This is a genomic window from Pseudoalteromonas sp. K222D, assembly GCF_017653575.1.
GTDB lineage: Bacteria > Pseudomonadota > Gammaproteobacteria > Enterobacterales > Alteromonadaceae > Pseudoalteromonas > Pseudoalteromonas nigrifaciens.
Map to the genome: position 1 here is coordinate 1 of NZ_JAGGDL010000001.1, position 115,343 is coordinate 115,343.

The following is a 115,343-nucleotide window of genomic DNA, read 5'->3' on the forward strand; positions in this document are numbered from 1 at the left end:
CCTTTGGCGAGAAAATGGCCGAATTATAACAGCTGGCCATCTAATCTGAGAAATTGCACTTATTATCCGAATTTAGGTATTAATTATTTTATGCCTGTCCTTTTATTTGCTCGTTTTATGCCTGTCCCTTTATTTGTCTTAAAGAACATTGAACAATAAACTTTTCAATTGTTAGAATGCCCACCTATTTCCCCATCAAGAGACACAATGGCAAATTTCAATACTCATCTTAATACTGCGCTAATCATCACAGGCTTAGCCTCAGCCACCTTATTATCTGCAGAGCATATTGATTTAAAGGGCGCGCTCTGGTTATGGTTTTTAGGCTCAATCGGCGGTTTATTACCAGATATAGATTCAGATAACTCCACATCACTCGACACTATTTTTAACTTATTTGCACTGAGCGCTGTATTACTGGTACTGCATTACATAACCACTGAGCTAATTATTAAAATTAGTTTTATCGAGTTAATTGTAGTGCCCTTATTAGTTTACGGATTTATGAAATATATTATTAGACCACTTTTTGAATGGATCACAGTACATAGAGGCAGTTGCCACTCTTTACTATTTATACTGCTATGCGCGCTATTAACAACACAAGTAACATGGGAACTGAATGATCAATCAACCCCACAAGCAGCCACCTTTGCCTGGTTAACGGGTGGGTTTATTTTACTAGGAGGATTAATTCATTTATTGCTGGATGAAATTTACAGTGTAGATTTAAGTAATGTCACAATTAAACGCTCTTTCGGGACCGCTCTAAAAATAGCTGACTTCGATAATAAATTAATTACATTGTCGTCAATTATTGCCATTGCAGGTTTAATCTATGTTGCCCCTCCTACAAAACAAACTATCACAGCGTTAAGTGATTGGTCTCACTTTAGATTTCAATCTTTAAAAATTAGATTTTAAGCCCTCTATACGCATAATAATACGTATAGCGAAATCAAGTGAATAACATTGACACCCACCCTAGTTTTTCAAAGTGATTAGCGTGGGTGTCATTATAATTTTATTCTTTGTGTTTGTTTCAATTAAACTCATTCCACCTCGGAAAATAGTTTATAAAATACCAGGATTTATTTTACGGCACTGTTGATTGTTTTTAGCCTGTCCCTCTACAATTCATAAGCACGTTAATTCGAGTGTTCTTTGTATAAAGCTAACTTTGACTCTTCAAGTTGACTCAACAATATCTCTTTCATTTTACTTTGGGTGATTCCCGTTTTATTTTCTTTGAATCTAACCCCATTGACACGTATCAAAAGTTCAGCATCTGCTGAATCCTTAGTAATAAAATCAGGAAACTCAAAAGAAATAACACATGTACCGCTGTACTCACTAAAGTCAAAAGAATAAGATGCTTCTATTTTATGCATCTTAATATGTTTATGTAATGCTTTATTTTTTATAAAAAAAGTTGAGTGTAACTGCTTCCCTTGAATCACTAGGTTCCTCACTTTTTCCTGCATCCAAGATATTTCATCAGGAAAGTCCATTGAAGCATCAGGGCAAAAACCAATATCTTCAGTGTCTTTAAAATACAATTCTTGATTTAATTGCTTTCGACTTAACTCTTGAAGAAATTTAACTCTATTTGTATTAGTAAAATCCTTGAAACGAATTTTTTTTGTTTTTTCAGAGCTTTTTACACAACCAACTTTTTTTAATTTTTTAATGACGTCTGCGGCAATTTTATTAGCAACCTCTTTAGTTTCCTCTGATGTATGCGAAAGACTTATATTAATATCTAAAGTTTCATCTTTTTTTCTAAATTTCACTTTCCCACTAAACTGAGAAGTGTTTTTATTCCAACTTTGAGTGTAATCATAGCGTTCAACACTAAAATCTAATTCGATATGATTTAGATCATTTTCAACACTTTTAAAACTTGGATTCCCTAATAACTTATAATTTGAAAATTCTTTTTTAACTACATCATTTATTTTGTAGCCAGCAGGAATTGCAGTCATTAAATTTGCACTATTAGTTTCACATTTTATTGACTGAGTTTGTCGTTTAGGATTTGCTTCTCTAACTTTTAAATTTGCATTTAGCTCGATCAACTCTAATGGAGTAATTCCAGTACGGACTAAGATCGGAACGTACGATGCTTTTTCTTCAACAGCAACAAAAACACCACGCCTGCGGATGATTGCTCTTAGATCAGATTTTACAATACCAGAGTCATTTAAGAATTCTCTTAAAGCATCGCCATACGGTAATAAATACTTTTTATTCATTTATTAAATTCCTAAAGTCATTACTATAAGACTTCACTATGATATTGAGTGATTTACGTTTGTCACTTTTCAACCGTTTAGCTCTTTTTAATATCGGTTCATGCTCTAGTACATCGTACTCTGGGAAGAGAAAAATAAATTCTCCAGTAAAATCTTGAGAGACATCGCTTGCAAGATATAATAATCGATTGATCGTTTCTTCTGAGAATTCTTCTCTACTAGTTAGGCAAAAAGAAACCTTTTGGTTGGACTTATTTATAAGCCTAAAGGGCATGATATTGGAGGTAAGGTACTCTACAGGAAGAATACTTCCATATTTCTCGATATCAGGATCTTTGTAATTCGATGAACTGAACGCATAGTGAAAGTAATAATCATATTCGCTAAAATTATTGCGTATATAATTAATAGAATTATATATAAACGCAGCTCTACTATTATCAACTACATGAATAGTAGAAAAGCTTAAACTTTTATCGAGGTTAATGTTACAAACTTTACTGACAATATCTTGATCTGATTCTTTATGGTTCGATAACCAAAATAGGACACCAGTATCATTAGCTCCATTAATACCTGACATTTCATAATCGTCATTATTTTGTGCTCGAAGGTCAGATTTCATAAAACATTCAACGGTTTCAGCTAAATCCTTTAAATGTTCTTTAAATTTTGTAGATGGGTTAGCTGGATAGGCGCTATTTGTATATTTTACTGACATTATAATATTTTCAAGAGTGAAGTCTTGTAGCTGAGATCTTGATGAAAAAAACGCATCTATACCATGCGTAGTTCTATCTTTTTTGGCACTTGGGCGCTTGTGATTTACGGGAGAATGGCAACTGATAGATTCATCATCTTGAAAATCTTCCCACCCAATAATAGACAGAAACTCACAGACTAATTTCTCACCTTTTTCGCCGATTTTTCTTGATAACTCTCCCATACATATCCTCTTTTAATTAAAACAAAATAGAGCTAAGTGATAACTACGCCAGTGCTTATAACAGCTTATTGAACAACACTTTGTTGGGTTATAACACCCCAAAACGGCGCATATTACGTTGTTCGACAAAAAAACAAACAACTCATTTATAAACAGATAGTTACAACTGCTATTTTGTAACCTTTATAATTTAAACCCAAAACAACTTTAATAATGTTATGGGACAAAATCTACACCACTGTATTTATACACAGTAATTTATTGAATCTATTTTTTATAAAAACACATCTGCAATTATCACCTATTTAAAACCTTGAATCATTTTCACAAGGTATCCCGTCGTTATCGCCATCCATTTTTGTATTCGGGCAGTTATTAATAAAAAATACAGCTTCGGCTCGTGAGGTCATTTGGCTACAGTGTTGCCTGCCATCACAGCTAAAATTTTGTGTGTTTTTAGGAGTAACTGCCTTCGGGTGTTTTTCATCAAAGGTGGTTAAGTCGGCATTGGTAATAACGGGGGTGTTGTTTTTATTGCCTGCATGAGTGTTTGCGAAGTACCTATTGTATGCGCTAAAACCTATGCTTAATATAATTGCCAGCGCAACAAGGTTAGCTAAAGTGCTCGACTTCTTTTTTGCTTTACTCATTTTAAAGGGTTTATTAAAAGCAGCTGTTTTTTCTAGTTTGGTTTCTACTTTGCTTTCGATTACGCCTTCAATGCGGCAGTTTACGGCTTTGCTTTTACCATTGGGATTAGTAGCTACCTCAAAATAGATAGTGTCGCCTACTTTGGGTTTGCGGCTCATGTGTTTAAGCGAAGATATGTGTATAAAGGTGTCGTGTGCAACACTGCTAGATTTAATAAAACCATAGCCTCGGTTGTCGTTCCACGACGTTAACAATCCTTTGTTCATTGGTGTTCCTGATTTTTATACTTTTTATTAGTTATTTGTTTTTATTTGTTACTTATGCAAACTATACGTTTCTAAAAGTGTTCGGTAAACTTATTTTAAGTAATTTTAAAATTAAACTACTTATAGCCATTAGCTTGGCGGTATTTTAATTAACTAATTATTGAATAGTGATTGAATAACGAATGAATTACATGGGGTGGTTTTAATTTGCGGTCCTGTTGATTATGATGGCGCTAGAAATACTTAATAAGTCAGTTGTGCTTTAAATTTTTTAGTAAGGATCATCTTATGTCTAGCTATAACGAATCTCCAGAGCAAGTTACTAAAGCAACCGAAGGTTATGTAATGCAGCAAACTATGCTGCGAATTAAAGACCCAAAACCGTCATTAGCATTTTATGAAAACGTATTAGGTATGAAGTTGTTGGGCAAGTACGACTTTCCTGGTATGAAGTTTACCCTGTACTTTTTAGGTTACGAACAACAACTGCCTGAGGGCGATGATAAAACCAAAGCTGAATGGGTGTTTCGCCGCCCTGCACTAATTGAGCTTACCCATAATTGGGGCACAGAAAACGACGATAGCTTTGCAGGCTATGTAAGTGGTAACGAAGAGCCAAAAGGCTTTGGCCATATTGGTATTAGCGTACCCGATGTATACGCCGCGTGCGAACGTTTTGCAAAATACGATGTAGAGTTTGTAAAAAAACCAGACGATGGCTCGATGAAAGGTTTGGCGTTTATTAAAGACCCCGATGGTTATTGGATAGAAATACTCTCGGCCGAGGGCATTACCGAAATTATTATGTCTCAGTAATAACTAGGGCGTATGTTTAAAATTATAAAGCCAGCAGCTAAGCTGGCTTTACTGTTTGCAGGCGCTGTTAATTAAACTTAGTTTATTTAGGAGCGTTTCGCTGTGAGGGATCTTTAGTAAAGCTGCTTAATACTTCAGTTGGATTTTGAGTTAGTTTTTGCTGTTGAGCAGCCTCTGCCCACCAGGCTAATTGGGTAAATGTACGTGAGAAGTAATTAAACCAAGTGTCTTGTTCACTTTGCTCATTGAACGAGCCATTTTCAGCCATTACCTCTTGCGCTTTTGGTACATGGATCATTGCTGATACGGGTAAACAGCCTAATTCACTTAAAAAGTTACGCATACCCATTGCGGCGCGCATACCACCCCATTGCCCAGCAGAATAAGTAACAATTGCGCTGGGTTTGTACGAAAACAGTGAGCTGCCAAAATGGTTTAATAAGTTGGCTAATGCTGGGCTCATAGAATGGTTGTACTCTGGGCTGACCATAATGTAGCCATCGGCTGCGGCAATTTTATCGGCTAGGGTATTTAGCTGCTCGGGAGCTTTACTTTTGGGGTAAGCAAAGTGTGGTTTAAATACCGGTTCGAGCGGGTAATCTAGCGCGTCGATTAGCTCTATTTCGTGTGTACTAAATTGGCTTTGCAAACACGCTATACATGCTTGGGCTACGCGCTCGCCAAGCCTTGCTGGTTTAGGGGGTGTGCTATTGCGTACTGTGCCTAAAAATACTAAAAACTTCATGTATATTCCCTCGTTGTTTAAATTACTTTTTTAGGATTGCTAATTAAGCTCAGGGCTGCAGTGCCTGTGCAGCAAGCTCTGCAAGTACATTGGCAAGCTTTGTAGCAACAGCGCATTGCCCTGCACCATGGCGCTTAGTTAAATAGCTAGGATCGTTGTAGCTTAACCATACTTTTGCATTGGCGTCTTGCCAAACAAGTGCTTTAAGCGGTAAATCAATCCCCATTGTTTGCGCGCACTGCATTAAAGGAGTACCGCCTTGTGGATTACCAAATATAATAACTTCGGTATAGCCAAGCTGCTGCCCTACTTTTTTAGCCCCTGCGGCGTGATCAATACGTGCAAAAATTGTTAGTCCTTTATTTTTAGCCAGGAGCTCAAACTTATTCATAGTGGCTTTGGCGCTTTGCTGGCTTTGTAGTGTTATTAGGCCGTTTGTTGCTTTAGCCGGAAAAAACACAAAAAGTAACGCAAATACAAAAGTGGTGCTTAATAGTTTCATGTATAAACTCTGGTTTGGTTAAACATATGAGCAACTAACTTAGCATGTAATTTAGCCACAAAAAAGCCAGCGGTTAAGCTGGCTTGGTATATATGCAATAACTTTGCGCTAAAACATTATTTACGCAGTGCGTCTATACGGGCGTCAAGCGGTGGGTGCGACGAAAACAACTCAGCCATACCTTTACCACTGGCAATACCAAACGCCATCATTGAGCCTTCTAGTTGCGAAGGATGATTTTGCTTTAATCGCTCAAGGGCTGAACGCATTTTGTCTGCGCCTACAAGCTTGGCAGCGCCGCTGTCGGCAGCAAACTCACGTTGGCGGCTGTAATAAGCCACTATAACGCTGGCTAAAATGCCAAAAATCACTTGAAACAACATATCGAACAGGAAGTAGGTCCAGCTGTTGCCGCCCTCTTGTTCATCGTTGTTACTGTTTATAAAGTTATCTACTATGCCTGCTAGCACTTTAGCGGCAAATATAACAAAGGTGTTTACCACGCCTTGTATAAGTGTAAGCGTTACCATGTCGCCATTAGCAATATGCGATACTTCGTGGGCAAGTACGGCTTCGGCTTGATCTTGGCTCATGCTGTGTAATAAACCTGTGCTTACTGCCACTAGTGAGTTGTTTTTACTTGGGCCGGTGGCAAATGCGTTCATTTCTGGGCTGTCGTAAATGGCCACTTCTGGCATTTTAATGCCGGCTTTTTGCGCTTGTGCTGCAACCGTAGTTACTAGCCAATGTTCGGTTTCGTTACGTGGTTGGGTAATAACATGTGCGCCGGTTGATTTTTTAGCCATCCATTTCGACATAAATAACGAAATAAACGAGCCACCAAAACCAAACACAGTGGCAATCATTAGCATACCGCCTAAGCTGCGGTTGCTTAGTCCAAATACACTCATCACTATTGAAAGCACTACACCTAATACCAACATAACCGCGAGGTTTGTTAGTAAAAATAAAAAAACACGTTTCATACTTATCCTCAAAAAATAATATCGATTGCGGTACTATTAATATGTTTAGTACGTTTGGCACTAAATTGATTAAAAGCAATCACTGCGTTATGACACAGTATGTCACAACGTCAGCGCTATTCTGTGACAAACTATGTCGTAAAACAAGTGTTTTTTATGTGTTTAGTGCGAAATTTTCTAGCAGTGTTTTATATATTTGTAATTTAGGGGTTTGCTCACTGTATGGGCTTATTGCCAGTATAGGAAAGGGTAAACGTAATTTAAGTGAATCAAGATTAGCTTGGTACTCGTCCATGTTTGGATCAACCTGATTTGCAATCCAGCCAATGCAATTTATACCCATACTTTGCATATGTGCAGCCGTAAGGAGTGCATGATTTAAGCAGCCTAACTTCATACCTACTACTAATATTACCGGCAGTTGCTCTGCTTTAACCCAATTGTATAAATAATCTGTGTTGCTTATAGGCAGCGCCCAGCCACCAGCCCCTTCGGTAAGTATATAATCGGCACCTTGCTGTTTTACGTTTTTATACGCGCTGCTTAGCTTATCTGCAGTAATAGTAACCCCTGCTTGCTCGGCGGCTATGTGCGGGGCTATAGCTGGTGCAAAGGCAAATGGGTTAATTACATCGTACTTGGCACTTACCGTTGCGCTTTCCATTAATATTAGTGCATCGGCATTTACTAGCTGATCAAACGCCATTTCGCAGCCAGACGCGAGCGGTTTAAAACCAATAGCTTGCTTTTTATGTTGCGCAAGTAGCTTTAGTAATAAACTGGTAACGTGGGTTTTTCCGGCGTCGGTGTCGGTGCCGGTAATAAAAAATTCTTTCATGGCGTTATTTACCTTTGCTGTTTTATTTAGCGATTTTTATTTAACTGGTTTTTATTTACCAAGTGCTAATAGCATAACGTGATACGACACGTGCGCTTTATTATTTTTAAGCGGATATGCGCTGCATACCTGCTGCAAAGCGTGCTTAGTTAACAAGCCTCTGCGCGTATTACTGTGATTTTGCGCTGTAGCACCTATGGCCTTAATAGAGCGAATGGCATTTAATGGCGATGTAAACTCATCGCTATACAGGGCTTTTTGTATTGTATTAATAGTAAACCCAGATTTTTGGACTGATTGGTTTATATACTGTTCGCTATTAAAGGTATTTATATGGCTGTTGTTATCAAGTGCGCTAAATGCAGTTTTTATCTCGTTAAGCGAGCCTTCAATAACGCAGCTAATATAGGCTTGCCCGCCTGGTTTGAGCGCAGTATAAAGCGATTTTAATAATTGGGCAAAATTGGCCGACCATTGCACTGCAAAGTTACTGTAAATAATATCAATACTATTGGCTTGCAGTGGTAGATTATCCATATCGGCGCATAGCCGTGGCGTATTTAGTGCGCTGCTTTGTAGCATGTTTAAACTAAGATCCATGGCAATAACGCTGCCAAATAATGTTTGCAAAGTATGTGTATTAACTAATGGCCCTGCGCCTAAGTCGATACACAGTTTGGCTTTATTACTGCTATTTGCATTCGCTTTTATAAGTTTAAATAAATCATCTGCGGCTTGTTTTTGCACATTAGCATGGTGGTTATAACTGCTGGCTGCTTTTGAAAATTTACTCTGCGCCCCTTTTTTAAGGCTACAGCTTGGTAATAATATAGGCCCTGCTGATAATGATTGTATATTTAACGGCTGCCTATTTGGCTCTGTATTAAAGGGCTGTGTAGTTATAGAAGCAGCATTCAAAAGTGTTTGAGCAGTCATACTAATGCACCTACTAAGCTATTAACTAAATGGTTAATGTCGTGCTTTGTATGCGCTGCGCTGAGAGTAATTCGCAAACGTGCGGTGTTATGAGCAACGGTTGGCGGGCGAATAGCAGTAAGCCAAACACCGTATTTTTTAAGTTTATTAGCCACGTTTAAGGTGTGCTCGGCGCAGCCTAAAACAATGGGCTGAATAGCGGTACTTGACTCCATTACGGCAATATTATGTTGTTTAGCAAGTTGCTTAAAGTAGCTAATATTTGCCTTTAATTTAGCGCGTTTATCATCTGCGGTTTTAATCGCTTTAATACGTGCAAGAGTAAGCCCTGCAATAAGCGGCGACATAGCCGTGGAATAAGTGTAATCGCGATTAAATTGCAGCATGTAATCAATAAAATGTTTACTGCCTAATACACACGCGCCGCTACTGGCTACCGCTTTGCCAAAAGTAATAACCAGTAACTCAGGTAGTTGCTCAGTATTAAGCGCCTCGCAGCTGCCTAATCCGGTTTTACCTAATACGCCAAAACCATGAGCGTCGTCTATCATTAGCCAAGCATTGTGCTGTTTGGCTAACGCCAGTAGCTCGCTAAGTGGCGCTTTGTCGCCATCCATCGAAAATACACCTTCGCTTATAATTAGCTTATGTTTGGCTGTTGATTTTTCTAAGCGGGCGCGTAAATGGTTCATGTCGTTATGATTAAAACGGATTAAAGCGGCGTTAGCATGCAGTGCGCCGTCTATTAGGCTGGCATGATTAAGCTTATCTTGAAAAACAGCACTGTGCTGCGCTACCGTTTTATCTTGAAACAGCGCTTTTATTACACTGCTATTAGCACTAAAGCCCGAGCTAAACAGCATGGCGGCTTCGTAACCTAACTGCGCGCACAAATACTGCTCTAATGCATGTTGCTGAACTTGATAACCGGTAACTAACGCTGAGCTGTGACTCCCTAATGCCGGTAATTCATTTAAAGCAATTGCGTTATCGCCAAAGCCTAAGTAGTCGTTACTGGCAAAATTAAGATAGGTTTTGTTATTAATAGTAATTTTGCGCGCCGTAGCATGCTGTACTTGGTGGCGTTTACGCAGTAGCGCATCGTGCAAGCGAGCTTGCAGATGCGTATTTATAAATTCAAATGACATTTGGCTGTGTTTACCTAGGCTTAGTTATAGCTTAGTTATTATTATGGCTATGGTTATGCTTCGTAAAATAACTTAGACGTTGCTTTGTCGGCCACTTGCGATGAAAGCGACGCGGCTACGGCTTCATCTGAATAGTCGTGACGAGTTTCTGGATTCATCCCTAATTTTTTAATTAAGGCCATATCGGCATCAGCATCTGGGTTTTCGGTGGTAAGCAGTTTGTCCCCATAAAATATAGAGTTAGCACCTGCAAAAAAGCACATTGACTGCATTTGCTCGTTCATGGCGTTGCGCCCTGCCGACAAACGCACATAGCTGTGCGGCATCATAATGCGCGCGGTTGCAATTGTGCGTATAAACTCAAAATGATCTAAGTCATCTACGTTTTCAAGCGGTGTGCCTTTAACTTTAACCAGCATATTAATGGGTACGCTTTCTGGTTGTTGATCTAAGTTGGCCAGTTGCATTAATAAGCCATAGCGATCGGCTGCTTGCTCGCCCATACCTACAATACCGCCCGAACATACTTTCATACCCGCGTCGCGCACATTGCCTATGGTATCTAGGCGGTCTTGAAAAGTTCGGGTAGATATAATTTGCTCGTAATACTCAGGCGAGGTGTCAAGGTTATGGTTGTAGTAGTCAAGCCCAGCATTGCGTAGTTCGTGGGCTTTTTCGTTATTAAGCATGCCTAGGGTCATACAGGTTTCTAGGCCAAGTTCTTTTACTTCTTTAACCATTTGCGAAATATACGGCATGTCTCTGTCTTTTGGATCTGACCACGCGGCACCCATACAAAAACGAGTTGCGCCTTTTTGTTTGGCTAAACGCGCTTGTTCTACTACTTTTTCTACTTCTATTAGGCGTTCGCGTTCTAAATCGGTTCGGTAATGCCCAGACTGCGGGCAATATTTACAATCTTCTGGGCAGGCACCGGTTTTAATCGATAATAAAGTAGATATTTGCACTTCATTTGGGTTGAAATTAGCACGATGAACCGATGCGGCTTTAAATAGTAAATCGTTAAATGGCATTTCAAATATTGCTTTAACTTCACTGTGGGTCCAGTTGTGACGAACAGGTGCAAGTTCCATAGTTTTCTACTCTCTTTATTTTTTTCATAACGGTGATATTGGCTTAGTCTACTTCTTGAAGTACCATTGTCAACGAACCCAAGCCCACTTAAGTTTACATATGATTAAAAAGAATACGATTGACCTGGATTTTGATCGCCAGCATATTTGGCACCCTTATACCTCTATGACCAAGCCTATAATGGTTTACCCTGTTACCCATGCAAATCATAATATTATTGAGCTTGAAACAGGCGAGCAACTCATTGATGGCATGGCCTCATGGTGGAGCGCTATACATGGCTATAACCACCCAGTTTTAAATAACGCCATGATTGAGCAAATTAACTCCATGAGCCACATTATGTTTGGCGGATTTACCCACAAACCTGCTGTAGAGCTGTGTAAAAAGCTAGTAAGCATTACCCCTGCCAGCTTAACTAAGATATTTTTAGCCGATAGCGGCTCGGTAAGTGTTGAAGTAGCTATAAAAATGGCGCTGCAGTATTGGCTTAGCCAAGGCATTACTAACAAACAAAAATTAATGACTCCCTACAAGGGCTATCATGGCGATACCTTTGCGGCTATGAGTGTATGCGATCCAGTTAATTCAATGCACAGTTTGTACAGCGGCTTTTTACCCGAGCATATTTTTGTACCAGCCCCGGTAAGCCAATTTAATAGTGAATTTAACCAAGCTGAGGCAACCGAGCTTGAAGCGTACTTTAAAGCGCACCACCAGAGCGTTGCGGCATTTATTATTGAGCCAATTGTACAAAATGCTGGTGGCATGAACTTTTATCACCCTGAGTACTTAGCCTGCGTACGCAAGTTATGCACGCAATATAAGGTGTTACTTATATGCGACGAAATAGCCACAGGCTTTGGCCGTACCGGTAAATTATTTGCCGTAGAGCATGCTAATATTCAGCCCGATATAATGTGTATAGGCAAAGCACTCACTGGCGGCGCTATGACCCTATCGGCCACTCTTACCAGTGACAAAATAGCGACAGGTATAAGCGAAGGCGAAGCCGGTGTATTAATGCACGGCCCTACTTTTATGGGCAACCCGCTTGCCTGCGCTGTGGCCTGTGCCAGTATAGATTTACTGCTTGAGCAAAACTGGCAGCAGCGCATTGCCAATCTAAACAGCCAACTGCAACAACTCAATAAATGCAAAGAGCTTGATGACGTAGCCGATGTACGCACTTTAGGCGCTATTGGGGTGGTAGAGCTAACCGCAGGAGCAGGCAATGTTGATGTGGCTAAAATTCAGGCTTATTTTGTAGCACAAGGTGTATGGATACGCCCCTTTGGTAAGCTCATTTATTTAATGCCGCCATATATTTCAGACCAGAGCAGCATAAAAACCCTTTGTGATGCCATTTATAACGCCATTAAAGGCAAGCATTACGCTTAAACTTACCGCTAAATTAAAGTTTTAGGGTTAAAAGTTGTACACACTTTGCCCTAATAAACAAACAGCCTTCTAACTCACCTTTAAGAGTATTGATCTCAGTGATCTTTACCTATATGATAATACCTATCATTTACAGTTACCTTTTCGGACTCTTTTATGAACTTATTATTTAAACCAGCTAAAGCGTTAGGCGTAAGCCTGTTATTAGCCTCTGCTTTTATAACGCAACCGGTACTTGCTAATGGCCCTATTGGCGAGCATGTTAATCACCTTCAGGCTAATCTTAAAAGTTACGCCGAAGAAGTAGAGTGGATGGTTGGCAAAGTCGATACCATGGTAAGCGACTACGATACTAAAGGTGCTAAAGCGGTAAAAACAGATGACCTTATTGAATATTGGGAATCGGTTAAATTTCACAGCGCCATAGAAACCAATTTTGTACCTGTTTACGCTTCTATTTGGCAAGGTATTTACGGCGTAAAAATGGCTATCGAAAACAAACAGCCTGCAGCTGAAGTTCGTAAACAACAACAAGCTATGAACAATGCCCTATGGCAAGGCCTTGGCGCTGTTAAATTAGCGGCAAAATTTCAGCAACAGGGTTTATTAGCAAATGTAACAACAACTGCAACCAAAGAAATGACCCAAAGTGCCACTATCGACGAAATTAAGCACCGACTCGATCGTGTTGTTGCAAAATTTGCTGAGCGTTTAAACGACGAAGCCACCGAAATTGTACACGACACTTACCTACACTTATTTGAAGGCGTAGAAGGCACACTAATAGCGCAAGACGCTAACTTAGTTGAAGTGTTAGAGAAAGACTTTAACGTAACACTGCCACTTGCTATTTCTAGCAACAAAAGCGTAGACGAAGTACGTAATGTAATAAGCGACATGCAAACAAAATTAGATCGCGCTAAAACGCTGATCGAAAAAGCCGAAAAAACACGTAAGGATGTATTTTAAGTGAAGCGTAGGACCTTTATACAAGGCCTGGTTGCGCTTGGGGCTGTGGGTGCATTACCACTGCCTCTTGCTCGCGCACTAGCGGCCAATATTGCAAACCCTGTGTCTGTAGATAGCTTACCTAAACTAGAGGGTGAGCTTACGCTTTATTTAGGGCGTGGTGAAGGTGGCTTATACGAAAACGTATTACAAGCTATCGAGAAAAAAAATCCAAACCTTAAACTCGGTATACGCCGAGGCCCAACTGCTGCATTAGCAAATACCATAGTAGCTGAAGCAAAAGCAGGCGTTCGCCGTGCTGACTTATTTTGGGCGGTTGACTCAGGCGCGATTGGTTTAGTTACCGATGCTGGCCTTGCACAGCCAATACCAAGTGATTTATCGGCTCAGTTACAACCGCAATTTAGATATAAAGAATGGACGCCGGTAACCGGCCGTATTCGTACCTTGCCATACAACACGTCGCGTTTAACTAAAGAGCAAATTCCCACCAGCATTATGGAAATTGCCGACAGCGATTTAAGTATTGGTTGGGCCCCTGCTTATGCGTCGTTCCAGTCGTTTGTAACTGCAATGCGAATTTTAGAAGGTGATGATAAAACCGCTAAGTGGCTTAAAAAAATTAAAAAGCGCTCTAAAACCTATGCCGGTGAATTAGGTGTAGTTATGGGCGTTGAGCGCGGTGAAGTTGATATTGGCTTTGCCAATCACTATTACACACTTAGGTTAAAGTCGGGCAAGCCCGATGCTAAGTTAGACTTAGCCTTTACCCAAAACGATGCAGGCTGTTTGGTCAATGCTTCAGGTGTATTAGCTTTAAGTGACGATCCGTTAGCAACTAATTTTATGCGTTATTTACTAAGCACCGAAGTGCAAAGCTATTTAGCCAGTGAAGCTTACGAAATCCCACTTGTTAATGGCATTAGTGTGCCACAGGGCATACCGTCTTTATCGAGTATTTCGCCGCCTAAAATTGATTTAACTCAGCTCGCCGATTTACGCCCCACTATCGATTTAATGCGCAGTAGCGGCGTACTGTAATGCGAATACCTGCATCCTACCCAATGGCGCTGCTTGCAGCGCTCATTACGCTTACCCCTATTTATGTGTTAATTACCCTTGCCAGCGACACAAGCTCAGTATTTGACAGCCATAACCTCGACATTTTAGCTAATACCTTATCGTTAATGGCGTTAACTGTATTGGGTTCTATTTTAATTGGCGTGCCATTGGCGTTTATTAGTGCTTATGTACATTTGCCTTTTAAAAAATTATGGCTGGTTATATTTGCAGCTCCTTTAGCTATACCTAGTTATATAGGGGCGTTTACACTTTATGCAGCTTTTGGCCCCGGGGGGGAAATAAATAACCTACTTGGTATTCCTACCCCCTCAATGGATGGCCTTAGCGGCGCAGCCATTGTAATGACCTTGTACACATTTCCGTTTGTAATGATGACCACCCGCTCGTCCTTACTCAGCCTTGATGCCAGTATGGTAAACGCTGCACGTACACTGGGTATGTCGATGACACAAAGTGTATTTAAAGTAATATTACCCCGCGTAGTTAATGGTATTGCCGCGGGCTCTTTGCTTGTTGCACTTTATACTTTATCTGACTTTGGTACACCGGCAATGATGCGCTTAGATACCTTTACCCGAGTTATTTATGTGGAATACAACGCCTTTGCTTTAGGCCGTGCGGCTATGCTCTCGTTGCAATTAATGGTTATTGTTGGCTTTTTATTAATGATTGAATCACAAATAAAAACGGCCACTGAACGCCAAGGCAGACCACTTATTTTATTCCCTAAAAAGTGGCAGTTAAGTGCTATGTTTATAACTTTTGCGCCTATTTTGCTATTAGCCATTGGCTTACCTTTGGCTATATTTTCATTGTGGCTGGCACGAGATGGTTTTAGCGGCTTTGATTTTAGTATTGCTTGGAACTCAACGTATGCCTCAGCAATTGCTGCTGTCGTTGCTGTAATTGTGGCTATTCCGGTTGCTCATGCGGCTCTTAGCGGTAAAGCAGGTAAAGTAATGGAGCGCGTAACTTACTTTGGCTTTGGTATTCCGGGCATAGTAATGGGCACAGCGCTTGTTTATGGCGGCTTGCAACTGCCCTTTTTGTATCAAACATTAGGGCTGCTTATTATTGCTTATACACTGCGCTTTTTACCTCTTGCTGTAGGCTCAGTTCGTACCAGCACCGAGCACTTAGATCCAAGCTTGGTAAAATCGGCCCGAGTACTTGGCGCCAGCCCACGCGAAGCATTTATGCGTATAACTCTGCCCTTAACTATGCGCGGTATTATTGCCGGTGCGGCATTAGTGTTTTTAGAGTCGATGCGCGAGCTAGAGGCCACATTATTGCTTGGCCCTACTGGATTTGAAACCCTTTCTACTTATTTGTGGCGTGTATACGAAGCCGGCTATTTTGGCCGTGCTGCTATTCCAGGGTTATTATTAGTGGTGATTTCTGCGTGCGCGTTAGCTATTATGCTCACTGGCGAAAAACGCAACCAGCTCGAACATTAAGGATTTAATAACAAATGCTATCTGTAAGTCAGTTGTCTATAGATTATGGCAGTAACCGTGTAGTAAGCGATTTAAACCTATCATTAGGTAATAACGAAATTCTTATGCTTGTAGGCCCTACTGGCTGTGGTAAAAGTACTATTTTGCAGGCACTAGCCGGCCTTATACCTATAAGCGAAGGCGAAATAAACAGTGGTAAATGGCGGGCAACCCCTAAAATTACTATGCCTCCAGAAAAACGCAGTGTAGGTATGGTGTTTCAAGACTTTGCTTTATTTCCGCACTTAACCGTGCAGCAAAATATTTATTTTAGGTTAAAAGACACCAGCCCAGGCGAACATTGGATAAAGTTACTTGGCCTTGATGAGTTTAGAAATAAAAAACCGGCAACGCTTTCAGGCGGGCAAAAACAACGCGTTGCACTTGCGCGCACCCTTGCCCACCAGCCCGACTTTGTATTATTAGATGAGCCGCTTTCTAACTTAGATGCCGCACTTAAAGACATGCTGCGCTGGGATATTCGAAACGCCCTTAAAGCGGCGGGCGTACCTGCAATTTGGGTAACGCACGACCAAGAAGAAGCACTGTCGGTTGGCGATCGTGTGGGTGTACTGCAAGGCGGTAAAATTCAGCAAATTGATACACCAGAGCGCTGTTTTAGTACGCCTAACAATCGATTTGTGGCACGTTTTTTAGGGGAAGCCAGCTTTATAAGCGGCCAGTTTAGCCAAGGCCAAGCAACCACAAGTATTGGTAATGCCCCTGCCCACGGTGTTGATTGCGATAGTGGCGATGTAGATGTGCTGCTGCGCCCCGATGATGTATTATTAGTGCAAAGTAGTGTGGGTAATAATGGCGAAGTTATTTGGGTGCGCTTTGAAGGTGGCAGCCGCTTATGTGCTATAAAGCTTGCCTGCGGAACTGTAGTAACCAGCCGCGTTAGCCATGAAATAGTGGTAAACCCCGGCGATGCTGTACATGTATCTTTAAGTACCTCACACCCGTTAGCGGTTTATAAACAACTCGCGCAATAATAAAGTATGCAACACTAAAAAGCCCATTAACATGGGCTTTTTTAATCTGCATAAATTACCATTCAAACATATAGGCCATTTTACTTATAGTTTTAAGTGGAATGTTATGGCTGTTACGCTTGGCATATAAATGCTGCATAGATTTGTCTTTTACTTCGCCCACAATCACTTCTTTTACTTGATAACCCAAAGCAACTGCCGCTTGTGCATAGGCAATAAATTCCCATTTTTTAATATTGGTGTTATCTACAATCACCAACGGGATATTTTGTGCTAAAGCGTTAATAAAGCGCGCTAAATTTAAATTATGGTATTGCGGCAATTTAAACTTATCAAATTGGTATTCACCTTGATCATTAATAAAATAATCATCGGTTGAGCAAATAACATATTGGCTTTCGTCTGCACCGGCGAGTTCATCGGCAAGATTTTGCGCATAATAAGACTTACCGCTTCCTGGTAGTCCTCGTAAAATAAAAACTTGTTTCATAGCATCCATTTTTTAGTATGTAATGGTAAAACGATTAATATAAAAATATCTGAATGTTCATAATGCCACAAAATGGGTAAACATAAGAGCAACAAATAACAATACTCACATTTAGGCCTTAAAACTGTATAAAAATAAAGCGCATTTATAAAAATTTTTAAAGAGTTGCCCACAATAGTTTTTTTATCTTACTTTACTAGGTAAGATACAGGGTTCAAGTGCAGCGCCGTTTAAGAGCAATTTTGCCAGCGTGTGGTGCGTAGTTAAATTATATAGTTAGGCAACTTATATCATTGGAGTGAAGATGAGCCATTTAGCGATTTCAGAGCTATTAAAAGGCAAGGTATCGGTAGACAGCCAAGTTACAGTAAAAGGCTGGATCCGTACTCGCCGCGATTCAAAAGCAGGAATTTCATTTTTAGCCGTTCATGACGGTTCGTGTTTTGATCCTATTCAAGCGGTAGTTCCTAATTCACTTAATAATTATGATGAAGTCACTAGCCTAACAGCCGGTTGTTCTGTGTCGGTTACCGGTGTTTTAGTGCAATCTGCTGGCCAAGGTCAGTCTTATGAGATTCAAGCTAACTCGGTTACTGTATTAGGTTGGGTAGAAAACCCAGATTCGTACCCTATGGCTGCAAAGCGTCATAGTATTGAGTACTTACGTGAGCACGCTCACCTTCGCCCTCGTACTAACATGATTGGTGCCGTAACCCGTGTACGTAACTGTTTAGCTCAAGCTATTCATCGCTTTTACCATGAGCAAGGTTTTTTATGGATAAGCACCCCTATTATCACAGCAAGTGACTGTGAAGGCGCAGGTGAAATGTTCCGCGTATCAACGCTTGATATGCAAAACTTACCGCTTACCGATAAAGGCGAAGTAGATTACAGCAAAGATTTTTTTGGTAAAGAAGCATTTCTTACTGTATCTGGCCAGTTAAATGGTGAAACTTACGCGTCGGCAATGTCAAAAATTTATACGTTTGGCCCAACCTTCCGCGCAGAAAACTCAAATACTTCGCGCCACCTTGCCGAGTTTTGGATGGTAGAACCTGAATTAGCATTTGCTGATTTAGAAGATATTGCAAAACTAGCAGAGCAGATGTTGAAGTATGTGTTTAAAGCCGTACTAGAAGAGCGCCGCGATGACATGGAATTTTTTGCACAACGTGTAGAAAAAACAGCCATTACTCGCCTTGAAGAATTTGTAGAAAAAGACTTTGCACAAGTTGATTACACCGAAGCGGTAGAAATATTAAAAGCCTGTGGTAAAAAGTTTGAGTACGCTGTTGAATGGGGCGTAGATTTACAGTCTGAACACGAGCGTTACTTAGCAGAAGAACACTTTAAAGCACCGGTTGTTATTAAAAACTACCCACGCGATATTAAAGCGTTTTACATGCGCCAAAACGAAGACGGTAAAACCGTTGCCGCAATGGACATAGTAGCGCCAGGTATTGGTGAGATCATTGGTGGCTCACAACGTGAAGAGCGCCTAGACATTCTCGATGCTCGTTTAGACGAAATGGGCTTAAACAAAGACGACTACAGCTGGTACCGCGATTTACGTAAATACGGTACTGTGCCGCACTCAGGCTTTGGTTTAGGTTTTGAGCGTTTAGTTGCTTATGTCACCGGTATGGGCAACGTACGTGACGTTATTGCCTTCCCTCGTACTAAAGGCAGCGCAACGTACTAATACGTTAACGCTTACTGTGTACCATAGTAAAAACCAGCCGATTGGCTGGTTTTTTATGCCCAAATAACCATCACATCAGGTTAAGCAATATTTATATCGTTATTGTAAAAATTAGATTTTTATAAATATTTTGCGTTTATATAAAGCATACGAAATTAACCAAAGTACATAAACATGTGCAGCTGCGTATATAAATGAAGCTAACTTGGCACTAAAAACTAAACTAAGGCCATGATATAGCCAGCCTCCTAAATTATGTTCACCAATTACAATAAGCGTATAAGTGCCTACCCATAACCCCGAAAGTACATAAATAAACAGAGGGTTTGAGCCATAAATAACCAGCGGTTCAATTAAACTATCCTGCTTTGCTATATCACATAACCACACAAAAAAGGCTAACACTAAACACGCTATACCAGATGTATAAAGTACAAAGCTACTACTCCATAACGATTTATTAATCGGCATTACAAACGTCCATACTTGCGCAACTATAATAGTTAAAATGCCGATAGTAATTAAGCGTTTAACACTTAATAGTTTATTGTTAGTACTGCTTAATAACCGAGTTACTTCAAAACCAAAGAGTATGCTCACTACACTGGGCAAAGTACTTAATAGTCCTTCGGGATCAAATGCTATACCTTTACCTTGCCACAAATGATTTGCTGATAGCAGAGCAAGATCAACCTGCCTAACTATATTACCCTCTAAACTGTATGCGTTATCACCCCCTACTGACAACAATAAAGCCCAGTAACCAAGTAAAATTAATGCTGAAATAATAACTATGCCACGCTGCTTAAATATAAGCACTATTAAGGCAGCCAAAATATAAGCAATGCCGATACGCTGTAATACACCTAATATTCTTAAGTTTTCTAAATCATTAGTAAATGGATACATATTTAAGACTAAACCGATAGCAAACATAATAGCGCCGCGTTTAATTATGCGAAAAAATTGCGTGGGCGTTAAGGTAAAATCCGATTTTTTAAACGAAAAATACATGGCAGAGCCGATAATAAACATAAACAGCGGAAAAACTAAATCTGTTGGGCTGCAACCATGCCAATCAGCATGGAGTAACGGTGAGTACACATGTGACCATGAACCGGGTGTATTTACTAAGATCATTAACGCAATAGTTAACCCCCTGAGTGCATCTAGCGCTTTATACCTTACCATTTTATTTCCTTTTTATTTAAACCAGCTAATGACAACGCTGTCACTTTGGGTTAATTGAATGCTGTTGGCAAGTATTTTTTGTTAATTACCCTCTTGTTAAAAGGTTGGATCAAAGTCGTAAGTGTATAAATTATAATCTGATTAAATTATTTAGTATCTTAGGTTTATTAGGCACAATTAAAAGCCGCAGCATCATAAAATGATACTGCGGCTTTTAATTTATCACTATAACTATAAATACAAATATAATTTTTAGTTATTAACTTATAGAGCTTGCTCTAGCTGTGGTAAAACATCAAACAGATCGGCAACTAAACCGTAGTCTGCAACCTGAAAAATAGGTGCGTCTGGGTCTTTATTAATTGCGACAATTACTTTTGAGTCTTTCATACCGGCTAAATGCTGAATTGCACCACTAATACCCACTGCAATGTACAAGTTTGGCGCTACAATTTTACCTGTTTGCCCTACTTGCATGTCATTTGGTACAAAGCCTGCATCAACTGCTGCGCGCGAAGCACCAATAGCAGCGCCTAACTTGTCGGCTATTCCGTGTAATAAACTAAAGTTTTCGCCATTTTGCATACCACGACCACCTGAGATAACCACAGTAGCTGCGGTTAATTCTGGGCGTTCTGATTTAGTTTGCTCATCGCTTACAAAGCTGCTTAGCGCAGAATCAGATACTGTATTAACTGCTGTTATTGGCGCGCTTGCTTGCTCTGTTTGTAAGTCGAAGCTACTAGCACGTACCGTGATAACTTTTTTGCTATCGAGTGACTTAACCGTAGCAATTGCATTACCCGCATAAATAGGACGCTTAAATGTTTCAGCGTCAACAACGTCAATAATTTCTGAAATTTGTGCAACATCAAGCAAGGCTGCAACGCGCGGCATAAAGTTTTTACCTGTAGTGGTAGCACTTACCACTATGTGGCTATAAGAATCAGCAAGCGATAGCACTAAATCTGCCATACTTTCAGCTAATTGATGTGCATAAACTGCGTTATCTGCTACCAGTACACTGGCTACGCCATTAATAAGCGCAACTTCTTCGCTCAGTACACCTAGGTTTTCGCCCGCAATAAGCACATCAATAGGAAAACCAAGTTTTGCTGCTGCGTTAATTGTTTTTGAGGTTTCTGGTTTTAATACACCGTTATCGTGCTCTGCTATTACAAGTGTTTTCATTTAGATTACCTTCGCCTCTGTTTTTAATTTTTCTACAAGTTGCGCCACGTCCTCAACTATAATACCGGCAGTACGTTTAGCTGGCTCTTCAACGCTAATTAATTGCACACGGGCCGTTAAATCAACACCCAAAGTATCGGCTGCAATAACCTCAAGCGGTTTACGTTTCGCTTTCATTATATTTGGCAGCGACGCATAACGTGGCTCATTTAAACGTAAATCGGTAGTTACAATAGCCGGTAAATTAAGCGCTACTGTTTGTAAGCCGCCGTCAACTTCACGGGTAACATTAACTTTTCCATCAACCACTTCAACTTTTGAAGCAAACGTACCTTGGCCACGTTTGGTCAATGCAGCTAGCATTTGGCCGGTTTGGTTATTGTCTGAATCAATTGATTGCTTACCTAAAATAACTAATTCTGGTGCTTCTTGTTCTACAATTTTTGCAAGTAATTTAGCAATGTGCAGCGACTCTAACTTTTCATCGGTTTCGATGTGAATGGCTTTGTCGGCGCCTAGGGCTAATGCCGTACGTAACTGTTCTTGCGAGGCTTTTGGGCCAATTGTTACGGCAATAACTTCGCTTGCTGTACCCGCTTCTTTTAAGCGAATCGCTTCTTCAATTGCAATTTCGCAAAATGGGTTTATCGCCATTTTTACGTTGGTTAAATCAACGTCTGTTTTGTCTGACTTAACTCGCGCTTTTACGTTGTAATCTATAACTCTTTTTATTGGTACGAGAACTTTCATATGGACTCCATCGTTATTTAAACCTACAAGCTGACGTGCACGTCAACCTATTTATTTTATGAAATCAGACTACTGTCTATTGACGTAAACATCAACCTAAAATAACCTTTAAACATTCACAACCCATAACTTTTTATTAGCATCTATCAAATGGGTTATGTATTTCATTAACGTGTAGTTAAATATAGGGTACGTTAACCATTCGAATAAGAGGTATTTATGATCACCCGGGAAACCATGGAATTTGATGTAGTTGTTGTAGGTGCAGGCCCAGCGGGTCTTGCATGTGCAATAAAACTGGCACAACAAGCGCAAAATAAACAACAAGAATGCATGATCTGTGTCGTTGAAAAAGGTTCAGAAGTGGGTGCTCATATACTCTCTGGTGCCGTGTTTGAAACCAAAGCGCTGGATGAATTACTGCCAAATTGGCAAGAGCTCAACGCCCCTGTAACCACCAAAGTAGCAAAGGATGAAATTTACTGGTTTAACAACGAACAAAAAGCCACCGCTATTCCGCACTTTGCCACACCAAAAACCTTTCATAATGATGGCAATTATATTGTCTCTATGGGGAATGTTTGTCGCTGGTTAGCTGAGCAAGCAGAAGCACTGGGAGTCGAGATTTTTCCTGGGTTTAGTGCGCATTCGCTTATTATTGAAGACGACACAGTAAAAGGCATTATTACTGGCGATATGGGCCTTGATAAAGACGGTAACGAAAAAGATGGTTATATGCCAGGCATGGAGCTACGCGCTAAATACACCGTATTTGCCGAAGGTTGTCGTGGTCATTTGGGCAAACAACTTATTAATGAGTTTGCCCTCGATGATGAGTCATCACCGCAGCACTATGGCTTAGGCTTAAAAGAAATTTGGCAAATTGATGAAAGTAAGCATCAGTTAGGCACAGTAGTACACGGTACAGGCTGGCCATTACAAGGCGATACTAACGGCGGCGCATTTATGTACCACTGTGAAAACAACCAAGTTGTGGTAGGACTGATTGTTGATCTCAACTACTCAAACCCGCATTTAAGCCCGTTTGATGAGTTTCAGCGCATGAAACACCATCCGGTGTTTAAAAATGTATTAGCAGGCGGCGAACGTGTTGCTTATGGTGCTCGTGCTATTGCTAAAGGCGGCTTGCACTCATTACCAAAAATGCATTTTCCTGGTGGGTTATTGGTAGGCTGCGATGCAGGTACGCTTAACTTTGCAAAAATTAAAGGTAATCATACTGCAATGAAGTCGGGTATGGTGGCAGCTGAAGTTATTTTTAAAGCATTAGAAAATGAGCAAGCAAATACCGACTTAAGCGAGTTTAAAGACGCGTTTGAGCAATCTTGGGCTTATAAAGAATTGCAGCAATCACGTAACTTTGGCCCTGTTATGCACAAGTTAGGTAAGTTTGTTGGTGGCGCATATAACACCCTAGATCAAAATATTTTTAATGGTTGCTTGCCATTTACTTTTAAAGACAACACCCCAGATCACGATACTTTAATTGATGCAGCGGATGCCGATAAAATAGTGTATCCAAAACCCGATGGTAAACTCAGTTTTGATAAGTTGTCGTCGGTATTTTTATCAAATACTAACCACGAAGAGTCACAGCCGTGTCATTTGCAATTAAAAGATCCGAGTATTCCAATTGCTGTAAACTTAGTTAAATTTGATGAACCTGCGCAGCGCTATTGCCCTGCTGGGGTTTATGAAATTCAAGAAATTGCTGGCACTAAAGAGTTTGTGATTAACTCGCAAAACTGCGTGCATTGTAAAACCTGCGATATTAAAGATCCGAGCCAAAATATTACTTGGGTAACTCCGGAGGGAACTGGCGGGCCAAATTATCCTAATATGTAGTTATTATTGTTAATAAAAAGTAGGTTTTTACATATAAATTATAAACCTACACTAATTTGCAGGGGCTTGTGCCCCTGTTTTGCGCTATGCTTACCCTAGTTTTTATAAAAGAGAATTAGTTATGCCGTCGTCAAAAGTTGTTTTTCGTTTTTTAGCAGAGCCTACTGATGTAAATTTTGGTGGTAAAGTGCATGGTGGAGCCGTCATGAAGTGGATTGACCAAGCTGGCTATGCATGTGCTGCAGGCTGGAGTGGCCATTACTGCGTTACTGTATCTGTGGCTGGGGTTAAGTTTAGACGCCCTATTTTAGTAGGCCAAATTGTTGAAGTGGAAGCTAAAATAGCGCATACCGGTAAAACCAGTATGCAAATATTTATTCAAGTGCGTTGTGGCGACCCCAAAACACAAAATATGGTTGAAACCAACCACTGTGTTATTAGCTTTATTGCTATGGATGAAACCGGTTACCCAGTAGCAGTGCCTTCTTTTAAAGCGATTACCGAAGAAGATTTAAAATTAGAAAACTACGCTATAAAAATGAAAGAAATTGCAATAGAGACGGAAAACTTACTGCATAAGGTATAAGTAACTAAAGTGTGCCTGTAAAAACCTCACACTTTTTGTAAAACATGCAATTGAGCTTAGAAAGTAACAACAAATAAAAGTTCACTGCTGTACACGTATCATACAAACGGCCATAAAAACCAATACTAAAGTAGGTTTTTATGGCCGTTTTTTTATGTTTTTAATAAGTGGCATGCTCACTGCACCTACCTTGATGACGTTTGATTTAATTACATCTTATTTTTTCAAGCATTTGATTTTTATTATTAAAGGAGCTAATTCATGATTAAAACACTTTCTCTTTCTACACTTGCTTTAGTAACACTGGGTTTTAATACTGCAGCTAAGGCTGATATTGCTGATTTCGATTCTCCACGTATCTACACGGGTGTTGGTTACGGTCAATATTCTTTTGAATTTGAAGACAGTGACAAAGACACTGACTTTGACGACGATGCACAAATGCTAAAAGGTTACGTTGGCGCACAATTTAACGAGTATTTAAGCTTAGAGCTTGCTTATCAAAACTTTGATGAAGTAAGTGATGTGGACAGCAAAGCTGAAATTGATGGCGTATCGCTTGCCGCACGCTTGGGCTATCCTATAACAGAGAGTTTTTCTGTGTATGCAAAAGGCGGTTGGCTTGAGTGGGATGCAGAATACACACAAGATTTACCAGTAGGTTCTGTTTCAGCTTCTACAGATGGTGGTGATGCGTTTTACGGTGCAGGTATTGAATATGCACTTACAACAAACGTTCAATTTCGTTTAGAGTATGAACGCTATAAACTTGATGACGATATTGACCCAGATATGGATGTAGCGTCTGTATCAGTGCAGTACATGTTTTAATTAAACCCTAAAACGTGTGTAAAAGGTAAGCTTAGGCTTACCTTTTTTGTTTTGAGTGGTTTAAACGCACATGCATATAAACCACTTAGTCTAATCAATACCTTTTAGACTAGGCTTCTATAAGTAATAAACTCACTTACAAGTAATGCCATAAACGCTAAATATGGGTAGAATAGCGCTCTATTTCATTTGCACCCGAGTACTATGAGCGATTATACCATTTCGGCTATTGGCCACATTCAATCACCTTATAAACAAAAGTTTGCTATACCTAGGCAACCTCGTTTAGTGCCAGAAGCTAAAGCAAAGCTTATTTTTGCGCCTGACTTTAATCGTGAAGAATTTGTACGCGGGCTCGATGAGTTTAGCCATATTTGGCTGCTATTTCGTTTTCATGAAACAGCCGACAAAGGCTATTCGGCTATGGTGCGCCCGCCTCGTTTAGGTGGTAATGCCCGCAAAGGCGTGTTTGCCACGCGTGCCACTTTTAGGCCTAACGCCATTGGTATGAGCGCAGTAAAACTAGAAGGTATAGAGTATAAAAATGGCCAACTGAGCTTATTACTCGCCGGAATAGATTTACTCGATGGCACACCAATAATCGATATAAAACCTTACTTACCCTATTCTGACTCTATGCCAGAGGCCAGTGCGGGGTTTGCTGACACCCGCCCAGAAACCCACATGAGCGTTGAATTTACCCCTGAAGTACTAGATTTTATTGCGCAGCAAACGCAATATCCAGATTTACAGGCGTTTATAAGTAATGTGCTAAAGCAAGATCCTCGCCCTGCTTATAAAAAGCAAAAAGACGGACAGCAAAGCTACGGTATGACTTTGTATAACTATAATATTTGCTGGCAAGTTAATGAGTCGCATAATTTAGTTACTAGTATAGAAAATACCTAAATAATTTATCACTTAGCGCTTTAGTGTAAATGCAACCGCTGGTAGACTGAAGCCCTTACAATATGTACATAATTACTCTAATTTCGGAAACAACATGCGTACCAGTCAATATATACTCGCCACACTTAAAGAAACGCCTTCGGATGCTGAAATTGTATCGCATCAATTAATGCTTAGAGCCGGTATGATCCGTCGTGTCGCTTCGGGTTTATACACTTGGTTACCCACTGGGTTACGGGTACTTAGAAAAGTAGAAAATATCGTACGTGAAGAAATGAATAAAGCCAATGCGATTGAAATGCTGATGCCAGTAATTCAACCAGCAGATTTATGGGAAGAATCAGGTCGTTGGGATGAGTTTGGTCCTGAACTTATGCGTTTTACCGATCGTCATAATCGTACCTTTGCGCTTGGCCCAACTCACGAAGAAGTGATCACTGATTTTGTTCGTAAAGAAATTAGCAGCTATAAACAGCTACCAATTTCTTTATACCAAATACAAACTAAAGTGCGCGACGAACGTCGTCCGCGTTTTGGTGTAATGCGCGCCCGCGAATTTACAATGAAAGATGCCTATTCATTTCACTTAAGTGATGAGTGTTTAGATGCAACGTATCAAGTAATGCACAAAGCGTATTGTAATATTTTTGAGCGTTTAAACTTAGACTACCGCCCTGTTATTGCCGACACGGGTTCTATTGGTGGTAGCGTATCGCATGAGTTTCATGTACTTGCAGAATCTGGTGAAGACGCTATTGCATTTAGTGATGGCAGCGACTACGCAGCAAATATTGAAAAAGCAGAAGCACTTGCACCAAGCGAGCCACGCCCAGCTGCAACAAAAGAGCTTAAAGCGTTTCCAACGCCTGACGCTAAAACAATTAACGAGCTTAAAAAGCACTACGGTGTTAAACCACATCGCGGTGTTAAAACATTAATCGTTTACGCTGCGCCTGATGAAAACGGGGTACGTGGTTTAGTTGCGCTAGTTTTACGCGGCGATCACGACCTTAACGAACTAAAAGCTGAAAAACACCCGTTAGTAGATTCTCCGCTTGAAATGGCAACAGAGGCAGACATTGTTGCTGCTATTGGTGCAAAACCTGGCTCATTAGGCCCGGTTGGCCTGTCTATGCCAATTATTGTTGATAGAAGCGCTAACATACTAGCTGACTTTGTTGCCGGCGCTAATAAAGACGACGAGCATTACAGCGGCATTAACTGGGATCGTGATGTAACTGATTATGAAGTTGCTGATATACGTAATATTGTAGAAGGCGATGCAAGCCCATGTGGCCAAGGCACTTTACAAATTAAACGTGGTATTGAAGTTGGCCATATTTTCCAACTTGGCACTAAATACTCACAAGCAATGAAGGCTGGCGTATTAAACGAATCAGGTAAAAACCAAATAATGACTATGGGTTGTTATGGTATTGGTGTGTCGCGTATTGTTGCTGCAGCAATCGAGCAAAACAACGACCAATACGGTATTATTTGGCCACAACCAATTGCACCGTTTGATTTAGCTATTGTGCCTATGAATATGCATAAGTCGCATCGCATTCCAGATATTGCTAACAACCTTTACCAAGGCTTAAAAGATGCTGGCCTTGATGTGTTATTTGATGACCGTAAAGAGCGCCCTGGCGTTATGTTTAACGACATGGAATTAATTGGCGTACCATTTACATTAGTTATTGGCGAGCGCAACCTTGATGAAAACAAAGTTGAACTTAAAAACCGCCGCACTGGTGAAAAGCTAATGATTGATATTGATACAGCAATCGATGCAATTAAAGCAGCTGTTAAAGGTTAAGCATAAAATACACTTAACTATAAATAAAAAAACCGCTTTAAAGCGGTTTTTTTATATCTAAAATATAATCACTTCAGCTAAAAAGGTGACTTATTAAAAGCCGCCTATTTCGCTTTAGTGTTAACTCAACCACGTAATAAGCTTGTCTTTTAACGTTTGCGGCTTAATTGGTTTAGTAATGTAGTCGTTCATACCGGCCGTTAAACAACGCTCTCTGTCGCCTTCCATTGCACTTGCTGTCATCGCAATGATAGGCACATGAATATATTCTATTCCGGCTTTGGCGTTTCTAATTTCGCTGGTGGTATCGTAGCCGTTTAAATTAGGCATTTGGCAATCCATTAAAATAACGTTAAAAGGTTGCTGTTTATTGCTCTTTAACGCCTCTAAAGCTTCAAGACCGTCAGATGCACAGGTGATTTTGACTTTAGTGTGCTTTAAAATCGCTTTAGCCACTTCTATGTTGATCATATTATCGTCAACTAAAAGCACATGATAAGCTGATAAGTCTGCATCTAAAGGCTCTTCAATTAAGCTCTTTGGTGGGGTAATAACAAACTCGCTACTGGCACCAAATAAACTCGCTAATTTGTAACTAAACTCATCTTGGGTAAGCGGTTTATTTAAAATATGTAGATGATCAGGAAATACTTTTTTCGATTGTTTGTTCATCACCATATCACGCAAAATTAGTACATATTTTTTATCGTACTGTTTGCAAAAGCTAATCAGGGCATTAACTTGTGGATGGTCGTCGTCAATAATTAATAAGTCCGCTTCAAACTCATCATGCTCACTAAAGTAATCTAACCTAACAATATTACTTTTATCTACTTTGCATGTTTGCAGTAATAAATCACACACATTGTTATACACATTATCGCGAGCAATTAATGCAGCAACATCAATACTGGTAGCAAGCTCAATGCCGGTATTTAGCTTTTTCTGGGGTGCTACATGCAGCTCAACGGTTGCAGTAAAAGTGCTCCCTACCCCTTTTTCGCTTGTTAGCGATATATTACCACCCATTAATTGCGCTAGCTTTTTACAAATTGATAAACCCAAGCCGGTACCGCCAAAATGGCGTGTGGTGCTTGAATCTTCTTGGGTAAACACTTCAAATAGTTTATCTATATTTTCAGCTGCTATGCCAATTCCAGTGTCTTTAACCGCAAAACTCATCTGTAATTTAGTATCGGTAATGTATTTAGAGCCTATGGTTAAGCTAACTTCACCTTTGTGAGTAAACTTAAAAGCATTATTAACCAAATTAATTAAAATTTGCTTAAGGCGATGGCTGTCACCTACTACCATACGATCAACAATATTGTGGGTGTGTAAAAATACTTCAAGTCCTTTGCGTTGCCCTTGTAGCGCTAATGAGTTAATCATATCGCTGCACACGGTAACAACATCAAAGCTGTGATTATCAATATCGAGCTTACCCGCTTCTATTTTTGAAAAATCTAAAATATCATTAATTAAATTCATTAAAGAATTAGCACTGCTATTTGCAAGTTTTAAATAATGATGCTGTTGCTCTGATAAGCCATCTTCTTTAAGCATTTCTAGCATGCCTAATACCCCGTTCATAGGGGTGCGTATTTCGTGAGAAATATTAGCTACAAAGTCACTTTTAGCTTGGCTTGCTGCTAATGCTTCATCTATTGCGCGTTCAAGCTCTCGGGTTCTTTGCGAAACTTTAAGCTCTAAAGTGGTATTAACTCCCTCTAGTTCAGCTTGAATGTTTTTAAGCGAGCTTATGTCTCTTAAAATAGCCGCAACTTGATAACGCTCATTAAACACATCATAAATACTGCTGAGGGTTATTGAGTAGTAGTATTTATTGCCCAAGCTGTCGGTATGCATGGCTTCAAAGGGCATTTTAGAGCCATTTTTAATGGTTTCTCTTATGCATTGCTCATCTTCTTTATTTAAAGTAAATAAAGAAATAAAATTTACGTTATCACTCTCTAGTATATCGCCAAACACTTGCTTAGCTGTGTTATTAAATTGCACCACTTTACCCGACTCTGAAATGCTAAAAATAGCATCTAAGGAGTTTTCTATTACTCTGTTATTTTGCTCTTTTAACGAGTTAATAAGTAACTTTCGGTTTATAAAGCGCTGATACAGCATGGTCATAACTAAAAACACACCAAAAAATACAGCTAATGTAGTAATAAAGCTTTGGCGTCTCTCGCTCACTTTTGCTAATAATGTTTGCGTATCTACACTCACAGCAAGCTCGAGTGGCAGCATGGCAATATCATTACCAAAATAAATACGCTTTTGCAGTGTGTATTGTTGTGGGTAGTTATTTAACGGCAGCGTTTTGTCTGCAGCCATATTTTGCGCGCCAACAGACTCTTGCTCCCAGGTTCTGCTTTTATTAAACTCAAACCCAAAGCGCAGCTCTGGGTTTGGATGATATAAAAACTCACCTTGGTTATTCATTAAATAAATTGCAGTGCCTTGCGGAGACTCAAAAGTGAGGCTTTTAAATAGTTGCTCTGCATAATAATTCGTAACTAAAACCGCAGAAACCTGTTTGTTTTTGTCAAATACAGGTTTTGCTACCCGAAAGGTACTGATATAAGGCTGCTGAATTTTACCATTTTCACGGTTGTAATTTATTGGCGAAATATAAACAGTGTGCTCATCAAGCATACTGGTTTTAATAACGTAATCTCGTTGGCCTTTTTGTTGTAATTGCTCGCCTTCGAGTATGGTAATTTTGCCTTGCTCGGTCCGATCAACCCTTACGACTTCTTGCCCGCCTTCTGCTAGCATTATATAACGCGCTTGTAATATGCTTTCGTCGGTGCGCATAAAGCCAGAAAATATACTCGCTAAGCGATTTTTCCAAATGGCCATAGGCGTTGCAGATGCTGGATCTGACAATTGATTTTCACTAGCGCGTGATATTGCTTTTATAGGTGGGGTTGCATCTAAAAATCGAATGGCGTTAACACTGTCGGTAAAGTGTTTTTTTAACGATAATGTTTTAGTTTCGAGTTCGCGTTTTAGCTCTATTTGCGCCGTGTGATAAATTTCACTTCTTACTTTTTGCTCAAATATATACATTGAAGGCAACGCAATGATCATAAAAATCATTACGGCAAAAAGTATTAGCTTATTACTTTTTGCAACTCTAGATAAAAAATTTCGTTTTAACATTTACTATTACCTACACTATAGTACTTACATAAGTAGTCTAGATTGAGAAACAATAAACCTCAAAATTAATTACTTACCTCTTTTATTTGCAATAAAGAGTGCCAAATTATGAAGTGTATTCTACCACTACCATTGCTCTTAATGAAATAAACTAAACGCTATTTATATTTGTTTATAAATGAAAAAGGCAGCGAGTGCTGCCTTCAAAACTTAAAGCTTTGTCTATTAACTATCTAAATAACACATCTTCGCGGTTAAACCATTTAACGCAAAAAGCTAATAAAATACCGGCAATAATAGCTGTAGCTAAAAATATTAGCCCTATTAGCGTGTAATCTACTGTGCCTTTAACTATTTCTTTTATTGCTAACGCTACATTAGTGACAGGAATAAACGCTGTTTTAACAGTGAGTTCCACATTTGGCATTAAGGCAATTATTACCGGAAAAATAACGCCCAGAGATAACGGTGTCATGTAGTTTTGCGCTTCTTTAAAGGTACGTGCGTAAATTGAAATAGCTAACGCTAGCGCAGAAAATATAGCCGCCAGTGGTAACAGTAATACAAAAATCATTAATAAATCAGAAACGGCTAAGCTACTAAATGCAACTTTAATAAATTCAAGATCCGCAAAAGTAATCGCCAAGGCTATCCACACTCCCATACTCAGCACAGTAATGGTTGTAGAGGCAATCGAAGTAGTTAAAAGGGTAATAAATTTACCTAAAACAAGTTGTGTACGAGTGATAGGTGTTAACAATAATGTCTCTAGGGTGCCACGTTCTTTTTCGCCTGCTCCTAAGTCAATGGCAGGATAAGTTGCTCCCATTAATACTAAAGGCACTAATAAGTACGGTAAAAACCCACCTATTTTTTCACCTAGGTTTTCACGTTTGTCGGCGGTATCTACTTTTACAACTTCAATTGGTTCAAGTATTGCTTTTTGCGTTGCTTCGTCAATGCCAAAACTAAGCAGCTTTTGTACTTGTAACGCATCGCTGTATTCTTGCGCTAGCTCTTTCACCCGCTGAAACAAAAAGTTAATAGACTTAGCGTCGTTAAACACTACCTGCCATTTGCTTTGCTGTGCATTATTTAACGTTTGCTGTGCATTGCTTGGTAAATAAATGCCCATATCAATATCGCCAGCAATCACTGCGGCTTTAAGCTGTGCAACACTATTAAAGGTTTTAGTGCCTTTATACTGCTCAAAACTTTTATGGTAAAACACTTTGTCGGTAAACTCTGGCGCATAGTCGCCGTTTACAATAGCGTAGGTATTTACTTTTTGCTCTGCATCCATAGCTGCTTGTGCGCTAATAAAGGCAACAACGGCAAAAATAAGTGGGAACACTGCAACTGGCACAGCCACTACAAATATGAGCGTTTTTTTATCGCGTAGTAACTCTCTTAATTCCTTTTTAAATACTTCAAACATCACGTTTCTCCGTTAATATGTTCATAAACGCTTGGTTAAGTTCTTCACTGTTACCTGTTTGTTTAAACTCTTCTACAGTGCCATCAAAACAGCTTACGCCTTCGTTAATCACTGCTACGCGGTCGCACAGTAAAGCAACTTCATCTAGGTGGTGCGTTGAAAAAACAACCGGTGTGCCTTGCGCTTTTAAACCTTTTATAAAGTTAATTACCGTTTGTGTGGTCATAATATCTAACCCGGTCGTTGGCTCATCTAAAACCACTACAGCAGGATAATGCACTACTGCGCGGGCAATATTGGCTTTTTGTTTCATTCCGGTTGAGAGGTTTTCTGCACGCTTATCTATAAATTTATGCATATCGAGCAAGGTAAATAGCTCTTCGCAGCGTGTTGCAATATCTTTTTTGCTCATGCCATGGAGTTTTGCAAAATATTCGATGTTTTCTTTTACGGTTAAACGCCCGTATAAGCCGGTTGAACCCGATAGAAACCCAATCGATTTACGCCCCAGCAATGGCTTTTTTATTATGTCGTTACCGGCAATGGTAATACTGCCGGCATCGGGTTTTAAGGCAGTAGAAATCATTCTTAACGTGGTGGTTTTACCTGCGCCATTTGGTCCTAGCAGTCCAAGTACTTCGCCTTTTGCACAACGAAAGCTAACATCTCTAACTGAATGAAAATAATCTTTATCTTCGCGCGGGTCTATTTCATCTACTTTGTTTTTTTTATGATCTTTAGTTAGCTTAAATTTCTTTTTAAGGCCAATAACTTCTATCATGTTCGTATCCTTCGTTTTTCTCTAAAGTAATCCGTATTATTATAAAATGTGTCGTCGGTGTTGTCCTCATGCCACCCCGGAACACCTAGTAGTGGTAAAGGTGAAAGGAGTTTATTGTCGGCTAAACACTGATCGGTTTTTATCATCTCATAAAGTCTTTGATCTAGGTACTGGTATTGGGTAACTAAATCTTTACAAAATATTTCATCGGGTACAGTTACAAACAACGCTTTACCCGTTAAACCAATATAGGGTTTAGTTAGCATTTCGTAATTTGCATGGCCAAACATAAATGGTTTGATGGTTTTTCCCCACTGCGATCTATGCTCAACAAACGCTGTTTTCCATTGATGATCGCGCAACCACTGTTGCCATTGGGTATTGCTAATAGCCAGTACAACACCGCATTCGTCAAATAAGGTTAGGGCATTGCGATGTTTGGTACGCTGCTTTGTGCCATGTACTGCAATATCTGCTACGTGGCGTTGATTAATGAGCGCTTTGGTTTTAGGAAATAAACACCAAATAAAGCCACCAAATAAGTCGTGCCAATTTTCAGTACGCGTAGGCACCTGCCCTGTTTCAAAAATAACTTGCTCGTAATAACGCTCAGCAAAATCTATTTTTGCATCATCGACAAAGCTAATAGCCAAGTTATTGGCATTAATTGCGTTTAAGTGTGGGCTAAACCAGCTAGGCAGAGGCCAATTTTTTTGCTCATGTATATTAAACAACGTGCGCAAATGCTCAAAAGCGCCGCTTTGTAAGCAGCTTGGCTGAAATTCTTCTGGGGGAGTAAAACGCTTCATTATTATTTGTACTTACTAGTTTATACCTTAAATTTTGTAACAGTTTACCGCAAAAACTGGTTCTAATTAATAGAACTTCATATACTGGGTTATCTTAAAACAAAAATAGAGCCAATATGAAACGTTATTTCTCTCTTACCCTTATCACTGCTGCCGTATTAGCGGGCTGCGCTACAACAAGTATTACCTCCGATGATGTAACTAAGGGCTACAACAGTATTCAAGCTGATGAAATTGCTAAGCATGTAAAAGTGTTAGCATCGGATGAATTTGGTGGCCGTGCCCCTTCATCGCCAGGCGAAAAGCTAACGCTTGATTACCTAACAGCGCAATTTAAAGCCTTGGGTTTAAAGCCCGGTAATGGCAATAGCTTTTTACAAGAAGTTCCACTAGTTTCGCTTGAAGCAGACTCAGACATGGTATTAAAAATTGGTGGTAAAAACTACCAATACAAAACAGACATGGTAATGGGCAGTAGTCGCATTAGCGAAAACCAAGCAATTGAAAACTCTGAGCTAGTATTTGTTGGTTACGGCGTTAATGCACCAGAGTATAACTGGAACGATTACGAAGGCTTAGATGTTAAAGGCAAAACGGTAGTAATGCTGGTAAACGATCCGGGCTTTGCAACTAAAAACCCTGATTTATTTACTGGCGATGCCATGACATATTATGGCCGTTGGACTTATAAATACGAAGAAGCGAGTCGTCAAGGTGCAGCGGGCGCAATTATTATTCACGAAACAGCACCGGCTTCATACCCTTGGTCTGTAGTAGAAAACTCGTGGAGTGGTGAGCAGTTTGGCTTTCAAAAAGAAAACAATAATATGGACCGTGTAGCCGTTGAAGGCTGGGTAACAACAGACGTAGCCAAAGAGCTGTTTAATAAAGCAGGGCTTGATTTTGATACATTAAAAGCCAATGCTGCAAAAGGCGCTTACCACGTTGATATGGGCGATTTGACTGCCTCTATAAAGATAAAAAACACCATTAAAAAGTCTATCTCGTATAACTTTATTGCCACTTTACCGGGCAGTGAAAAACCAGATGAACATGTTATTTATTCTGCACATTGGGATCACTTAGGCACTGATAAAAACCGCAAAGGGGATCAAATTTTTAATGGCGCGCACGATAATGCTACCGGTACGGCTGGTTTAATTGAAGTGGCTGAAGCCTTTACTAAATTACCTAAGCACCCTAGCCGTTCAATGACCTTTTTAGCGGTAACCGCTGAAGAGCAAGGCTTATTAGGGTCAAAATATTATGCAGCTAACCCTGTTATTGCTGCCAATAAAACCGTTGCTAACATTAATATGGACAGCTTAAATTTATTAGGCAAAGTAAAAGATATTAGCGTGGTAGGTATTGGTAAATCACAAATGGATGATTTATTAACAACGGTTGCGCTTGAGCAAGGCAGAACAATATCTGGCGATCCTAATCCTTCTTCGGGTGGTTACTATCGCTCTGATCACTTTGCTTTTGCAAACATGGGCATTCCAGCCATGTACGCAGGTGGTGGCACGCAAGCCTTTGACGAAGAAACTGCAAACTACCGTAAGCGTATGAGCTTAGTACTGCGCGGTTGTTATCATCAACCATGCGATCGCTACCGTGATGAATGGGATTTATCGGGCGCGGTGCAAGACCTACAATTATTTTATAAAGTAGGTTTTAATATTTCTGAGCAAGAGCAATGGCCAACGTGGAACACTAACTCTGAGTTCCAACGTAAGTAATTTAATCTTATCTAATCGAAAAACTCAAATAGAGTAATCGATATAATTGCACCCAAATGATATTGATTATCATTTGAGTGCAATGTAAAGTGTAGCTTAGTTACTTACTAGGCCACACTTTATGCAATTACTCTCACATAGTGGATTTATAACAGCCAATTCAAAACGCTTTATGGGTCAAAACAAACGCTTATTATTACCACTATTTATATTAGTGTGTTTAGCCCTACCTAATTTACGCGCTATTACTATTACTGCACTCAGTGACGCATTTTTTCAGGTCAGTGTTTTTGTAGCAGCTACCTTACTAATTTACTACTACGCCATAGCACGTTTACCACAATTAGAGCTTAGTTATTTAAGCGCTAAGTCGCCTATTTTAGAAGTTGCTTTTGCATCTATACTAGGTGCATTACCAGGCTGTGGTGGTGCAATTATTGTTGTTACCCAATTTACAAAAGGCCAAGCCAGTTTTGGCGCTATTGTCGCGGTTTTAGCTGCAACAATGGGTGATGCGGCATTTTTACTACTTGCTACTCGCCCTACCGAAGGAGTAATTATTATGGGTATTGGCTTGGTTGTAGGAACTTTAAGCGGGTTGATAGTAAATGCTATTCATAAAAAAGACTTTTTGCGACCACTCCCACAAAAGCATAAACAACAGGTTATACAGCTACCAACAGCTATTATTAAAATATCTAAGCCGGTATGGATGGTTGCTATTGTTCCAAGCTTAATTATTGCTTTGTTAATTGCGTTTAATGTTGATTTTAACAAGTGGGATACTAATATACCTAACATTATTAGCTCTTTTGGCGCTGCAATGGCACTGTTTATTGTCAGTATTTGGGCGTATTCGTCTAAAGGAGAGAGCTATAAAGAAGTCACCGCAGAAGACGATGCATGTAAGCGTAATCCTCCCTCTAATATTACCAAGGTATTACAAGACACTCACTTTGTAACTGCGTGGGTCGTTGCGTCATTTATGTTATTTGAAATATTAGTAAATGTGGCAGGACTTGATTTAAAAGCATGGTTTTTACACTATGCGTATTTAGCACCACTTATAGCGGTATTAATCGGTTTTTTACCCGGTTGCGGGCCACAAATAATTGTTACCACTTTGTACATTCAAGGTATTATTCCATTTAGTGCTTTAACTGCAAATGCTATTTCTAACGATGGCGATGCGCTGTTTCCTGCCATAGCAATGGCACCAAAAGCCGCGCTCATAGCAACTTTTTATACTGCAATACCGGCTTTAGGCGTGGGTTATGGTTTATATTTTTGGTGAGTAAATAATACTTTTAAATACAGTAAACAAAAAACCAGCCGAAGCTGGTTTTTTTAATAACAATAAGCGCGTATGTTTAGCTCATCGCCATCATCATTACCGATGGATTTTCTAAGTACGATTTCCAAAGGTTATTAAAACGGGCAATAGTGCCACCATCAATCACGCGATGATCGCCAGACCAGCTCACCTGCATTATAGCTTTGCTTACCACTTGGCCGTTTTCATCAAAACGCGGTAAGTGCTGTAATTTACCCAAAGCAACAATAGCCACCTCTGGTTTATTAATAATAGGCGTCGCAATAGTGCCGCCAATTGCACCAATATTTGAAATACTAATAGTACCGCCTTTCAAATCATCTGGCGCAACACGACCTTCTCGCGCTGAGTCGGTTAAACGGGTTAAATCGTTTGCAACTTCTACAATACTTTTGCTCTGACACGATTTAATATTAGGCACTAATAAACCTATTTTTGAGTCAACTGCAATTCCAATATTATGATCGTTATAATAGGTAAGCTCGCTGCACTCATCATTTACTTTAGAGTTAAGTACTGGGTACTCTTTCATTGCAAGCGATAATGCTTTAACAAAAAACGGCATCATGGTTAGTTTAATACCTTGCGCTTTATACTGCTCTTTTAAACTAGAGCGAAGCGCAATTAGCTTAGTTAAGTCTACTTCATCACTAAAGGTAAAGTGTGGAATGGTCGAAACCGACGCCACCATTTGTTTAGCCATTGCCGCTTTTATGCCTTTAATTGGCTCTACACGTGTACCACCTGAGTGTGTAGCTGATGTTCTTTGCTCATTGCCACTGTGCAATGGTGAGGTATCGATAGTGTTAGGAACTTCGCCTTTTACAAACTCTTCTATGTCTTGTTTATAAATACGGCCATTTTTACCACTGCCCGGTACACAGGTTAAATCAACATCAAGCTCGCGTGCTTTACGACGAACCGCTGGCGATGCAACTGCTTTTTTATTCACAATTTTAGTTGTTTGCTCAGCTTTAATAGCCGCTGGTTTATCTGCTGCATTAGTTTGTGCTTTTACCACTGCTTGATTTATATCTGCATCGGCTTTAGCTGTGCGCCCTGCTACCGTCATTTGAAATAACGGGCTGTGCACTTTGGCTATTTCACCTTTTTGATAATACAGCTTATTTACAACACCGGTATATTTTGCCGGTATTTGTACCAAGGCTTTGTCTGTCATTACATCACAAACCGCTTGATCCTCAACTATTTCTTCACCTTCGGCAACTAACCAGTCAACAATTTCACACTCAACAATACCTTCGCCTATATCTGGCAAAATAAAATCTTCTAAGTGCTCGCTGCTATTATTACTGACAACCGTTTGAGTTGCTTTTTCAGGTGCTGCATCAGCTTCTTCGCTAACTGCTTCACCACTTACATTCATAGCAAATAATGGCCCATGAACCTTGGCAATTTCACCTTTTTGATAATAAAGCTTGGTAATAACCCCATCATGTACAGCGGGTATTTGCACTAATGCCTTGTCTGTCATTACATCACAAATAGGCTGATCTTCAGCCACAGTGTCACCTTCTGCCACAAGCCATTCAACAACTTCGCATTCAACTATGCCTTCACCAATATCGGGTAATATAAACTCTTTAGCCATGGTATCCCCTAAAAATCCATTGATTGTTTAATTGCGGCCAATACTTTTAATGCATCCGGTACATATTCTTTTTCAAGCGCTAACGGATACGGCGTATCTAAGCCACACACGCGCATAATTGGCGATTCTAAATGTAGGAAACATTCTTGACCAATGGTTGCCGCTATTTCTGCACCAAAGCCATTAGTAATTGGCGCTTCGTGGCTAACAATCAAGCGTCCAGTTTTAGTCACCGACTGTGCAATTGCCTCTACATCCCATGGTAAAATACTGCGTAAATCAATTACTTCACAGCTAATGCCTTGTTCACTTGCTTGTTTGGCGGCGTCTTCTATTATTTCCATTTGCGCGCCCCACGCAAGTAAGGTCACGTCTGTACCTTGCTGTACTACCTCGGCTTTTCCAAGCTCAATGGTGTAATCTTCTTCTGGCACTTCGCCGATTGATGCGCGGTATAAGCGTTTTGGTTCAAAAAACAATACCGGGTTGTCATCTTTGATTGCCGCGCGTAATAAGCCTTTTGCTTGGTACGGGTTACGCGGCACAATCACTTTTAAGCCTGGTGTATGTGCAAAGTAAGCCTCGGGTGATTGTGAATGATACAAGCCCCCTGCAATTCCGCCGCCGTAAGGTGTACGAATAGTTAAATTACCCACATTAAACTCATTACCACTGCGGTAGCGAAATTTAGCTGATTCATTAACTATTTGGTCAAAGGCTGGAAATATATAATCTGCAAACTGTATTTCTGCCAGCGCTGGAGCGCCAAAAGCCGCTAAACCATTCGCAAAACCTAAAATACCTTGCTCTGTAAGCGGGGTATTAAATACACGGTGTTTACCGTACTTTTCTTGTAAGCCTGAGGTTGCTCTAAATACACCACCAAAGTAACCCACATCTTCGCCAAAAATACAAGCTTGTGGATGCTCTGCCATAGTAATGTCAAGTGCAGAGTTAATTGCGTGTAGCATGTTCATTTTAGCCATTACTTAATTCTCCCTGCTGTAACTGGGTAGGCATCTGGATGCAGTTTTATATGCGCTTTTAGTTGCTCATATTGGCGTTGCAATGATGGAATTGGGGTATCGTAAACATCTGATATTAATTCTTCTAAAGCTGGCTTTGCCACTACTTCGGCACGTTTTAGCGCAGCTAAAATTTCTTCACGAATTGATTCTTTAGCTTTTACATCGTCGGCTTCGTTTAGCCAGTCTTGCTTAATTAGCCATTTTCTAAACTTGTCGATTGGGCATACTTGATGATTAGCTTCTTCATCTTTAGAGCGATAACCACTTGGATCGTCTGAGGTCGAATGCGCACCTAAGCGATAAGCAATTGATTCAATTAAAATTGGCTCGCCTGTGCTCACTGCAATTTCACGGGCTTTTTTAGTTGCCGCATACACTGCAAGGGCATCTGTGCCATCAACACGAATTGTTTTAATACCGTAACCAACGCCACGAGAAGCAATGCCGTCACCTTTAAACTGCTCATCTGCAGGGGTCGAAATAGCATAACCATTATTACGGGCAAAAAATATTACCGGCGCTTGATGCACTGCAGCCATATTTACACCGGCATGAAAGTCCCCTTCAGACGCTGCGCCTTCACCAAAATAACAAATAGTGATGTTATCTATAGTGCTGGCAAGCTCACCTGTTTTAGCATCTATATGTTTAATTTTTTGACCATAAGCGTAGCCAGTCGCTTGTGGAATTTGTGTTCCTAATGGCGATGATATGGTCATATAGTTTAATGCTTTAGAACCATAATGAATCGGCATTTGGCGGCCTTTGCCTAAATCCAGTTCATTAGAAAACATTTGGTTCATAAACTGATCAAGCGTAAAACCACGATAGTGAAGCGCCGCTTGTTCACGGTACTGAGCCATAATCATATCATTTTGATCAAGCGCAGCTGCAGAGGCTGTTACTGCAGCTTCTTCACCTAAACATTGCATATAAAAGCTAATGCGGCCTTGGCGCTGTGCACCTTGCATGCGCTCATCTAACAAACGTATAAAGCGCATGGTTTCGTATAATTTAATTGCGGTATGTTTTGAAATGTCGGGTGCGGTTGCACCTGGATGAATCTCGCCGTCCTCAGTTAAAATACTAAGGGTTGGAATAGTTAACGCATTGCCATCGATAAACTCAAGCTTATGGTTAATATTCAGCGATACGTTATTTGGATTACTCATAACCTACCTTCTTTTGTTGTCGATAAAACAGTACCCATTAAATTATTATTGTGGGTTGATTGCTGCGAATAAACTTTGCAACATCTGCACTGTCTTTAATTAAAGCTGCCGACACTTTACGTTAACGTAAAGTGTTATTCAACAAATCTGTGACGAAACAAAACTAAATAGTGAGTATAAAAATGGCAAGTTAACTATACAGATATTTTACTATTTATTAATCATATAGTTAACTTATTACAACAAGTGGTCTGATCAGCTATTTTAAATAAAATTACTGTCTATCGCCATTGGCACAACGGTTAACAGCGCTCGCTGGCCAATAGCTACGTTTGCATTGGGGAAAATAATCGCTTCTCCTTGCACATCGGCGTAGTAAGGTGTATCGCCATCAGTAGCTAACAACTCACCCTTGGCAAAACCTGTGAAGTTTTCGGCCTGATCTGAAAATGGAAAACTAAATTCATTCTGCGTTCTATTTATGGTGCGGTGCACAGTAAACAACTCGAATTCATCTGCATTAAATTCTGGATATTCAACCTTATCTTGGCTAATTAATGCAGTGAGTGTTTGTTTGGTTTTTGCAAAGCGGCTCATGTCATTCTCACCAAAGGGCTTAACTTGGCCAAGCTCGACCGTAAACGAATCGGCACCATGCACAAATGATGAATAATAACTAAAGGTGGTTGCTGGGGATTTCATCATTAATACGGTATTTACCCCACAACTTAATAAAAACTGTAATTGCGACTTTTTCCACGGTTTACCATGTAAATAGGGATACACTGCAAACTTTTCGTTTTTAGAGCCACGAATTGCAGTATGTAAATCGTAATGGCAGCGGCTGCTACCTTGCTCGCCTCGGCTAAAAAAGTCACTTACGTACTGCTCTAATTTGGCTGCACGGGTACGTTCGTTATTCATTGGTACGCCGTCTACACTATGGTGGCCATTAAACAACCTGTTAAGGTTTTCTTCTACAAAACGCAAACCAATATTAATTGATTGCGGATTACCAAAAATAAATAAAGCGCGCTGCTTTAAGAGCAGCTCACCGGCGATTATTTGTTTAATTAATTCGTCGCATATTTCGATTGGTGCGGTTTCGTTTCCGTGCACTGCACTTGAGTACACTACGTCTTTGCTTGAAACAGTGGCCGGTTGAAACTCTATAACACCGGTATCATGAATAGTAACTACGGTGCCATTATTGAGTGTGAACTCCCCTGCGGCTAAGTGCCATTCGTTATTGCGGCTTAGCGTCAAAAAGTCGCCAGTTTGTTTTAATTCTTCGATGTAATCTGGAGTAGTGGCTGACATATGGATAAAAGCCCTTTGTAAAATTGAAATTATTATTATGCAATTAAAAACAAAAACGGCTGATTAAATCAGCCGTTTTTAAGTAATATAAGCGATATTAGCTAATAACTGAGTCTACTAGCTTTTTAGCTTCTTTTTCAAGTAGTGCTAAATGCGCTTCACCTTTAAACGACTCAAGGTAAATTTTGTATATATCTTCAGTACCCGATGGACGCGCTGCAAACCAACCACTTTCGGTAACTACTTTTAAACCACCAATTGGCGCATTATTACCTGGCGCATGGGTTAGCTTTTGTAAAATAGGTTCACCTGCGAGTGTATCGGCTTTAACGTCGTCGGCACTGAGGGCTTTTAAACGCGATTTTTGCGTGCTTGTAGCCGGTGCGTCTATACGTTTATAAAGCGGCGAGCCAAATTCTTGCTCTAACTCTTTATAAAGAGCAGACGGTGTTTTACCGGTAACAGCAAGTATTTCGGCCGCTAATAAGCCCATAATAAAGCCATCTTTGTCGGTACACCAAACACTGCCATCAAAACGTAAAAATGCGGCGCCAGCACTTTCTTCGCCGCCAAAGGCTAACTTACCTTTATTTAACCCTTCAACAAACCATTTAAAGCCAACCGGTACTTCTTTTACTTTACGGCCATTACGCTCAGTAACTTTGTCGATCATGGAGCTGGAAACTAACGTTTTGCCAATTTGCACATTTGCGTTCCAGTCTCGATTTTTAAGCAAATAATCAATCGCAACCGCTAAAAAGTGATTAGGGTTCATTAAACCATCTGGCGTTACTATGCCATGGCGGTCGTAATCTGGATCGTTACCAATGGCAATATCAAAATCATCTTTAAGCGCAATAAGGTTGGCCATTGAATAAGGTGATGAGCAATCCATACGAATTTTGCCATCTTTATCAAGTGGCATAAATGCAAAACGAGGATCAACAACATCATTTACAACGCTAATGTCTAAATTATATTTTTTAGCGATAACCGGCCAAAAATTAATGCCTGAGCCGCCCAGCGGATCAACGCCAATTTTAATACCCGCTTCGCTAATGGCTTTTAAATTAACAATATTTTCTAGATCATTAATATACGGGGTCATTAAGTCTTGGTATTTAATAAACCCTGAGCGCGAGGCTTTAGCAAACGGAAATAATTCCACTTCAACTAAGTCCTCTAGTAATAACTGATTAGCTCTGTCTTCTATCCATTTAGTTACGTCGGTATCGGCAGGCCCGCCATCGGGTGGGTTGTATTTAAACCCGCCATCCTCTGGTGGGTTATGCGAAGGCGTAACTACAATGCCGTCGGCTAATTCATTTGGGTGCAGCTTGTTGTAACTTACAATAGCGTGGCTAATTACCGGTGTTGGAGTAAAGTCACCATCGTCTTGGGTGATCACTTGCACTTCGTTGGCTACTAATACTTCTATTGCCGAATTAAAGGCCGCTTCACTTAAAGCGTGGGTGTCTTTTCCTAAAAATAACGGGCCAAAAATATCGTTTTGTTTTCTGTAGTCACAAATAGCTTGAGTAATAGAGAGTATGTGCGACTCGTTAAATTTAACATCGTAGGAGCAACCACGATGCCCTGATGTACCAAATGCAACACAATGCTCTGGATTCTGCTCAAGGTCTGGCTCATTTAAATAATACGCAGAGACTAATTTAGGTACATTTATTAATACCGATTGTGGAGCTGGTTTGCCCGCACCTGGATGAATAGCCATAGTATTTCCTTACAGGTAGTCGCGAATTTTTTCAGCTTGTTCTGTGCTATAACCTAAACACAAAGCAACTTCATGAAGCATCATTTTTTTACGTGTAGTGTTAGAGTTTGTCATTACCCAGTACTCACTGTCGGTGATGTTTTTAGGGTTCATACTGCTACCACTATTAACTAAGTCTTCTTTGCTAGTAGCAAAGTAAACGCGATCACGGCCTTTGATATCTAATACGGCGCGAAAGTCAGTTTTATGGGTACGGTAAAATGCACTTAAAATAAATAAAAAACGACCCACAACGCCTTTCTGCATTGCCAACTCTTCTTTATTTAATACATTAAATACATTCGCATTTTTTTGCTGCACAGACTTCTCAGCTACTGCACTTGGCTTAGCAGCAAGCGCAGGTGTTTGCTCTGCTACAGGGGGAACTTTAGGCAAGGTAGTTGTTGTTTGATTATTTTGATTAAGCTCTACGTTTGCGGTCTGAATTTTTTCGCCGCTCAGATTTAATAAACGACGTAAAATAGTGGATGCGCTCTCACCAATACTTTGCGTATTGCTGGCAATATACTGATATAACTCGTCGTCTATGTCGATTTGTTTCATGTTCTTCCTGTCATTACGGCCACATTTTTCTTTCCGTGTGATTATACCCAAACCAGTTAGAAATGCGAGTTACAACAAACCCCGCTGTAAACATATATTTTAAATTACTTATGTGCGCTATTTAAATTACTATTTAGCACGATTAAATAGCTAAATATTGTTGATAAAACAGGCTACAGCCCAATATTATATTTTGTGACTGTATTTTTTGCTTTTTAAGCAAATGCTCGTCACACTATGGCGAATTTTACACTGAGGCTAATATGCAGTTAAATTATAAGCAACAAGGGCAAGGCCCACATGTTATTTTAATTCATGGGCTTTTTGGATCATTAGAGAACTTAAACGTGATCGCAAAACCCCTTAGTGAATTTTATACCGTAACCAATGTCGATTTACGTAACCATGGCAAATCGCCCCATAGCGATACAATGACTTATGCGGCAATGGCCCAAGATATTATTGAATTATTAACGCATTTGAACATAGATAAAGCGCACATTATAGGTCACTCTATGGGCGGAAAAGTAGCAATGGAATTGGCATTAACCCATCCAGAGCACGTTAATAAATTAATTGTGCTTGATATAGCACCTGTTAGTTACCCTGCTCGCCACACTAAAATTATTCAAGCGCTTAAAGCGGTTGCAAACGAATCTATTACAGATAGAAAGCATGCCGATGCAATTATGCAGCCTTTTATAGACGAGATGGGTGTGCGTCAGTTTTTATTAAAAAGTTTAGCTAAAAACGATGAAGGCAATTTTGCATGGCGGTTTAATTTATTGAGTCTTGATAAAAATTATTCGATAATTACCGACAATGTTAATGAAAACAATTCTTGTTTGTGCGACACTCTATTTATTAAAGGTAATGATTCTGACTATATATTAGCTGAGCATAGAGCGGCTATTAATGCGCGCTTTAGTAATGCCAGTGCCAAAATAATTCACGGTGCTGGCCACTGGTTGCATGCGCAAAAGCCATTAGCAGTGAATAAAGCAATAAATGACTTTTTAAGTGCGATTTAAACTCATTTTAATCGCCTGTTTTTGATTTTGCGTACTAAAAAGTCGTATATTTATATGCTATAGTATGCGCCGTTTAATTTAAAGGTTACACGTTGATGGTCAGTCAGTTAATTAACGAATTTGATACCTTAGGGTTGTATTTTGGCTTAGCCGGTATTTTTATATTTATCGGTATGGCAATTAAAGACGTACTAAAAAGCGGCAATGTACCCAAGTTTGGTCGTTACATTGTTTGGGCTGTACTCTTTTTAGGGTGTTCTGGCTTTATTGCTAAAGGACTTATTCAAGTATTTTGGCAAGGCGCAGGTGTAGGTTAAGCATGGCCAAGTCAGAAACAGATAGAACAACGCTCGATTTATTTGAATACGAAAAACGCCCAGGCAGACCTAAAACCAATCCCCTTCCACGGGATATGCAGTTAAAGGTTAATAAACGTAATCAAATAAAAAGAGATAAAGCACGTGGTTTAAAGCGTGTTGAATTTAAAGTTTCTTCACAGTTATATCAGGCACTTAGTGATATGGCAGATGCACAAAATATTAGCCGCAGTGTGTTGATTGAAACAATTTTACAAGAAAGATTGGCTATTGATAGATAAAAGGTTTAATCCATGGCAAGTGTAGGCATTTTTTTCGGAAGTGACACAGGTAATACAGAACACGTAGCAAAAATGATCCAAAAAGAATTGGGTAAAAAGCTCGTAGCTGTACATGATATTGCAAAAAGCTCTAAAGAAGAGATTGCGGAATTTGATTTAATCTTATTTGGTATTCCTACTTGGTATTATGGCGAAGCGCAATGTGATTGGGATGATTTTTTTCCTGAGCTTGAAGAAGTAGACTTTGAAGGTAAGCTGGTTGCTATTTTTGGTTGTGGTGACCAAGAAGACTACGCAGAGTACTTTTTAGATGCAATGGGCATGATTAACGATATAGTTACTGAACGTGGTGCTATTGTGGTTGGTCATTGGCCAAGTGAAAGTTATAATTTTGAAGCATCTAAAGGTATTGCTGATGACAAACATTTTGTTGGTTTAGGTATCGATGAAGACCGTCAACCAGAACTCACTGAGCAGCGTGTTAAAGCCTGGTCTGCCCAAGTTTATGAAGAAATGTGTTTAAGCGAACTTGCTGATTAACTTTATTTTTTCTTGGTTTTTGCTTAAATTAGTAGCAATATATTAGTAAATGCGCTTTTATCGGTATTTATTAGCTTTGACCTTTGCACTTAGTAGCTAGGCACGTTACCCTTACCGGTTGATGTGTCGTGTACATCTATTCGTGTACATCCTTGCAAGGTGTCTAGTATAACCAAACAAAATTGAGACAGATTTAATGACTGATCATAATTTGGAATTAAAAAAAGCCGGTTTAAAGGTTACTTTACCGCGAATTAAGATTTTAGAGATTTTACAATCACCTGATAACCAGCATATTAGTGCTGAGGATGTTTATAAAATTCTTCTAGATTTGGGTGAAGAAATCGGTCTTGCAACTGTATATCGCGTACTTAATCAATTTGATGACGCTGGTATTGTTACTCGCCATCACTTTGAAGGTGGTAAATCAGTATTTGAACTTGCAACCAGCACTCACCATGACCACTTAGTATGTCTAAAATGTGGTAAAGTGGTTGAGTTTGAAGATGATGTTATTGAACGTCGCCAACTTGAAGTTGCTGAAAGAAATGGTATTAAATTAACCAATCATTCTTTATATTTGTATGGTGAATGCGAAGACAAAGAAGCGTGCAAAAATTTTGCTAATAATATAAGTTAAGCTTGTATTATAAACAAAAAAAACCTGCTTAATGCAGGTTTTTTTGTCAGTAAAATTCCCAGTACTCATTACTAACACTTCCTAGGTAATAATGAGTACAGAGGCGTTAACCTTTACTGGGTTTTTGACCATGAGTCACGCAGACCCACTGTTTGATTAAATACTATGTTTTTCGCTTTTGAATCTCGCGAAAAATAGCCAGTACGTTCAAACTGAAAACCTTGCTCGGCTGCTGAATTAGCCAACGATGGCTCTAACTTAGCATTCGTTAAAATAACTAATGAGTCAGGGTTTAAGGTGCTTTCAAACTCATCGGCTGCTGCTGGGTTTGGTACGCTAAATAAACGGTCATACAAACGTACTTCTGCTGTAATCGCTTCACTTGCCGATACCCAATGAATAACCCCTTTAACTTTACGACCATCACTTGGGTTTTTACCTAGCGTTTCTGGGTCAAAAGTACAATAAATAGTGGTAATTTCACCATTTTCGTCTTTTTCAACACGCTGTGCTTTAATTACATAAGCGCCGCGTAAGCGTACTTCTTTATCAAGTACTAAACGTTTGAACTTGTTATTAGCTTCTTCTTTAAAGTCTTCACGTTCAATATAAATTTCACGTGTGAATGGCACATCACGGCGACCCATTTCTTCTTTATTTGGATGATTAGCCACAGATAAGGTTTCAACTTTATCAGCATCATAGTTTTCAATAACGATTTTAACGGGATCAAGTACCGCCATTGCACGTGGTGCATTTTCGTTAAGGTCTTCACGGATACAGGCTTCAAGCATGCCCATTTCAACCATGTTTTCTTGTTTAGTTACACCAATACGTAAGCAGAACTCACGAATGGAGGCTGGGGTATAACCACGACGACGTAAGCCTGCAATCGTAGGCATACGTGGATCATCCCACCCTTCTACATGATTATTCACTACTAAGTCGCTGAGCTTACGCTTAGACATAATAGTGTACTCTAGGTTTAAGCGTGAAAACTCAATTTGTTGTGGATGACACTCTAAACTGATGTTATCAAGTACCCAGTCATATAAACGACGGTTATCTTGAAACTCCAGTGTACACAATGAATGAGTAATACCTTCTAGCGCATCAGAAATACAGTGAGTAAAGTCGTACATTGGGTAAATGCACCACTTATCTGCAGTTTGATGATGATGAGCAAAGCGTACACGATAAATAATAGGATCGCGAAGCACCATAAATGAGCTTGCCATATCAATTTTAGCGCGCAGTACACACTCGCCTTCTTTAAACTCGCCATTACGCATTTTTTCAAATAACGCGAGATTCTCATCACTTGCTGTATCGCGGTATGGGCTGTTTTTACCCGGCTCTTTTAATGTGCCACGGTATTCACGGGCTTGATCTGCCGTTAAAAAGCACACATACGCTAAGCCTTTATTTATTAGCTCAACTGCATAATCGTATAATATATCGAAGTAATTAGACGAGTATTTAATTTCGCCATCCCAATTAAAGCCTAACCACTGCACGTCTTCTTTAATAGAATTAACGTAGTTAATATCTTCTTTTTCTGGGTTTGTATCGTCAAAGCGTAAGTTACATAAACCGTTATAGTCTTTTGCGATGCCAAAATTTAAACAAATTGATTTTGCATGGCCAATGTGTAAAAAACCATTTGGTTCGGGTGGAAAACGAGTATGCGTAGACGCATGCTTTCCACTTGCTAAATCTTGGTCAATGCGGGTTCTAATAAAATTACTTGGGCGATTCTCGATTTCCGCCATAGGAGTATGATCCTCAAAATAGTGCGTGATAACAAAACTAATGCATTATTACAAAAACATACACTAACATACAGCAATAGATTAAGGTTTATTTTAGATCTTGGTTAACTTTAATTCAGTAACGAGTCAGTTAATGAATAAACTTTGTTTTAGCGCAATAATAACGTCATCAAAGGCCATTATAGTAAGCAAATAACCTGACTTAAAGGAACCATGATGGCTATACAAAATCAACACCGTGTTTATATTCCAACCAATGCCCGTACCAATCACTACCTTTTAGCTGAAATAACCCCTACCACTGATTTTTATAAAAGCTTTAGTAATATTAACTGTTGTTATGAGCGTATAGCACGTGAGCTTTTTTCTTGCTGTGATGAGCTTGGCTTACACAATGTGCATTTATTAGCGAACGACAAACTACCTGTAGTACGCTTTAACGATGAGTCGTATCAGCTTGAAACGAATAAACAAATGTTGTTTTTTTATAACCCTCGCTACCACGAAGCACATAAAGCGTACTACACTGAAAATATAGCCAGTAAAAAAATCAGGCTGTTATTTTTAGCAACCGGTGACGATCTGCGTGCAAATTCAGCACTGTTTCATAGCAAAGTACAAAAGGTATTAAATAATTTACAACAGCAGTTATTTTTAGAACAACCACTGTTTAAACTGCGCGATCATCAACATTTAACCTATGACTTATTTGCTAAAGATAAAGGCAATAAACAAACCTACGGTTATAAACTGCGTAGCCTCTACCCTCGCTACCAGTCAAGGCAGTGTAATATTCCCAGTGATCATGCCCAAATGAGCTATGCAACCTTCGCTATTCCAGTGTCACGAGCAATCAAAACGCAATTTCAAACACAAATAAATAATCGTGATTTTAAGCAATTTTATACATACTTTACCGATTTATTTACCCAAATTTGTAATACCAATAAGTTAACCCACGGGGCTATGGTTGCTAATGGCGCTATACCAATTATTCGTAATAGCAGCATTGATAAAAATGACGGTAATCAAGAATTACAAAAGTTAAGCTTTGACATAGAGACTGATCAAGTGCAAATTAAAGCGCTATTTAATGAAGATAAATTAGTAGAAACACTGCATTTTGTAGTGGTAGCTGCGCAGCATAATAATAATGAAATGGGCTATGGGCGGTTTATGAATCAAGTAGAGAAAACGATTCATACTTTGTGCGATGAGTTAGCTATAAATAAACAACGCCAAGATTTATCAGTGCGGTTTTATCAGCATATAAGCTACCTATACTAAGTGTAAAAGTAAAAGTAAAAGTGCAGATAACAAAAAGGCTCGCATTAGCGAGCCTTTTTAGAGTAAAAAAGCGATTACCAGCCTGTTTTCTCTTTAAGTGCTTTACCGATATCAGCAAGTGAACGTACAGTTTTTACGCCCGCAGCTTCTAGTGCAGCAAATTTCTCATCAGCAGTACCTTTACCACCGGCAATGATTGCGCCAGCGTGACCCATACGCTTACCTTCTGGTGCAGTAACACCAGCAATGTAAGATACTACAGGTTTAGTAACGTGTGCTTTGATGTACTCTGCAGCTTCTTCTTCTGCAGTACCACCAATTTCACCGATCATTACGATCGCTTCAGTTTGTGGATCTTTTTCGAACATTTCTAAAACGTCGATAAAGTTAGTACCTGGAATTGGGTCGCCACCAATACCAACACATGTAGACTGACCAAAACCAGCATCAGTAGTTTGCTTAACTGCTTCGTACGTTAATGTACCAGAGCGAGAAACAATACCTACTTTACCAGGTTTGTGGATATGACCAGGCATGATACCAATCTTAGTTTCACCAGGAGTAATAACACCTGGGCAGTTAGGACCGATCATACGTGTACCTGTTTGATCTAGTTTGATTTTAACATCAACCATATCAAGTGTAGGAATACCTTCAGTGATACAAACAATCAGCTCGATGCCTGCATCGATTGCTTCTAAGATTGCATCTTTACAAAAAGGTGCTGGTACATAGATAACAGACGCAGTTGCGCCAGTTTCTTGTACTGCTTCACGCACTGTATTGAATACAGGAAGACCAAGGTGCGTTTGACCGCCTTTACCTGGGCTTACGCCACCAACCATTTGTGTACCGTACTCAAGCGCTTGCTCTGAGTGGAAAGTACCTTGGCCACCGGTGAAACCTTGACAGATAACTTTTGTATCTTTATTGATTAATACAGACATTATTTGCCCTCCGCAGCAGCAACTACTTTTTCAGCAGCGTCTGTTAGTGATTCAGCAGCGATGATGTCTAGACCAGAGTTTTTAAGAACTTCACGGCCTAGTTCAGCGTTAGTACCTTCTAAACGTACAACTACTGGTACGTTTACGCCTACTTCTTTAACTGCGCCAATGATGCCTTCAGCAATCATGTCACAACGTACAATACCGCCAAAGATGTTAACTAAAACAGCTTTAACATTATCATCAGAAAGAATGATTTTGAATGCTTCAGAAACACGTTCTTTAGTCGCGCCGCCGCCAACATCTAGGAAGTTAGCCGGTTTGCCACCGTGTAGATTTACGATGTCCATAGTACCCATTGCTAGGCCTGCACCGTTAACCATACAACCAACGTTGCCATCTAGCGCTACGTAGTTAAGCTCAAAGCTTGCTGCATGTGCTTCACGTGAATCTTCTTGTGAAGGATCGTGGAATTCACGGATTTTAGGTTGACGGTAAAGTGCATTACCATCGATACCGATTTTGCCGTCAAGACAGTGAAGGTTACCTTCGTCTGTGATCACAAGCGGGTTGATTTCAAGTAATGCGAAATCAAAATCAGTGAACATTTTACCAAGACCCATAAAGATCTTAACAAACTGTTTCATTTGTACTGGGTTAAGACCCAATTTGAAACCTAGTTCACGTGCTTGATAAGCTTGAGGACCTACTAATGGGTCGATCTCAGCTTTGTGGATAAGCTCAGGTGTTTCTTCAGCAACAGTTTCAATTTCAACGCCGCCTTCAGTAGACGCCATGAAAACAACTTTGCGAGATGCACGGTCAACAACTGCACCTAGGTACAATTCGTTGGCGATGTCAGTACAGCTTTCTACTAAAATTTTAGCAACTGGCTGGCCTTTCTCGTCTGTTTGGTAAGTAACTAGGTTTTTACCTAACCAGTTAGCTGCAAACGCTTTAACTTCGTCGATAGTTTTTACTAGCTTTACACCGCCAGCTTTACCACGTCCACCTGCGTGAACCTGAGTTTTAACAACCCACATATCGCCGCCAATTTTTTCAGCAGCAGCTGCAGCTTCTTCAGGTGTATCGCAAGCGTAACCTGTAGAAACTGGTAAACCATATTCGGCAAAAAGTTGTTTTGCCTGATACTCATGCAAATTCATGATGCTTTATCCAAATTTTTATACTAAAAGAGCCGAATATTTTTTCAAATAAACAACTATCCCAAATTGCGACCATAGTATAGATCCCAAGGCTTAACATGAAAACCCCAGTATGACCAAAGGCGCAAAAAAAAAGCTGTGAATGTTCATTCACAGCTTACATTTCATACAACTAAATTAAACATCCAGTAATAAGCGTGTTGGATCTTCAAGTAACTCTTTAATTGTTACTAAGAAGCCAACAGATTCTTTGCCATCAATGATGCGGTGGTCATAAGAAAGTGCTAAATACATCATAGGAAGTATTTCTACTTTACCGTTTACAGCCATTGGACGATCTTGGATTTTATGCATACCCAAAATTGAAGACTGCGGTAAATTAATGATAGGAGTAGATAGTAAAGAACCAAATACACCGCCATTTGTAATAGTGAAGTTACCACCCGTCATATCATCAAGTGTTAGCTTACCATCACGACCTTTTAGTGCTAGCTCACGAATACCTTTTTCGATTTCTGCAACTGATAACTTGTCACAATCTTTAAGTACTGGCGTTACTAGACCACGAGGTGTAGATACAGCGATGCTGATGTCGAAATAGTTGTGATAAACAATATCGTCACCATCAATTGATGCATTTACATCTGGGAAGCGCTTAAGTGCTTCAGTAACCGCTTTCACGTAGAAAGACATGAAACCTAAACGAATACCGTGGCGCTTTTCAAACACTTCTTGATACTGCTTACGAAGGCTCATGATAGGTTCCATGTTCACTTCGTTGAATGTTGTTAACATTGCAGTTGAGTTTTTCGCTTCAAGTAAGCGCTTAGCAATTGTTTTACGTAAACGCGTCATAGGAACACGTTTTTGTGTACGATCGCCCATTGCTGCTGCAGGTGCCGCCGCTGGTGCTGCTTTTGCCGCTGGTGCAGGTGCTTTTAAGAAAGTATCTACGTCTTCTTTAGTTACACGACCGTTTTTACCCGTGCCTTTAATTTTTGCAGCGTCTAGGCCTTTTTCAGCAATTAAACGACGTACTGAAGGTGTTAACACATCAGAGCTGTCGTTTGACTCACTTGCTGCTGGTGCAGCTGCGTCTGCTTTTTTAGCTGGTGCTGCTGGAGCGCCGCCCGCTTTAACCGAACCAATTACTTGCTCGCCTAATACAGTGTCGCCTTCGCCGTGGATTATTTCACCCATGATACCGTCTTCTTGAGCAACAACCTCAAGTACCACTTTATCAGTTTCAATATCTACTAAGTTTTGATCGCGAGTTACTGCGTCGCCTGCTTGTACATGCCATGTAGCAATTGTTGCGTCTGCAACTGATTCTGGAAGTACAGGAACTTTAATATCCACTTCTTTACCTTCTGATGCTGGTGCTGATTGCGCCGCTGGCGCGTCTTCTGATTTAGTTGCTGCAGATTCTTCAGTTGAAGAGTCTTCTTTTGGTGCATCTTCACTTGCTGGTGCTGCATCAGCATCGCCAAGTAAACCGATAACTTGATCGCCAAGTACCGTAGCGCCTTCTTCTTGTGTAATTTCAGTAATCACACCGTCATGTTGCGCAACAACTTCTAAAACCACTTTATCTGTTTCAATGTCTACTAAGTTTTGGTCGCGAGTTACTTTGTCGCCAACACTTACATGCCATGTAGCAACGGTAGCATCTGCAACCGACTCAGGAAGAACAGGAACTTTAATTTCTGTGCTCATTGCTTATCCTTTATTTTCGATAGTAAGCGCGTCGGCAACGAGCGCTTGTTGTTCTTTAGTATGTACTGACATATAACCACATGCTGGTGATGCTGAAGCCTTACGACCCGCATACGTTAGTTTAGCGTTTTGTGGAATAGCATCTTTGAAGTGATGTTGCGAGCAATACCATGCACCTTGGTTTTGCGGCTCTTCTTGACACCATACAAAATCAGTTACGTGCTGGTAACGCTCTATAATAGTTTTCATTTCGTCGTGTGGGAACGGGTAAAGCTGCTCTACACGTACGATTGCAATATTATCTTGTTCAAGCTTGCGGCGCTCTTGTAATAGTTCATAGTAAACTTTACCACTACAAAAAATAACGCGTTCTACTTTCTCAGGGTTAATATCATCAATTTCGTCAATCACATTATGAAAAACACCTGCAGAGAGTTCTTCTAGCGAAGACACTGCTAACGGATGGCGTAGTAATGACTTAGGCGTCATAACAATCAGTGGACGACGCAATGGTCTAACTGATTGACGACGAAGCATTGCATATACTTGCGCTGGCGTTGAAGGTACACATACTTGCATATTGTGATCAGCACAAAGTTGTAAAAAGCGCTCTAAGCGTGCAGAGCTGTGCTCTGGACCTTGGCCTTCGTAACCATGTGGTAATAAAATAGTAAGGCCGCATAAACGCCCCCACTTTTGCTCACCCGAGCTTAAAAACTGATCAAATACAACTTGTGCGCCGTTTGCAAAGTCACCAAACTGTGCTTCCCAAATAATTAATGACGTTGGCTCTGCAGTTGCGTAACCATATTCAAAAGCAACAACCGCTTCTTCAGAAAGAACTGAATCGAATACTTGGAAAGTACCTTGATCTTTACCAACATGCTCAAGTGGAGTGTAAGTCGCACCATCGGCTTGACTATGTACTACCGCATGGCGATGGAAGAAAGTACCACGACCAGAATCTTGTCCAGTAAAACGAATATCTGTGCCTTCTGCTGCAATAGTTGCATAAGCGAGTGTTTCTGCCATACCCCAATCAAGCGGCTTTTCGCCAGATGCCATTAGCTTACGATCGTCGTAAATTTTCTTCACGCGCGATTGCGCTTTATGACTCTCTGGGTAGCTAGACACTATGTTGCCAAGCTCTTTTAGTTTTTCAACCGAGACACTTGCATCGTAATCAACACTCCATTCATGGCCAACATACTTTGCCCAATCTGATGAATGTGATGTTTCTGGCTGTATTTCATCAACCACACAATTACCTTCGTCTAAACCATTACGGTAATCATCAACAAGTGCTTTAACCTCATCTTCAGTGAATGAGCCTTCGGCAATTAATTGATCAGCGTAAATTAAACGTGGAACTGGATGCTTTTTAATTTTTTGATACATAACAGGCTGAGTAGCATTAGGCTCATCAGCTTCGTTATGACCATGGCGACGGTAACAAACAAGGTCAATTACAACGTCACGCTTAAATTGGTTTCTGAAATCAAGTGCCAGTTGAGTAACAAATGCCACTGCTTCTGGATCGTCAGAATTAACATGAAATATTGGCGACTGCACCATTTTAGCAATGTCAGTACAGTATGGAGTAGAACGTACATCGTCTTGTTTAGACGTTGTAAAACCAACTTGGTTATTTACTACTATACGAATACTACCGCCACAGCTAAAGGCGTTTGTTTGTGACATGTTAAATGTTTCTTGTACAACACCTTGACCAGCAATTGCTGAGTCGCCATGAATAGTAATTGGCAGTGCTTTAATACCTGAGCTGTCACCTAAGCGGTCTAAACGAGCACGTACTGAGCCCATAACCACTGGATTTACAATTTCAAGATGCGATGGGTTAAACGCAAGTGCCATGTGCACATTGCCACCTTTAGTAGCAAAGTCAGATGAGTAACCCATGTGGTATTTAACATCACCCGAGCTTAACGTGTCTTTGTGTTTACCGGCAAACTCATCAAATAACTCTGATGGATTTTTACCAAGTACGTTCACAAGTACGTTTAAACGGCCGCGGTGAGCCATACCAATAACAGCTTCTTTTTGGCCACTTTCACCAGCGCGGTGAATCAGCTCTTTAAGCATAGGTACTAACGCATCGCCACCTTCAAGTGAGAAGCGCTTAGCACCTGGGAACTTAGCCCCTAAATATTTTTCAAGACCATCGGCTGCGGTTAATCCTTTAAGGATACGTAGCTTTTCGTCTTTATTGAATTTTGGCCTAGACTGAACAGACTCTAAACGCTGTTGTAACCAACGTTTTTCTTCTGTTGATGTGATGTGCATATACTCGGCGCCAATAGAACCACAATACGTGGTTTTTAGTGCTTGGTATAACTCACCTAGAGGCATAGTATCGCGCCCTACAGCAAACGATCCTACATTAAATTCGCGGTCAAAGTCAGCATTGGATAGGTCGTGGTAATCTAGCTCTAAATCTCGTACGCGCTCTCGCTGCCAAATACCTAACGGATCTAAGTTAGCATTTTGGTGTCCACGAAAACGGAAAGCATTAATAAGTTGCAATACTTTAACCTGTTTAAGGTCACCGCCACTGCCCTCTGCTACCACTACTTCTCTATGCTTGTTTTTAGCAAGCGCCGCAAACTGTGCTCGAACTTCTGAATGTTTTACTTCAACATCCACACCATCAACTTTAGGTAATTGTTCAAACACTTCTCGCCATTCTTCTGGCACCGAAGTCGCATCGTCTAAATACGCTTCATAAAGCTCTTCAATATAAGCAACGTTACCGCCGTTTAAATGTGAAGATTCTAGCCATGCCTTCATCACACCTTCGTGCATTTATAAGCCCTTTTCTTTAGCGCAGAAATTAATAGTTATGATAACAGGATGACTAATTAGTATTAGCCATCCTACATTTACTAAGTAATTAAACCGCTCGGTTTAATAACATAGATTTTATTTGTCCAATTGCTTTGGTCGGATTAAGACCCTTAGGACAAACGCTAACACAGTTCATTATACTGTGGCAACGGAACACACTGAAAGCATCGTCTAAGTCAGCTAAACGCTCTTCTGTTGCTGTATCTCGGCTATCAGCCAAGAAACGGTAAGCATGAAGAAGGCCTGCTGGACCAATGAACTTGTCTGGATTCCACCAGAACGAAGGACACGATGTTGAACAACATGCACATAAAATACACTCATAAAGCCCATCTAACTTATCACGTTCTTCGATTGTTTGAAGACGCTCGCCAGCTGCTGGCGTGTCATTAATTAGATACGGTTTAACTTTTTCGTATTGAGTGTAGAACTGACTCATGTCAATAACAAGGTCACGAACCACAGGTAAGCCTGGTAATGGACGCACTACTATTTTACCTTTGCCACCTTTTTGCAGCGTAGATAAAGGAGTGATACATGCCAAACCATTTTTACCATTCATGTTAACACCATCAGATCCACACACGCCTTCACGGCATGAACGACGGAAAGATAATGTTGGATCTTGTTCTTTTAAAAGAATAAGTGCATCCAAAACCATCATGTCGTGACCTTCCTCTGTTTGCAAGGTGTATTCTTGCATACGAGGTGCGTTGTCAACATCGGGATTATAACGATAAACTGAAAATTGTACTTGTGCCATCGTCTATCTCCTAGTACACACGTGCTTTAGGTGGGAAAGCTTCACGCGACTTAGGCGCGTAGTTTACGTCACGCTTGCTCATTTCATCCGTTAACGGATTAAATACTGAGTGACATAACCAGTTTTCGTCATCACGATCTGGGAAGTCAAAGCGAGAGTGTGCACCACGGCTTTCGGTACGGAAGTTTGCAGCTACTGCAGTTGAGTAAGCTGTTTCCATTAAGTTATCTAGTTCAAGACATTCAATACGCTGCGTGTTGAAGTCTGATGATTTATCATCAAGACGTGCATGTTGCAGACGTTCACGAATTTCTTTAAGTTCTTGCAGACCAGCAGCCATTGAGTCACCTTCACGAAATACCGAGAAGTTAAGTTGCATACATTGCTGTAAGTCTTTTTTGATTTGAACTGGATCTTCACCTTGGCCAGCCGTTGAATTTTCCCAACGATTGTAACGTGCAAGTGATGTTTCTAAATCAGACTCTGATGCCGCTTTAGAAATTTCAACATCATTTAGGTATTTACCTAAGAAGTTACCGGCCGCACGACCAAATACCACTAAATCAAGTAATGAGTTACCACCTAAGCGGTTAGCACCGTGTACTGATACACAGGCAATCTCACCTACCGCAAACAAACCTTCAACGATTGTTTCTTTGCCGTTTGCGTCGATTTGTAGCGCTTGACCATTTACGTTGGTTGGCACGCCACCCATCATGTAATGACATGTAGGAATTACTGGAATTGGTTCTTTTGCAGGGTCAACGTGAGCAAATGTTTTAGCAAGGTCACATACACCAGGAAGACGCAGATTTAGTGTTTCTGCACCTAAGTGATCTAGTTTTAGCTTAAGGTGAGGACCCCAAGGACCATCACAACCACGACCTTCACGGATCTCAGTCATCATTGAACGTGCAACCACATCGCGAGATGCTAAGTCTTTTGCGTTTGGTGCATAACGTTCCATGAAGCGCTCGCCATCTTTATTTAAAAGATAACCACCTTCGCCACGACAACCTTCAGTTACTAGCGTACCCGCGCCAGCAATACCCGTTGGGTGGAACTGCCACATTTCCATATCTTGCATAGAAATACCAGCACGTGTTGCCATACCAACGCCATCGCCGGTGTTGATGTGCGCATTAGTAGTTGATGCAAAAATACGACCCGCACCACCTGTTGCTAATACTACTGCTTTAGATTTGAAATAAGTGATTTCACCTGTTTCAATTTCAATTGCAGTACAACCTACTACATCACCATTATCGTTTTTAACTAAATCAAGTGCATACCATTCTGAGAATACATTTGTTTTGTTTTTAACATTTTGTTGATAAAGAAGGTGTAATAGTGCGTGACCAGTACGATCGGCAGCTGCCGCAGTACGTGCAGCTTGTTCACCACCAAAGTTTTTCGATTGACCACCGAAAGGACGTTGGTAAACACGGCCATTTTCAAAGCGAGAAAATGGGAGACCCATGTTTTCTAATTCAGTAATAGCTTCTGGGCCTGTTTGACACATATATTCAATAGCGTCTTGGTCACCGATAAAATCGGAGCCCTTAACGGTATCGTACATGTGCCATTCCCAGTTATCTTCGTGCGAGTTACCAAGCGCTACTGTAATACCACCCTGTGCTGATACAGTGTGTGAGCGAGTTGGAAATACTTTAGAGATTAAAGCACACGTTTTGCCAGACTCAGTAATAGCTAAAGCAGCGCGCATACCTGCACCACCGGCACCGATTACTACGGCGTCAAATTCACGAACAGAATATTTCACTTATACACCCCATAATACGATTAGACCAATAGCTACGTAAGCAAAGGCCATTAGGTTTAGTACAAAGCCTAAAACAGCACGAAGCTTAGCGCACTTAACATAGTCTGTTAGAACTTGCCAAAGGCCAATGCGGGTATGAACCATAATGCAAACCAGGGCAATTAAAGTAAACCCTTTCATTGCTAGGTTAGAGAAGAGGCCTGTCCAGGCTTCGAAAGTGACTTCTGGCGTTGCTAAAAAATAGCCGATAATAAAAATCGCATACGCGCTTATTATTAATGCCGTGGTACGTAAAGATACGAAATCTTGTACACCATCACGTTTAAGAGTTGCTTGATTTAAAACCATATCCACACCCCTGCCAATACGGCAAACACAACGCCAAGAGCCATTGCAATTTTAGCGCTGAGGTTACCTGATTCAAGTTCTTCCCAATGTCCCATATCCATAATCATATGGCGAATACCACCAATAAGGTGATAACCCAATACAGACACGGTGCCCCAAGCAATAAATTTGGCAATGAATCCGTTAAACAGACCCTTGACGAATTCAAAACCTTCAGCAGAAGAAAGAGACTCTGACCAAGCCCAAATGACAAACGTTAAAGCAAAAAATAATGCAACACCGGTGACGCGGTGGAAAATTGACGCTTTAGCCGTTGCCGGCATAGATATAGTTGTTAGATCTAGATTTACAGGTCTTTGCTTTTTCACAGTTACTTGCCCATCTTGCCCACAGTGGGGCTCATCTACTTGTTTTTCTAAAACCCACCAAATATTTCTGATGGAACTATCAAAATAAACGTCTCTTTACAAATAAAGTTCACTATAATGCAAAAATTATAATGTAAAAATATGTTTACCTAAATACAATACGGTTAAAAACCTTCGACAGTATATATAGCCGCAGGCCTTTTTACAATTCTTGTTTAGTTAGAGCCATTTGCAAATTAGCCAATGGTATAATATTCAAACCATACCGAATATTTATTATACGTATACGCATAATGCTTATAAAAATTGACTTTATACCCCTCTTTCACGTTAAAATGAGAAGATGTGCTTAAAACAGATTTTAGAGTATAAAATCAGAATAGTTATCTTAATAGGAGATACATAGATGGCGGATAAGAAAGCCACAGTCCATATTGATGGTCTAGATCCAATCGAACTTCCAATTTATCAAGGTACTGCTGGCCAGGATGTAATTGACGTACGTACATTAGGTTCACATGGTCACTTTACTTACGATCCAGGTTTTATGTCGACTGGCTCTTGTGAATCTACAATTACTTATATTGATGGCGGCAAAGGTGTTCTACTTCATCGTGGTTACCCAATTGAGCAGCTTGCTGAAGACTCTAACTATGTAGAGCTATGTTACTTACTATTAAACGGTGAGTTACCTTCAAAAGAGCAGTATGAAGAATTTGCACAACAAATCACTCGCAGTACTATGCTAGATGAAAAAATTGCAACTTTCTTCCAAGGTTTCCGTTTTGATGCACACCCTATGGCAATGCTATGTGGCGTGGTTGGTGCTTTATCATCTTTTTATCATGAAGATCTTGATATTACAGACGCAAGCCAACGCAAAACAAGTGCAATTAAATTAGTAGCTAAGTTACCTACTATTGCAGCTATGGCTTATAAAACAAACATTGGCCAACCATTTGTATACCCACGTAACGATTTAAGCTACGCCGAAAACTTCTTACATATGATGTTCTCTGTACCTGCTGAAGAGTATAAAGTTAACCCTGTAACGGCTAAAGCTATGGATAAAATATTCATGCTTCATGCTGATCATGAACAAAACGCATCAACGTCTACTGTACGTCTTGCAGGTTCATCTGGTGCTAACCCATATGCTTGTATTGCTGCTGGTATCGCATCTCTTTGGGGCCCTGCACACGGCGGCGCTAACGAAGCATGTTTAAACATGTTAGAAGAAATTGGTTCTGTTGATCGCATTGACGAATACGTAGCTAAAGCAAAAGATAAGTCAGACCCGTTCCGTCTTATGGGCTTTGGTCACCGTGTTTACAAAAACTTTGATCCACGTGCAACGGTAATGCGTCAAACGTGTCACGAAGTACTTGCTGAGCTAAATATTCAAGATCCATTGCTTGATATTGCAATGAAGCTTGAGCAAATTGCGCTTGAAGACCCGTACTTTGTTGAGAAGAAACTCTACCCTAACGTAGATTTTTACTCAGGTATTATCTTAAAAGCGATCGGTATTCCAACAAGCATGTTCACTGTAATTTTTGCAATGGCACGTACTGTTGGTTGGATCACTCACTGGGATGAGATGCTATCTCAACCTGGTCATAAGATCAGCCGCCCACGTCAGCTTTACACGGGTTACACACAACGTGACTACAAAGCAGCTGACAAGCGTTAATTCGCTGTAATATTGCTTAAGTATTTTAAAAGGTCGCTATTGCGACCTTTTTTGTTACTCAGCACTTGAGAATTATCTTAAACAGATTACAATTCTCGCCCTAAATTGACTAATTAAATGAGCTTATGTCTGTTTCCACGTTTGATATCACTAAAATACGTAATGATTTCCCAATCCTAAATCAAACGATTAATAGCCAAACTTTAACTTATTTAGACTCTGGGGCAACCACACAAAAGCCACAATGCGTTATTGATACCACGGCACAGTTTTATGCAGCGCAAAACGCGAACGTACATCGTGGACGCCATACCCTCAGTGAGCAGGCTACTTATCGTTATGAGCAAGTACGCGATAAAGCTGCAGAATTTTTTGGTGTTAATAGTAATGAAATTGTATGGACTAAAGGGGCAACTGAAGCTATAAACTTAGTCGCTAATGGCTTAAAAAATCAAATAAAAGCCAGCGATACCATCATTATTACGCCTATTGAGCATCATGCTAATATTGTACCTTGGCAGGTTTTGTCTCAGCAAACTGGTGCTAAGCTTGCTATTTTACCGCTTAACGACGATGCCACCTTTGATATACCTTCATGCTGTGAATTTATAAAGCAGCATAAACCTAAGTTATTGACCATTAGCCAAGCCTCTAATGCGCTTGGTAATATCACTAATTTAGCGCCGTTAATTGCCAGTGCGAAAGCGGTAGGCGCATTAGTACTGGTTGATGGCGCACAAGGAGCAATGCATTTAAAAGCTAATTTAAGCACACTTAATTGTGATTTTTACGTTTTTTCTGCCCATAAAATGCTGGGGCCAACCGGTTTAGGTGGCTTATATGGCCGCTACGAGCAATTAAATGCCCTCACCCCATACCAAACCGGGGGAGAAATGATCCAAACCGTAACCTTAACGCACAGCACTTATCGCGATGCACCGGCAAAGTTTGAATCGGGGACGCCAAATATTGCCGGCGTATTAGGCTTTGGTGCAGCACTTGAGTATATAAATGCATTAAATCACCCTGCTTTAATTGAATATGAACAAACGCTATTTAATTATGCAGCCAATAGACTACAGCAAATTGATGGCATCACCCTATTTAGTGACCTTAAGCATAATATTGGCACTTTATGTTTTAACTATAAAGATGAGCATCCATACGATTTGGCAACTTTACTTGACGGATATGGGGTTGCACTGCGCAGTGGCCATCATTGCACTCAGCCTTTAATGGCGCATTTAGGGGTCAATGGCACCCTTAGAGCAAGCTTAGCTTTCTATAATAACCATACAGATGTAGATAATTTTATTGATGCACTACAAAAATGCATTGCTCTATTAGACTAATGTTGGATAAGAATATGACAAATACTTTTAATAAAGCAGCCCAAGGGATAAAAAATGCACCTGCATGGCAGCAAAAATACCGAGAAATAATGTTACTTGGTAAAACATTACCAGTACTTGCTGACGTTTTGAAAATAGACAGCGCATTAGTCCCTGGCTGCGAAAGTAAAGTGTGGCTATTTGTGGAGTTTGATTTAACCGAAAATACACTCGTGGTGATAGGTGATTCTGATACCCGTATTGTAAAGGGCTTACTTGCCTTAATATTAGCGCTATACAATGGCCTTACCCCAGAGCAAGTACTGGAGATAAACGCCTATCAAGAGTTTGAAAAACTAGGGTTAATTAGCCACTTAAGTCCATCTAGAGGGAATGGTATTAAAGCCATGGTAGAGACGATTCAAACCATGGCTAAACAAAAAATAAGTTAAATCAACCCAAGATCCGGTTAAATTATAAGCAGCGTTATGCTTGGGAACTAAGTAAACGCTGTTTTTTATCTAAATATTTACGAACGGCTTTTGCAGCTACAAAAAAGCCAAAGCTGCCAGTGATCATAGTCACTGAGCCAAAGCCATTATTACAATCCATATTCATACTACCATCGGCATTTTGCTTAGCATGGCAAACACTGCCATCACTGCCTGGGTATACCAGCTGCTCTGTTGAATATACACAATCAATATTAAACTTACGCTTAGGGTTATTACTAAAATTATATTGCTTGCGTAAAATATAACGCACTTTAGCTAAGAGTGGATCTTGGGTAGTTTTAGCCACATCGCCAAACGTAATTTGCCCCGGATCAGTTTGCCCACCTGCGCCGCCGGTAGTAATTACAGCTAGTTTATTGCGTTTACAATGCGCAATTAATGCCGCTTTTTCTTTCACTGCGTCAATACAATCAATAACATAATCAAAGCCCTGAATATGCTCATGAATGTTATCTAAAGTAATAAAGTCATCAATCACCTGCACTTCACATTGTGGGTTAATTAACTCACAACGCGCTTTCATCGCCTCCACTTTAGCTTGGCCAATGGTGCCGGTAAGTGCGTGTATTTGTCTATTTACATTAGTGGCACAAATATCATCTAAATCTATTAGGGTTAATTTGCCAACCCCAGTGCGCGCCAATGCTTCTGCGGCCCAACTACCAACACCACCAATGCCAACAACACAAAAATGTGCCTGCTGTAACCAGTCAAACTGTCGTTGTCCGTATAAACGTTTGATCCCGCCAAAACGTATGTCTGTTACTTTTTCAGTCATTTACCAATCCAGTTGCCATGGTGTTTTCCATGCTTGAAAATCTTGATGTTTAATTAATTGTGTAAACTCATCCCCATTATCGGGTAAAAGAGTAAATTGTATTTGCTGCTCATTCCATAAGAAATCAAGCGCAAATGCATGCAAGTAAGTACGTGCGCTATGCGCACCTGCATAAGAGGTATCACCTAATATAGGTGCGCCTATACTTTTTAGCGCTACTCTTAATTGGTGCGTTTTACCTGAGTAAGGTTTTAAAATATACCCCCTAAAACCGGGTTTATAACTTACAGAATAAAAACGACTAATAGCAGGATTAGCTGTTGTTGTAAGTAACTTAAAAGTACCACGGCGTGATTTTGCCATATCGCCTTTTATCCAACCCTGCTTTTTTTTAGGCTTGGCGTCGCTAATAGCCAAGTAAAACTTATTAATTGTGTGCTCAGTAAACATTTGCGTAAATTTAGCGGCGGCGAGTTTATTGCGCGCTAAAATAAGCAAGCCTGAGGTCACTTTATCGAGGCGGTGTACTGCAAAGAGTTTTTCATTTAATTGCTGCTCTGCTAATACCACAAAACCTGCGGCGTCTTCTGAATGAAAATTCAGCCCTGCAGGTTTTGCTAAAATATAAAAGTCGCTATGACTATGCACAACTTTTAAATAGGCTTTATTCGTAATGCTCACGCGTGTTTACTTTGCAAATAGCTAATTACTTTAGCTAAATCTTCTGGCGTATCGACACCCGCTTGTGGAGTAATATGCGCTTGCTCTATTTTAATATTGTAGCCATGGTAAAGCACACGTAATTGTTCTAGTGATTCTAGCTGCTCTAGCGGCGACACACTTAGCTCAATATATTGCTTAATAAAACCAGCTCGGTAGGCATAAATACCCACATGGCGTTGAAACGGCGTTAAATCCAGCGTGCTCTGCTCGCCCATCATGGCGCTACGATCAAACGGAATACTGGCACGCGAAAAATACAATGCATTTTTATTAATATCGCTAACGACTTTAACTGCATTAGGATTAAAAACGTCTTCTTGCTCTTCTATCGCTACACTTAAAGTGGCCATAGGTGCAGTTGATTCATTTAATAACGTGGCAACTTGAGATACATTTTCTGGTGCCAATAATGGCTCATCACCTTGCACATTAACTACAATAGTGTTGTTATCAAGCTTAAGTAAATCAACAACCTCTGCTAAACGTTCCGTGCCTGACTGATGATCTTCACGCGTCATTAATACATCACTTGTAAAGGTACTCACAGCATCAAATACTTTTTGATGATCGGTCGCAATAACAACTTTACTCGCACCCGATAAACAGGCTTTTTCGTAAACATGCTGGATCATTGGCTTACCACAAATATCGGCTAGTGGTTTGCCTGGTAAACGGCTAGAAGCGTAACGCGCAGGAATAACAACTACGAATTCCACTTTTGTACCTCATCAAGTGACAATTCACGCGCTTCATTTTCAAGCAATACTGGAATGTCATCGATAACCGGATACGCCAACTTAGCGGCTGTACTTATTAGTTCGCTGTTTTCTTTATCAAAACGTAATTTACCCTTACATACTGGGCAGGCGATAATTTCGAGTAATTTTGTATCAAAGGCCATTGAGGATCCCTTTATCTTTTAATAATGAATTTAATTTGTTTATAACGCTATCGGTAGGTTGAGCATCCACTGGTAAGTAATACCAATTTTGTTTTGCAAAAGCACTACACTTTACAGCATCTTTTTCGGTCATTAACACATTTTCATCACCAAACTGAGTAAAATCATCAGCTGTGTATGCATAATGGTCTCGATAATGATGGGTTGATACTAAGGTAATGCCTTGTGCTTGTAATGACTGCTCAAAACGCAGCGGATTACCAATAGCACTCACAGCGTGGGCTGTTAATATAGGCTCTGTTAGCGTACTATTATTGAGCACAGATTTTAAAGCTGCAGGCTGCAAATTATAACGTTGTGGGTTGTTGCCGCCATTTTCTATCACTAAATCAACGCTCTTTAAACGCTTTTTAGTTTCGCGAAGCGGGCCTGCTGGCATTAACAAACCGTTGCCAAATTGACGTGCACTATCAACAATACAGCATTCAATACTACGTGCCATTTTATAATGTTGCATGCCATCGTCAGATATAATTACATCAATAGCAGAGATTTGTTCAAGTAATTCTATATTTTGTTGTCTGTTTGGGCCAACCGCTATGGGGCACTGCAAACGATGATATAAAAGTATCGGTTCATCGCCCGCCTCAAGCGTAGTACTGTTATGATCAACAAGCAATGGATATTGCTTAGCATGCCCGCCGTAGCCTCGGCTAATAATACCTACAGATAAACCTTGCTGAGTTAAATGAGCGTGTAGCCACAGTACAAATGGCGTTTTACCATTGCCGCCAACACTAATATTACCCACTACAATTACAGGTGTTTTGCTACTAAATTGCGTTAGTATACCGCATGTATAAAGCCATTTACGTAATGTTGATATTAGCCAAAACAGTGCAGCTAAAGGCAGTAATAATATAGTAATTAAACTGACAGGCTGATACCAGCTTTGTTCAATTTTGCTCACCCTTGCTCACCAAATTGCATTTTGCATAATGCTGAATAAGTGCCATTATTTGCCAGTAAACTTAAATGATCGCCACTTTCAATAACACTGCCATTATCTATAACATAAATTCGGTCGCTATTTTCTATCGTCGATAAGCGATGCGCAATTACAATCGAGGTTTTGTCTTTCATTAATGCCTCGAGTGCTTGCTGAATTAGTTTTTCTGATTCAGTATCGAGCGCAGATGTTGCTTCATCAAGGATTAAAATAGGCGCATCTTTTAATATTGCACGAGCAATAGCAATACGTTGGCGTTGACCACCAGAGAGCATTACCCCATTTTCGCCAACCATAGTATTTAGCTGCTCTGGTAAGTCTTTTACAAACTCCCATACATGCGCTTGCTTGGCTACTTTTTCCAGTTCTTGCTCCGATATTTCACGCTGTAAACCGTAACAAATATTATTGGCAATGGAGTCGTTAAATAACACCACTTGTTGCGACACTAGCGCAAACTGACGACGTAAATCGGTTAGCTTATAATCATGCAGTGCAATGCCATCGAGTAAAATTTCACTAGGCGCTTCTAAATCATAATAACGTGGCAATAGGTTAGAAATAGTAGATTTACCTGAGCCCGAACGCCCAACTAAAGCAATGCTTTCACCCGCTTTAATCGTTAACGATAAATTGTTTAATACCGGCTCATCTTTAGTTGGGTATTTAAAGGTGACATTTTTAACTTCAATCAAGCCTTTTACTTTATCTACGCTTACAGTACCTGTGTCTTTTTCTACTTCCTCGTCGAGTATTAAAAACACACTTTGCGCGGCTGAAACTCCTCGCTGCATATCACTGTTTACATTAGCTAGCTGTTTAAGCGGGCGAAGTAACATCATCATTGATGAAATTAATACTACAAAGTCGCCTGAGCTTATGGTGTCAATCATCGAAGGCATTGACACAACCCATAAAATAACCGCCATAGCGCTGGCAGCCAATACTTGAATGATTGATACACTCAAGGCTTTAGTTGCGTCCATTTTAATTCGTTGCTGACGATTATGATTATTTACTTTTGAAAACTGATCTATTTCTTGATTTTGGCCACCAAAACCATGGATCACTTTATGACCGCTTAGCATTTGCTCTGAGCTACGAGTAACTTGCCCCATAGCTGATTGAATACTTTTAGAAATGTGTCTAAAGCGCTTTGACACAACAGTGACTATGACAGCAACTAAAGGAATAATAACTAAAAATATCAGCGATAATTGCCAACTGGTATAAAACATAACTGCGAGTAAAAACACCACAAAAGCGCCTTCACGCACTACAATTAATAATGCCTTGGTAATAGCTTGTTGTACTTGTTCGGTATCAAAGGTTATTTTGGAAATAAGATCGCCGGTGGAATTTTTATCATGAAACGATACCGGTAAATGTAGAATATGTTCAAACAACTCTTGGCGCAGCGAGCGTACAACTTGTGAGCCTACATAACTCAAACAATAAGACGACATAAAGTTAAATACACCACGCCCTATTACCAAAGCAATAACTACAAATGGTGCATATTTTAATACATCAGCATTGCGCTCATTAAGACCTTCGTCAATAAACGGCTTCATAAGCTGAATAAATAAAGCATCCATACCTGAATACCCTATCATGCCAATAATAGCGACGATGGCGACTGCTCTGTACGCACCAACGTAAGAAATAAGACGTTTATAAATTTGTGTAGTACTTTGATCCATAACACTCTCTTTATACAGTTACAGCCCCTATTGTATCCTCAGGGAGGCTAAAACAAAACGTCAATCTTTAATAAACCAATAACTTTCACGCTCTCTCGCCGTTTCAACATGCAGATTAGTACTATAAAATTTAATTCTAATTTGTCCTTGCTGCCCAGTAATATATTGCGCAGCGCCAATTTTGTTAAACCGCGCAACCACTTCATCATTAGGAAAATGCCATTGCCCTTTGTAAGCACTCGAATGCACCACAACTTTAGGGTTAACAGCCGCAATAAACTCACTACTTGATGAAGTGCCACTACCATGATGCGGGCTTATTAATACATTGCTTGCTAAATTATATCCTGCGGCAATTAGTGCGTGCTCTCGTTGCTTAGAAATATCACCAGTAAAAAGTACACTGTGTTGCGCGCTACTAATTTTAACTACGCAGGAGTCATCGTTGTTATTGTTAAAAGTAATTGAACTAAACGTTTGTATTTTAAGCCCATAAAAATCCATAGTCATGGTTTTACATAAACTCGGTATACCATTTGGATGAAAAGTACTGAGAGTCGATTCAAAGCCTGCCTCAATAAAATGTTTAACTCCTCCTGCATGGTCTTTATCTTGATGGCTTAAAATAGCGGTCGCAACATTCAGGTTATTAGCTTTTATATACGGCAGTAAAATACTACGTGTACGGCTAAAGCGGTTAAAATAACTAGGGCCAAAATCATAAATTAATGCATTGTTATCTTTTTCTAACAACACCATCAAACCATGGCCAACATCAAATATGTTTACTTGCCAATCACTTTTGGAAGTAAAGTAACTATCAACCAGCAATACACTTAACGGGATACAAGCAAGCCATTTAAATTTCACTAAATACAGTAGTAGCATGGTTACATAACTAAACATTACTATATCTAAAGTAATTGTTCCTACATTAAACCAACGCCAGCCTGGCGGTATTGCCATTAATTGTTGATACAAAAAATACAATACGGGGTCAAATAACGACACTATCAGGCTCATATCAATAACACTGCTCAATATCGCAACCACTAATAATAATGGCATAATGATAAAGGCGAGCAACGGAATAGCGATTAAGTTCAAGACTAACCCTGCCAAACTCACACCATTAAAAAAGTATAACGACAAAGGCAATAAGCCTATAAATAGTGCCCCTTGTATAGCACATAACATGCCTACTTTAGCGATAACAGAGGCCTCCTTAAAGGGTACTTTTGTAATAACAATAAAGATGATAACCACAGCTAAAAATGAAAAATACAAACCAGGATTTAATACATTAAAAGGGTTAATCATTAAAACTAAAACCAAGGCGTATAAAATACTGCGCCAACGTAGCGATTGTTTAGCTAGGTAATACAATAATAAGTAGCACCCTAACATTATTAAAGCCCGGGTCGCAGAGACAATAAAATCGCTTAAATATACATAAACAAAAGCCGCTATAAAGCCCATTAAGCTATAACAAGTTGCAAGGTTAATTGTTTGTTTTATTCTAATTCTGGCGTGGCTTACAAGTGAGCGTGTTACAAAAAAAGCAAAGCCAAAAACTAACGAAATATGCAACCCAGAAATTGCCAGTAAATGGCTTAACCCCAGCGTTTGCATGGTCAGCTTTTGTTCAAAGTTCATTAAGGACTTGTCGCCCGTCAGCAGCGTATAATAAAGCCAGTTAAGCTTAGACTCTTTAAATATGTGTTTAATATAGTGGCGATAAGCTATAACGTGTTGGTTTCTTTTTGTATCAGTAATAATTAAATTTTTATTGAGTACTTTGCCTTTAAAAAATATTTTTTGTGTAAATGCATAAAGTTGATTGTCAAAAACAGTAAAATTTTTTGTGCTTCTAAAGTTTTTTAAATGTGCGTGAGCACTGAAGGTTGCGCCTACTTCTAATATTTGCGCTGAATCAACACTTAACATAGCACTGGGGGCAGTAAAATAAGCGTAATCTTGCTCATCAAGCTTAATAATTTTTGCTTTTATATATTGCGGAGCATTAGCTGATACAACGTCTTCAACAACTAACTTTACTGAATATGCATACTTTTCACCCTGCGCTGGTAGCTCAAACGAGTAAAAAAGTGTGAAATGCACTAAGATAGCAAAAATAGCGCAAATAAAGCCTAACAAAACATTTGAAAACGGCTTAAAATAAGCACTCGCAATTAGGATTGAAATTGTGATGAGTATAAATTCGAGGGTTTGAAAATAAAATACGGTTGCAATACTTCCGCACACAAATCCAAGACTAATCCACATTGATGTAAATGGTTGCTTTAAATGGCTAAAAAAACGATCCAACGATTTTTACCCGATCCAAATAAAATTAGGCATCACAAATCACTTAAAATATTTGGCCGTTTGTTACAAGACGCGAACCTTTGGCATTTAAATAGACGCTCTGCGCGTGGTGCATTTGCTGTCGGGTTATTTTTTGCGTTCATCCCTGTTCCTTTTCAAATGGTCCTAGCTGCAGCAACCGCTATAGTGTTTAGGGTAAACCTGCCCATTTCAGTGGCCTTAGTGTGGATAACTAACCCCGTTACCATGCCACCTATTTTTTACTGCTCTTATCTTATTGGCACCCTAGTACTAAACCAGCCAGAACAACATTTTTCCTTTGAAGCAAGCTGGCCTTGGTTTATCGAAAGCTTAACGACTATTGGTCCAGCATTTTTAGTTGGCTCCTTGGTGTCGGCATCAGTTGCCGCGATTATCGGCTATTTTGGAATAGATATTGTTTGGCGGCGTTCAGTTAGAAAAGCATGGTTAATACGTAACAAGTAGCCAATAGTTATAATGACTATAGACAAAAAAAGCCCAACTTAACAAGTTTGGGCTTTTTTAGTTTCTCGGCTTAAATTTTCGATTTAAATTCTATTAAAATCTAAATACTCGTCTAAACGCAATCAGTGGTAATAATAAGAATCCATACCAAGAGAAGCTTGCAGAGCGACGCTCATACACTTCGGCATCAGGTGGTGCGCAATCTTCTATCGTGCCATTAGGTATTGGCGAAAGCTTTACTGCTACAGCAACACTTTCATATTCAGTTTTACCGTTAACATCGGTTACAACTTCACCTAATGAGTTACGCTTTTCAACAGTTTTAGTGGCCACACCAAATATTTCATTGTTTTCGTTAATCACTTTAGCTTCACTCATGCTATAGCTATAACTACTTGTACCGTCCATGTCGTAACACGGCAATAAGTCATTTAAATTAGTGATTTTATCATCACCTATTTTATAAATGAACGCAGCTGATCGACGTGAACTATCAGAAATACCAACCTCACCTTCGCCAACAATATAACCTTGATTATTTATACTGTTACCGTATGAGCTTGAGCTCGTAAAATAGCTATCTGGATAAACGGTAGTACCTGTTGCTATATCATGATAGAAAAACTTATTACGTAAGGCACCATCAACACGTCTTGTGGCATAACCTGTCACAATATTATTATCGTTAATTGCTAAAGATTTACCACCTTGCCAACCGTCTGGTTGATTTATAAATTCAACCGCTTTGCCATCTTTAAAATACACCGGCATGGTTATAATAGTAGTATCTTTATCATAATAACGCGTGTTCGATACACCTGCTGCAATACCGTTCTTATTAACCGCGAATGCATTACTAATAAACGCAAAGTCAACTTCGTCTTCATAAGGAGTAAAGGCTAAACCTAGTACCTCGGTAGACGTGATATTAAATGCGTTATCAAGCGTCCATTTAGTTGCTTGCTTATTAAATATCCCACGGGTTGTTTGATTATTAATAACTTCAATACAGGTTGAAAATGGCTGATATTTATCATCACAGTTATCAGTAATATTGGTTTGACGCGTTTGCGGTATACCAAGTGACATATTACCAACAACAATATAACCATCTGCGGTTTTTACAATATCAGAGGCTTGGCTAGTACCACCATATTCACTAAATTGGGGTACTAAAGGAACTTCCATACCGCTTTCAGATATAACAATACCGCGCTCTATAAAGTCACGGGTAAACCACGGTTTAGGATCAGTTTCGTCCTCTATAGTAAACTCTATTTTATCAAAAGGAGCACTACCCCAACCAACTGTAGTGCCATCTTCTGCAACAGCGTTGTAAAAGTTAGTCACAGAGCGGGTAACGCCTGGGTAATCAGGCGAGTTTATATCAAACAAAGTTTGCTCAACAGCAGCGCCGCTATCATATTTTATTGCCGTTAGTGAGCTTAACTTTTGAAACTGATAATTAGCCGACACATTAGCTAAAAAACGAATCATGAAGCTATGCGCATCTGCATTTGTTGCTACAGCATTGTTTTTTTCTATGTCTTCTAACGTAAAAGTAATCTCTTTATCACTAAGCTCAAATGCATTAACTTCATTAGTGTAAGCGTTTTGAATTAAACTCAGTGAAAAATCAATATGCTCAATATCTACAGGTAAATTATATAAGCCATTAGCTATACCTATAATATGACCACTTTCACTTACATCGGTAACATAAGAATATTTCGCGCCTTCAAGTGCACCCAATTCCGTTAATTGATAAGTCGCACTTAATGCTGAAGTACTCATTGTTGCTAAAATACTGGCAGCGAGTAATTTATATTTCATTTTAGTCCTTACTACTGATTTTTTAATTCTTCAAGTTCTTCCCAGCGCGAAAACGCGGCCTCAAGGTCTGACTCAAGTTTTGCCAAATGGTTCAATGCCTTAGCCGTTATATCACTGTCTTGCTTAAAAAAATCAACATCACTAACTATGGCTTGTTGAATTTCAACATCGGCTTCGAGTTGTTCCATTTTATTAGGCAGTTGCTCTAATTCAAGTTTTAATTTGTAAGAGAGTTTATTACCTTTAGCCTCTGCTTTAACTACTGGCGCAGCAGGGGCTTTTTCAACTTTTTTAGTTGCTTGCTGTGGTTGATTTTTTTGTTGCTCTGCTAAGTAATTAACATAGGCTTCGTAATCACTGTAGCCGCCAACAATATCAGTAATCTTGCCATTACCTTCAAATGCCCAAACACTAGAGCAGGTATTATCAATAAACTCACGGTCATGGCTTACTATTAATACTGTGCCTTGATACTGATTAATAATATCTTCCAAAAGCTCTAATGTTTCTATATCCAAATCATTAGTTGGCTCATCGAGTACCAATATGTTTGACGGTTTTAAAAACAGTTTAGCCAATAACAAGCGGTTTTTTTCACCACCCGAAAGCGCTTTAACTGGTGTACGGGCACGTGCTGGCGGGAACAAAAAGTCTTGTAAGTAACCTAATACATGGCGCGAGCGACCACCCATCATTACTTCTTGCTTACCTTCAGCAACGTTGTCTTGTACTGTTGCTTCTTCATCTAATTTTTCACGGTATTGGTCAAAGTAAGCAAATTCTAAATTAACACCTTGCTTAGTTTCACCGCTATCTGGGGCTAGGCTACCAAACATTAATTTTAATAACGTTGTTTTACCAATGCCATTAGGACCAACTAAACCAATACGATCGCCGCGCATAACCAAGGTTGAAAAGTCATCTGCAATCACTTTATCTTTAAATGCATGACAAAGATGCTTAGCTTCAAATACCAATTTACCCGAACGATCTGCGGTTTCAATATTAAAGTCTGTTTTACCTACTTGGTCAACACGTTGTTTACGCTCGTTACGTAGTTGCTTAAGTTCACGTACGCGCCCTTCATTACGGGTTCTTCGTGCTTTAACACCTTGGCGTATCCACGTTTCTTCTTCGGCTAAACGCTTGTCGAATAAAGCATTTTGGCTTTCTTCAACTTTTAAGTCGTGGGCTTTTTGCTCTAAATAAGTAGCATAGTCGCCAGGGTATGATATTAATTTACCACGGTCTAAATCTAAAATACGCGTTGCAACAGCACGAATAAAGGCACGGTCATGCGATATAAATACAATGCCGCCTTTAAATTCTTTTAAAAATTGCTCAAGCCACATAACACTTGCCATATCTAAGTGGTTAGTAGGCTCATCGAGTAATAATAAGTCTGGCTCACTAACCAGTGCACGAGCAAGTGCAACTTTACGTAACCAACCACCTGAAAGTGACTCAAGCTTAGCATCAGGTGTTAACTCTAATTGGGTTAAAACAACTTGAATGCGACTGTCAAAACGCCAGCCATCAACCGCTTCTAATTGGTTTGATAAACGCTCAAGTTTATTTAATAACTTATCGGTACATACGGTTTGTAGCTCTGTACTCACATGATGAAAATCAATCAGTAAGTTGGCAATTTCAGGCATACCTTGAGCAACATAATCAAATACAGTGCCGCTTGCGCCTTTTGGTGGATCTTGTTCTAAACGAGAAATTCTTATACCGCCAAGCTGGTTTATTTCGCCATCATCTAATAAAACCTCACCATCGAGTACTTTTAATAACGTTGACTTACCAGCACCATTTCGACCTACAACACACACACGCTCGCCACTTTCAATCACTGCATCTGCTTTATTAAGCAATGCATGAGTACCAAAGGCCAGTTGTGCTTTTAAAATTCTAATTAAATCCATAATTCTTCTTTGCTCTTATTCTGCTTGCGCTAAAAATTCACGCACGTCTAGTGCAGTAAAAGGCCAAAATAATTGTTGGCCTTGCTCACTTTTAAATACCGGAATACTAACCTGATAATCAGCAATAAGCTGATCATCAGTCATAATATCTACTAGCAATAATTCATTGTGGCTATTAACTAATCCCTTAATTAATTGCTCAGCTTGTTCACACAAATGACAACCATCTGTGTGATATAAAATCCACTTAGCCATGGGTAATTAACCAGCTATTATGAATTTTTTTATTACGCTTAAAATCAGGCGATAAGGTTTTGTCAGAAATATTAACCGCTTTTAAGCCCAAGCCAATTAAACCCACTTCATCCATAACAAAGCCACGTTTGTTATTAGAAAAAATAAGCGTACCCGACGGGCTTAATATTTTTTTAACCCAAGTTAATAACTTAATATGATCGCTCTGCACATCAAATGCATCTTTCATACGCTTAGAGTTTGAAAACGTCGGGGGATCTAAAAAGATTAAATCGTACTGCGCCGTCGCATGCTCTAGCCACTTTAAGCAATCTGCTTGCTCAAAACGGTAGCGAGTATTACTAATATTATTTAAATCAAAGTTGTCTTGGCCCCATTTTAAATAGGTTTTTGACAAGTCAACCGTGGTAATTGCTTTAGCGCCACCAAGTGCTGCATGTACTGACGCTGTACCTGTGTAGGCAAATAAGTTTAAAAAGCGCTTATCTTTGACGTTTTCTTGAATATAACGACGCATTAAACGGTGATCTAAAAACAAGCCAGTGTCTAAGTAATCAAATAAATTCACTTTAAACTTAGCGCCAAACTCTTCAACCACCATAGTGCGGTTTTGTTTAGCCATTGGCGTGTATTGCTCTTCGCCTTTTTGCTTTTTACGTACTTTTACAGCAATATTCTCTGGTGCTATTTTGAGTTGTTCAGCGGTTAAGCTGATCACATCTTGTAAGCGTTTTTCAGACGTTTTTTCATCAATTTCTTTCGGGGCTGCGTATTCAAAAATAACCGCTGAGTCACCGTAAATATCTACAGCAACGTTGTACTCAGGAATATCAGCTTCGTATACACGGTATGCTGTAATTTCGTTTTGCTTAAGCCAGTTTTTTAAACCCTGCTTGTTCTTTTTCAATCGATTAGCAAAAGACATTGAACCTTCAAAATTCAGCGCTTTTTTATCATCGGTTGTCAGGCTTACTTGTTTGTCATCAAGTTGATACAAGTTAAGTTCAACATCTAACGGGCCATTTTTAAATTTATAACGTTTCAGCCTAACCAACTTTAACAGCTTAAATAAGCTCTCATCCATACCCAGTAAAGCAAGCTTCCAATGATTGAAGTGCTTTTTAAAGCCCACGCCTAAATTACGATGTAAATCTACAAGCTCAGCCATAGAACCAATACGCTCACCATAAGGTAAGTTAGATATAACTACGCCAGGTAATTTAGCCACTGCGGTTAGTTTAGTTGCATCACTTTGTTTAAACTTAATAATATCGTCTAGCTCAGCACGTTTTGCGTTATCAATTGCTTTACCTAATACTTGAGCGTCGTAATCGTGGCCAATGAGCCATAATTTAGGGTCTATAATATTGCCCAGCAATTCTTCTTTTAGCTCTTTAAATTTCGCAGCTCTAAAACTTGGTAAGCGCTCAAATGCAAAGCCTTCGCGAAATAAGCCGGGAGCTTCGTTGCGCGCCATACCGGCAGCTTCAATTAAAATAGTACCTGCACCACAACATGGGTCAAACAAAGGCTGATTTACATTTTCAAGCCAGCCGCTGCGTTTGATTAATGCCGCTGCTAAATGCTCTTTTATAGGTGCTTTACCTTGGCCCTGTCGGTAACCACGTTCAGATAAACGCGGGCCAGAGTAATCTATATACATAGATACGCCATAACGATTTAAACGCGCAACCACACGCACATTAGCGTCTTGTTTATCAACATTAGGGCGCTGCTCGAATAAGTCGTTAAAGTAATCAACTATGGCATCTTTTATAACTAAACCAGAAAACTGTGTATTTTTTAATGAGTCGTTGGTGCCATTAAAGTCGACAGCAAACGTTTGTGTAGGCCCAAACCATTCTTGCCATGGTTGTGAGCGAGCAAAGTTATACAGGCTATTTTTGTCATCTACGCCTTCTTTTTCTTCAATAAGCATAAGCACGCGCGTAGCAAAGCGAGTCGATAAACACACCTTTTGCGCCAATAATGAGTCTGCCTCAAAGCGAACAGAACCAACAGTTTGCTTAGACACAGTTGCGCCAAGTTCTGTTAGTTCATCAACCAATAAATTTTCGATTCCGATAGAAGTAAGTGCGATAAATTGCAAAGTAGTAACCCTTAATAGCTAATTGCGCAGGATTATAACATAGGTTTGCATACAAACACGCCATAAACACGGGCTGAAAATAAAATTAGATTAAGCTATTTGGCTATGAATATGCTGATTTAAGAGAGGATGTACACGATTGTTTAAAACGCGAATGGCTTCAAACTGTACTAATGATAAATTATCATCTAATTGAAAATTTTCACTTAGGTTAATACACACAGATGCATCACTGCTGTGCTCTACAATTAAAAACTCTCCCGACTGCGCTTTAGAGGTTAAATTAATAACGGCTTCAGTACTTGGAGTGCTTCCTGTGTATTGCTCAAAAAACCAACTTTTAGCAAGTACTGGCTTTAATTGAAATTTCACTGCGGTTGCATTGAGTGATATTTGACATAATTGCGCTGGATTCCACAGCTTAAATTGCACAAGATATTGATAAACTTGTTCGTAAAAAGCGGCATCTTCTAAGCTAAAATAAGGGTTTTTAAATGTACTGTCAGTAAGTTGTCTTAACTTATAAGGAGTGCAGAGCTGCATATCTTCATTTAAATCAAGTAATAAGCGGTTTTTTTTGGCGCAAGATATCCACTGCCATTGCTTTGATGCTTGTAACATATCCCCTCCACGCTTAACATTTAAATATAATAAAAACAATAAGCACAAAGTATAGCCGCTTTTAATCATTTTTAAAATGTTTTATTAGAACATTTATTGAACGATCAAAAGCTTAGAGGGTAAGTTAGCCTTTTAGTGTTAAAACAAACTTAACTTTTAAGGCTAAGTAGCCCTATTTTTTATAAACTATCAACTATCGATTTAATTAATTGTGGGCCTTTATAAATAAAGCCAGTATAAATTTGTACTAAATCGGCACCTGCGTTTATTTTTTCTTTCGCCGATGACACATCGTCAATACCGCCTACACCTATAATAGGTAACTGCCCATTAGTTAAACGCTTTAACTCGCTAACTACATGCGTCGCACGCTCCCTAACTGGCTGCCCCGATAAACCACCGGCTTCGTCAGCATATTGCTGACCCGCAACCATGCTACGCTCAAGTGTAGTATTGGTAGCAATTACCCCATCTATTTTATTACTTAGTAAAGATTCACTTACTTGAGCAATTTGGATTGGATCTAAATCTGGCGCAATTTTTACCAGCATAGGTACCTGTTTACCATGTTTAGCAACAAGATCAAGCTGCTCGTTTTTCAAACTTTGTAGTAAATCATCAAGGGCTGCACCGTATTGTAAATCACGAAGCCCTGGGGTATTTGGCGATGAAATATTAACAGTTATATACGAGGCATGTTCAAACACCTTGCGCATGCAATGTATGTAATCGTTTTTGCCTTGCTCATTCGGTGTGTCTTTATTTTTACCAATGTTAATACCTAAAATACCGGTATAGTTGGCTGCTTTAACGTTATTAACTAAATTATCAACGCCTTTGTTATTAAATCCCATGCGATTGATAATGGCACTTGACTGCGGCAATCTAAACATACGTGGTTTATCGTTACCAGCTTGTGGGCGCGGAGTAACTGTACCCACTTCAACAAAACCAAAGCCCATTTGTGCAAATGCAGTAATACACTCTGCATTTTTATCAAGCCCTGCAGCAAGACCAACGGGGTTTTTAAGTTCTAAGCCTAAAAAATTAACTGGTTTATTCACAATATTTTGTGACCAAGCAGCGCTTAATGGTGTATTGGCAAAACGACTTAAATTATTAAGAGCGAACTCATGCGCCCACTCCGCATCACGGGTAAACATAAAACGGCGAGCTAAATCGTAAAACATGAATATAATCCTCTTAAAATGCAGACAAAAAAATACCTCAGACTAGGCCGAGGTATTGTATAACAATTTTAACCATTAACTCATTATTTTCACCAAGGAAAATAATGAGTAGGCATTAATTATGGTTTTTATTCTATTACACGCAGTTATGGCTTAATAACATGAGTTCACGTAGTGCTACTGAAAACTTAGCAAAATCGTGAGTTTGTGATGTTCTAAACTCTGCAAGCATTTGCTTCCAACGTTGTAATAATAACTCTTGGCTATCCATCCATTGCTCAATTTGGCCATTAACATCTTTGTTATCATCGGCAAAACCGTTTAATACCACTTCTGCTAATGTACGTTGTTGCCAATCAAGCTCTTCGCGGTACGATGCACGCGCTAATGCCTGCCAATGGTTTGCTACTGGTTGCTTAGTAATTTGCTCTAAGAACCAATGTAAGCCCATGTTTGCACCAAGCTTGAAGTAAGTATGCGATACAGTATCGATACTTTGTTTCGAACTTGCTGAGATTTCAGCTAAGTCCATAGCAGAAAACAAGCTAGATAAACCAGTAATGCGATTAGCTAGTTCTGCAGGCACACCACTTTGTGTTAACTCTTGGGCAGCTGCAACTAAAAGCTCGCCTTCTTTATCAACCATATACGTTGTTAAATTAGCACTTAAATCTGCAAATGTTGGCGCAAAAAATTCAACTGTTTGGGTAATTGTTTGTGCTTTGTTGCGATGACGTAAGAACCAACGTGTTACACGACGAACCGTGCGACGTAATTGGTATAGCATTTCGGTTTGTACAGCAGCCGGAATTTTATTATCAAGTGCAACAACCGAGGCCCACGTATCGCTCATTTGGAACAACTCGCTGGCAATTGAATAACATAAAGCAATTTCAGCTTCATTTGCACCGGTTTCTTCATGCATACGCACCATGAAGTTAAGGCCCATATCGTTAACAATTTGATTAGCCAGTTTAGTGGCAATAATTTCTTTACGAAGTGGGTGATTATCCATCGCTTCGTTAAACTTCTCACGCAGTGGTAACGGGAACGAATTAACTAACAATTGACGGTAATATGGATTTTCCGTAATTTCATCTGTAACAAATGACTCTTTAAGTACCATTTTAGAGTACGACACTAAAATCGCTAACTCTGGACGTGTTAAGTCTTTGCCAGCTGCTGCACGTTCTGCTAATTCTTCATCACTTGGGATAAACTCAATCGCACGATTTAGCTTGCCTTCTTTTTCAAGAGCATGAATAAAGCGAATTTTCTCTTTAAGCGTTGATGAGCCTTTAGATTGAGTAATTGAAATAGTGTGTGTTTGACGATAACAATCATTCAATACCAGCTTAGACACTTCGTCTGTCATAGCGTATAAAAGTTCATCGCGTTGCTTGCGCGTTAAGTCACCTGAGGTAACTAAACCATTAAGTAAAATCTTAATATTAACTTCGTTATCTGAACAAGTAACGCCACCTACGTTATCAATAAAGTCAGTATTAACACGGCCGCCTTTCGCTGCAAATTCAATACGTCCTAACTGAGTTGCACCTAAGTTACCGCCCTCGCCAAATACTTTAGCACCTAGCTCGCCACCGTTAATACGCAGTGCATCGTTTGCACGATCCCCTACATCGGCGTCAGTTTCTTTGCTGCTCTTAACATAAGTACCAATACCACCATTCCACAATAGATCGTAATCCATCATTAGCGCAGCTTTGATCAGTTCAGTTGGTGTCATGCTGGCTTTTTTAGTGCCTAACATTTTTTTCATTTCTGGGCTTAGTGTAATCGACTTAGCCGCACGAGAGAAAACACCACCACCGGCAGAAATTAAATCTTTATTAAAGTCTTCCCACGATGAACGCGGTAATTTAAATAAACGTTCACGCTCAGGATACGTTGCTGCTGCATCTGGTGTTGGGTCAATAAAAATATGCATATGGTTAAATGCAACTTGTAAACGAGTATGTTTAGATAACAACATACCATTACCAAATACATCCCCTGCCATATCGCCAATAGCTACCACGGTAAAATCGGTTGTTTGACAATCAATATCCATTTCGCGGAAATGACGTTTAACTGATTCCCACGCGCCACGTGCTGTAATACCCATTTTCTTATGGTCATAACCCACTGAGCCACCTGATGCAAACGCATCACCTAGCCAAAAGTTATATTCATTTGCAATGCCATTAGCAATATCAGAGAAAGTTGCAGTACCTTTATCGGCTGCTACAACTAAATAAGCATCATCGCCATCGTGGCGAGTTACATCTACAGGCGCAACAATTTCACCTTGTACAATATTATCTGTGATATCTAACAAACCACGAATAAAGATTTTGTAACACTCTTGGCCTTCTTTTAAGAATGCTTCACGCTCAGTTGGCAATTGTTTACAAACAAAACCGCCTTTAGAACCTACTGGCACAATTACCGCATTTTTCACTTGTTGTGCTTTAACTAAGCCAAGTACTTCAGTACGGAAATCTTCACGGCGATCTGACCAACGCAAGCCACCACGGGCAACACTACCGTATCGTAAATGCACACCTTCAATACGCGGAGAATATACAAAAATTTCAAACGCCGGTAATGGTAATGGTACGCCAGGAATTAAGCTTGGCTTAATTTTAAACGATACATACGATTTAAATTGGCCATTGCCATCTTTTTGAAAGAAGCTAGTACGCAGTGTTGCCACTATCATATCAACGTATAAACGTATAATACGGTCATCATCAAGATTGGCTACGTTTTCAAGTTCTAAATATATTTCTGTACTAAGCTTTTCAAGTGTTTTTTCACTTGCAGGGCTTTTAACTGAGAACTTTTTAGTAAACAAGTTAACAATTTTTGCTGCAATGTGTGGATAATTTGCAAAAGTGCCTTCAATGTAAGCTTGCGAGAAGGTAACCCCAATTTGGCGCATGTATTTAGCGTACGCACGTAATATTGACGCTTCACGCCCAGTAAGACCACCCATTAATACTAAACGGTTAAAACCGTCGTTTTCTAAGCGGTTATTCCAAACACTGGTTAACGCAGCGCGAAAACGTGCTGAAATTTTATCAAAATCTGCCATCCCTTTGCTATCAATTAGCATAGAGAAATCCATGATCCAATTAATGCTACCATCGCTAGTTTTAACTGAATAAGGTGTTTCGCCAACGACACGTAAGCCAAAGTTTTCTAGCATCGGCATCACATCAGATAAGTGAATAGGCTCATCTTTATGAAATAAGCTTAAACGCACAACATTGCTGTTAGCTTCTTCTTGCGGGCGATAAAATAACATTTCAAGTTTGTTTTCATCGTTAAGCATTTCTAGCTTTTCAATATCAACAACAGCTGCACTTGGTAATACTTCATCTTTATATGAGCGAGCAAATGCTTGAGCATACTTACGGTTTAATTCATTACCGCGTGCTTCGCCAGCTTGCTCTAGTAAGGCTGATTGTAATTTATCTTCCCAAGTACGGGCCGCTTCAACTAAATTGTTTTCAATGTCTTTCACTTTATACTCTATATTATTATCAGTCACACGCACGGTATAATGAGTACGGGCTAGTGTTGACTCAGAGAAATAGGTTGTAAATTCGACTTTTTCGTCAGAATTAAATGCATTTGCTAAAATATTTTGCGTTTCATGACGCAGTGCCGTGTTATAGCGCTCACGTGGTACATAAACCATACATGAGAAAAAACGTCCATAGGCATCTTTACGTACAAACAAGCGACACATATCACGCTCTTGTACTTGCAACACGCCCATTGCAACTTCTAGCAATTCGCTTTCGCGGGCTTGTACAAGTTCATCTCGCGGGTAGGTTTCTAAAATATTAAGCACCGCTTTATAAGCATGGGTGCCTTTGGCAAAATCACACATTTGCATAATACGGTCAATTTTACTTTTAAGAACCGGTACGTCTGCCGCACTGTAGTTATAAAAGTTTGACGAGAACAAGCCAATAAAGCGATCCTCACCAATAACATTGCCTTTGTCATCAAAACGTTTTACACCAACATAGTCGATATAAGCCGGACGATGTACGCGTGATAATGAGTTAGTTTTAGTTAAAATTAGTAAGTTACTACTACGCGCATCTTGGCGAGCAGCTTCTGGTAATTCAGAAAGTAGACGAGTGTGTTCTACACCGGCATTTTTCATCAAACCTAAACTGGTTTCCATTACGCCTTTTAACTCGTAATCACCCTGTATTGGCGATAACTCATATTGGCGATAGCCCATTAGGGTAAAGTTGTCTTTAACTAACCAGTCTAAAAACTCAACCGTTTCATCTACTTCAGCATTATTTTTGCCAGCACGACGTTTTGGTAGCTCTTTACTAACTGCAATTAGCTTTTCGCGAATTGGCTGCCAGTCTTCTACCGCTACCGACACATCTGTAAGCACAGACTCTAACTCTTGTTTGAAAGACTCAATCACAGCTGAATCTGTTTGACGGTCAATTTCAATAAAGAATACTGTTTTGGTCGAGGTTGATTCTTGCTCTGCTTTTAAACCAGATAAACCTGAGATTTTGTCATTTTCATCTCGTTGGATTTTAAGCGGGCTATGTAGTAATAAGTGAGAGGCAATATTTTCACGAGTCATGGCCATACGTACTGAATCAACTAAAAACGGCATGTCTTTAGCTATAATCTCAACAATGGTATGCGATGACTGCCAGCCATCTTTTGCCACTTCTGGGTTGAAAACGCGAATAACCGCGTCATCAGACGTGTTCTTTTCTAGCGAATTCCAAAGGCTTAGTGCAGCACCATATAAGTCACTATCGTTACGATTAGCCAAATCCTCTTTAGACATATTGCTGTACAAGGCTTTGGCGAATTTTTCAACGAGTAACACATTATCAGCGCGAACTTTTTTGTGGATAAGCTTACAAACATTATCTAAAATAACTGAGGCTTGACCTTCATTTCGTGTCATTGTTTATTCCTTAAATCTATTACTGCTTAATAGCAGAATATTTGTACAGCATTTATTAGCGTGGAGTCGAACAAATTCTAACTCGTTTACAACTAATAAACAGCCTTTTACGATGAAAACATTTTTAGCTTTTCAGCTATTTGGTCATCTATTCACAAATTATAGATATAAATGGCCTTTACAGGCCATTTAGGAGCAAACTTATTCACTTTATTTTTTCTGGTCAGTCCAGAGCAAGCTACCAATTGCTGGTAAAAGCAGCACTGCACCCAGCATATTTACTAAAAACATGAAGGTAAGCAAAATTCCCATATCAACTTGAAATTTCAAATCAGAGAAAATCCAAGTACTCACGCCAATAGCAAGTGTAATACCGGTAAATAATACTGCACTACCGCGCTCAATTAACGCATTTCGATAAGCAACACTCAGCGGTACATTTTGTTTTAACTGTCCCATCATCGACGACAATATATAAATACCATAATCAACGCCTATACCCACACCTAATGCAATAACTGGCAGTGTAGACACGGTTAAGCCAATTTCCAGCTGTACCATTAGTGCTTGTGCAAGAGTAGATACCACATACAGAGGTAACACTACTGCAATGGTTGCTTTTACGCTTCTAAAGCTTAGTAAACACAAAACAATTACAGCGCCGTAAACATACAGCATCATCGGAATTTGCGCCGCTGACACTGACTCGTTTGTGGCTGCCATTACACCTACTGGGCCTGATGCGAGTTTAAACGCAACTTTATCTGTACCCTCTTCTTGTGCAAAGCGTTTAACACTTTCAATTACAAGATCAATTGTTTGCGCTTTATGATCATCTAAAAAGATAATCACTGGCATCACTGAGCAATCGCCGTTGAGTAATCCCGTGCTGGTTTCTACCCGCGAGGTAGATTGTACTAAGCTTGCAGAGTTACGTGGCAGGCTTTGCCATTTAAGGTTACCTTCGTTATAACCGGCATTTACCGACTGCGCTACCGAGCTTAAGCTTACCGCTGATTGCACACCGGCCACATTCTCTACTTTGTACTGAAAGCGGCTAATACGCTGCATCACATCATGCTCAGTACATGCTGCAGGATACGCTTCTACAATTACCTTTAAGATATCAGACGAAATGGTGTATTTGTCCGAGATTAAAAATGTGTCTTGGTTATAGCGTGCATCTTGGTGCAATGATGGTGCGCCAGCATGTAAGTCCCCAATACGCATTTTATCTGCTTGCCAATAACCAAGTGCAAATAACACTAAAGTAAAAGCAATTATCATTTTAGCAATTTTAGGATCGGTGGCTTTAACCAATAAATCTCTAATTGCATCAAGCATATTTGGCTTTTTAGCATCACCCGATTGAATATGTACACTATTTTCAAAGTGCATATACGACGCCCATACAGGGAGTAAAATTAGGTTAGTAAATATAATTACCGCAACACCTAAACTAGCAGTTATAGCAAGCTCTCTAATAATACCAATGTCAATGGTTAGCAGAGTTAAAAAGCCAACCGTATCCGATAACAACGCAATGCCGCCTGGGATCAATAATGCTCTAAAGCTTGACTGACAACATTCTCGCGTACTTTTACCCTCGCCTACTTTTTTACCTATCGCGTTAATCATCTGCACACCATGGCTCACACCAATTGCAAATACTAAAAAAGGTACCAAAATAGACATAGGATCTAAGCCAAAGCCTAAACTCGACAGTAGCCCTAATTGCCAAATTACAGCAATGATCGAACACATTATAGGTAAAATAGTCAGCTTTAAACTGCCACAAAATAGCCAAACCATAATAAAAGTAAAGGCAATCGCGATGGCAAAAAATACCACCACACCTTTTGCACCTTCGGCTATATCACCGGCCATTTTAGCAAAACCAATTATATGAATACTCACCTTGTCGGTGCTTAGCGGTTCACGTAGTTGTGTTTCGAGTTTTTGCGCAAATGCTAAGGTATCGAGCTTTTCTTGGGTTTGCGGATCGGTTTCCATTAATTGCGCTGTCACCATCGCACACGAATAGTCACTGGCAATCATGCGCCCAACTACTTTCGCTTTTTCGATATTTTCTTTAACGACCCCTAAACCCTGTTTATCGGCTTTAAAATTAGCAGGAATTATTGGCCCGCCGGCAAAACCATCTTCAACTACTTCAACAAATCGAGCGCTGGGTGAAAATATTGAATTTACTAAAGGTCGATTAACCCCAGGGATAAAATATAGCTGGTCGTGTACCGCTTTTAATTGGGTAAAAAATTCAGGATTAAATATATCGCCGCTGTCGTCACACACCGAAATTAAAATACTGTTAGCGCCACCAAACTGCTTTTCATGTTTGGTGTATACCTTCATATAATCGTGGTTTAACGGAATGTTTTTATTAAACGAGGCATCAAGTTGAATTTGTGTCGCTTTAAATGCCAATAAACAGGTTATAAGCACAAAACTTATAAGCATAATTAAGCGATGTTTAAATATCGCATTTTCTATAAAGTCTAAAATCTTATGCATTAAGGGGTCAACTCCTTCACTTTAATGCCATCTTCTGTTGCCATGATTAGTTTATTATTTAAAATCACACCATCTAAAATTGCTTTACCGTCGGCCAATTGCTCATGTGTAAGCTCAGCGTTTTGCAAATGAAAAATCACGCCGCTATTGGCCAACATTAGCCATTGTTCATTGTTATAATTTATGATGTTGTTAATCGTTGCTGTTTTTTTATTATCAAGGTGCTGCCAATTTTGATCACCTTGCTGGCGAGTAAAAACATTGCCTCGTAATCCTGCCACTACCTCTTGCTGCGCATTGGCGCTAAATGCAAAAAATGATCCTGGGTAAATTTCGTCAACTCGCTGCCATGTTAAGCCTGCATCGGTACTTTTTGCCATTAAGCCCATTTCACCCACTAACATTAAACCGTCTGGAGTTTGCTCAATGCGGTTAAAGTGCGGCAAAATTGAGGCTGTTTCTGCTTCATAACCTTCTGGGTCGTGTTCTTTTAAATCACTCAAATATTCTCTATCGTCACTAAATAATAGCGAGTCTAAAAAACGTTTTTGCCAGTGCTTACCACCGTCGCTGGTTTGATAAAACATGCCATAAGCCCCCACAGCATAACCATGTAGCTCATCTTTAAATAAAATATCTAAACACGGTTTATCTATCTCTGGCTTAGCTTGTTGTAAATGCCACGTTTTACCACCATTTGTAGTATTTATTATTGTTGCATCGTGCCCACAGGCCCAGCCATTGTTTTCATTAGTAAAATCAACCGCAGTTAACAATACTTGAGTTGGCACCGATTCTGCTTGTTGCCAATCAATACCATTAATACTTGTAATTACAGTGCCATGCTTACCAACAGCCACTAAACCCGCTTTAGTTTGGGTAATATCAGTCAATAACGTTTTATCGGCGTTTATTGCACTAATAGCAAATTGAGGAGTTTCTTGTGCAACACTCGCACCGCTGAGGATCAGGCTGGCATATACCAAATACTTCATAAATTTAAATCGCCTTGAACTGGGGAATTGTTTGTCTATTTAGGTGAGGAAAAGCCCCGCGCGTCAAAAAGACAAACGCGATGAGAAAGGAAAAAAGGCACCTAACTAATCGGTTAGGTGCCTACTATTAACTATCTACCTTCGCGACGTAATGCGCTTGATGTAAACTCATTGTCGTTAAACGACTGAGAAAAATCATACATTTTGTGCTGGTTATCTAAACCAATTGCTAAGTAACGACGAGAGTTTAAATCATGATAAACCTCTAACGTACTCCACTGCGTTGGTACTTCATAGTAGTTAAGGCCATAAGCCATAGCTACACGGTAAAGTTGGTCACGGTTATCGTAAATATCGGTAACCTGTACTTGCCAGCTATCTTCATCAATATAAAACACACGTTTTTTATAAATATGGCGCGTATCATCTTTTAAGTTAGCTTCAACCACCCACACACGGTGCTTTTCGTAGCGTGTATGCTCAGGGTTAATATGTCCTGGCATTAATATTTCGTCATAGCTTAGTTTATCGCTATGGAGCTTATAACTATTGTATGGAATATAAAGCTCTTGCTTACCTTTTAATGTCCAGGTGTAACGGTTTGGTGACCCGTTAAACATGTCAAAGTCATCAGTGGTACGTAAGCTGTCAGCTGCTGTACCTGGTGCATCATAAGCAACGTTAGGTGCACGACGAACACGACGTTGACCACTGTTGTAGGTCCATGCTTGGCGTGGCGTTAATATTTGGTCCATGGTTTCATGCACTAATAACGCAGTACCCGCTAGGCGTGCCGGCTCTGTTACTTTTTGTTTAAACTTAAACAAAATATTTGAGTCTTGCAGTTGCGCAGGTGTAGCACTTGGATCTGAGTATTTAACTAGTAGTTGCTCATCAAAACCAACATAGTTATACGAACCCGAAGCGGTAGGTGCTGCTTGGCCGCCAAAACGCTCAATAGACTGACCACGGTAACGTAGCAAGTGATTCCAAATTGCCTCTAAACCAGTTTTAGGAATAGGAAATGGAATACCAATTGCTGTACTTTTAATCCCATTACCGCCTTCTATTAGCTCTGCAGTGGGTGCAAATTGCTTAGTTGCATCATATACAAATTGCGGGAACGAAGCAGAGCGACGAGTTGCATATACTGGCATTTTAAAGGTATCAGGATACGCTTCAAATAACGCAATTTGGCCAGGGCTTAAGTTCGCTTTATATTTTTCAATATTGCTTTTATCAATAGTAAACAACACTTTATCCGTATTAAACGGGTCTAAGTGATGCATACCTGCTTTATAACCTGCCGGTGCTGCGGTAATACCACCATTCCACGCAGGAATAGAACCATCTGCATTGCCTGCTTTTTGAGCGCCTAGTGGCGTTAAGTCTGCACCTAAGCGCGCAACTTCTTCGCTGCTAATTTTAGCTAAAGCAGCGTGACTTGCAAACAAGCTACAAAATGCAGTAGCAATGAGGGTAGGTTTTTTAATCATAATAATATTACCCCTAAATAGAATATTTTAAGTTAAATGAAATGTAATCGCGATCAGAGAAGGTATTAATGTCGCCGCCACCCCAAAATGAGTTGTAGCTAACATCTAATGACCACGCATTTTGATAGTTAAAGTTCATGGTTGCACCTAACGATTTACGATCCTCTATAAACAAAAACATAGGATCTGGCGTGCTACCATTTACGTCATGAGAAAATACAAAACGTGGCGAAAAGTTAATACCGTTATACAGGTTATAATAATCACCTTTAGCAATTAAGCGATAACCCCACGATGTAGCCGTAGCAAATTGTTTTTGCTCTGCTCCATTTGATAACGCCATATGTAGCGCAGAATAATCAGAACTGCCTGGGCCGGTCATAATGCCACTACGCCCAGTACCAGAAACGTTTAAACGCATTTCATCGTACTCCGGCATACTATGAATACGCACGCCACCAACCTCACCTACCACAGCCCAGCTATCTGCACCCAAAGATGGGCCAAATAAATGCGTCGCGGTAAATTGTAATTGACTGGTATTACGCTCTATATAACCTTTTGCTAGCTCGCCTGGGCCAACAACACTAACTGCATTGCCTTGGCTCATTTGTGAAATACCTGCAAATTCAGGGCGTAAACCTGCCACTGCTAATTGCTCTGGCATTGCAGCGTAAAGTAGCTCTACGTCATCAATTTGTAGTGGTTCATCTTCGCGAAAAGTAAACTCACCGGCAAACGCAGTTTCACCTAAAGATGTGTTGAAGCTCAAACCATAGAGTTTAATGTCTTCTGGGTATTCATTTTTTGCTAAAGAGAAAGCTCTTAAATTATGAATATTATCTTCAGTGATTTCGGTCGTTGTAATCATTGCTAAATCTTGGGTAAGTGAAGCTTGAGTGAAATTAGACACTCGACCAGATACTAACGGGCGACGGCTATGATAATTCACATGATAAAATGCCACTTCCGTGTCATTAAATTCAGGTAAAAACACGCCTAAACGTAAACCGTATTGGCCGCCGTCATCCGGCTCTACTTTACCTTCATCGCCTTTACCTTTTAGTGCTACCTTAGTTGAATAGGCTAAATACATTTCGGCCAGTAGCGCTTTGCCTTGAGCACTTGAAGGATCAACGCCTTTGAGTGAGGCTGCTAGGGCAAAGTCAGAGGTTAAATTATTTAAACTGTCGGTTAAAAATGCTAAATCAATATCAGGATTTGAAGTAAAACCTAACTGCACATTTTGCTGATAACCATTTTCAGAGGCAAAGTCATTGGTAGAAAAATACGTTCCCGTTGCTGGTAAGCGTGTTTCTTGCCATTGGTATTGATAAAAACCCTCTAAGGTTACGTTATCAGTAATACCTAACGACGCCCATAACATACCAACAGGTATAAAGGCTTCTTTAAGCTCTGCACCAGGCGCTTTTAAACGGTCTATGTCAACTGGGTTAACGTTAATACCATGCGATATTAATGTACTTTCACCCCAATTTATTACTTGTTGACCAACGCGAATTGATAGCGGATTTTTTCCTTCATTTAAATCAAAGCTTGCCCATACATACGCATCTAATAAACGGATGTCAGCACAGCTTTGTGCTTTTGTATCTTTGTCATCACATGGATCGACGCCTTGGCCTGAGGTAGGGTTTACATAAGCACGATCGCCATCCATTAACTCAAAGTCATAAAAATACATAAATCGAGTAAACAAACCATAATTATCTTTACTGATAGATAGATCATGGGTGCCCTTTAATAGTTTTGAAAACGAATCACCACTATCAAAGTTTAAGTCGCCTGCATCACCATTGTTTGAATATGATCCTGGTTGCGCCCACACATCTTGCGATGAGTAAACGGTATTGTTTAAGGCTGGGTTATAACCCGTCCAATCGAATGAAGGGTTGTTACTTTTACCTATTAAGCCAAAGTCTCGGTCTTCTACACGAATACTTTGCCCATAAGAAAAAGTGGAGTCGAAAGTTATATCAAAACCTCCGGCTTCAAAAACTGCCGCTTGTGCAGTCATTGCAGATAACCCTAAGCTTGCGGCTGCTAAACCTATAGCGATTTTATTTTTAACAAAAAGCGATCTTCTTATCATTTTGGTTTCCCCCCTGTCGCGGGTCATTTTGTGTGATCAAGTTATTGTTTTTAGTGTAATCGTAACGATAGAAGCGAATTAAACAAATTACAAACAGTCGCCTTCAATCAGTCATAATCTTTTTTTATTCACTGACGTTTACGCAATGGTAAGACGTCATACCAGTAATTTATACACGCAAATTAACAATAGGACAAATCGAAATTAACAAAAAGGCAATATTTATGTATATCTATAACATAAATACAAGCGCTTAGGCTACTCGTTCGAGGCGGATAAACTTATTTTCGGGGGTAAGTATCAATCTAAACCTACCTCGCACCCCTAAACTAGAAATGTAGGGGCGCAGGTAGTTTGCGGCAAATCGAATGGTTTTACCGCTGTCATCTACAACTTGTACTGAGCTATAACGTCCATGGTAGTAATCCATGCATTCGTTGTAGCTCAAATTTAATCTAAAATAATATTCAATCATGATTTAATTTAAGGCTTTTTCAACCTTCTCAAATAAATCGTCGCTCAGCGTATCTAAATCAGCTAAACGCTGCAGTTGTGTTTTCATTGCTGCAGAACGTACTTTATCGTAACGTTTCCACGACATAAAAGGCGTTAACATGCGTGATGCATTTTGCGGATTAATAGTATTGAGCTTAATGAGTAAATCACCAAGCAAAGCATAACCTTGACCATCTAGGCGATGAAATTGCGCGGTATTAAAGTGACTAAAACTGCCAATTAAAGCACGCACTCGGTTAGGGTTTGAAAAGTCAAAACAAGGATGTTCATACAGTGCTTTAATATTGTCAATTGCATCATCACCCGACTGCATAGCTTGCAGTGCAAACCATTTGTCCATTACTAATACGTCGTGTCGCCATTGGCTATCAAAATGTGCAAGCAAGGTGTCACTTAATGTATGCGACGCTTTTATAGCACCACTGAGCGCACCGAGCACATTGGTCATATTAGTTGAGCTTGCAGCTTCTTTTATAAATTCAGCCGCTGGTAAACTGTCTGTTTTTGCTAGGTAATACAAACATTGTTGTTTTAATGAACGTATTGCCACAGCAGCCGCATTAACACTGCCATCGTCTTCAAGTGCTTGGTAACAATTAATAAATTCTTGTTCAAGGGTATCAGCTATTTGCTGTTCAAACTGCTGTGTAATAGTAAGAATGGCATCAACTGGGATCGTCTCAAACTCAGCTGCTAAGGTATCAAAGCTAGGGAGTTTTAACAGTTCAGCAAGTAATACCAAGTCACCTGCTCTACTGGCTATTAATACCTGTAATGCTGCTATTATTTCATTACTTAATGGTTTAGGGTTTTTGCTTGCAATACCACGCTTAACCGCATTAATAAATAGCTGTTGCTGTGCATCCCAACGCGAAAAATCGCTACGCGCAAAGCGCATTATGTGCAATAGGTCTTGATCGTTACTGTGCTGCTTTAATATACACGGGGCTGAAAAGTCTTCCAATAAAACGGCAACAGGTTGCTCTGCTAGCTGATCAAAATTAAATGTTTGCGTTGCTTTAGTTACATCAAGCACATGATCAACGCTCTGACCTTTATATTGTAACGGTACACTTTTCCCCTTGCTATCTAACAGCTCAATTGCAAAAGGAATATGCAAAGTATCGTTTTGTGGCTGATTAATTGGCGCAGCCTGCTCAATGGTAAGGCTAAACGTTTGCGTCTCGCTATGGTAACTTTGTTGTACATTTAAACGAGGAGTACCCGATTGGCTATACCAGCGTTTAAATTGCTCTAAGTTAATATTAGATGCATCACTCATAGCACTTACAAAATCGTCACAGGTAACCGCTTGGCCATCGTGGCGTTCAAAGTAAAGTGTCATGCCCTTTTGAAAGTTAGTTTCACCAAGCAAGGTGTGCATCATACGTATAACTTCAGCACCTTTGTCGTATACAGTCACAGTGTAAAAGTTATTCATTTCAATTACTTTTTCTGGACGAATAGGATGCGCCATAGGCCCTGCATCTTCACTAAACTGGTGAGTACGCATTACTTTAACGGCATCAATACGGTTTAGAGCTCGCGAGCCCAAATCACTGCTAAATTCTTGATCTCTAAATACTGTTAAGCCTTCTTTTAACGATAACTGAAACCAATCTCTACAGGTTACGCGGTTGCCGGTCCAGTTATGAAAGTATTCATGCCCAACAATAGATTCAATGGTGTGATAGTCTTTATCGGTAGCGGTTTCTTGATTTGCCAAAACACACTTACTATTAAAAATATTAAGCCCTTTATTTTCCATCGCTCCCATGTTGAAAAAATCAACGGCAACAATCATATAAATATCAAGGTCATACTCTAAATTAAAGCGTGTTTCATCCCACTGCATTGCTTTTTTTAGTGAGCTCATTGCATGCGGTGTTTTTGATAAATTACCTTTATCTACAAATAAGGCTAAATCGACATTCTTACCACTTTTTGTAGTATAGCTGTCATTTAATACATCAAAGTCACCCGCCACTAGCGCAAATAAGTAACTTGGCTTTTTAAACGGATCTTGCCACTTAGCAAAATGACGACCGTCTTGCGTTTCACCACTATCTACCATGTTGCCATTAGAGAGTAACTGTGGGTATTTTTTGTCTGCTATTATGGTTACATCGAATGTTGATAAAACATCTGGGCGGTCCATATAGTAAGTTATTTTTCTAAAACCCTGCGCTTCACACTGAGTACAATAAGCCCCACCCGATAAATAAAGTCCTTCTAGGGAAGTATTTGTTTGCGGAGAAATTTCGGTCACTATACTAAGTTGGCAGTGATCTGGTAAATTATTAATAATGAGTTGCTCACCCACTATTTTATAATCGCCAATATCATGAGTATCTATTGAGAGCGACACTAAGCGTAAATCAATACCATCGAGTACTAAAGGTGCCGTTTTAGCGCCCACGCGGCTCAATGTAAGTAGCGCAGTGACTCTTGTTGTTAACGGCTGTAAATCAAAGTTAAGCTCGGTGTGGTTAATTAAAAAGTTTGGCGCTTGGTAGTCTTTTAAATATTGTATTTGCGGTTTTTGTACGGCAGTCATAAATACTCCAAAAAAAGCCTCTTTTATGTTTAAAAGAGGCTGTTTAAATTAAGCTGTCTGTTTTGGTTTAATACGTAATATTTTAATACCTAAATAAGCGTAAATAATTGCCAAGACAGGGTTAATTAAATTAAAGAAAGCATACAGTGCATAGTCAAATGGATTGATCAGTAACACGCTTTGCATATATGCACCACAGGTATTCCATGGGATCAGCGGGCTAGTAATTGTGCCGCCATCTTCTAAGGTACGCGATAAATTAACCGGCTTTAAACCACGGTTTGCGTATTCTTCTTTAAACATCCGCCCCGGTACCACAATAGCAATATATTGATCCGCTGCAATGACGTTTGTACCAATACAAGTCGCTATAGTTGCAGTGATTAACGACCCTGTGCTTTTTGCGATTTTAAGAATACTCTTAACAAACACATCTAACAGTCCCGTTTTTTCCATAATAGCGCCAAACATCAGTGCCGTCATAATTAGCCAGGTTGTTGTAAGCATACCTGACATACCACCACCACTGAGGAGCGCATCCATATTGTCGTCTTGGGTACTAATACTAAAACCATCAAAAAAAGTGGTCCAAATTAATTTAAAGTAGCCTATTAGCTGGCCTTGGCTTATGTCTATTTGGCTGGCAATTAAATCAGATTGAAACAACACAGCCCACACAGCGCCAAGTACCGCGCCTATCGATATAGCAGGAAACGCTGGCATTTTGCGTATCGCAAGTACCAAAAGTACAATTAAAGGCACTAGCATTTCTAAACCAATATTAAAGTTTTGCTGCAAAATAGCAGTAATTTCATCAATACGCCCTGCTTCACTCGATGCAGTCGCGTTAAACCCCATAAATATAAAGATTATTAAGGCAATTACAAAGCTCGGTACTGTAGTCCATAGCATATGCTGAATATGTTCAAATAAATCTGCCCCCACAACCGCAGGCGCTAAATTAGTAGTCTCTGATAGTGGACTAAGCTTATCGCCAAAATACGCGCCCGATATAACCGCACCAGCCGTTACTGTTTGCTCTAACCCTAAGCCTGTAGCAACGCCTAATAAAGCCACACCTATTGTAGCCGCTGTGGTCCACGAACTACCAATGCTCATTGCTACAATGCCACAAATTAAACAACTAGCTGCATAAAACCAACTCGGATTAATAACCTGTAAGCCATAGTAAATTAGCGTAGGTACTGTGCCCGAAAGCAACCAAGTGCCTATTAACGCACCTACCATAAGTAAAATTAAGATAGCACCTAACGACAAGGTGATCCCTTCAATCATCGCATCTTCTAGTTTTTTCCAATTGTAGCCATTTTTTAGACCTATTAATGCTGCTGCAAAAGTAGCAAATAACAAAGCTATTTGATTTGGCCCAGAAGAGGAATTATCACCAAATAGATAAACAGCCGCACCAAGTAAACAAATGAGAACTGAGATTGGAATGAGTGCATCAAAAAACGAGGCGGGTTTTATTGGTTTTTCTTCTAATGACTTCAAGATAAAGACTCCTACACACATCTAATGCATGTTAATTATTCTTCTTAGCACATACAGCGCATTAATCGAGCAACATTGATCTAGCTCAACTTTGTGTAATCAGCGATTATAACAATCTTGTAAATTATGGGTAGCAAAAAAGGCGCAATTGCGCCTTTTTTTATAGAGGTAAACCAATTATTACTTTTTGGCTATACGCCCGTATTTAATATAGTCTTGAGTGATCAGGGCTGCTTCCTCTAAAAATGGATCCAGCTTTTCAATTACTTCCGGCACATCATCTAGGTTTTCGATTGGTTTTTCACCTAAACGCGCTAAACGCTCATTAGTACGCACTAAAGCGCGTGCTTCATTTTCATCTTTTTCTTTAATACGCTGAGCTTCTACTAACGAAATAGTTTTGCGGTCTTTCTCTTCGTTGTAGCGAGTAATGTCTTCAAATACATAATTAAACTCTGGCTCTGACTGAATACGCTGCGCATGTTGCTTATCTAAATACGTAATAATCGGTTTTAAGTCACCCATTTCTTGGTATCTAGCGCGTACTATGCTATCCCACGGCAGTGCATTATCTTGTTTGCTTTCTCCCCACTCTGCGGGATCAATTGCAGATGGAAACGAAATATCAGGAATAACGCCTTTGTGTTGTGTGCTACCACCATTTATGCGGTAAAACTTAGCAATTGTATACTGCACACTGCCAAGCTCGTTGTCGTACAGGTCGTACGCTCGCCCTAAGCCTTTGTGCTGTTGTACAGTGCCTTTACCAAAGGTTTGCTCGCCAATCACAATACCGCGACCATAATCTTGTATCGCTGCTGCAAAAATTTCAGAAGCAGATGCACTGTATCTGTCTACTAGAACAGTTAACGGGCCATCGTAGTACGTAATACCATCGCGGTCTTTCTGCTCTTCAATACGATTATTAAGAGTGTGAATTTGTACCACTGGGCCTTGGTCGAAAAACAATCCAGAAAGCTGTGTTGCCTCGTATAAAGAACCACCACCGTTTTGACGTAAATCTATAATAACACCGTCTACTTTAGCTTCTTTTAGTTTAGCTAGTTCAACTTTTACATCTTGCGACAAGTTATTATAAAAGCCAGGAATTTCAATAACGCCTATTTTACTGGTTAAATCGGAATACTGTGCTTCAAACACTTCAGATTTAGCTGCTCTGTCTTCTAGGCGTATTTTATCTCGGGTTATTTCAACTATTTTAGGCGTACCGTGCGCATCAGCGCCTTTTAGATACTGTAAACGTACTTTTGTACCTTTAGGGCCTTTAATTAAATCAACCACGTCATCTAAGCGCCAACCTATCACATCAACAAACTCTTTACCGTCTTGGGCAACGCCAATAATGCGGTCATCGGCTTTAATTTGTTGTGATTTATCGGCAGGACCACCCGGTACTAAACTGCGAATAACGGTATAGTCTTCGTCTGGGCTTAATACTGCACCTATGCCTTCAAGCTCTAGGTCCATATCCATTTTAAATTGCTCTGCACGGCGCGGCGATAAATAAGAGGTATGCGCCTCTATACTGCGTGCAAGCGAATTCATTACTATTTGAAAGGCATCTTCAGATTTTGATTGTACTAAACGCTTTTGTGCATTTTTATAGCGCTTTACAAGTACATCCTTTATACCTTCCCAATCTTTACCGGTCATTTTTAAGCGTAGTGCATCATATTTAACGCGCTCACGCCATATTTCATCAAGTTCGTCTTGGGTGGTTACCCAATCAGCATCTTCTCGATCAAAAAAGTATTCATCTTGTTTATCAAACGTCATCTCATTTTCAAGTAATGAAAGCGAGTAATCATAACGCTCAAAGCGACGTTTAAGGCTTAGGTTAAAAATATCAAACGTAAAGCCTAACTTGCCGGTTACCAATGCGTTATCAAAGCCATTACGATATTGCTCAAATGACGCAATATCGCTGGCTAAGAATACACTTTTATTAAAATCAAGGGATTCGATATAACGATCGTACACTTTACTTGAAAGCTCATCGTTAAATCGAACCGGTGTATAGTGTGAACGAGTAAATAAGTTAACCACTCGTTTGCTGGCTGTAGCATGTTGACTTTCTTGCTTGAGCAACGGTAAGTCTTTTAACGTAACGGCTTCAACGGCAGCAAATAATGAACCTGAAAACAGGGCAGCAACTAACGGAATGAGCGTAAACTTTTTACTCATACACAACTCCTTAATTTATTTTCAGCTTAAATAATGTATAAGCTGTCAGCTTTGGTTTTAACTTGCATACCAGTCACTAATTCAACATGAACGTCGTCTTTGTTCACTTCAGTGATTATTGCATTAACAAGTGCTTGGCCAAGTTTAACCTTAACCTTATTATTAACCTTGACCTCACTTGCTGGTAAAGGTTCAATTTTTCCTGAACGCTTAACCGGTGCGGCTTTAGCTGTTTTATCTGCTGAAGTAGCATTTTTAGCGGCATGAGCAGGTTTCTTTTTGAAAGATTTTGCATCTGCATCTGGACGCGGACGTTGCTGCTTTTTGCGTTTAGCCATTTTCGCGCGGCTTTCTTCCAATGCTTTTTGTGCATGGTCGATATGCTCTTGCTCAACTTTTTCAGCTTGATTACCATCAAGATCAATACGAAACTCTGACTTAGTCACAGCTTCTAAATAACGCCAGTTAGACGTGTATTTTCTAAGCGCTTGGCGCACTTGAGTCTTGCTTACTTTTTCAGACCCTTCAATACGCTCAGCAATATCTTTAAAAATACCGACTTTAAGCGGTTTGATACCGTCTTTTTGTTTAAAACACTGCGGGAATTCTTGATATAAAAATTCCAACACTTCGTTCATATCTTTTAGCTTGTTTGTGGTTTCCATTTTAGAACCTATTTTTCACATCTTTTCATCAAGGGACGAATCAACATAGTGTATTACCCAGTCGACCAATTCTTCGAAGTCGGCCTCAATTACAGCCATATCACCACGAAGGTGTTCCCAAATACCATTAATTGTTTCATCGATAAATTCACACTCGGCTTCGTCTGGTAGACGATCCCAAGCAATATGAATCAAATCATTGAGCGTTTCCGCTACATGTTCTTCATCGCCTTCCCAATCGCCCACATCTTGTACGGCAAAAAGGTAGTCTTGAACATTTAGCAAGTCTTTCATTATAGGCTTGCCTCTAAGCATTTTACTAATGCTTCAAGACCCGCTTGATCGTCAGTATCAAATCGGCTAATACTTGGGCTATCTATATCAAGTACAGCAAATACTTTACCAGCTTTCATAATAGGTACAACTACTTCAGAATTTGACGCTGCATCACAGGCTATATGCCCATCAAAAGCGTGAACATCTTCTATTAATTGTGTTTGTCCGGTTGCAGCGGCGGTTCCACATACACCCTTTCCTACCGGAATTCGAATGCAAGCTGGGTTACCTTGAAACGGACCAAGCACTAATTCGGTAGGTGAATCCATAAAATAAAAGCCCGCCCAATTTACATCATCTAATGAAGTAAATAACAGCGCGCTTATATTTGCCATATTAGCAATTACATTCGATTCACCGCCTATCAGCGATTGCGTTTGCTTAACTAATGACTGGTAAAAATCGTGCTTTTGCATACCAAACTACTTCTTATTAAACATACAGTAGCTAAAGGTACTCTTTGTCGTGAAAAATTGAAACCTTTTGCGGCTAAAAAAAAGGAAAATGCACGCTTTATCAGCATGCTTGCTTAATAATGCTACGATTATTTTTTTGCGGTTTTACGCAGCCCAAACAAAAACAGCCCTGCAGCAAACCCAGACATCACACTATTTATTAAAAATATCTCGCCCGTAGTAGCACTAAGTAAGTAACTAAAAATAGCGCCGCCTAATAAACCAAGCGTTAAAACCCCTGAATAATTTACTTTAGCGTACTTAAACATAAGTAAGTAACCTGGCACTACAAATGCGGCCATCGTTAACCCTACAATATGTGCGTTTGCTATTGCCGTCATCAATAATTGAAAAAATATTGATAAAAAGTCACCATTCATAGCAAGGCCATAATAAACACCCAACATACCACCAATAATGATTGGGGAGAGTAATGAAAGCCCGACACTTTTTGCAAGTTGATGTTTCATCGTAAAATCCTTAAATATACAAACATAAGCCTCAATAATATAAGCATGCCCTAAGCGAGGTAGCTTATAAATAGAGACTATGGTCGTAATTTAAACTTGCAAAACAAACGCATTATTTTATATGAGGCACAAAAAAGCCCGCTAATTAAGCGGGCTGTTTTGTTATATGGTGGAGAGATAGGGATTTGAACCCTAGATGGGCTATAAACCCATGCCGGTTTTCAAGACCGGTGCATTCGACCACTCTGCCATCTCTCCGATACTGCTATAGTTAAAAATAAGAGTGTATTTTAATACTATTTTAAACTATTTTAAATAAATGCTTATTATTGATTTTAAAAACCAAAACACCATTTATTTGTTAAATAAGTGGTGGAGAGATAGGGATTTGAACCCTAGATGGGCTATAAACCCATGCCGGTTTTCAAGACCGGTGCATTCGACCACTCTGCCATCTCTCCGCACGGCCTGAATAATAGGGAAAGCGCAGAGGTTTGTGAAGCTTTATTTTAAATTAATTGTTTAAGTGATTAAAAAACAACTAATTTGTTTAAAGTTAAAGCAAAAGTGGCCTGTATTAATTGTAATTGAACTTTTATTTAAATATTTCACTCTATTGAACTACAAAGGTTTGCCCAAACATATAAGAGTTGTTAATCTAAATTTAGTTAAATTATCGGAACTACTCAGTTTCAACCACAGGAGCTCTACAATGGCGTTTAATCAATCGTACAATACCGCTAAACCGGTAATGTCTACCATTGAAACAAACAAGGTGCTTAAAAACACCTACCTATTACTTGCTATGACACTCGCATTTAGCGCTGTTACAGCGGGTATTTCAATGGCACTACAGTTACCATACTTTATGGGATTAGTGTTCACACTTGTCTCGTTCGGCTTATTATTTGTAGTAAATAAAAAAGCAGAAACTGCATCTGGTGTATTTTGGGTATTTGCTTTTACCGGCTTAATGGGCGCAGGCCTTGGCCCAATGCTTAACCACTATGCAGAAATGCCTAATGGCCCTATGCTAATTATGCAAGCGCTGGGCTCTACCGCGCTGATATTTTTTGGTTTATCGGCTTATGCACTTAACACTAAAAAAGACTTCTCATTTATGGGTGGCTTTTTAACGGTTGGTTTAATCGTAGTTATTGTGGCAAGCATTGTTAATATTTTCATCGGTAGTTCACTGATGTTTATGGTACTTAATGCTGCTGTAGTATTAATTATGTCTGGTTTAATTTTATTTGATACCAGCCGTATTATTAACGGTGGCGAAACAAATTATATTCGCGCAACTGTGTCACTTTACCTAAGTGTATATAACTTATTTACTTCATTACTTGCTCTGCTTGGCGCAAATAATGACTAATTAAAAAGTTCTGTTAAAATAGCCCCTTAATTGGGGCTTTTTTTTGGAATAATTTTGTCGCGTTTCGTCTTGTCTTTACATACTCCACCCTCTGATCACGATACTACGCAGCGTTTAGTTAAATTTGCGCACGCTTGCTTAGCGCAAGGACACACCATAGACGCTATATTTTTATATCAGCAAGGGGTTTATCATGCTTCAAACCACTTTGATCTTCCCACTGATGAGCTACAAATTCCGATGTTGTGGCAGCAATTAGCAGATCAAAAAATTAATTTAATGTTATGTGTAACCGCCGCTGAAAAACGTGGTTTAGACATTAAACACACCAATGTGTTTAATGTTGCTGGGCTTGCTGAATTTGCCATGCTTGCTAGTGATGCCGACAAATGGATACAGTTTAAATGATTAACGTACTCGTAATGAGCCAATGCAGTCCTTTTGATGACTTGCATATTCGCGACGCCCTAGACATGACCCTCATATTTGCAGCTGTCGATCAGAATATCAGTTGGCTCTTTAGTGGCCCAGCTGTACTGGCACTAAAAAAGCAACAACAACCAAATATGCTTGGTATAAAAGATTTTTTTAAAAACATTAAAACATTGGAAATTTATGACGTTGAAAATATTTACGTCTGCGAAAAGTCACTACTCGATTATGGCTTAAACAAAAATGATTTATTGTTAGATGTGCAAGCACTAAACTTTGATCAGCAAAAAGCGCTAATTAAAACCCAGCAACATGTGGTGAACCTATGAGTAACCTACAAACTAATGCTTTGAGCACCTTACATATATTTTCTAAACCACTTAGCTACTACAGCGCCAATCGATTAGAAAACCTAATTCAAGCAACTGATATTGTACTTCTGGTTGGCGATGCCTGTTATGCAGCAAAGCAGTATCGACAATTTGCCGAATCATTGTTTATTTTAGCGCCTGATGCGAGTGCTCGCGCTATAAAGCTAAATAATAACGATAAAGTAATTAGCTATGACGAATTTGTAACCCTTAGCTTATCAACCAATCAATCTATTACCTGGTAACTTATGCTTGAAATTAACAACCAACAGCTTGAAACAGACAAACAAGGTTATTTACTTGACCATACTTTATGGTCAAAAGAATTAGCGCCCATTATTGCACAGCAAGAAAACATTAGTTTAACTGAGCAGCATTGGGAAGTTATTAACTTTGTTCGCAACTTTTACCTAGAATACAACACCAGCCCCGCTATTAGAATGCTGGTAAAAGCCATGGCTAAAGCACTCGGTGAAGATAAAGGTAATAGCCTATATTTATATAAATTATTTCCTAAAGGCCCGGCAAAACAAGCGACTAAAATTGCCGGCTTACCAAAACCTGCCAGGTGCATATAATGAATAATAAGTCAGCTAATAAGCAAGAGTACACAGCTAAACCCAAACGTAATACTGGCAGAACCTATTCTCGCAGCACGCTAAAAAGCGTCGCTTCAAAAAGAGAAATAAAACCAGCAATAGCTTCACAAGATATAAAAATAGTCTTATTTAATAAGCCTTTCGACGTTTTGTGCCAATTTACTGATGATGCCAACAGAAAAACCCTTGCTGAATTTATTCCTATAAAAGAAGTTTACGCTGCAGGCAGACTCGACAGAGACAGTGAAGGTTTATTACTGCTCACCAATTGCGGTAAATTACAAAACACCCTAACCGCACCGGGTAAAAAAACCAGTAAAACTTATTGGGTTCAGGTAGAAGGTGAGCCAAGCTCAGAGTCAATTGCTGCACTATGCACAGGCGTAGAATTAAAAGATGGCCTTACATTACCCGCTAAAGTGAGCATCATCAGTGAGCCAACAGTATGGACGCGTAACCCGCCAGTAAGAGAGCGAAAACTAATACCTACAACTTGGCTCAGCATAACAATAAGTGAAGGGCGTAACCGCCAAGTTAGACGCATGACAGCACATATTGGGCACCCTACTTTGCGTTTAATTCGCTATAGTATTGGTAAGTACACCCTAGATGGCATTAAAAACGGCGAGTATAAAGTAATGACAGGTATAAAGCATACCTAACTGATGTAAACCAACTTACAATCGCTAATTTATAAGCCATTATTAACTTTAAATTAGCGTTTAAGCTATTTGCCAGGGCTTAGCGCAATACAATTACCTCCTTGGTTTTTTGCATAATAAAGAGCATCGTCGGCAGCTTGAATAAATGTTAAATGATCATCACACTGATGATGATTAACAGTATTAATTCCCATGCTTACTGATAAATACCCTGTAAAGCTATCTTCATGCACAATTGCCAACATTTCAATTGCTTTTTGAATTTGTTCAGCCACAAATAGCGCCCCTTGTTTATCTGTTTGTGGTAGCAATACAACAAACTCTTCGCCCCCATAACGGGCAACAAAATCCTCTGGACGACTCACTGTGTCGGCAAGTTTTTGTGCCACAGCGTATAAGCACTTATCGCCTGCAATATGCCCGTAACGGTCGTTAAATTTTTTGAAGTTATCAATATCAATTATAATGAGTGAAAGCTGACAGTTTGCTAATTTAACACGGGAAAATTCATCAACAATTTTTTCATCAAAGCGGCGCCTATTGGCAATTTTGGTTAACGAATCTAAAAACGCCATTTCGCTTAAAATCTCATGTGCTTTAATCCGCTCAGTGGCGTCATTAAAAACAACCAAAAATTCATTACCAATATTAATACCCGATACTTGCATAATGACTTGCTCACCATTTTTGCAGGTTATTTGGTAGTCGTTTGCAGGAATATCGCCTTTATTATTTTCGGCTTGTGCAAGCGATGCGTTCCATAATGCCCGAGCAGCATTTCTTTTATCAATATCTGGGTAGGCTTTTTCCCACCAAATATCTACATTGGGCGTATCATTTATAGTAAAACCAAATACATCAATATAACGCTGGTTAACTTTTAATATATCACCCGTTTCAACGCACACATTACAAATAGGCATAGGAAGCACTGTAAATAATTTCGCATAATGGCTCAGCTCATGATTACGCATAGGGTGATGCGTGTGAGCAATTAAATATTTTTGTTGTGGGTCGTTATGTTCGTTAAGTAATTTGGCATTCATAGTCGCTACAAAGTGCCATTCAACCCACCATGTTTCTAAATGCTCTAATAATGCTTTTTCTACTTTTAGATTAGGGCTCAACGACTGTTCAATTAATTTAAATAACTCAACAATAGGATGTGGCTCTTGGAAAAAAATAGGGGGAGTTATTGTGATCAATTCATCAAACAAATAATAAGCTGTTTCTTTAAGTTCACTCAACGGGTTGTTAAGCAACTCACTTATATCGGTTTTTTTTGGGTAATCTAAAATAAAAGATTTTACTTTGTTGACGTGAGAAGCATAGTTCATATATTCATTCCATTGAGTATATTAATAATAACCTTAGTTACGCTTAAATATAACACTATAAAGCAATATAAAGCTATAACTCCTCCTACTATTACACAGCTAATATTCACACTTATTTACTATTTATATTTATTTTGCTTACTGCAAATAGCAAAAACGTTTTGCTGACGCTATAAAAATAACTACAAAAGCGCTGCATTAAGGCTAAGCCTCTTTAAGCGCTGCTTAAATACATGCTATAATCGCGGCCTTTCCAAGATGTTATTAATAACAGTAATCTGTATAAGCGAAATTATTCATGAGCGAAAATAGTCACATTAAAGTCATCGTAGGTATGTCCGGCGGTGTTGATTCTTCTGTATCTGCATATTTGTTAAAGCAACAAGGCTATCAGGTAGAAGGCCTGTTTATGAAGAACTGGGAAGAAGACGACAATGATGAATATTGCGCCGCAGCTGATGATTTAAAAGACGCGCAAGCAGTTTGCGATAAACTCGGTATTGAACTGCATACAGTTAACTTTGCCGCTGAGTATTGGGATAACGTATTTGAGTACTTTTTAGCAGAATACAAAGCAGGTCGTACACCTAACCCAGATATAATGTGCAATAAAGAAATTAAATTTAAAGCCTTTTTAGAATTTGCGGCCCAAGCATTAGGCGCCGACTTTATTGCCACCGGTCACTATGTACGCCGCGAACTACGCGATGACAAATACGTTATGTGCCGCGGGTTAGATGATAATAAAGATCAAAGCTACTTTTTATACACGCTTAGCCACGAACATATTGGCCAAACATTATTCCCTGTTGGCGATATTGCTAAGCCAGAAGTGCGCCGCATAGCTGAAGAGCAAGACCTAATTACTCACGATAAAAAAGACAGCACAGGTATATGTTTTATTGGTGAGCGCAAATTTAAAGACTTTTTACAAAAGTTTTTACCTGCCCAACCTGGTGTTATCGAAGACACTGATGGTAACAATGTAGGCGAGCACGAAGGATTAATGTACCACACCCTAGGCCAACGCAAAGGCTTGCTAATTGGTGGTATGAAAGAAGGCTCAGGCGAGCCATGGTATGTAGTAGATAAAGACCTTGAGCGAAATGTACTTATTGTTGGCCAAGGTAAAGATCACCCTCGCCTATACAGTAATGGCCTTAATGCTAACCAATTGCACTGGGTTGACCGTATTGGCCCTAAAGGCACTACTCGCTGCACAGTTAAAACCCGTTACCGCCAAGAAGACTTAAGCTGTACGCTACTTGTAGGCGAAGACGGCATGGCACGCGTATTATTCGACGAGCCACAAAAAGCCGTTACTCCAGGTCAATCTGCCGTATTTTACGCAGAAGATGTGTGTTTAGGTGGTGGTATTATTGATTCGGTGATCAAATAATGAATCAACACCAAGTCATGGCGCTTGCCGCCATGTGCCAAGTTGCTAAACAAGTTCAAAAAGTTGCTCAGTACGGCAATAATAATGAACACGATTTAGAAATACTACTTTCGAGTATTATTCAAACCTCGCCTGCATCGCCAGAGGATGTATACCAAGGCACAGATAACCTACGCGATGGCTACAAAACATTATTGGCACAGCTAAGTGCTGGTGCGCAAAAAGATGTTGAAATTGTAAAATACGTCGGTGGTTTAATGCAGCTAGAACGTGCCTTGAGTGCAAACGACAAAAGCTTAAACGAATTAGGTAAACGTATTGATGACATTCATCGACGTTTAGATCATTTTGCTATAACCGACGAGAGCGTTGTCGCCGGTTTAGCGGATATATACTCAACGGTGCTAAGCCCCCTTGGGCACCGTATACAGGTTTATGGTAAACCTGAGTTACTAAAGCAGCAGCTCACTCAAAATAAAATCCGCGCATTATTATTAGCCGGTATTAGAAGTGCAGTTTTATGGCGACAAATGGGCGGTAAACGCCGTCACTTTTTCTTTGCAAAAAGAAAAATAATCGCCATTGCTAAAGCAAAAATTTAATTATCGTTCAAACTAAAATTTAGGAGTTATTATGGAGCTTTCAGCGTTAACGGCTATCTCTCCAGTGGATGGTCGCTACGGCAGCAAAACCACTGAACTACGCAGTATTTTCAGCGAATTTGGCCTAATCAAATACCGCGTAACCGTTGAAGTGCGTTGGTTGCAAGCGTTAGCTGCAGCGAGCGATATTAAAGAAGTCCCTGCATTTAGCGAACAAGCTAATGCATTACTAAACGCCATTGTTGATAACTTCAGCGAAGCTGATGCACAGCGCGTTAAAGATATTGAACGCACAACAAATCACGACGTTAAAGCGGTTGAATACCTTCTAAAAGAAAAAGTAGCCGATAACGCAGAACTACATGCAATTAACGAATTTATTCATTTTGCATGTACCTCTGAAGACATTAACAACCTATCTCATGGTTTAATGCTAACTGAAGCACGCAATAATGTATTACTACCATATTGCGATCAGTTACTTAGCGCAATTAAAGAAAAAGCGATTGAGTACAAAACAATCCCTATGATGACACGTACGCACGGACAACCTGCTACACCGTCTACTATGGGTAAAGAGTTTGCTAACGTTTACATGCGCTTAAAACGTCAACGCGACCAAATTGCACAAGTAGAAATGCTAGGTAAAGTTAACGGTGCTGTAGGTAACTACAACGCTCACCTTAGTGCATACCCAGATTACGATTGGCACACACATGCAGACAAATTTGTATCAAGCCTAGGTTTAACTCTAAACCCGTTTACTACACAAATTGAACCGCATGACTACATTGCTGAGCTTTTTGATGCTATTGCCCGTTTTAACACAATACTGCTCGATTTTGATCGTGACATGTGGGGTTACATTGCCCTTAATCACTTTAAGCAAAAAACCATTGCTGGCGAAATTGGCTCATCAACAATGCCACATAAAGTTAACCCTATTGATTTTGAAAACTCAGAAGGTAACTTAGGTTTAGCAAATGCTATTTTTTCTCACCTTGCACAAAAGCTGCCTGTTTCTCGCTGGCAACGTGATCTTACCGACTCAACGGTATTACGTAACTTAGGTGTAGGTATGGGTTATGCACTTATTGCATACCAATCAACACTTAAAGGTGTAAGTAAGCTTGAAGTAAACGAGCAACGTTTATTAGAAGAGCTTGATCAAAACTGGGAACTGCTAGCAGAGCCAATTCAAACAGTTATGCGTAAGTACGGTATCGAAAAGCCATACGAAAAGCTTAAAGACTTAACCCGTGGCAAACGTGTAAACCAAGAAATAATGGCAGACTTCATCGATGGTTTAGACCTTCCTGAACACGCTAAAGTAGAAATGAAAAAACTAACACCTGCTAATTATATTGGCCGCGCTGTTGAGTTTATTGATGATTTAGTTTAATAACTAAACTAAAATCAATGAAAAAGCGAAAGGTCTCCTTTCGCTTTTTTTGTTTTAATACCACTTGCACTAATTTGTAGGGCCACTGTATGTATCAATTAAAAATAAATGACTTATCAGAGCAAGAGTTTTTAACTCAGTTCTGGCAAAAAAAACCACTCTTGATTAAACAAGGTTTTAGTAATTTTCAAGACCCGCTTGATGCGAATGAACTTGCAGGCCTTGCAATGGAAGACAGCATAGAGTCGCGTATTGTTACTAATCATAATAATGAATGGCAATCGCACCAAGGGCCGTTTGAAGACTTTGAACAGCTTACAGAGCAACACTCTACTTTATTAGTACAAGCGGTTGATCATTGGCATAACGATGCAGCACAGCTGCTAGAGCCGTTTCGATTTATCCCAAACTGGCGCATAGATGATTTAATGATCAGCTATTCAACGCCTGGCGGTGGTGTTGGCCCGCATTTAGATCAATACGATGTATTTATTATTCAAGGTGAAGGCAAACGCCATTGGCGAGTAGGCCTGCCAGATCCTAGCCTTAAACAATTCACCCAAAATAAAACATTATTGCAAGTAGAAGCGTTTACTGCGGTTATTGATTGTATTTTAGAACCCGGCGATATTTTATATATTCCACCAGGTTGCCCGCACGAAGGTTATGCCGTAGAAAACGCCCTTAATTATTCGGTGGGTTTTAGAGCGCCAAATCAACAAGATTTACTCTCTAGCTTTGCCGATCATATTATTGATACCGAAAGCGGACAAAAGCGTTACACCGACCACAACCTTACATTAAGAGAGTCTAAGGGCGAGCTGAGCGATACTGAGGTTGATAAAGTAAAAGTGCTAATGCAGGCATTACTAAACGACCACACCTTATTTAAACAATGGCTTGGCACAACTTTAAGCCAACCAAAGCACGATATGGACTTAATGCCTGTTGAGCAACCGTTTAATGCGGCGCAAATAGCCGATGCAATAAACAGTGACGACATAAGCTTTGAACGCCTAGGTGGAACGCGTGCTATATATCAGCAAACAGCTGATGAATTATTAGTAAGTGTTAACGGAGAAAACTACTCTGTACCAAATAGTGACTTGAATGCTGTTAAGTTACTTACTGATTTTACAGGTTTTAATGCGCAACAGCTAAAAAACACGGCCCCAAGCCTAGTTTTTATTGAAATATTCACTACACTAATTAATGAGGGTATTTGGTTCAATTAGAGGTGTATTATGGACTACCGGGTAGAACAGGTCGATTGGCACAGCCAAAAAGCGCTACTGCAGCAAATAAGAGAGCGTGTATTTGTTTATGAGTTACATATTCCTAAACATATTGAATTTGACAACCTAGACCCACTTGCCCAACATATTCTTGTCACCTATATTACCAACGACACACAGTCTCCTGTAGCCACAGGCAGGCTGTGTAGCGATGGCCTTATAGGCCGTATAGCTGTATTACCCGCCCACCGCAATCACAATGTTTACAAATCCCTACTTAACTTTATTGTTGCACTTGCTGCAGAGCAAAATATTGAAGTACTGAGTATTAACTGCATTTTAGAAGAAGTTGAATTATTTAAACAAAATGGCTTTAGCCAACAAGGCAATGTATTCATGGAGGCTGGCATTGCAAAGCTACGAATGCAATGCCCTGTTACCAGCTTTGAAACTCGTCCATTTACGTTAACGCATTAAAAAGCGAGCTACAATAAATAAAGTAGCTCGCTTTTTAATTTGTTATACAAACATATTAAACTTATTTAGGCTCGTTAGCCCACAGTTGTTCATTTTCGTGCATTTCGTATAAACCATGGGCACGATTGATCAGTAAATTGGCAAAATCAACCTTGGTTTTATCACTCGCCCCTGTTTGCATTATTTGATCAGCTTTTAACTGCCATTGCAGTGAAAAATAACGTATTGCATCGCGAGCATCTTTTGCAGCACTCACTTCAGCATGATCAGTTGGTAAACGACCGGTAATTACCCAATAGTTTTTACCGTTTTGCGCCTTAAATTTCCATAGAGCACAAAATGGGGCTAAAAAACGACTGTCTTTTTCAATCAACGTTTTAGGCATAATGCCTTTTTCAGCTAAATGCTTTTGTGCGTTTTGAAAGCATTCACGCTGCCATAATATATTTTGCTGCTCTACTTGAGCTTGTTCTTGTGCTGTTAACGGTTTTTTTTCTTGTTGTGTCATTATTAATAACCTTTTACTTCTTTTTTAACACTTTAAGGGCTTAACAAATAAGGTGCAAGTACAAAAATAGTATTTTTTAGCCTCAAACCCGCTGTTTGCCTGGTTTTTAGCCAAATTTATAAGCTTTACTTAACTATTTTAATATTATGATCGAATGAGCCCACATCCCCCGGAAATACCACCGGCGACTCAATCCCTTCTTTATTAATGGCTGCAACACCAAAATAGTAATTATCAATTACTACATTGTTAAGTGTAGCTTGAGTAACCTTACCCACGGTTTTACTAAACTGCCATTGTGGCTCGCTGGTATAACGCCAATAAATACGATAACCGGTTATATTATTGTCTTTAGATGCCTGCCACGACAAACGCGTATTAGCCGTTACCGCACCCGCGATTTTCACGTCTTTAGGAGGGGCTGGTGCCCACGCCATCGACGCTAAACTTACAGCATTAAGTGCGGTTAATTTGGCCGCATAGTCAAAATCAACGCCTTTGATCGTATCGCCATATTCAATGCCGTTTTCAATGCGTAAGTCTTGATGCTGGCGATCGTAATGCTCGTTTGTTTCCATAATGCGCACTGCAGCAAAGCCCGCGTCATTAAAAGGTCTATGGTGCCCACCTCTACCAAATCGGTCTAACCGATAAACTAACATAGTATTTAAATTAGCAATGTATCTGTCGGCAATGGTATCTATGTAACGCGCCAAGTTACGACTAGCTGAGTCAACCTCGCCCCCCGTAAAGCGCCGCGTTCGTGCTTGCTCTTTAGTTTCTATTACGCGCGTACCTTCAGAAAATATCCGCGCTGTGGTGTTATCGGTTACGCCATTAACCCCGGTAATATTGCCTATCATGTCGTTGTTTAGTACTGCGTGTACTTGCCAGTCGTGTTTTTGCGCATAAGCGGTTAAAATTTTACCACCAAATAAACCCTGCTCCTCGCCCGACAGCGCCGCGTACACCACAGAGCCATTAAATTTATGTTTACTCAATACACGCGCCGCCTCTATTACGCCCGCCACACCAGAGGCGTTATCGTTAGTCCCCGGCGAGTCGCTAGTAAAATCCATCACATCGCTTACGCGTGAGTCTATATCGCCCGACATTATTACCATACGGTTAGGCTCGCTTATACCGCGCTGAATAGCGACAATATTAACCACTTCGGTTGCATCAGGAATTCGTTTTTCGCCCGATATAGTGTCTTTTACTTCAATAATCTCTAGGCATCCGCCGCATTGTGCTGATATTTTTTCGAACTCTTGTTTTATCCAGCGCCTTGCTGCACCAATGCCACGGGTTTCCGATTTAGTGTCTGATAATGTATGGCGCGTACCAAAATCCACCAGCGTTTGAATATCGCCACCAATACGCTGCGCTGAAATATCACCGGCTATAGCATGCAATTTTTGTTGATCAGTGTATTTAATCTCGCCCGCTGCCAATGCTTGCGAAGTTAAACCCACAAAACAAGCAGCTGTAAGGGTACTCACGCTAAGTAATTTTGTTGTTATTTTAAAAGGTGTTTTAAGCATTTATAGCTCCTTATTTTTATTATAATCACCATTACGCAAGTAAGCTTATTGCGCAATACTTTTGCGGTAGGCACCACAAAAAAGTAAGCTAGAGTACAGGTTAAAGGTTTAATTAAGCCAAATAATTAGCAACTACAATATTTAACCTGAACTCTGGTTAAGAGATTTACTAACGTATTGAATCATAGTTATATTTAATTTTATTTTCTCTAGCCAGAGATTTTCAGTGAAAATAAGGCGAATTTACGCGTCAATAGCTGGCCTATTGCAAGTAAATTCAACGCAGTTAGCGCTGAAAATAGCTGCTTGAGATAGGTTTATTATCCGGAACTCAGGTTATTTAGTAATATAGTTATTTTATTTATGTCACACTAGCTTCTTTATGTATTAAAAACTTTATGCGCCAATTAAAAAACGATACCAAGCTCAGTAATCAAATCTATCATGCCGACAGTAAGTTTGGTCCGGTACGCGTTTATCAAAATGAAGATTATAGATGGCTCACTTTTAATAACGATCCGCCGCTAGGCTCTACCCTTCAAGGAGTAATGAGCAAAGCCCGGCCTGAACTATTATGTGTACCAATATATCAAAGCATGTTGTTATTTTTATTAGCCCCGGTTAGTGAGCTACGTATTTTAAATTTGGGCTTAGGCACTGCAGCAATAGAGCGCGCACTTAAACACATTGAATCTAGCCGCCGTAATTTAATTGATACGTTTGAAAGTGTAGAAATAAACCCTGATGTTATAAGTATCGCTAAGCAATTTTTTAAATTACCCAGTGATCATACTGTGCACCAGCAATGTGCTCAGCAATTTATTAGTCAATGCACTCAACAATACGACCTAATTTACATAGATATATTTAGTGGCGAGCACCACCAAACGTTTATTCAAAGCGAGTTGTTTTGGCACGCCATTAACCACTGCATTAATAAAAGCGGCCAGGCAATCATTAACCTAAACTCCAAAACAGGGCAAGAATTACAAACCACTTTAGTATTGTTACGCCATTACTTTAACTGTATTGCACTTATAGAGTTTAACGAGTACAAAAACATTGTACTTATACTAAGTAACCTTTCGTTAAAGCATATAACGGTAGAGGCAATACAAGCCTCAACAGTAATGCAAAGCATAGCGCCAAACTTGCATAGCAATATAAATACTATTTACCATATAGAAGCAAAATAAAACTTAATGGGGCTGTTCAATAACGGCTGATAATAGCAATCTTAGTATTGTTTTAATGCTTACTAATATTAATTATACCTTAGAGTATGAGTAATTAAGCCTCTACTAAGCTGCATTTAAAAACACAAAAATGCTATGATAGCTGCAATTACTTGCCATTTAAGCTATTAAAATGTATCGACTATTTGAGCGCATTACTAAGCCGTTCCCACAAGATAAACCAACGCAGCCACCTAACACGCTGCTTGCGTTTTGTCTTCATTACACCAAAGGCATGGGGCTGTCGCTAGCACTACTCTCGTTAAGTGCCGCCTTGCTCGCTATTTTAGAAGTATCGCTATTTAGCTATATGGGGCAACTAGTTGATTGGCTGGCAATTTATACACCACAAACACTCTTTGTAGAGCAGCAGTCCGAGCTGACAAAAATGGCCCTTATGCTCCTTGTGATGCTGCCTGTAGTGGTGTTTTTTCATTCTGCAATTTTGCACCAGGCATTACTGGGCAATTACCCCATGTCGATTCGCTGGTTAGCACATAGATATTTATTGCGCCAAAGTGTTAGTTTTTATCAAAATGAATTTGCCGGACGCATCGCCACCAAGGTATTACAAACCTCTCTGGCTGTGCGCGAAGCTGTAACAAAACTACTCGATGTATTAATGTACATAATCGTTTATTTTGGCTCTATGTTGTTTTTAGTAGCCGAGGCCGATTGGCGCTTAATGTTACCCTTACTTGTTTGGCTTGTTTTGTATATTTGCATTCAACTTTACTTTGTACCGCGTCTTAAAAAAGTGGCTACCTCACAAGCCGATGCCCGCTCAGAAATGACCGGCCGCATTGTCGACAGCTACACTAATATTGCTACCATTAAACTATTTTCGTACACCCAACGCGAAGAAGAATACGCAAAACAAAGTATGGATGTTTTTTTACA

General features: G+C 39.7%; 100 protein-coding genes and 2 tRNA genes (1 of these 102 running past the window's edge). 38 read left to right on the forward strand and 64 right to left on the reverse strand.

All coding sequences use genetic code 11. From position 1 onward, the window contains the following. The first annotated feature begins 207 nt into the window (after positions 1-207). On the forward strand, positions 208-924 hold the full coding sequence (locus tag J5X91_RS00005; RefSeq protein ID WP_011328272.1) for a metal-dependent hydrolase: 717 nt from the start codon (positions 208-210) through the stop codon (positions 922-924). Between the two features lie 224 nt (positions 925-1,148). On the opposite strand, the gene J5X91_RS00010 is transcribed toward J5X91_RS00005, so the two are convergent. The 3 genes from J5X91_RS00010 to J5X91_RS00020 all read right to left on the reverse strand — a co-directional run bounded on the left by J5X91_RS00010 (position 1,149) and on the right by J5X91_RS00020 (position 4,118). Beyond that, entirely contained in the window at positions 1,149-2,255 is a 1,107-nt protein-coding gene (locus J5X91_RS00010; protein WP_208833811.1) for a hypothetical protein, read from the reverse strand. After that, positions 2,248-3,201 (reverse strand): hypothetical protein, encoded by a 954-nt coding sequence (locus J5X91_RS00015; protein ID WP_208833812.1) that lies wholly within the window; start codon positions 3,199-3,201, stop codon positions 2,248-2,250. Before J5X91_RS00015 ends, J5X91_RS00010 begins: the two co-directional genes overlap by 8 nt. Positions 3,202-3,506: 305 nt before the next feature. Further along, positions 3,507-4,118, reverse strand: a complete 612-nt coding sequence (locus J5X91_RS00020) for an excalibur calcium-binding domain-containing protein (RefSeq protein WP_208833813.1) — start codon at positions 4,116-4,118, stop codon at positions 3,507-3,509. Between the two features lie 288 nt (positions 4,119-4,406). On the opposite strand from J5X91_RS00020, the gene gloA reads away from it, so the two are divergent. Further along, the gene (gene gloA, locus J5X91_RS00025; protein WP_011328279.1) at positions 4,407-4,934 is read left to right on the forward strand and encodes a lactoylglutathione lyase; all 528 of its coding nucleotides are present in this window, start codon (positions 4,407-4,409) and stop codon (positions 4,932-4,934) included. An 82-nt stretch (positions 4,935-5,016) separates the two neighbouring features. Here the strand turns inward: gloA and J5X91_RS00030 are convergent, their stop codons facing one another. The 7 genes from J5X91_RS00030 to bioB form a co-directional block, all read right to left on the reverse strand. Continuing rightward, the gene (locus J5X91_RS00030) at positions 5,017-5,679 is read right to left on the reverse strand and encodes an NAD(P)H-dependent oxidoreductase (RefSeq protein ID WP_192531899.1); all 663 of its coding nucleotides are present in this window, start codon (positions 5,677-5,679) and stop codon (positions 5,017-5,019) included. Positions 5,680-5,728: 49 nt separating this feature from the next. Further along, positions 5,729-6,181, reverse strand: a complete 453-nt coding sequence (locus J5X91_RS00035; protein WP_208833814.1) for a DUF302 domain-containing protein — start codon at positions 6,179-6,181, stop codon at positions 5,729-5,731. A 116-nt stretch (positions 6,182-6,297) separates the two neighbouring features. Next, positions 6,298-7,167 (reverse strand): protease HtpX, encoded by an 870-nt coding sequence (gene htpX, locus J5X91_RS00040; protein ID WP_089368331.1) that lies wholly within the window; start codon positions 7,165-7,167, stop codon positions 6,298-6,300. Positions 7,168-7,321: 154 nt separating this feature from the next. Then, positions 7,322-8,005: a dethiobiotin synthase gene (gene bioD, locus J5X91_RS00045; RefSeq protein ID WP_208833815.1), complete on the reverse strand. Its 684-nt coding sequence runs from the start codon at positions 8,003-8,005 to the stop codon at positions 7,322-7,324. A gap of 51 nt (positions 8,006-8,056) precedes the next feature. Beyond that, positions 8,057-8,941, reverse strand: coding sequence for a methyltransferase domain-containing protein (locus tag J5X91_RS00050; protein WP_208833816.1), 885 nt, complete (start codon positions 8,939-8,941; stop codon positions 8,057-8,059). Beyond that, on the reverse strand, positions 8,938-10,089 hold the full coding sequence (locus J5X91_RS00055) for an 8-amino-7-oxononanoate synthase (RefSeq protein ID WP_208833817.1): 1,152 nt from the start codon (positions 10,087-10,089) through the stop codon (positions 8,938-8,940). The genes J5X91_RS00050 and J5X91_RS00055 overlap by 4 nt, the downstream gene beginning before the upstream one ends. A 53-nt stretch (positions 10,090-10,142) precedes the next feature. After that, complete coding sequence (gene bioB / locus J5X91_RS00060) at positions 10,143-11,183, reverse strand: biotin synthase BioB (protein WP_011328287.1); 1,041 nt, start codon at positions 11,181-11,183, stop codon at positions 10,143-10,145. Between the two features lie 100 nt (positions 11,184-11,283). Between bioB and bioA the strand changes: the two genes are divergently transcribed. The 5 genes from bioA to J5X91_RS00085 all read left to right on the forward strand — a co-directional run bounded on the left by bioA (position 11,284) and on the right by J5X91_RS00085 (position 17,128). Beyond that, positions 11,284-12,585 (forward strand): adenosylmethionine--8-amino-7-oxononanoate transaminase, encoded by a 1,302-nt coding sequence (gene bioA, locus J5X91_RS00065; protein WP_208833818.1) that lies wholly within the window; start codon positions 11,284-11,286, stop codon positions 12,583-12,585. A 156-nt stretch (positions 12,586-12,741) separates the two neighbouring features. Then, positions 12,742-13,554, forward strand: coding sequence for a hypothetical protein (locus tag J5X91_RS00070; protein WP_011328289.1), 813 nt, complete (start codon positions 12,742-12,744; stop codon positions 13,552-13,554). Beyond that, positions 13,555-14,595: an extracellular solute-binding protein gene (locus tag J5X91_RS00075; protein WP_011328290.1), complete on the forward strand. Its 1,041-nt coding sequence runs from the start codon at positions 13,555-13,557 to the stop codon at positions 14,593-14,595. Continuing rightward, positions 14,595-16,094 (forward strand): iron ABC transporter permease, encoded by a 1,500-nt coding sequence (locus tag J5X91_RS00080; RefSeq protein WP_208833819.1) that lies wholly within the window; start codon positions 14,595-14,597, stop codon positions 16,092-16,094. Before J5X91_RS00075 ends, J5X91_RS00080 begins: the two co-directional genes overlap by 1 nt. Positions 16,095-16,108: 14 nt before the next feature. Then, positions 16,109-17,128, forward strand: coding sequence for an ABC transporter ATP-binding protein (locus tag J5X91_RS00085; protein ID WP_208833820.1), 1,020 nt, complete (start codon positions 16,109-16,111; stop codon positions 17,126-17,128). 55 nt (positions 17,129-17,183) lie between these two features. Here the strand turns inward: J5X91_RS00085 and J5X91_RS00090 are convergent, their stop codons facing one another. After that, complete coding sequence (locus tag J5X91_RS00090; protein WP_011328293.1) at positions 17,184-17,618, reverse strand: ATP-binding protein; 435 nt, start codon at positions 17,616-17,618, stop codon at positions 17,184-17,186. Between the two features lie 304 nt (positions 17,619-17,922). On the opposite strand from J5X91_RS00090, the gene asnS reads away from it, so the two are divergent. Next, positions 17,923-19,320, forward strand: coding sequence for an asparagine--tRNA ligase (gene asnS / locus J5X91_RS00095; protein ID WP_208833821.1), 1,398 nt, complete (start codon positions 17,923-17,925; stop codon positions 19,318-19,320). A gap of 111 nt (positions 19,321-19,431) precedes the next feature. Here the strand turns inward: asnS and J5X91_RS00100 are convergent, their stop codons facing one another. The 3 genes from J5X91_RS00100 to J5X91_RS00110 form a co-directional block, all read right to left on the reverse strand. Beyond that, the gene (locus tag J5X91_RS00100; protein ID WP_208833822.1) at positions 19,432-20,511 is read right to left on the reverse strand and encodes a heparan-alpha-glucosaminide N-acetyltransferase domain-containing protein; all 1,080 of its coding nucleotides are present in this window, start codon (positions 20,509-20,511) and stop codon (positions 19,432-19,434) included. A gap of 264 nt (positions 20,512-20,775) precedes the next feature. Beyond that, complete coding sequence (locus J5X91_RS00105; RefSeq protein WP_086993365.1) at positions 20,776-21,702, reverse strand: FAD-binding protein; 927 nt, start codon at positions 21,700-21,702, stop codon at positions 20,776-20,778. Then, complete coding sequence (locus tag J5X91_RS00110) at positions 21,703-22,452, reverse strand: electron transfer flavoprotein subunit beta/FixA family protein (protein ID WP_208833823.1); 750 nt, start codon at positions 22,450-22,452, stop codon at positions 21,703-21,705. It lies immediately after the preceding gene. A 219-nt stretch (positions 22,453-22,671) separates the two neighbouring features. Between J5X91_RS00110 and J5X91_RS00115 the strand changes: the two genes are divergently transcribed. The 5 genes from J5X91_RS00115 (at position 22,672) to J5X91_RS00135 (ending at position 28,463) form a co-directional block, all read left to right on the forward strand. Then, positions 22,672-24,318, forward strand: a complete 1,647-nt coding sequence (locus J5X91_RS00115) for an electron transfer flavoprotein-ubiquinone oxidoreductase (RefSeq protein ID WP_208833824.1) — start codon at positions 22,672-22,674, stop codon at positions 24,316-24,318. 121 nt (positions 24,319-24,439) lie between these two features. Beyond that, on the forward strand, positions 24,440-24,904 hold the full coding sequence (locus tag J5X91_RS00120; protein WP_011328298.1) for an acyl-CoA thioesterase: 465 nt from the start codon (positions 24,440-24,442) through the stop codon (positions 24,902-24,904). Between the two features lie 261 nt (positions 24,905-25,165). After that, positions 25,166-25,735, forward strand: a complete 570-nt coding sequence (locus J5X91_RS00125; protein WP_011328299.1) for an outer membrane beta-barrel protein — start codon at positions 25,166-25,168, stop codon at positions 25,733-25,735. A gap of 204 nt (positions 25,736-25,939) precedes the next feature. Further along, positions 25,940-26,644, forward strand: coding sequence for a tRNA (N6-threonylcarbamoyladenosine(37)-N6)-methyltransferase TrmO (gene tsaA, locus J5X91_RS00130; RefSeq protein WP_041454438.1), 705 nt, complete (start codon positions 25,940-25,942; stop codon positions 26,642-26,644). Between the two features lie 94 nt (positions 26,645-26,738). Then, positions 26,739-28,463, forward strand: coding sequence for a proline--tRNA ligase (locus J5X91_RS00135; protein ID WP_086994275.1), 1,725 nt, complete (start codon positions 26,739-26,741; stop codon positions 28,461-28,463). Positions 28,464-28,583: 120 nt separating this feature from the next. On the opposite strand, the gene J5X91_RS00140 is transcribed toward J5X91_RS00135, so the two are convergent. From J5X91_RS00140 to J5X91_RS00155, 4 genes are all read right to left on the reverse strand, one after another. Beyond that, positions 28,584-31,643: an ATP-binding protein gene (locus J5X91_RS00140; RefSeq protein WP_208833825.1), complete on the reverse strand. Its 3,060-nt coding sequence runs from the start codon at positions 31,641-31,643 to the stop codon at positions 28,584-28,586. A 229-nt stretch (positions 31,644-31,872) separates the two neighbouring features. Beyond that, a complete protein-coding gene (locus J5X91_RS00145; RefSeq protein WP_011328303.1) occupies positions 31,873-33,081 on the reverse strand; it encodes an ABC transporter permease in 1,209 nt (402 codons plus the stop codon). Further along, positions 33,074-33,862 (reverse strand): ATP-binding cassette domain-containing protein, encoded by a 789-nt coding sequence (locus tag J5X91_RS00150; protein ID WP_011328304.1) that lies wholly within the window; start codon positions 33,860-33,862, stop codon positions 33,074-33,076. The genes J5X91_RS00145 and J5X91_RS00150 overlap by 8 nt, the downstream gene beginning before the upstream one ends. Beyond that, complete coding sequence (locus J5X91_RS00155; protein WP_208833826.1) at positions 33,859-34,671, reverse strand: DUF3025 domain-containing protein; 813 nt, start codon at positions 34,669-34,671, stop codon at positions 33,859-33,861. Before J5X91_RS00155 ends, J5X91_RS00150 begins: the two co-directional genes overlap by 4 nt. Positions 34,672-34,787: 116 nt before the next feature. On the opposite strand from J5X91_RS00155, the gene J5X91_RS00160 reads away from it, so the two are divergent. Both J5X91_RS00160 and J5X91_RS00165 read left to right on the forward strand, forming a co-directional pair. Continuing rightward, on the forward strand, positions 34,788-36,413 hold the full coding sequence (locus J5X91_RS00160; protein WP_089368342.1) for a M28 family metallopeptidase: 1,626 nt from the start codon (positions 34,788-34,790) through the stop codon (positions 36,411-36,413). Positions 36,414-36,534: 121 nt separating this feature from the next. Continuing rightward, positions 36,535-37,707: a putative manganese transporter gene (locus tag J5X91_RS00165; RefSeq protein WP_208833827.1), complete on the forward strand. Its 1,173-nt coding sequence runs from the start codon at positions 36,535-36,537 to the stop codon at positions 37,705-37,707. Positions 37,708-37,783: 76 nt separating this feature from the next. Here the strand turns inward: J5X91_RS00165 and J5X91_RS00170 are convergent, their stop codons facing one another. The 6 genes from J5X91_RS00170 to seqA all read right to left on the reverse strand — a co-directional run bounded on the left by J5X91_RS00170 (position 37,784) and on the right by seqA (position 45,216). Then, positions 37,784-39,358, reverse strand: a complete 1,575-nt coding sequence (locus J5X91_RS00170) for a dihydrolipoyllysine-residue acetyltransferase (RefSeq protein WP_208833828.1) — start codon at positions 39,356-39,358, stop codon at positions 37,784-37,786. A gap of 8 nt (positions 39,359-39,366) precedes the next feature. Then, complete coding sequence (locus J5X91_RS00175; RefSeq protein ID WP_011328309.1) at positions 39,367-40,344, reverse strand: transketolase C-terminal domain-containing protein; 978 nt, start codon at positions 40,342-40,344, stop codon at positions 39,367-39,369. Beyond that, positions 40,344-41,558 carry a thiamine pyrophosphate-dependent dehydrogenase E1 component subunit alpha gene (locus J5X91_RS00180; RefSeq protein ID WP_011328310.1) on the reverse strand — a complete coding sequence of 405 codons (1,215 nt, stop codon included), beginning with the start codon at positions 41,556-41,558 and terminating at the stop codon, positions 40,344-40,346. Before J5X91_RS00180 ends, J5X91_RS00175 begins: the two co-directional genes overlap by 1 nt. A gap of 264 nt (positions 41,559-41,822) precedes the next feature. Next, a complete protein-coding gene (gene astE / locus J5X91_RS00185; protein ID WP_011328311.1) occupies positions 41,823-42,878 on the reverse strand; it encodes a succinylglutamate desuccinylase in 1,056 nt (351 codons plus the stop codon). A 97-nt stretch (positions 42,879-42,975) separates the two neighbouring features. Continuing rightward, on the reverse strand, positions 42,976-44,613 hold the full coding sequence (gene pgm, locus J5X91_RS00190; protein WP_011328312.1) for a phosphoglucomutase (alpha-D-glucose-1,6-bisphosphate-dependent): 1,638 nt from the start codon (positions 44,611-44,613) through the stop codon (positions 42,976-42,978). A 9-nt stretch (positions 44,614-44,622) separates the two neighbouring features. After that, positions 44,623-45,216 carry a replication initiation negative regulator SeqA gene (seqA, locus tag J5X91_RS00195; protein WP_011328313.1) on the reverse strand — a complete coding sequence of 198 codons (594 nt, stop codon included), beginning with the start codon at positions 45,214-45,216 and terminating at the stop codon, positions 44,623-44,625. A gap of 263 nt (positions 45,217-45,479) precedes the next feature. Between seqA and J5X91_RS00200 the strand changes: the two genes are divergently transcribed. The 5 genes from J5X91_RS00200 (at position 45,480) to fur (ending at position 48,025) form a co-directional block, all read left to right on the forward strand. Continuing rightward, positions 45,480-46,247, forward strand: a complete 768-nt coding sequence (locus tag J5X91_RS00200) for an alpha/beta fold hydrolase (protein ID WP_208833829.1) — start codon at positions 45,480-45,482, stop codon at positions 46,245-46,247. A gap of 95 nt (positions 46,248-46,342) precedes the next feature. Continuing rightward, positions 46,343-46,564, forward strand: coding sequence for a DUF2788 domain-containing protein (locus J5X91_RS00205; protein ID WP_011328315.1), 222 nt, complete (start codon positions 46,343-46,345; stop codon positions 46,562-46,564). A gap of 2 nt (positions 46,565-46,566) precedes the next feature. Continuing rightward, positions 46,567-46,845 carry a LexA regulated protein gene (gene ybfE, locus J5X91_RS00210; protein ID WP_011328316.1) on the forward strand — a complete coding sequence of 93 codons (279 nt, stop codon included), beginning with the start codon at positions 46,567-46,569 and terminating at the stop codon, positions 46,843-46,845. Between the two features lie 12 nt (positions 46,846-46,857). Beyond that, a complete protein-coding gene (fldA, locus tag J5X91_RS00215; RefSeq protein ID WP_011328317.1) occupies positions 46,858-47,385 on the forward strand; it encodes a flavodoxin FldA in 528 nt (175 codons plus the stop codon). Positions 47,386-47,581: 196 nt separating this feature from the next. Further along, the gene (gene fur / locus J5X91_RS00220) at positions 47,582-48,025 is read left to right on the forward strand and encodes a ferric iron uptake transcriptional regulator (RefSeq protein ID WP_011328319.1); all 444 of its coding nucleotides are present in this window, start codon (positions 47,582-47,584) and stop codon (positions 48,023-48,025) included. 113 nt (positions 48,026-48,138) lie between these two features. On the opposite strand, the gene glnS is transcribed toward fur, so the two are convergent. Next, the gene (glnS, locus tag J5X91_RS00225; protein ID WP_086994249.1) at positions 48,139-49,797 is read right to left on the reverse strand and encodes a glutamine--tRNA ligase; all 1,659 of its coding nucleotides are present in this window, start codon (positions 49,795-49,797) and stop codon (positions 48,139-48,141) included. A gap of 216 nt (positions 49,798-50,013) precedes the next feature. Here glnS and J5X91_RS00230 point away from each other — a divergent pair, with 216 nt between their 5' ends. Beyond that, positions 50,014-51,084, forward strand: a complete 1,071-nt coding sequence (locus tag J5X91_RS00230) for a DUF3083 family protein (RefSeq protein ID WP_011328321.1) — start codon at positions 50,014-50,016, stop codon at positions 51,082-51,084. A gap of 74 nt (positions 51,085-51,158) precedes the next feature. Here the strand turns inward: J5X91_RS00230 and sucD are convergent, their stop codons facing one another. The 8 genes from sucD to sdhC all read right to left on the reverse strand — a co-directional run bounded on the left by sucD (position 51,159) and on the right by sdhC (position 61,040). Further along, the gene (gene sucD / locus J5X91_RS00235) at positions 51,159-52,031 is read right to left on the reverse strand and encodes a succinate--CoA ligase subunit alpha (protein WP_011328322.1); all 873 of its coding nucleotides are present in this window, start codon (positions 52,029-52,031) and stop codon (positions 51,159-51,161) included. Continuing rightward, positions 52,031-53,197: an ADP-forming succinate--CoA ligase subunit beta gene (gene sucC, locus J5X91_RS00240; RefSeq protein ID WP_011328323.1), complete on the reverse strand. Its 1,167-nt coding sequence runs from the start codon at positions 53,195-53,197 to the stop codon at positions 52,031-52,033. The genes sucD and sucC overlap by 1 nt, the downstream gene beginning before the upstream one ends. 177 nt (positions 53,198-53,374) lie before the next feature. Continuing rightward, positions 53,375-54,913, reverse strand: coding sequence for a 2-oxoglutarate dehydrogenase complex dihydrolipoyllysine-residue succinyltransferase (odhB, locus tag J5X91_RS00245; protein WP_011328324.1), 1,539 nt, complete (start codon positions 54,911-54,913; stop codon positions 53,375-53,377). Between the two features lie 3 nt (positions 54,914-54,916). Next, positions 54,917-57,736 (reverse strand): 2-oxoglutarate dehydrogenase E1 component, encoded by a 2,820-nt coding sequence (gene sucA / locus J5X91_RS00250; protein ID WP_011328325.1) that lies wholly within the window; start codon positions 57,734-57,736, stop codon positions 54,917-54,919. A gap of 88 nt (positions 57,737-57,824) precedes the next feature. Further along, complete coding sequence (locus tag J5X91_RS00255) at positions 57,825-58,541, reverse strand: succinate dehydrogenase iron-sulfur subunit (protein WP_011328326.1); 717 nt, start codon at positions 58,539-58,541, stop codon at positions 57,825-57,827. A gap of 10 nt (positions 58,542-58,551) precedes the next feature. Beyond that, positions 58,552-60,324, reverse strand: a complete 1,773-nt coding sequence (sdhA, locus tag J5X91_RS00260; protein WP_011328327.1) for a succinate dehydrogenase flavoprotein subunit — start codon at positions 60,322-60,324, stop codon at positions 58,552-58,554. Continuing rightward, complete coding sequence (gene sdhD, locus J5X91_RS00265; protein ID WP_011328328.1) at positions 60,325-60,672, reverse strand: succinate dehydrogenase, hydrophobic membrane anchor protein; 348 nt, start codon at positions 60,670-60,672, stop codon at positions 60,325-60,327. Then, positions 60,663-61,040 carry a succinate dehydrogenase, cytochrome b556 subunit gene (gene sdhC / locus J5X91_RS00270; RefSeq protein WP_011328329.1) on the reverse strand — a complete coding sequence of 126 codons (378 nt, stop codon included), beginning with the start codon at positions 61,038-61,040 and terminating at the stop codon, positions 60,663-60,665. The genes sdhD and sdhC overlap by 10 nt, the downstream gene beginning before the upstream one ends. Before the next feature lie 406 nt (positions 61,041-61,446). Between sdhC and J5X91_RS00275 the strand changes: the two genes are divergently transcribed. From J5X91_RS00275 to J5X91_RS00285, 3 genes are all read left to right on the forward strand, one after another. Beyond that, the gene (locus J5X91_RS00275; protein WP_208833830.1) at positions 61,447-62,733 is read left to right on the forward strand and encodes a citrate synthase; all 1,287 of its coding nucleotides are present in this window, start codon (positions 61,447-61,449) and stop codon (positions 62,731-62,733) included. Between the two features lie 125 nt (positions 62,734-62,858). Then, complete coding sequence (locus tag J5X91_RS00280; RefSeq protein ID WP_208833831.1) at positions 62,859-64,085, forward strand: SufS family cysteine desulfurase; 1,227 nt, start codon at positions 62,859-62,861, stop codon at positions 64,083-64,085. A 14-nt stretch (positions 64,086-64,099) separates the two neighbouring features. Then, entirely contained in the window at positions 64,100-64,516 is a 417-nt protein-coding gene (locus tag J5X91_RS00285; RefSeq protein WP_011328333.1) for a SufE family protein, read from the forward strand. Positions 64,517-64,550: 34 nt separating this feature from the next. Here J5X91_RS00285 and tcdA read toward each other — a convergent pair whose 3' ends face one another. From tcdA to J5X91_RS00320, 7 genes are read right to left on the reverse strand one after another with little or no spacing between them, the layout of a single operon-like run. Next, positions 64,551-65,357 (reverse strand): tRNA cyclic N6-threonylcarbamoyladenosine(37) synthase TcdA, encoded by an 807-nt coding sequence (gene tcdA / locus J5X91_RS00290; RefSeq protein WP_179807015.1) that lies wholly within the window; start codon positions 65,355-65,357, stop codon positions 64,551-64,553. Next, positions 65,358-66,038, reverse strand: a complete 681-nt coding sequence (locus tag J5X91_RS00295; RefSeq protein ID WP_011328335.1) for a TIGR01621 family pseudouridine synthase — start codon at positions 66,036-66,038, stop codon at positions 65,358-65,360. Beyond that, positions 66,035-66,796, reverse strand: a complete 762-nt coding sequence (gene kdsB / locus J5X91_RS00300) for a 3-deoxy-manno-octulosonate cytidylyltransferase (RefSeq protein ID WP_011328336.1) — start codon at positions 66,794-66,796, stop codon at positions 66,035-66,037. Before kdsB ends, J5X91_RS00295 begins: the two co-directional genes overlap by 4 nt. Further along, on the reverse strand, positions 66,784-66,981 hold the full coding sequence (locus J5X91_RS00305; protein ID WP_011328337.1) for a Trm112 family protein: 198 nt from the start codon (positions 66,979-66,981) through the stop codon (positions 66,784-66,786). Before J5X91_RS00305 ends, kdsB begins: the two co-directional genes overlap by 13 nt. Further along, positions 66,971-67,951 carry a tetraacyldisaccharide 4'-kinase gene (lpxK, locus tag J5X91_RS00310; RefSeq protein ID WP_208833832.1) on the reverse strand — a complete coding sequence of 327 codons (981 nt, stop codon included), beginning with the start codon at positions 67,949-67,951 and terminating at the stop codon, positions 66,971-66,973. The genes J5X91_RS00305 and lpxK overlap by 11 nt, the downstream gene beginning before the upstream one ends. Next, a complete protein-coding gene (gene msbA, locus J5X91_RS00315; protein WP_192531496.1) occupies positions 67,948-69,693 on the reverse strand; it encodes a lipid A export permease/ATP-binding protein MsbA in 1,746 nt (581 codons plus the stop codon). Before msbA ends, lpxK begins: the two co-directional genes overlap by 4 nt. Positions 69,694-69,753: 60 nt before the next feature. Continuing rightward, positions 69,754-72,021 (reverse strand): DNA internalization-related competence protein ComEC/Rec2, encoded by a 2,268-nt coding sequence (locus J5X91_RS00320; protein WP_208833833.1) that lies wholly within the window; start codon positions 72,019-72,021, stop codon positions 69,754-69,756. Between J5X91_RS00320 and J5X91_RS00325 the strand changes: the two genes are divergently transcribed. Beyond that, positions 72,001-72,507, forward strand: coding sequence for a DUF2062 domain-containing protein (locus J5X91_RS00325; protein ID WP_011328341.1), 507 nt, complete (start codon positions 72,001-72,003; stop codon positions 72,505-72,507). The two genes, J5X91_RS00320 and J5X91_RS00325, sit on opposite strands and share 21 nt — an antisense overlap. 93 nt (positions 72,508-72,600) lie before the next feature. Here J5X91_RS00325 and J5X91_RS00330 read toward each other — a convergent pair whose 3' ends face one another. The 21 genes from J5X91_RS00330 to J5X91_RS00430 form a co-directional block, all read right to left on the reverse strand. Beyond that, on the reverse strand, positions 72,601-74,340 hold the full coding sequence (locus J5X91_RS00330) for a DUF3466 family protein (RefSeq protein WP_208833834.1): 1,740 nt from the start codon (positions 74,338-74,340) through the stop codon (positions 72,601-72,603). 11 nt (positions 74,341-74,351) lie between these two features. After that, complete coding sequence (locus J5X91_RS00335; protein ID WP_011328343.1) at positions 74,352-76,268, reverse strand: ABC transporter ATP-binding protein; 1,917 nt, start codon at positions 76,266-76,268, stop codon at positions 74,352-74,354. A 15-nt stretch (positions 76,269-76,283) separates the two neighbouring features. Continuing rightward, on the reverse strand, positions 76,284-76,523 hold the full coding sequence (locus tag J5X91_RS00340) for a glutaredoxin family protein (protein WP_041454446.1): 240 nt from the start codon (positions 76,521-76,523) through the stop codon (positions 76,284-76,286). Then, positions 76,516-78,633, reverse strand: a complete 2,118-nt coding sequence (gene rlmKL / locus J5X91_RS00345; RefSeq protein WP_208833835.1) for a bifunctional 23S rRNA (guanine(2069)-N(7))-methyltransferase RlmK/23S rRNA (guanine(2445)-N(2))-methyltransferase RlmL — start codon at positions 78,631-78,633, stop codon at positions 76,516-76,518. The genes J5X91_RS00340 and rlmKL overlap by 8 nt, the downstream gene beginning before the upstream one ends. A gap of 90 nt (positions 78,634-78,723) precedes the next feature. Then, positions 78,724-79,254, reverse strand: a complete 531-nt coding sequence (locus J5X91_RS00350) for a cell division protein ZapC (protein WP_058373499.1) — start codon at positions 79,252-79,254, stop codon at positions 78,724-78,726. A gap of 179 nt (positions 79,255-79,433) precedes the next feature. Then, entirely contained in the window at positions 79,434-80,444 is a 1,011-nt protein-coding gene (gene pyrD / locus J5X91_RS00355) for a quinone-dependent dihydroorotate dehydrogenase (protein ID WP_208833836.1), read from the reverse strand. Between the two features lie 136 nt (positions 80,445-80,580). Then, positions 80,581-85,410, reverse strand: a complete 4,830-nt coding sequence (locus J5X91_RS00360) for an NAD-glutamate dehydrogenase (RefSeq protein ID WP_011328348.1) — start codon at positions 85,408-85,410, stop codon at positions 80,581-80,583. A 210-nt stretch (positions 85,411-85,620) separates the two neighbouring features. After that, positions 85,621-87,942, reverse strand: coding sequence for an MMPL family transporter (locus J5X91_RS00365; RefSeq protein ID WP_011328349.1), 2,322 nt, complete (start codon positions 87,940-87,942; stop codon positions 85,621-85,623). Further along, positions 87,942-88,937 carry a YCF48-related protein gene (locus J5X91_RS00370; RefSeq protein WP_011328350.1) on the reverse strand — a complete coding sequence of 332 codons (996 nt, stop codon included), beginning with the start codon at positions 88,935-88,937 and terminating at the stop codon, positions 87,942-87,944. The genes J5X91_RS00365 and J5X91_RS00370 overlap by 1 nt, the downstream gene beginning before the upstream one ends. A gap of 131 nt (positions 88,938-89,068) precedes the next feature. Then, positions 89,069-90,433, reverse strand: coding sequence for a DUF1329 domain-containing protein (locus J5X91_RS00375; RefSeq protein ID WP_011328351.1), 1,365 nt, complete (start codon positions 90,431-90,433; stop codon positions 89,069-89,071). Positions 90,434-90,446: 13 nt separating this feature from the next. After that, a complete protein-coding gene (locus J5X91_RS00380) occupies positions 90,447-92,546 on the reverse strand; it encodes a DUF1302 domain-containing protein (protein ID WP_208833837.1) in 2,100 nt (699 codons plus the stop codon). A 253-nt stretch (positions 92,547-92,799) separates the two neighbouring features. After that, positions 92,800-93,021, reverse strand: coding sequence for a DUF2835 domain-containing protein (locus J5X91_RS00385; protein WP_086998601.1), 222 nt, complete (start codon positions 93,019-93,021; stop codon positions 92,800-92,802). A gap of 3 nt (positions 93,022-93,024) precedes the next feature. After that, positions 93,025-95,619: an aminopeptidase N gene (gene pepN, locus J5X91_RS00390; protein ID WP_208833838.1), complete on the reverse strand. Its 2,595-nt coding sequence runs from the start codon at positions 95,617-95,619 to the stop codon at positions 93,025-93,027. 48 nt (positions 95,620-95,667) lie between these two features. Further along, on the reverse strand, positions 95,668-97,131 hold the full coding sequence (nhaC, locus tag J5X91_RS00395; protein ID WP_172459226.1) for a Na+/H+ antiporter NhaC: 1,464 nt from the start codon (positions 97,129-97,131) through the stop codon (positions 95,668-95,670). A gap of 180 nt (positions 97,132-97,311) precedes the next feature. Beyond that, positions 97,312-99,336, reverse strand: coding sequence for a carboxy terminal-processing peptidase (gene prc, locus J5X91_RS00400; RefSeq protein WP_011328356.1), 2,025 nt, complete (start codon positions 99,334-99,336; stop codon positions 97,312-97,314). A 26-nt stretch (positions 99,337-99,362) separates the two neighbouring features. Continuing rightward, positions 99,363-100,001 carry an RNA chaperone ProQ gene (gene proQ, locus J5X91_RS00405; RefSeq protein ID WP_086998613.1) on the reverse strand — a complete coding sequence of 213 codons (639 nt, stop codon included), beginning with the start codon at positions 99,999-100,001 and terminating at the stop codon, positions 99,363-99,365. A gap of 15 nt (positions 100,002-100,016) precedes the next feature. Next, on the reverse strand, positions 100,017-100,295 hold the full coding sequence (locus J5X91_RS00410) for a hypothetical protein (protein WP_011328358.1): 279 nt from the start codon (positions 100,293-100,295) through the stop codon (positions 100,017-100,019). Further along, positions 100,295-100,753: a GAF domain-containing protein gene (locus J5X91_RS00415; protein WP_011328359.1), complete on the reverse strand. Its 459-nt coding sequence runs from the start codon at positions 100,751-100,753 to the stop codon at positions 100,295-100,297. Before J5X91_RS00415 ends, J5X91_RS00410 begins: the two co-directional genes overlap by 1 nt. Before the next feature lie 128 nt (positions 100,754-100,881). Then, positions 100,882-101,262, reverse strand: a complete 381-nt coding sequence (locus J5X91_RS00420; protein WP_182676611.1) for a hypothetical protein — start codon at positions 101,260-101,262, stop codon at positions 100,882-100,884. 167 nt (positions 101,263-101,429) lie between these two features. Continuing rightward, a tRNA-Ser gene (locus tag J5X91_RS00425) sits at positions 101,430-101,520 on the reverse strand. A gap of 112 nt (positions 101,521-101,632) precedes the next feature. After that, a tRNA-Ser gene (locus J5X91_RS00430) sits at positions 101,633-101,723 on the reverse strand. A gap of 251 nt (positions 101,724-101,974) precedes the next feature. On the opposite strand from J5X91_RS00430, the gene J5X91_RS00435 reads away from it, so the two are divergent. The 6 genes from J5X91_RS00435 to J5X91_RS00460 are packed head-to-tail and all read left to right on the forward strand — an operon-like array spanning position 101,975 to position 104,704. After that, positions 101,975-102,640, forward strand: a complete 666-nt coding sequence (locus tag J5X91_RS00435) for a Bax inhibitor-1/YccA family protein (protein WP_041454448.1) — start codon at positions 101,975-101,977, stop codon at positions 102,638-102,640. Positions 102,641-102,694: 54 nt separating this feature from the next. After that, the gene (tusD, locus tag J5X91_RS00440) at positions 102,695-103,048 is read left to right on the forward strand and encodes a sulfurtransferase complex subunit TusD (protein ID WP_011328362.1); all 354 of its coding nucleotides are present in this window, start codon (positions 102,695-102,697) and stop codon (positions 103,046-103,048) included. Further along, positions 103,045-103,401: a sulfurtransferase complex subunit TusC gene (tusC, locus tag J5X91_RS00445; protein WP_041454449.1), complete on the forward strand. Its 357-nt coding sequence runs from the start codon at positions 103,045-103,047 to the stop codon at positions 103,399-103,401. The genes tusD and tusC overlap by 4 nt, the downstream gene beginning before the upstream one ends. A gap of 20 nt (positions 103,402-103,421) precedes the next feature. Next, positions 103,422-103,688, forward strand: a complete 267-nt coding sequence (gene tusB / locus J5X91_RS00450) for a sulfurtransferase complex subunit TusB (RefSeq protein ID WP_041454715.1) — start codon at positions 103,422-103,424, stop codon at positions 103,686-103,688. Positions 103,689-103,691: 3 nt separating this feature from the next. Next, positions 103,692-104,021: a TusE/DsrC/DsvC family sulfur relay protein gene (locus J5X91_RS00455; protein ID WP_011328365.1), complete on the forward strand. Its 330-nt coding sequence runs from the start codon at positions 103,692-103,694 to the stop codon at positions 104,019-104,021. After that, on the forward strand, positions 104,021-104,704 hold the full coding sequence (locus J5X91_RS00460) for a pseudouridine synthase (RefSeq protein WP_208833839.1): 684 nt from the start codon (positions 104,021-104,023) through the stop codon (positions 104,702-104,704). Before J5X91_RS00455 ends, J5X91_RS00460 begins: the two co-directional genes overlap by 1 nt. A 65-nt stretch (positions 104,705-104,769) precedes the next feature. On the opposite strand, the gene J5X91_RS00465 is transcribed toward J5X91_RS00460, so the two are convergent. Then, positions 104,770-106,041: a sensor domain-containing diguanylate cyclase gene (locus tag J5X91_RS00465; RefSeq protein ID WP_208833840.1), complete on the reverse strand. Its 1,272-nt coding sequence runs from the start codon at positions 106,039-106,041 to the stop codon at positions 104,770-104,772. A gap of 298 nt (positions 106,042-106,339) precedes the next feature. On the opposite strand from J5X91_RS00465, the gene mnmA reads away from it, so the two are divergent. The 5 genes from mnmA (at position 106,340) to J5X91_RS00490 (ending at position 111,156) form a co-directional block, all read left to right on the forward strand. Beyond that, a complete protein-coding gene (mnmA, locus tag J5X91_RS00470) occupies positions 106,340-107,440 on the forward strand; it encodes a tRNA 2-thiouridine(34) synthase MnmA (protein ID WP_011328368.1) in 1,101 nt (366 codons plus the stop codon). Then, positions 107,440-108,042, forward strand: coding sequence for a high frequency lysogenization protein HflD (gene hflD / locus J5X91_RS00475; RefSeq protein WP_011328369.1), 603 nt, complete (start codon positions 107,440-107,442; stop codon positions 108,040-108,042). The genes mnmA and hflD overlap by 1 nt, the downstream gene beginning before the upstream one ends. A gap of 31 nt (positions 108,043-108,073) precedes the next feature. Beyond that, complete coding sequence (gene purB / locus J5X91_RS00480; protein ID WP_011328370.1) at positions 108,074-109,444, forward strand: adenylosuccinate lyase; 1,371 nt, start codon at positions 108,074-108,076, stop codon at positions 109,442-109,444. A gap of 89 nt (positions 109,445-109,533) precedes the next feature. Beyond that, positions 109,534-110,679 carry a cupin domain-containing protein gene (locus J5X91_RS00485; protein WP_011328371.1) on the forward strand — a complete coding sequence of 382 codons (1,146 nt, stop codon included), beginning with the start codon at positions 109,534-109,536 and terminating at the stop codon, positions 110,677-110,679. 9 nt (positions 110,680-110,688) lie between these two features. Then, positions 110,689-111,156 (forward strand): GNAT family N-acetyltransferase, encoded by a 468-nt coding sequence (locus J5X91_RS00490; protein WP_208833841.1) that lies wholly within the window; start codon positions 110,689-110,691, stop codon positions 111,154-111,156. Between the two features lie 61 nt (positions 111,157-111,217). On the opposite strand, the gene J5X91_RS00495 is transcribed toward J5X91_RS00490, so the two are convergent. Then, the gene (locus J5X91_RS00495; protein ID WP_011328373.1) at positions 111,218-111,664 is read right to left on the reverse strand and encodes a DUF4826 family protein; all 447 of its coding nucleotides are present in this window, start codon (positions 111,662-111,664) and stop codon (positions 111,218-111,220) included. A gap of 125 nt (positions 111,665-111,789) precedes the next feature. After that, positions 111,790-113,208: a M28 family metallopeptidase gene (locus J5X91_RS00500; protein WP_208833842.1), complete on the reverse strand. Its 1,419-nt coding sequence runs from the start codon at positions 113,206-113,208 to the stop codon at positions 111,790-111,792. A 398-nt stretch (positions 113,209-113,606) separates the two neighbouring features. On the opposite strand from J5X91_RS00500, the gene J5X91_RS00505 reads away from it, so the two are divergent. Further along, positions 113,607-114,404, forward strand: coding sequence for a hypothetical protein (locus J5X91_RS00505; protein ID WP_208833843.1), 798 nt, complete (start codon positions 113,607-113,609; stop codon positions 114,402-114,404). A 172-nt stretch (positions 114,405-114,576) separates the two neighbouring features. Then, positions 114,577-115,343 carry the beginning of an ABC transporter ATP-binding protein gene (locus J5X91_RS00510; protein WP_208833844.1) on the forward strand. The gene runs 1,081 nt beyond the window's last position, so 767 of the gene's 1,848 nt are visible here — the first part of the coding sequence; its start codon is at positions 114,577-114,579; its stop codon lies off the right edge, out of view.

What these genes read in the sequence shown, in the direction of transcription:
- J5X91_RS00090 (WP_011328293.1), bottom strand. Translation starts at nt 17,618, where the DNA reads ATGAAACAAGTTTTTATTTTACGAGGACTACCAGGAAGCGGTAAGTCT.
- J5X91_RS00170 (WP_208833828.1), bottom strand. Translation starts at nt 39,358, where the DNA reads ATGGCTAAAGAGTTTATATTACCCGATATTGGTGAAGGCATAGTTGAA.
- J5X91_RS00140 (WP_208833825.1), bottom strand. Translation starts at nt 31,643, where the DNA reads ATGTTAAAACGAAATTTTTTATCTAGAGTTGCAAAAAGTAATAAGCTA.
- pgm (WP_011328312.1), bottom strand. Translation starts at nt 44,613, where the DNA reads ATGGCTATTCATCCAGGTGCGGGCAAACCAGCTCCACAATCGGTATTA.
- sucA (WP_011328325.1), bottom strand. Translation starts at nt 57,736, where the DNA reads ATGCACGAAGGTGTGATGAAGGCATGGCTAGAATCTTCACATTTAAAC.
- J5X91_RS00055 (WP_208833817.1), bottom strand. Translation starts at nt 10,089, where the DNA reads ATGTCATTTGAATTTATAAATACGCATCTGCAAGCTCGCTTGCACGAT.
- odhB (WP_011328324.1), bottom strand. Translation starts at nt 54,913, where the DNA reads ATGAGCACAGAAATTAAAGTTCCTGTTCTTCCTGAGTCGGTTGCAGAT.
- bioD (WP_208833815.1), bottom strand. Translation starts at nt 8,005, where the DNA reads ATGAAAGAATTTTTTATTACCGGCACCGACACCGACGCCGGAAAAACC.
- ybfE (WP_011328316.1), top strand. Translation starts at nt 46,567, where the DNA reads ATGGCCAAGTCAGAAACAGATAGAACAACGCTCGATTTATTTGAATAC.
- bioB (WP_011328287.1), bottom strand. Translation starts at nt 11,183, where the DNA reads ATGGAACTTGCACCTGTTCGTCACAACTGGACCCACAGTGAAGTTAAA.
- J5X91_RS00165 (WP_208833827.1), top strand. Translation starts at nt 36,535, where the DNA reads ATGCAATTACTCTCACATAGTGGATTTATAACAGCCAATTCAAAACGC.
- J5X91_RS00020 (WP_208833813.1), bottom strand. Translation starts at nt 4,118, where the DNA reads ATGAACAAAGGATTGTTAACGTCGTGGAACGACAACCGAGGCTATGGT.
- J5X91_RS00035 (WP_208833814.1), bottom strand. Translation starts at nt 6,181, where the DNA reads ATGAAACTATTAAGCACCACTTTTGTATTTGCGTTACTTTTTGTGTTT.
- J5X91_RS00160 (WP_089368342.1), top strand. Translation starts at nt 34,788, where the DNA reads ATGAAACGTTATTTCTCTCTTACCCTTATCACTGCTGCCGTATTAGCG.
- sdhD (WP_011328328.1), bottom strand. Translation starts at nt 60,672, where the DNA reads ATGGTTTTAAATCAAGCAACTCTTAAACGTGATGGTGTACAAGATTTC.
- J5X91_RS00255 (WP_011328326.1), bottom strand. Translation starts at nt 58,541, where the DNA reads ATGGCACAAGTACAATTTTCAGTTTATCGTTATAATCCCGATGTTGAC.
- J5X91_RS00455 (WP_011328365.1), top strand. Translation starts at nt 103,692, where the DNA reads ATGCTTGAAATTAACAACCAACAGCTTGAAACAGACAAACAAGGTTAT.
- J5X91_RS00500 (WP_208833842.1), bottom strand. Translation starts at nt 113,208, where the DNA reads ATGCTTAAAACACCTTTTAAAATAACAACAAAATTACTTAGCGTGAGT.
- J5X91_RS00175 (WP_011328309.1), bottom strand. Translation starts at nt 40,344, where the DNA reads ATGGCTAAAATGAACATGCTACACGCAATTAACTCTGCACTTGACATT.
- J5X91_RS00050 (WP_208833816.1), bottom strand. Translation starts at nt 8,941, where the DNA reads ATGACTGCTCAAACACTTTTGAATGCTGCTTCTATAACTACACAGCCC.
- J5X91_RS00435 (WP_041454448.1), top strand. Translation starts at nt 101,975, where the DNA reads ATGGCGTTTAATCAATCGTACAATACCGCTAAACCGGTAATGTCTACC.
- fur (WP_011328319.1), top strand. Translation starts at nt 47,582, where the DNA reads ATGACTGATCATAATTTGGAATTAAAAAAAGCCGGTTTAAAGGTTACT.
- J5X91_RS00110 (WP_208833823.1), bottom strand. Translation starts at nt 22,452, where the DNA reads ATGAAAGTTCTCGTACCAATAAAAAGAGTTATAGATTACAACGTAAAA.
- J5X91_RS00230 (WP_011328321.1), top strand. Translation starts at nt 50,014, where the DNA reads ATGGCTATACAAAATCAACACCGTGTTTATATTCCAACCAATGCCCGT.
- J5X91_RS00370 (WP_011328350.1), bottom strand. Translation starts at nt 88,937, where the DNA reads ATGAAGTATTTGGTATATGCCAGCCTGATCCTCAGCGGTGCGAGTGTT.
- J5X91_RS00115 (WP_208833824.1), top strand. Translation starts at nt 22,672, where the DNA reads ATGATCACCCGGGAAACCATGGAATTTGATGTAGTTGTTGTAGGTGCA.
- pyrD (WP_208833836.1), bottom strand. Translation starts at nt 80,444, where the DNA reads ATGTTTTACGATTTAGCTCGCCGTTTTATGTTTACCCGTGATGCGGAG.
- J5X91_RS00360 (WP_011328348.1), bottom strand. Translation starts at nt 85,410, where the DNA reads ATGACACGAAATGAAGGTCAAGCCTCAGTTATTTTAGATAATGTTTGT.
- tcdA (WP_179807015.1), bottom strand. Translation starts at nt 65,357, where the DNA reads ATGACTGAAAAAGTAACAGACATACGTTTTGGCGGGATCAAACGTTTA.
- pepN (WP_208833838.1), bottom strand. Translation starts at nt 95,619, where the DNA reads ATGACTGCCGTACAAAAACCGCAAATACAATATTTAAAAGACTACCAA.
- J5X91_RS00385 (WP_086998601.1), bottom strand. Translation starts at nt 93,021, where the DNA reads ATGATTGAATATTATTTTAGATTAAATTTGAGCTACAACGAATGCATG.
- J5X91_RS00460 (WP_208833839.1), top strand. Translation starts at nt 104,021, where the DNA reads ATGAATAATAAGTCAGCTAATAAGCAAGAGTACACAGCTAAACCCAAA.
- fldA (WP_011328317.1), top strand. Translation starts at nt 46,858, where the DNA reads ATGGCAAGTGTAGGCATTTTTTTCGGAAGTGACACAGGTAATACAGAA.
- J5X91_RS00340 (WP_041454446.1), bottom strand. Translation starts at nt 76,523, where the DNA reads ATGGCTAAGTGGATTTTATATCACACAGATGGTTGTCATTTGTGTGAA.
- purB (WP_011328370.1), top strand. Translation starts at nt 108,074, where the DNA reads ATGGAGCTTTCAGCGTTAACGGCTATCTCTCCAGTGGATGGTCGCTAC.
- J5X91_RS00150 (WP_011328304.1), bottom strand. Translation starts at nt 33,862, where the DNA reads ATGATAGAAGTTATTGGCCTTAAAAAGAAATTTAAGCTAACTAAAGAT.
- sucC (WP_011328323.1), bottom strand. Translation starts at nt 53,197, where the DNA reads ATGAATTTGCATGAGTATCAGGCAAAACAACTTTTTGCCGAATATGGT.
- tsaA (WP_041454438.1), top strand. Translation starts at nt 25,940, where the DNA reads ATGAGCGATTATACCATTTCGGCTATTGGCCACATTCAATCACCTTAT.
- J5X91_RS00085 (WP_208833820.1), top strand. Translation starts at nt 16,109, where the DNA reads ATGCTATCTGTAAGTCAGTTGTCTATAGATTATGGCAGTAACCGTGTA.
- tusC (WP_041454449.1), top strand. Translation starts at nt 103,045, where the DNA reads ATGATTAACGTACTCGTAATGAGCCAATGCAGTCCTTTTGATGACTTG.
- J5X91_RS00495 (WP_011328373.1), bottom strand. Translation starts at nt 111,664, where the DNA reads ATGACACAACAAGAAAAAAAACCGTTAACAGCACAAGAACAAGCTCAA.
- J5X91_RS00420 (WP_182676611.1), bottom strand. Translation starts at nt 101,262, where the DNA reads ATGAAACATCAACTTGCAAAAAGTGTCGGGCTTTCATTACTCTCCCCA.
- J5X91_RS00015 (WP_208833812.1), bottom strand. Translation starts at nt 3,201, where the DNA reads ATGGGAGAGTTATCAAGAAAAATCGGCGAAAAAGGTGAGAAATTAGTC.
- asnS (WP_208833821.1), top strand. Translation starts at nt 17,923, where the DNA reads ATGAGCCATTTAGCGATTTCAGAGCTATTAAAAGGCAAGGTATCGGTA.
- J5X91_RS00375 (WP_011328351.1), bottom strand. Translation starts at nt 90,433, where the DNA reads ATGATTAAAAAACCTACCCTCATTGCTACTGCATTTTGTAGCTTGTTT.
- J5X91_RS00105 (WP_086993365.1), bottom strand. Translation starts at nt 21,702, where the DNA reads ATGAAAACACTTGTAATAGCAGAGCACGATAACGGTGTATTAAAACCA.
- J5X91_RS00205 (WP_011328315.1), top strand. Translation starts at nt 46,343, where the DNA reads ATGGTCAGTCAGTTAATTAACGAATTTGATACCTTAGGGTTGTATTTT.
- J5X91_RS00365 (WP_011328349.1), bottom strand. Translation starts at nt 87,942, where the DNA reads ATGCATAAGATTTTAGACTTTATAGAAAATGCGATATTTAAACATCGC.
- J5X91_RS00135 (WP_086994275.1), top strand. Translation starts at nt 26,739, where the DNA reads ATGCGTACCAGTCAATATATACTCGCCACACTTAAAGAAACGCCTTCG.
- J5X91_RS00335 (WP_011328343.1), bottom strand. Translation starts at nt 76,268, where the DNA reads ATGGATTTAATTAGAATTTTAAAAGCACAACTGGCCTTTGGTACTCAT.
- J5X91_RS00155 (WP_208833826.1), bottom strand. Translation starts at nt 34,671, where the DNA reads ATGAAGCGTTTTACTCCCCCAGAAGAATTTCAGCCAAGCTGCTTACAA.
- J5X91_RS00380 (WP_208833837.1), bottom strand. Translation starts at nt 92,546, where the DNA reads ATGATAAGAAGATCGCTTTTTGTTAAAAATAAAATCGCTATAGGTTTA.
- proQ (WP_086998613.1), bottom strand. Translation starts at nt 100,001, where the DNA reads ATGGAAACCACAAACAAGCTAAAAGATATGAACGAAGTGTTGGAATTT.
- J5X91_RS00145 (WP_011328303.1), bottom strand. Translation starts at nt 33,081, where the DNA reads ATGTTTGAAGTATTTAAAAAGGAATTAAGAGAGTTACTACGCGATAAA.
- J5X91_RS00100 (WP_208833822.1), bottom strand. Translation starts at nt 20,511, where the DNA reads ATGGTAAGGTATAAAGCGCTAGATGCACTCAGGGGGTTAACTATTGCG.
- J5X91_RS00080 (WP_208833819.1), top strand. Translation starts at nt 14,595, where the DNA reads ATGCGAATACCTGCATCCTACCCAATGGCGCTGCTTGCAGCGCTCATT.
- glnS (WP_086994249.1), bottom strand. Translation starts at nt 49,797, where the DNA reads ATGGCGGAAATCGAGAATCGCCCAAGTAATTTTATTAGAACCCGCATT.
- astE (WP_011328311.1), bottom strand. Translation starts at nt 42,878, where the DNA reads ATGTCAGCCACTACTCCAGATTACATCGAAGAATTAAAACAAACTGGC.
- bioA (WP_208833818.1), top strand. Translation starts at nt 11,284, where the DNA reads ATGATTAAAAAGAATACGATTGACCTGGATTTTGATCGCCAGCATATT.
- J5X91_RS00010 (WP_208833811.1), bottom strand. Translation starts at nt 2,255, where the DNA reads ATGAATAAAAAGTATTTATTACCGTATGGCGATGCTTTAAGAGAATTC.
- prc (WP_011328356.1), bottom strand. Translation starts at nt 99,336, where the DNA reads ATGAGTAAAAAGTTTACGCTCATTCCGTTAGTTGCTGCCCTGTTTTCA.
- J5X91_RS00280 (WP_208833831.1), top strand. Translation starts at nt 62,859, where the DNA reads ATGTCTGTTTCCACGTTTGATATCACTAAAATACGTAATGATTTCCCA.
- htpX (WP_089368331.1), bottom strand. Translation starts at nt 7,167, where the DNA reads ATGAAACGTGTTTTTTTATTTTTACTAACAAACCTCGCGGTTATGTTG.
- J5X91_RS00465 (WP_208833840.1), bottom strand. Translation starts at nt 106,041, where the DNA reads ATGAACTATGCTTCTCACGTCAACAAAGTAAAATCTTTTATTTTAGAT.
- J5X91_RS00125 (WP_011328299.1), top strand. Translation starts at nt 25,166, where the DNA reads ATGATTAAAACACTTTCTCTTTCTACACTTGCTTTAGTAACACTGGGT.
- J5X91_RS00415 (WP_011328359.1), bottom strand. Translation starts at nt 100,753, where the DNA reads ATGCAAAAGCACGATTTTTACCAGTCATTAGTTAAGCAAACGCAATCG.
- J5X91_RS00030 (WP_192531899.1), bottom strand. Translation starts at nt 5,679, where the DNA reads ATGAAGTTTTTAGTATTTTTAGGCACAGTACGCAATAGCACACCCCCT.
- J5X91_RS00120 (WP_011328298.1), top strand. Translation starts at nt 24,440, where the DNA reads ATGCCGTCGTCAAAAGTTGTTTTTCGTTTTTTAGCAGAGCCTACTGAT.
- mnmA (WP_011328368.1), top strand. Translation starts at nt 106,340, where the DNA reads ATGAGCGAAAATAGTCACATTAAAGTCATCGTAGGTATGTCCGGCGGT.
- J5X91_RS00505 (WP_208833843.1), top strand. Translation starts at nt 113,607, where the DNA reads ATGCGCCAATTAAAAAACGATACCAAGCTCAGTAATCAAATCTATCAT.
- hflD (WP_011328369.1), top strand. Translation starts at nt 107,440, where the DNA reads ATGAATCAACACCAAGTCATGGCGCTTGCCGCCATGTGCCAAGTTGCT.
- msbA (WP_192531496.1), bottom strand. Translation starts at nt 69,693, where the DNA reads ATGGATCAAAGTACTACACAAATTTATAAACGTCTTATTTCTTACGTT.
- J5X91_RS00180 (WP_011328310.1), bottom strand. Translation starts at nt 41,558, where the DNA reads ATGAGTAATCCAAATAACGTATCGCTGAATATTAACCATAAGCTTGAG.
- J5X91_RS00410 (WP_011328358.1), bottom strand. Translation starts at nt 100,295, where the DNA reads ATGAAAGACTTGCTAAATGTTCAAGACTACCTTTTTGCCGTACAAGAT.
- J5X91_RS00285 (WP_011328333.1), top strand. Translation starts at nt 64,100, where the DNA reads ATGACAAATACTTTTAATAAAGCAGCCCAAGGGATAAAAAATGCACCT.
- J5X91_RS00485 (WP_011328371.1), top strand. Translation starts at nt 109,534, where the DNA reads ATGTATCAATTAAAAATAAATGACTTATCAGAGCAAGAGTTTTTAACT.
- gloA (WP_011328279.1), top strand. Translation starts at nt 4,407, where the DNA reads ATGTCTAGCTATAACGAATCTCCAGAGCAAGTTACTAAAGCAACCGAA.
- J5X91_RS00350 (WP_058373499.1), bottom strand. Translation starts at nt 79,254, where the DNA reads ATGTTACAAGCATCAAAGCAATGGCAGTGGATATCTTGCGCCAAAAAA.
- seqA (WP_011328313.1), bottom strand. Translation starts at nt 45,216, where the DNA reads ATGAAACAAATCGACATAGACGACGAGTTATATCAGTATATTGCCAGC.
- J5X91_RS00325 (WP_011328341.1), top strand. Translation starts at nt 72,001, where the DNA reads ATGGCTAAAAAAACGATCCAACGATTTTTACCCGATCCAAATAAAATT.
- J5X91_RS00200 (WP_208833829.1), top strand. Translation starts at nt 45,480, where the DNA reads ATGCAGTTAAATTATAAGCAACAAGGGCAAGGCCCACATGTTATTTTA.
- J5X91_RS00330 (WP_208833834.1), bottom strand. Translation starts at nt 74,340, where the DNA reads ATGAAATATAAATTACTCGCTGCCAGTATTTTAGCAACAATGAGTACT.
- J5X91_RS00070 (WP_011328289.1), top strand. Translation starts at nt 12,742, where the DNA reads ATGAACTTATTATTTAAACCAGCTAAAGCGTTAGGCGTAAGCCTGTTA.
- sucD (WP_011328322.1), bottom strand. Translation starts at nt 52,031, where the DNA reads ATGTCTGTATTAATCAATAAAGATACAAAAGTTATCTGTCAAGGTTTC.
- J5X91_RS00005 (WP_011328272.1), top strand. Translation starts at nt 208, where the DNA reads ATGGCAAATTTCAATACTCATCTTAATACTGCGCTAATCATCACAGGC.
- J5X91_RS00490 (WP_208833841.1), top strand. Translation starts at nt 110,689, where the DNA reads ATGGACTACCGGGTAGAACAGGTCGATTGGCACAGCCAAAAAGCGCTA.
- J5X91_RS00275 (WP_208833830.1), top strand. Translation starts at nt 61,447, where the DNA reads ATGGCGGATAAGAAAGCCACAGTCCATATTGATGGTCTAGATCCAATC.
- J5X91_RS00305 (WP_011328337.1), bottom strand. Translation starts at nt 66,981, where the DNA reads ATGGCCTTTGATACAAAATTACTCGAAATTATCGCCTGCCCAGTATGT.